Source organism: Pseudomonas sp. TCU-HL1 (genome assembly GCF_001708505.1).
GTDB lineage: Bacteria > Pseudomonadota > Gammaproteobacteria > Pseudomonadales > Pseudomonadaceae > Metapseudomonas.
In genome coordinates, this window is the sequence record NZ_CP015992.1 from 2,536,309 (window position 1) to 2,648,321 (window position 112,013).

102 protein-coding genes and 5 pseudogenes (2 of these 107 only partly in view) are annotated in these 112,013 nt (G+C 64.3%); 41 read left to right on the plus strand and 66 right to left on the minus strand.

Features of this window, described 5'->3' with window-relative positions; all coding sequences use genetic code 11:
- The 3 genes from THL1_RS11735 to thpR form a co-directional block, all read right to left on the minus strand.
- Nucleotides 1-584, minus strand: partial view of a lipase secretion chaperone gene (locus THL1_RS11735; RefSeq protein ID WP_069083432.1) — the 5' portion only. It extends 457 nt beyond the left edge of the window; only the first 584 of its 1,041 coding nucleotides appear in the window; the start codon lies at nucleotides 582-584; its stop codon lies beyond the left edge, outside the window.
- Between the two features lie 56 nt (nucleotides 585-640).
- Complete coding sequence (locus THL1_RS11740) at nucleotides 641-1,585, minus strand: triacylglycerol lipase (RefSeq protein WP_069083433.1); 945 nt, start codon at nucleotides 1,583-1,585, stop codon at nucleotides 641-643.
- Between the two features lie 211 nt (nucleotides 1,586-1,796).
- Complete coding sequence (gene thpR / locus THL1_RS11745) at nucleotides 1,797-2,327, minus strand: RNA 2',3'-cyclic phosphodiesterase (RefSeq protein ID WP_069083434.1); 531 nt, start codon at nucleotides 2,325-2,327, stop codon at nucleotides 1,797-1,799.
- 199 nt (nucleotides 2,328-2,526) lie between these two features.
- Between thpR and THL1_RS11750 the strand changes: the two genes are divergently transcribed.
- The gene (locus THL1_RS11750) at nucleotides 2,527-2,841 is read left to right on the plus strand and encodes a hypothetical protein (RefSeq protein WP_069083435.1); all 315 of its coding nucleotides are present in this window, start codon (nucleotides 2,527-2,529) and stop codon (nucleotides 2,839-2,841) included.
- A gap of 64 nt (nucleotides 2,842-2,905) precedes the next feature.
- On the opposite strand, the gene greB is transcribed toward THL1_RS11750, so the two are convergent.
- From greB to THL1_RS11765, 3 genes are read right to left on the minus strand one after another with little or no spacing between them, the layout of a single operon-like run.
- Nucleotides 2,906-3,403 (minus strand): transcription elongation factor GreB, encoded by a 498-nt coding sequence (greB, locus tag THL1_RS11755; RefSeq protein ID WP_069083436.1) that lies wholly within the window; start codon nucleotides 3,401-3,403, stop codon nucleotides 2,906-2,908.
- A gap of 34 nt (nucleotides 3,404-3,437) precedes the next feature.
- The gene (locus tag THL1_RS11760; protein WP_069083437.1) at nucleotides 3,438-5,942 is read right to left on the minus strand and encodes an ABC transporter permease; all 2,505 of its coding nucleotides are present in this window, start codon (nucleotides 5,940-5,942) and stop codon (nucleotides 3,438-3,440) included.
- Complete coding sequence (locus THL1_RS11765) at nucleotides 5,942-6,625, minus strand: ABC transporter ATP-binding protein (protein ID WP_069083438.1); 684 nt, start codon at nucleotides 6,623-6,625, stop codon at nucleotides 5,942-5,944. The genes THL1_RS11760 and THL1_RS11765 overlap by 1 nt, the downstream gene beginning before the upstream one ends.
- 10 nt (nucleotides 6,626-6,635) lie before the next feature.
- Here THL1_RS11765 and THL1_RS11770 point away from each other — a divergent pair, with 10 nt between their 5' ends.
- From THL1_RS11770 to THL1_RS11780, 3 genes are all read left to right on the plus strand, one after another.
- Entirely contained in the window at nucleotides 6,636-7,241 is a 606-nt protein-coding gene (locus THL1_RS11770) for an arylesterase (RefSeq protein ID WP_069083439.1), read from the plus strand.
- Between the two features lie 56 nt (nucleotides 7,242-7,297).
- Nucleotides 7,298-7,579: a hypothetical protein gene (locus THL1_RS11775; RefSeq protein WP_069083440.1), complete on the plus strand. Its 282-nt coding sequence runs from the start codon at nucleotides 7,298-7,300 to the stop codon at nucleotides 7,577-7,579.
- A gap of 73 nt (nucleotides 7,580-7,652) precedes the next feature.
- Nucleotides 7,653-8,615, plus strand: a complete 963-nt coding sequence (locus tag THL1_RS11780; protein WP_069083441.1) for a L,D-transpeptidase family protein — start codon at nucleotides 7,653-7,655, stop codon at nucleotides 8,613-8,615.
- A 196-nt stretch (nucleotides 8,616-8,811) separates the two neighbouring features.
- Here THL1_RS11780 and oprI read toward each other — a convergent pair whose 3' ends face one another.
- Complete coding sequence (oprI, locus tag THL1_RS11785) at nucleotides 8,812-9,063, minus strand: outer membrane lipoprotei OprI (protein ID WP_003448337.1); 252 nt, start codon at nucleotides 9,061-9,063, stop codon at nucleotides 8,812-8,814.
- Nucleotides 9,064-9,522: 459 nt separating this feature from the next.
- On the opposite strand from oprI, the gene THL1_RS11790 reads away from it, so the two are divergent.
- Both THL1_RS11790 and THL1_RS11795 read left to right on the plus strand, forming a co-directional pair.
- Nucleotides 9,523-10,794: a hypothetical protein gene (locus THL1_RS11790; RefSeq protein ID WP_069083442.1), complete on the plus strand. Its 1,272-nt coding sequence runs from the start codon at nucleotides 9,523-9,525 to the stop codon at nucleotides 10,792-10,794.
- 19 nt (nucleotides 10,795-10,813) lie between these two features.
- Nucleotides 10,814-11,098 (plus strand): GNAT family N-acetyltransferase, encoded by a 285-nt coding sequence (locus tag THL1_RS11795; RefSeq protein ID WP_069083443.1) that lies wholly within the window; start codon nucleotides 10,814-10,816, stop codon nucleotides 11,096-11,098.
- A 59-nt stretch (nucleotides 11,099-11,157) separates the two neighbouring features.
- Here the strand turns inward: THL1_RS11795 and THL1_RS11800 are convergent, their stop codons facing one another.
- Nucleotides 11,158-12,231, minus strand: coding sequence for a 3-deoxy-7-phosphoheptulonate synthase (locus tag THL1_RS11800; protein ID WP_069083444.1), 1,074 nt, complete (start codon nucleotides 12,229-12,231; stop codon nucleotides 11,158-11,160).
- A 168-nt stretch (nucleotides 12,232-12,399) separates the two neighbouring features.
- Complete coding sequence (locus tag THL1_RS11805) at nucleotides 12,400-12,810, minus strand: PilZ domain-containing protein (protein ID WP_069083445.1); 411 nt, start codon at nucleotides 12,808-12,810, stop codon at nucleotides 12,400-12,402.
- On the opposite strand from THL1_RS11805, the gene THL1_RS11810 reads away from it, so the two are divergent.
- The 5 genes from THL1_RS11810 to cysB all read left to right on the plus strand — a co-directional run bounded on the left by THL1_RS11810 (nucleotide 12,809) and on the right by cysB (nucleotide 16,707).
- Complete coding sequence (locus THL1_RS11810; protein WP_069083446.1) at nucleotides 12,809-13,195, plus strand: thioredoxin; 387 nt, start codon at nucleotides 12,809-12,811, stop codon at nucleotides 13,193-13,195. The genes THL1_RS11805 and THL1_RS11810 overlap by 2 nt on opposite strands.
- Nucleotides 13,196-14,149 carry a putative 2-dehydropantoate 2-reductase gene (locus tag THL1_RS11815; protein ID WP_069083447.1) on the plus strand — a complete coding sequence of 318 codons (954 nt, stop codon included), beginning with the start codon at nucleotides 13,196-13,198 and terminating at the stop codon, nucleotides 14,147-14,149.
- A 13-nt stretch (nucleotides 14,150-14,162) separates the two neighbouring features.
- On the plus strand, nucleotides 14,163-15,068 hold the full coding sequence (locus THL1_RS11820; RefSeq protein WP_069083448.1) for a 5'-nucleotidase: 906 nt from the start codon (nucleotides 14,163-14,165) through the stop codon (nucleotides 15,066-15,068).
- Between the two features lie 44 nt (nucleotides 15,069-15,112).
- A complete protein-coding gene (locus THL1_RS11825; protein ID WP_069083449.1) occupies nucleotides 15,113-15,613 on the plus strand; it encodes a universal stress protein in 501 nt (166 codons plus the stop codon).
- A gap of 119 nt (nucleotides 15,614-15,732) precedes the next feature.
- The gene (gene cysB, locus THL1_RS11830; protein ID WP_069083450.1) at nucleotides 15,733-16,707 is read left to right on the plus strand and encodes an HTH-type transcriptional regulator CysB; all 975 of its coding nucleotides are present in this window, start codon (nucleotides 15,733-15,735) and stop codon (nucleotides 16,705-16,707) included.
- Between the two features lie 144 nt (nucleotides 16,708-16,851).
- Here cysB and THL1_RS11835 read toward each other — a convergent pair whose 3' ends face one another.
- The gene (locus tag THL1_RS11835) at nucleotides 16,852-17,205 is read right to left on the minus strand and encodes a hypothetical protein (protein WP_069083451.1); all 354 of its coding nucleotides are present in this window, start codon (nucleotides 17,203-17,205) and stop codon (nucleotides 16,852-16,854) included.
- 4 nt (nucleotides 17,206-17,209) lie between these two features.
- A complete protein-coding gene (locus tag THL1_RS11840) occupies nucleotides 17,210-17,944 on the minus strand; it encodes a phosphoadenylyl-sulfate reductase (RefSeq protein ID WP_069083452.1) in 735 nt (244 codons plus the stop codon).
- Between the two features lie 193 nt (nucleotides 17,945-18,137).
- Between THL1_RS11840 and thrH the strand changes: the two genes are divergently transcribed.
- Nucleotides 18,138-18,755, plus strand: coding sequence for a bifunctional phosphoserine phosphatase/homoserine phosphotransferase ThrH (gene thrH, locus THL1_RS11845; RefSeq protein ID WP_069083453.1), 618 nt, complete (start codon nucleotides 18,138-18,140; stop codon nucleotides 18,753-18,755).
- 142 nt (nucleotides 18,756-18,897) lie between these two features.
- On the opposite strand, the gene pabB is transcribed toward thrH, so the two are convergent.
- Nucleotides 18,898-20,247 carry an aminodeoxychorismate synthase component I gene (pabB, locus tag THL1_RS11850; RefSeq protein WP_069083454.1) on the minus strand — a complete coding sequence of 450 codons (1,350 nt, stop codon included), beginning with the start codon at nucleotides 20,245-20,247 and terminating at the stop codon, nucleotides 18,898-18,900.
- Between the two features lie 164 nt (nucleotides 20,248-20,411).
- Here pabB and THL1_RS11855 point away from each other — a divergent pair, with 164 nt between their 5' ends.
- The 8 genes from THL1_RS11855 (at nucleotide 20,412) to THL1_RS11890 (ending at nucleotide 32,113) form a co-directional block, all read left to right on the plus strand.
- On the plus strand, nucleotides 20,412-23,126 hold the full coding sequence (locus THL1_RS11855; RefSeq protein ID WP_237234791.1) for a LuxR C-terminal-related transcriptional regulator: 2,715 nt from the start codon (nucleotides 20,412-20,414) through the stop codon (nucleotides 23,124-23,126).
- Complete coding sequence (locus THL1_RS11860; protein WP_069083455.1) at nucleotides 23,123-25,834, plus strand: helix-turn-helix transcriptional regulator; 2,712 nt, start codon at nucleotides 23,123-23,125, stop codon at nucleotides 25,832-25,834. The genes THL1_RS11855 and THL1_RS11860 overlap by 4 nt, the downstream gene beginning before the upstream one ends.
- Nucleotides 25,835-26,063: 229 nt before the next feature.
- Entirely contained in the window at nucleotides 26,064-26,516 is a 453-nt protein-coding gene (locus THL1_RS11865) for a DUF6160 family protein (RefSeq protein ID WP_069083456.1), read from the plus strand.
- Between the two features lie 87 nt (nucleotides 26,517-26,603).
- On the plus strand, nucleotides 26,604-27,365 hold the full coding sequence (locus THL1_RS11870; protein ID WP_069083457.1) for a C39 family peptidase: 762 nt from the start codon (nucleotides 26,604-26,606) through the stop codon (nucleotides 27,363-27,365).
- A gap of 37 nt (nucleotides 27,366-27,402) precedes the next feature.
- Nucleotides 27,403-28,407 (plus strand): transporter, encoded by a 1,005-nt coding sequence (locus THL1_RS11875; RefSeq protein WP_069083458.1) that lies wholly within the window; start codon nucleotides 27,403-27,405, stop codon nucleotides 28,405-28,407.
- An 18-nt stretch (nucleotides 28,408-28,425) separates the two neighbouring features.
- A complete protein-coding gene (locus tag THL1_RS11880) occupies nucleotides 28,426-30,018 on the plus strand; it encodes an outer membrane protein transport protein (protein WP_145928288.1) in 1,593 nt (530 codons plus the stop codon).
- A complete protein-coding gene (locus THL1_RS11885; protein WP_069083459.1) occupies nucleotides 30,018-31,175 on the plus strand; it encodes a MalM family protein in 1,158 nt (385 codons plus the stop codon). The genes THL1_RS11880 and THL1_RS11885 overlap by 1 nt, the downstream gene beginning before the upstream one ends.
- Nucleotides 31,176-31,363: 188 nt before the next feature.
- A complete protein-coding gene (locus THL1_RS11890) occupies nucleotides 31,364-32,113 on the plus strand; it encodes a class I SAM-dependent methyltransferase (protein ID WP_069083460.1) in 750 nt (249 codons plus the stop codon).
- Between the two features lie 140 nt (nucleotides 32,114-32,253).
- Here THL1_RS11890 and THL1_RS11895 read toward each other — a convergent pair whose 3' ends face one another.
- Both THL1_RS11895 and THL1_RS11900 read right to left on the minus strand, forming a co-directional pair.
- A complete protein-coding gene (locus THL1_RS11895; protein ID WP_069083461.1) occupies nucleotides 32,254-32,922 on the minus strand; it encodes an SCO family protein in 669 nt (222 codons plus the stop codon).
- A gap of 37 nt (nucleotides 32,923-32,959) precedes the next feature.
- On the minus strand, nucleotides 32,960-34,843 hold the full coding sequence (locus THL1_RS11900; protein WP_083245867.1) for a multicopper oxidase family protein: 1,884 nt from the start codon (nucleotides 34,841-34,843) through the stop codon (nucleotides 32,960-32,962).
- Nucleotides 34,844-35,168: 325 nt separating this feature from the next.
- On the opposite strand from THL1_RS11900, the gene THL1_RS11905 reads away from it, so the two are divergent.
- Entirely contained in the window at nucleotides 35,169-35,879 is a 711-nt protein-coding gene (locus THL1_RS11905; protein WP_069083462.1) for a lipoyl protein ligase domain-containing protein, read from the plus strand.
- Between the two features lie 367 nt (nucleotides 35,880-36,246).
- Here the strand turns inward: THL1_RS11905 and THL1_RS11910 are convergent, their stop codons facing one another.
- The gene (locus THL1_RS11910) at nucleotides 36,247-37,476 is read right to left on the minus strand and encodes a DUF3422 domain-containing protein (RefSeq protein WP_069083463.1); all 1,230 of its coding nucleotides are present in this window, start codon (nucleotides 37,474-37,476) and stop codon (nucleotides 36,247-36,249) included.
- A gap of 181 nt (nucleotides 37,477-37,657) precedes the next feature.
- Nucleotides 37,658-37,987, minus strand: a pseudogene (locus THL1_RS11915) (chemotaxis protein); the annotation flags it as partial.
- Between the two features lie 247 nt (nucleotides 37,988-38,234).
- Here THL1_RS11915 and THL1_RS30615 point away from each other — a divergent pair.
- A pseudogene (locus THL1_RS30615) lies at nucleotides 38,235-38,489 on the plus strand (PAAR domain-containing protein); the annotation flags it as partial.
- Nucleotides 38,490-38,802: 313 nt separating this feature from the next.
- Here THL1_RS30615 and THL1_RS11925 read toward each other — a convergent pair.
- On the minus strand, nucleotides 38,803-39,486 hold the full coding sequence (locus tag THL1_RS11925) for a response regulator transcription factor (protein ID WP_069083465.1): 684 nt from the start codon (nucleotides 39,484-39,486) through the stop codon (nucleotides 38,803-38,805).
- A gap of 117 nt (nucleotides 39,487-39,603) precedes the next feature.
- On the opposite strand from THL1_RS11925, the gene THL1_RS11930 reads away from it, so the two are divergent.
- The gene (locus THL1_RS11930; RefSeq protein WP_069083466.1) at nucleotides 39,604-40,335 is read left to right on the plus strand and encodes a phosphatase PAP2 family protein; all 732 of its coding nucleotides are present in this window, start codon (nucleotides 39,604-39,606) and stop codon (nucleotides 40,333-40,335) included.
- Here the strand turns inward: THL1_RS11930 and THL1_RS11935 are convergent.
- From THL1_RS11935 to THL1_RS12010, 16 genes are all read right to left on the minus strand, one after another.
- Nucleotides 40,322-41,281 (minus strand): SdiA-regulated domain-containing protein, encoded by a 960-nt coding sequence (locus tag THL1_RS11935; RefSeq protein ID WP_237234792.1) that lies wholly within the window; start codon nucleotides 41,279-41,281, stop codon nucleotides 40,322-40,324. The genes THL1_RS11930 and THL1_RS11935 overlap by 14 nt on opposite strands.
- Before the next feature lie 75 nt (nucleotides 41,282-41,356).
- Nucleotides 41,357-42,880: an ArnT family glycosyltransferase gene (locus tag THL1_RS11940; RefSeq protein ID WP_069086494.1), complete on the minus strand. Its 1,524-nt coding sequence runs from the start codon at nucleotides 42,878-42,880 to the stop codon at nucleotides 41,357-41,359.
- A gap of 44 nt (nucleotides 42,881-42,924) precedes the next feature.
- The gene (locus THL1_RS11945) at nucleotides 42,925-43,665 is read right to left on the minus strand and encodes a glycosyltransferase family 2 protein (protein WP_069083467.1); all 741 of its coding nucleotides are present in this window, start codon (nucleotides 43,663-43,665) and stop codon (nucleotides 42,925-42,927) included.
- 120 nt (nucleotides 43,666-43,785) lie between these two features.
- Nucleotides 43,786-44,484, minus strand: a complete 699-nt coding sequence (locus THL1_RS11950) for a TVP38/TMEM64 family protein (RefSeq protein WP_237234793.1) — start codon at nucleotides 44,482-44,484, stop codon at nucleotides 43,786-43,788.
- 90 nt (nucleotides 44,485-44,574) lie between these two features.
- Nucleotides 44,575-45,567 (minus strand): NAD-dependent epimerase, encoded by a 993-nt coding sequence (locus tag THL1_RS11955; protein WP_069083468.1) that lies wholly within the window; start codon nucleotides 45,565-45,567, stop codon nucleotides 44,575-44,577.
- Nucleotides 45,564-46,907: a UDP-glucose dehydrogenase family protein gene (locus tag THL1_RS11960; RefSeq protein WP_069083469.1), complete on the minus strand. Its 1,344-nt coding sequence runs from the start codon at nucleotides 46,905-46,907 to the stop codon at nucleotides 45,564-45,566. The genes THL1_RS11955 and THL1_RS11960 overlap by 4 nt, the downstream gene beginning before the upstream one ends.
- A 195-nt stretch (nucleotides 46,908-47,102) precedes the next feature.
- Nucleotides 47,103-48,050 carry a hypothetical protein gene (locus tag THL1_RS11965; RefSeq protein ID WP_069083470.1) on the minus strand — a complete coding sequence of 316 codons (948 nt, stop codon included), beginning with the start codon at nucleotides 48,048-48,050 and terminating at the stop codon, nucleotides 47,103-47,105.
- A gap of 165 nt (nucleotides 48,051-48,215) precedes the next feature.
- A complete protein-coding gene (locus THL1_RS11970) occupies nucleotides 48,216-49,490 on the minus strand; it encodes a sensor histidine kinase (RefSeq protein ID WP_069083471.1) in 1,275 nt (424 codons plus the stop codon).
- 9 nt (nucleotides 49,491-49,499) lie between these two features.
- Nucleotides 49,500-51,143, minus strand: coding sequence for a phosphoethanolamine transferase (locus tag THL1_RS11975; RefSeq protein WP_069083472.1), 1,644 nt, complete (start codon nucleotides 51,141-51,143; stop codon nucleotides 49,500-49,502).
- Between the two features lie 512 nt (nucleotides 51,144-51,655).
- Nucleotides 51,656-53,233: a malate:quinone oxidoreductase gene (locus tag THL1_RS11980; RefSeq protein WP_069083473.1), complete on the minus strand. Its 1,578-nt coding sequence runs from the start codon at nucleotides 53,231-53,233 to the stop codon at nucleotides 51,656-51,658.
- A 199-nt stretch (nucleotides 53,234-53,432) separates the two neighbouring features.
- The gene (locus tag THL1_RS11985) at nucleotides 53,433-54,053 is read right to left on the minus strand and encodes a helix-turn-helix transcriptional regulator (protein ID WP_069083474.1); all 621 of its coding nucleotides are present in this window, start codon (nucleotides 54,051-54,053) and stop codon (nucleotides 53,433-53,435) included.
- 23 nt (nucleotides 54,054-54,076) lie between these two features.
- A complete protein-coding gene (locus tag THL1_RS11990; RefSeq protein ID WP_069083475.1) occupies nucleotides 54,077-54,709 on the minus strand; it encodes a hypothetical protein in 633 nt (210 codons plus the stop codon).
- 98 nt (nucleotides 54,710-54,807) lie between these two features.
- Nucleotides 54,808-56,235 carry a mechanosensitive ion channel family protein gene (locus THL1_RS11995; RefSeq protein ID WP_069083476.1) on the minus strand — a complete coding sequence of 476 codons (1,428 nt, stop codon included), beginning with the start codon at nucleotides 56,233-56,235 and terminating at the stop codon, nucleotides 54,808-54,810.
- A 305-nt stretch (nucleotides 56,236-56,540) separates the two neighbouring features.
- Nucleotides 56,541-57,245, minus strand: a complete 705-nt coding sequence (locus THL1_RS12000) for a glutathione S-transferase N-terminal domain-containing protein (RefSeq protein ID WP_069083477.1) — start codon at nucleotides 57,243-57,245, stop codon at nucleotides 56,541-56,543.
- Nucleotides 57,246-57,456: 211 nt separating this feature from the next.
- The gene (locus THL1_RS12005; RefSeq protein WP_237234794.1) at nucleotides 57,457-57,780 is read right to left on the minus strand and encodes a hypothetical protein; all 324 of its coding nucleotides are present in this window, start codon (nucleotides 57,778-57,780) and stop codon (nucleotides 57,457-57,459) included.
- Between the two features lie 19 nt (nucleotides 57,781-57,799).
- Nucleotides 57,800-58,141 (minus strand): FKBP-type peptidyl-prolyl cis-trans isomerase, encoded by a 342-nt coding sequence (locus THL1_RS12010; RefSeq protein ID WP_069083479.1) that lies wholly within the window; start codon nucleotides 58,139-58,141, stop codon nucleotides 57,800-57,802.
- A gap of 316 nt (nucleotides 58,142-58,457) precedes the next feature.
- On the opposite strand from THL1_RS12010, the gene THL1_RS12015 reads away from it, so the two are divergent.
- A complete protein-coding gene (locus THL1_RS12015) occupies nucleotides 58,458-58,811 on the plus strand; it encodes a DUF3509 domain-containing protein (protein ID WP_069083480.1) in 354 nt (117 codons plus the stop codon).
- Between the two features lie 134 nt (nucleotides 58,812-58,945).
- Here the strand turns inward: THL1_RS12015 and THL1_RS12020 are convergent, their stop codons facing one another.
- The 4 genes from THL1_RS12020 to THL1_RS12035 all read right to left on the minus strand — a co-directional run bounded on the left by THL1_RS12020 (nucleotide 58,946) and on the right by THL1_RS12035 (nucleotide 65,984).
- Nucleotides 58,946-60,340, minus strand: coding sequence for an efflux transporter outer membrane subunit (locus tag THL1_RS12020; protein ID WP_069083481.1), 1,395 nt, complete (start codon nucleotides 60,338-60,340; stop codon nucleotides 58,946-58,948).
- Nucleotides 60,337-63,525, minus strand: coding sequence for an efflux RND transporter permease subunit (locus THL1_RS12025; protein ID WP_069083482.1), 3,189 nt, complete (start codon nucleotides 63,523-63,525; stop codon nucleotides 60,337-60,339). The genes THL1_RS12020 and THL1_RS12025 overlap by 4 nt, the downstream gene beginning before the upstream one ends.
- A gap of 11 nt (nucleotides 63,526-63,536) precedes the next feature.
- On the minus strand, nucleotides 63,537-64,778 hold the full coding sequence (gene mexE / locus THL1_RS12030) for a multidrug efflux RND transporter periplasmic adaptor subunit MexE (RefSeq protein ID WP_069083483.1): 1,242 nt from the start codon (nucleotides 64,776-64,778) through the stop codon (nucleotides 63,537-63,539).
- A 288-nt stretch (nucleotides 64,779-65,066) separates the two neighbouring features.
- Nucleotides 65,067-65,984, minus strand: coding sequence for a LysR substrate-binding domain-containing protein (locus THL1_RS12035; protein WP_069083484.1), 918 nt, complete (start codon nucleotides 65,982-65,984; stop codon nucleotides 65,067-65,069).
- 161 nt (nucleotides 65,985-66,145) lie between these two features.
- Here THL1_RS12035 and THL1_RS12040 point away from each other — a divergent pair, with 161 nt between their 5' ends.
- The 4 genes from THL1_RS12040 (at nucleotide 66,146) to THL1_RS12055 (ending at nucleotide 71,116) form a co-directional block, all read left to right on the plus strand.
- Nucleotides 66,146-67,168, plus strand: a complete 1,023-nt coding sequence (locus THL1_RS12040; protein WP_069083485.1) for a zinc-dependent alcohol dehydrogenase family protein — start codon at nucleotides 66,146-66,148, stop codon at nucleotides 67,166-67,168.
- A gap of 197 nt (nucleotides 67,169-67,365) precedes the next feature.
- Nucleotides 67,366-68,295 (plus strand): AraC family transcriptional regulator, encoded by a 930-nt coding sequence (locus THL1_RS12045; RefSeq protein ID WP_083245869.1) that lies wholly within the window; start codon nucleotides 67,366-67,368, stop codon nucleotides 68,293-68,295.
- 107 nt (nucleotides 68,296-68,402) lie between these two features.
- A complete protein-coding gene (locus tag THL1_RS12050; RefSeq protein ID WP_069083486.1) occupies nucleotides 68,403-68,861 on the plus strand; it encodes a (2Fe-2S)-binding protein in 459 nt (152 codons plus the stop codon).
- A gap of 11 nt (nucleotides 68,862-68,872) precedes the next feature.
- Complete coding sequence (locus THL1_RS12055; protein WP_069083487.1) at nucleotides 68,873-71,116, plus strand: xanthine dehydrogenase family protein molybdopterin-binding subunit; 2,244 nt, start codon at nucleotides 68,873-68,875, stop codon at nucleotides 71,114-71,116.
- An 18-nt stretch (nucleotides 71,117-71,134) separates the two neighbouring features.
- Here the strand turns inward: THL1_RS12055 and ptrC are convergent, their stop codons facing one another.
- Nucleotides 71,135-71,329, minus strand: coding sequence for a type III secretion system co-regulatory protein PtrC (ptrC, locus tag THL1_RS12060; RefSeq protein ID WP_069083488.1), 195 nt, complete (start codon nucleotides 71,327-71,329; stop codon nucleotides 71,135-71,137).
- A 172-nt stretch (nucleotides 71,330-71,501) separates the two neighbouring features.
- Nucleotides 71,502-71,732, minus strand: a complete 231-nt coding sequence (locus tag THL1_RS12065) for a DUF2789 domain-containing protein (RefSeq protein ID WP_069083489.1) — start codon at nucleotides 71,730-71,732, stop codon at nucleotides 71,502-71,504.
- Between the two features lie 187 nt (nucleotides 71,733-71,919).
- Here THL1_RS12065 and THL1_RS12070 point away from each other — a divergent pair, with 187 nt between their 5' ends.
- Both THL1_RS12070 and THL1_RS12075 read left to right on the plus strand, forming a co-directional pair.
- Entirely contained in the window at nucleotides 71,920-72,243 is a 324-nt protein-coding gene (locus THL1_RS12070) for a hypothetical protein (protein ID WP_069083490.1), read from the plus strand.
- An 85-nt stretch (nucleotides 72,244-72,328) separates the two neighbouring features.
- Entirely contained in the window at nucleotides 72,329-72,619 is a 291-nt protein-coding gene (locus tag THL1_RS12075) for a hypothetical protein (protein ID WP_069083491.1), read from the plus strand.
- A gap of 230 nt (nucleotides 72,620-72,849) precedes the next feature.
- Here THL1_RS12075 and THL1_RS12080 read toward each other — a convergent pair whose 3' ends face one another.
- Complete coding sequence (locus THL1_RS12080; RefSeq protein ID WP_069083492.1) at nucleotides 72,850-73,131, minus strand: hypothetical protein; 282 nt, start codon at nucleotides 73,129-73,131, stop codon at nucleotides 72,850-72,852.
- A gap of 399 nt (nucleotides 73,132-73,530) precedes the next feature.
- Between THL1_RS12080 and THL1_RS12085 the strand changes: the two genes are divergently transcribed.
- Entirely contained in the window at nucleotides 73,531-74,190 is a 660-nt protein-coding gene (locus THL1_RS12085; RefSeq protein WP_069083493.1) for a YceH family protein, read from the plus strand.
- 105 nt (nucleotides 74,191-74,295) lie between these two features.
- Entirely contained in the window at nucleotides 74,296-75,426 is a 1,131-nt protein-coding gene (locus tag THL1_RS12090; RefSeq protein WP_069083494.1) for a M14 family metallopeptidase, read from the plus strand.
- A gap of 326 nt (nucleotides 75,427-75,752) precedes the next feature.
- On the opposite strand, the gene epsC is transcribed toward THL1_RS12090, so the two are convergent.
- Together epsC and rhtA are read right to left on the minus strand one after the other, a co-directional pair.
- The gene (gene epsC / locus THL1_RS12095) at nucleotides 75,753-76,694 is read right to left on the minus strand and encodes a serine O-acetyltransferase EpsC (RefSeq protein ID WP_069083495.1); all 942 of its coding nucleotides are present in this window, start codon (nucleotides 76,692-76,694) and stop codon (nucleotides 75,753-75,755) included.
- A gap of 90 nt (nucleotides 76,695-76,784) precedes the next feature.
- Entirely contained in the window at nucleotides 76,785-77,678 is an 894-nt protein-coding gene (rhtA, locus tag THL1_RS12100) for a threonine/homoserine exporter RhtA (protein ID WP_069083496.1), read from the minus strand.
- 73 nt (nucleotides 77,679-77,751) lie between these two features.
- Here rhtA and THL1_RS12105 point away from each other — a divergent pair, with 73 nt between their 5' ends.
- A complete protein-coding gene (locus THL1_RS12105; RefSeq protein ID WP_083246055.1) occupies nucleotides 77,752-78,342 on the plus strand; it encodes a helix-turn-helix domain-containing protein in 591 nt (196 codons plus the stop codon).
- Nucleotides 78,343-78,431: 89 nt separating this feature from the next.
- On the opposite strand, the gene THL1_RS12110 is transcribed toward THL1_RS12105, so the two are convergent.
- Nucleotides 78,432-78,761, minus strand: a complete 330-nt coding sequence (locus tag THL1_RS12110; RefSeq protein WP_069083498.1) for a DUF5629 family protein — start codon at nucleotides 78,759-78,761, stop codon at nucleotides 78,432-78,434.
- Nucleotides 78,762-78,815: 54 nt separating this feature from the next.
- Nucleotides 78,816-79,916, minus strand: a complete 1,101-nt coding sequence (locus THL1_RS12115; RefSeq protein ID WP_069083499.1) for a 2OG-Fe(II) oxygenase — start codon at nucleotides 79,914-79,916, stop codon at nucleotides 78,816-78,818.
- 178 nt (nucleotides 79,917-80,094) lie between these two features.
- On the opposite strand from THL1_RS12115, the gene THL1_RS12120 reads away from it, so the two are divergent.
- Nucleotides 80,095-81,081, plus strand: a complete 987-nt coding sequence (locus THL1_RS12120) for a magnesium transporter CorA family protein (protein WP_069083500.1) — start codon at nucleotides 80,095-80,097, stop codon at nucleotides 81,079-81,081.
- A 145-nt stretch (nucleotides 81,082-81,226) separates the two neighbouring features.
- On the opposite strand, the gene THL1_RS12125 is transcribed toward THL1_RS12120, so the two are convergent.
- From THL1_RS12125 to THL1_RS12135, 3 genes are read right to left on the minus strand one after another with little or no spacing between them, the layout of a single operon-like run.
- Entirely contained in the window at nucleotides 81,227-81,484 is a 258-nt protein-coding gene (locus THL1_RS12125; RefSeq protein ID WP_069083501.1) for a DUF2790 domain-containing protein, read from the minus strand.
- A 46-nt stretch (nucleotides 81,485-81,530) separates the two neighbouring features.
- On the minus strand, nucleotides 81,531-82,091 hold the full coding sequence (locus THL1_RS12130) for a cytochrome b (protein WP_069083502.1): 561 nt from the start codon (nucleotides 82,089-82,091) through the stop codon (nucleotides 81,531-81,533).
- Nucleotides 82,088-83,146, minus strand: coding sequence for a catalase family peroxidase (locus tag THL1_RS12135; protein ID WP_069083503.1), 1,059 nt, complete (start codon nucleotides 83,144-83,146; stop codon nucleotides 82,088-82,090). Before THL1_RS12135 ends, THL1_RS12130 begins: the two co-directional genes overlap by 4 nt.
- A gap of 137 nt (nucleotides 83,147-83,283) precedes the next feature.
- On the opposite strand from THL1_RS12135, the gene THL1_RS12140 reads away from it, so the two are divergent.
- Together THL1_RS12140 and THL1_RS12145 are read left to right on the plus strand one after the other, a co-directional pair.
- On the plus strand, nucleotides 83,284-83,790 hold the full coding sequence (locus tag THL1_RS12140; RefSeq protein ID WP_069083504.1) for a sigma-70 family RNA polymerase sigma factor: 507 nt from the start codon (nucleotides 83,284-83,286) through the stop codon (nucleotides 83,788-83,790).
- Nucleotides 83,787-84,530 carry an anti-sigma factor family protein gene (locus THL1_RS12145; RefSeq protein WP_069083505.1) on the plus strand — a complete coding sequence of 248 codons (744 nt, stop codon included), beginning with the start codon at nucleotides 83,787-83,789 and terminating at the stop codon, nucleotides 84,528-84,530. Before THL1_RS12140 ends, THL1_RS12145 begins: the two co-directional genes overlap by 4 nt.
- Nucleotides 84,531-84,699: 169 nt before the next feature.
- Here THL1_RS12145 and lpdA read toward each other — a convergent pair whose 3' ends face one another.
- Together lpdA and THL1_RS12155 are read right to left on the minus strand one after the other, a co-directional pair.
- Nucleotides 84,700-86,109 carry a dihydrolipoyl dehydrogenase gene (gene lpdA, locus THL1_RS12150; protein ID WP_069083506.1) on the minus strand — a complete coding sequence of 470 codons (1,410 nt, stop codon included), beginning with the start codon at nucleotides 86,107-86,109 and terminating at the stop codon, nucleotides 84,700-84,702.
- A gap of 150 nt (nucleotides 86,110-86,259) precedes the next feature.
- Nucleotides 86,260-87,141, minus strand: a complete 882-nt coding sequence (locus tag THL1_RS12155) for a pseudouridine synthase (protein WP_069083507.1) — start codon at nucleotides 87,139-87,141, stop codon at nucleotides 86,260-86,262.
- A gap of 169 nt (nucleotides 87,142-87,310) precedes the next feature.
- Here THL1_RS12155 and THL1_RS12160 point away from each other — a divergent pair, with 169 nt between their 5' ends.
- Nucleotides 87,311-87,661 (plus strand): I78 family peptidase inhibitor, encoded by a 351-nt coding sequence (locus THL1_RS12160; RefSeq protein ID WP_069083508.1) that lies wholly within the window; start codon nucleotides 87,311-87,313, stop codon nucleotides 87,659-87,661.
- A gap of 106 nt (nucleotides 87,662-87,767) precedes the next feature.
- On the opposite strand, the gene ald is transcribed toward THL1_RS12160, so the two are convergent.
- The 7 genes from ald to THL1_RS12195 form a co-directional block, all read right to left on the minus strand.
- Entirely contained in the window at nucleotides 87,768-88,889 is a 1,122-nt protein-coding gene (gene ald / locus THL1_RS12165; RefSeq protein WP_069083509.1) for an alanine dehydrogenase, read from the minus strand.
- Nucleotides 88,890-89,022: 133 nt separating this feature from the next.
- Nucleotides 89,023-89,790: a slipin family protein gene (locus THL1_RS12170; RefSeq protein WP_069083510.1), complete on the minus strand. Its 768-nt coding sequence runs from the start codon at nucleotides 89,788-89,790 to the stop codon at nucleotides 89,023-89,025.
- A gap of 2 nt (nucleotides 89,791-89,792) precedes the next feature.
- Nucleotides 89,793-91,178, minus strand: a complete 1,386-nt coding sequence (locus tag THL1_RS12175) for an NfeD family protein (protein ID WP_069083511.1) — start codon at nucleotides 91,176-91,178, stop codon at nucleotides 89,793-89,795.
- A gap of 194 nt (nucleotides 91,179-91,372) precedes the next feature.
- Entirely contained in the window at nucleotides 91,373-92,332 is a 960-nt protein-coding gene (locus THL1_RS12180; protein WP_069083512.1) for a homocysteine S-methyltransferase family protein, read from the minus strand.
- Between the two features lie 280 nt (nucleotides 92,333-92,612).
- Complete coding sequence (locus tag THL1_RS12185) at nucleotides 92,613-93,764, minus strand: catalase family protein (protein WP_069083513.1); 1,152 nt, start codon at nucleotides 93,762-93,764, stop codon at nucleotides 92,613-92,615.
- Between the two features lie 40 nt (nucleotides 93,765-93,804).
- Nucleotides 93,805-95,679 carry a di-heme-cytochrome C peroxidase gene (locus THL1_RS12190; RefSeq protein WP_069083514.1) on the minus strand — a complete coding sequence of 625 codons (1,875 nt, stop codon included), beginning with the start codon at nucleotides 95,677-95,679 and terminating at the stop codon, nucleotides 93,805-93,807.
- Nucleotides 95,680-95,763: 84 nt separating this feature from the next.
- Nucleotides 95,764-96,867 (minus strand): GNAT family N-acetyltransferase/peptidase C39 family protein, encoded by a 1,104-nt coding sequence (locus tag THL1_RS12195; RefSeq protein WP_069083515.1) that lies wholly within the window; start codon nucleotides 96,865-96,867, stop codon nucleotides 95,764-95,766.
- 217 nt (nucleotides 96,868-97,084) lie between these two features.
- On the opposite strand from THL1_RS12195, the gene THL1_RS12200 reads away from it, so the two are divergent.
- Nucleotides 97,085-98,377, plus strand: a complete 1,293-nt coding sequence (locus tag THL1_RS12200; protein ID WP_069083516.1) for a sigma-54-dependent transcriptional regulator — start codon at nucleotides 97,085-97,087, stop codon at nucleotides 98,375-98,377.
- Between the two features lie 92 nt (nucleotides 98,378-98,469).
- On the opposite strand, the gene THL1_RS12205 is transcribed toward THL1_RS12200, so the two are convergent.
- The 3 genes and pseudogenes from THL1_RS12205 to THL1_RS31320 form a co-directional block, all read right to left on the minus strand.
- Nucleotides 98,470-99,066, minus strand: coding sequence for an NADPH-dependent FMN reductase (locus THL1_RS12205; protein ID WP_069083517.1), 597 nt, complete (start codon nucleotides 99,064-99,066; stop codon nucleotides 98,470-98,472).
- A 288-nt stretch (nucleotides 99,067-99,354) separates the two neighbouring features.
- Nucleotides 99,355-100,110: a methyl-accepting chemotaxis protein gene (locus THL1_RS31315; protein ID WP_414703748.1), complete on the minus strand. Its 756-nt coding sequence runs from the start codon at nucleotides 100,108-100,110 to the stop codon at nucleotides 99,355-99,357.
- A 102-nt stretch (nucleotides 100,111-100,212) separates the two neighbouring features.
- Nucleotides 100,213-101,499 (minus strand): annotated as a pseudogene (locus THL1_RS31320) (HAMP domain-containing protein); the annotation flags it as partial.
- Between the two features lie 242 nt (nucleotides 101,500-101,741).
- On the opposite strand from THL1_RS31320, the gene THL1_RS12215 reads away from it, so the two are divergent.
- The 3 genes and pseudogenes from THL1_RS12215 to THL1_RS31330 all read left to right on the plus strand — a co-directional run.
- Nucleotides 101,742-103,061, plus strand: a complete 1,320-nt coding sequence (locus THL1_RS12215) for a Na+/H+ antiporter family protein (RefSeq protein ID WP_069083519.1) — start codon at nucleotides 101,742-101,744, stop codon at nucleotides 103,059-103,061.
- 284 nt (nucleotides 103,062-103,345) lie between these two features.
- A pseudogene (locus THL1_RS31325) lies at nucleotides 103,346-104,170 on the plus strand (cache domain-containing protein); the annotation flags it as partial.
- A 261-nt stretch (nucleotides 104,171-104,431) separates the two neighbouring features.
- Nucleotides 104,432-105,028 (plus strand): annotated as a pseudogene (locus tag THL1_RS31330) (methyl-accepting chemotaxis protein); the annotation flags it as partial.
- Between the two features lie 91 nt (nucleotides 105,029-105,119).
- On the opposite strand, the gene THL1_RS12225 reads toward THL1_RS31330, so the two are convergent.
- From THL1_RS12225 to nuoK, 7 genes are all read right to left on the minus strand, one after another.
- Nucleotides 105,120-105,407: a hypothetical protein gene (locus THL1_RS12225; protein ID WP_069083521.1), complete on the minus strand. Its 288-nt coding sequence runs from the start codon at nucleotides 105,405-105,407 to the stop codon at nucleotides 105,120-105,122.
- On the minus strand, nucleotides 105,404-106,129 hold the full coding sequence (locus tag THL1_RS12230; RefSeq protein ID WP_069083522.1) for a peptidoglycan recognition protein family protein: 726 nt from the start codon (nucleotides 106,127-106,129) through the stop codon (nucleotides 105,404-105,406). Before THL1_RS12230 ends, THL1_RS12225 begins: the two co-directional genes overlap by 4 nt.
- Before the next feature lie 115 nt (nucleotides 106,130-106,244).
- Complete coding sequence (locus THL1_RS31185) at nucleotides 106,245-106,652, minus strand: PAAR domain-containing protein (protein ID WP_414703733.1); 408 nt, start codon at nucleotides 106,650-106,652, stop codon at nucleotides 106,245-106,247.
- 409 nt (nucleotides 106,653-107,061) lie between these two features.
- Complete coding sequence (nuoN, locus tag THL1_RS12240) at nucleotides 107,062-108,525, minus strand: NADH-quinone oxidoreductase subunit NuoN (RefSeq protein ID WP_069083524.1); 1,464 nt, start codon at nucleotides 108,523-108,525, stop codon at nucleotides 107,062-107,064.
- Nucleotides 108,526-108,532: 7 nt separating this feature from the next.
- Nucleotides 108,533-110,059, minus strand: coding sequence for an NADH-quinone oxidoreductase subunit M (gene nuoM, locus THL1_RS12245; RefSeq protein WP_069083525.1), 1,527 nt, complete (start codon nucleotides 110,057-110,059; stop codon nucleotides 108,533-108,535).
- 25 nt (nucleotides 110,060-110,084) lie between these two features.
- The gene (nuoL, locus tag THL1_RS12250) at nucleotides 110,085-111,932 is read right to left on the minus strand and encodes an NADH-quinone oxidoreductase subunit L (protein ID WP_069083526.1); all 1,848 of its coding nucleotides are present in this window, start codon (nucleotides 111,930-111,932) and stop codon (nucleotides 110,085-110,087) included.
- Nucleotides 111,929-112,013, minus strand: partial view of an NADH-quinone oxidoreductase subunit NuoK gene (gene nuoK / locus THL1_RS12255; protein ID WP_069083527.1) — the end only. The gene runs 224 nt beyond the window's last position; the window shows 85 of its 309 coding nt (coding positions 225-309); its start codon lies off the right edge, out of view — the gene reads right to left on this strand; its stop codon occupies nucleotides 111,929-111,931. Before nuoK ends, nuoL begins: the two co-directional genes overlap by 4 nt.

A 112,013-nucleotide genomic window follows, 5' to 3' on the forward strand; every position in this document is an offset into this window, starting at 1 on the left:
GACTCTTCATTGGCGAAGAACGCCTGATGGGCTTCCGCACTGAAGACTCGGGCCCTCAGCGCTTGCACGGCCACCTCGCGCTGGCGCAGTGCGGTGAGGTCAGCAAGCAGCGGGAGGCCCCGTTCTAATTGAACCAGCTGCCGCTTGTAGTCGAGGTATTGCTCCAGCAGGGCCAGCGCCTGGCCTTCGGCGGGTGCGTTCAATTGCTCGGAGATAAAGTCCCGCAAGCGCTGGACGCTGCTGGCCAGCGGCTCTTCGCCCTGGGTACTGAGGAAGTAGTCGAAGATCCGGCGAATGTCTTCGCTGATGATGAGGTTGCCCGCGGCATCGAGATGGAAGCGGCCGTCCACCTCCGTTCCCGCCAGGGAACCGGGCTGGGCTTTCGGGCGCAACAGGCCGCTGGCCGGCCTGCTCGCGTCGGGTGGGCCCGCCGGAAGTGTCGCAAGTTGGGCCGTCGGGTTGACCGGCTGGGGCAGCGGCGGTGCGATGCTGGATGCGGCAGGAGCGGGCTTGCCACCCCATTGCAGCAGGATGGCCAGAGCGCCGGCAAAGGCGATGGGCAACAGCAGGAGGAATTTTTTCACGGGGCGCTCGGCTGGCTTGGGAGGGGGCGGGGCTTTGTGGGTCCCGCCGTCAGGGCTCAGAGCCCGTCGTTCTTCAGGCGGTTGGCCTGTTGACGATAGACGGTGACCGGATCGGTTTCGAACAGGCTGGTCAGGCCCAGGGTCTGGTTGACTTCGTCCAGGTGGTTCATCCGGTAGTTATCGCGGATGACTTTGCCCAGGTGCGAGCTGCAGCGTCCCACCAGGCCGTCGTTGGCCTCGCCATTGAAGGTCAGGGCGCTGGCGCCGAGCAGGGCGTCACTGACGTCCAGTACGTTGGTCAACGGGCTGGTGCCGCTCCAGGAGTAGTAGCGCACACCGTTGACCTGGTAGGCGCCTTCACCGCAGGGGGTGGTGGGCACGCCCTGCGGGAAGCGGGCATTGAAGGCTGCCGCTCCCTGGCTGTTGAGCGATTCGAGGGCGCCCAGGGCGTTCTGCTGGAGGTTGCTGTCGCTGCCGGAAAGGAAGTTGATTAGCGCGCCGAGGCCATTGACGATGCCGGCCAGCAGCACCTCGCCAGCGGAGCCTGGCGGTACCTGGCGGATGAAGTCAGCTGTGGCCGAGCCTTTGTGCGGGGCTCCCACGCTGGTGGCGGAGGCGACCAGGTCCGGGCGCACGGCGGCCACGTAGCGGATGGTCGGACCACCGTGGCTGTGGCCGATCAGGTTGACCTTGGGGCTGCCGCTGATGGCCACAATTTCTTCCACCTGTTCCAGCAGCTCTTCGCCGCGGGCTTCGGTGGTATTCAGCTGGCTGACTTCGGTGACATAGACGCGGGCGCCATCGCGGCGAAGGGCGGAGGGAATGCCGTACCAGTAATCGACGCCGAGGATGCTGTCGAATCCGAGCATGCCATGAGTGAGGACGATGGGGTAGCGCGTTTGGGTGTATCCGCTGGAGCCGAACCCGAGGGCTTGGGCCTGTTCGGAGGCGGCCAGCCCGGAGGCAAGGCAAAGGGCGATCAGAGTCTTGTTCTTCTTCATGTGCGCTCTCGACTGTTGTGCGTGGGAGGGCCTGGCTGCATTCCCTGGCGTGGCCACACCCTTCCTGGGTGTGCACTTCAGGCAGGGCGGAGGGCAGGAAACATGCCATTCGCGACGCCTTGCGGTCGAGGGCTCTGGATTGGGCTTTTTGCGGATGTTTACATCCGTTCACCCGAAGATCGCCGCCGGTTTCCTGTTACGCGGCGAAACGTCAGGCTGGGGTCGGAGGCCGCAACGGCCAGTGGGCCAGGGCGCGGTAGCGAGTGCCTTTTGCGGTGTTTTCTGAGGCAAAGAGGGTGAATTCGGTGGCGGGCCAATCGAAGGTTGGGGGCGGCGCGGAGGGTAGCCTTGGGCAATGGCGGGCAAGGGTCAGGTGCGGCTTGAATGGGCGGCTCTCCAGGCTGAATCCGGTCGCCAGCAACTGTTCGCGCAAGCCGAGTTCCAGCTCGGTCAGGGCCGCTGGTGTCTTGCTGGGTGCCAGGTACAGCAGGCCATTCTTCCAGCGAGCCAGGCGATCGAGGTGCAGGGTGAAAGCGGCGGGCTCCAGGTTGGCAGCCAGCGCTTCCAGGGCCGCCAGCTCGCCACGAGGTTGCGAGCCGAGGAAGGCCAGGGTGAGATGGAGGTTTTCCGCTGCTACGGGCTTGCCGTCGATGGCGTGCCGGGCACGCCAGTTGGAGATGTCGCAGGCCACTTGCGGGCAGCAGGGAATGGCGAAGAACAAGCGCAGCGGCGGAGTGCTCATGGGGAGTCTCGCAGGGCGTGGTGGTCGCCTTGACAGTATTGCGCGGGCTTCTCTAGGATGTCGCCCCATGCGCCGATTTAGTCAGCTACTTGCGGGGCGCGGAAGTCTTCAGAGGCTTCGAAATACCGCTAAAACGCTGGTTCGGTGTCGCCTCTCACCGCCGCCCAGCGGGACCCCAATGAGGCGGAGACATGACACCATGACCTGTCCCCAACCGCTGCTTCGGCTAGCCCCAATCACCACCGGGCTGGTTCAGCGCAATCCGCGAATACTGCTCGGCGGCTCTCATCAGCCGACACTCCTGCGTTATCTCGAAGGCTGGCCCAAGCGTTGGGGCCGGCCGCGCAATTTCCTGATTCAGTTCGCCCGGGAAGGCGAGTCGTTGGCACGCTTCGCCAGCGACAGCTTCGATATGGCCGTGATCCAGTCGCCCTCGACCAGTGAGCTCTCGGACGTGGTCAGTCAATTGGTGCGGGTGGCCCGTCAGGGGCTGATTACCCGGCGCCAGGAATGATGAGGCCGGTGATGCCGGACGGGTGGCATGCCGCGATGCCCTTCCTGCGGAGCATGCGGGCACTTCAGGGATAGTCGATTTCGACCACGTACCAGGTCTTCTCTCCGGTGGGGGTATTGACCCGCACTTCAGCGTCCAGTGCCTTGCCAACCAGGGCGCGGGCCAGGGGTGAGTCGATGCTGATCAGGTTCAGCTTCAGGTCGAACTCATCCGGCCCGACGATCCGATAGCGGGCCTGTTCGCCGTCGTCGTCTTCCAGCGTTACCCACGCGCCGAAATAGACCTTGCCGGGATCGGCTGGCCGCTCGCGCACTACCTTGAGATTCTCCAGCCGCTTGGTGAGGAAGCGCACGCGGCTATCGATCTCCCGCAGCATTTTCTTGCCGTAGGTGTATTCCGCGTTTTCCGAACGATCCCCCTGGGCCGCCGCCTCGCTCACGGCCTGGGTAACCTTGGGCCGGCGTACATGCCACAGTTCGTGGAGTTCTGCGCGCAGGCGGGCTTCACCTTCCGGTGTGATCAGTGGCGTTCCGACGGTGCGGGGTGGGCGATAGCGACTCATGACGGTCCTGCGGAGATTAGGAAGGCGAAGCCTATCAAGCTTCGCGCAGGACCGTCAGTGGGCTTGCATTGAGCGCGCGGCGCGTGCCGATTACCCCGGCGGCGCCGATCAGCAGGGCGCCCAGCAGCGGCAAGGTCAGCAGCCACGGATGAGGTTGCCAGCCGAGGTCGAAGGCAAACCGATAGAGCAGGGCGCTGACCAGTTCACAGCCGAGGGCCGCGAGCAGCCCCGCGCAGGCCCCGAGCAGGGCGAACTCTGCCCGTCGCGAGCTGACCAGTAGCCGGCGTTCGGCGCCCAGGGCGCGTAGCAGGGCGCCCTGGCGAATGCGCTCGTCCAGGGTGGACTGCAAGCCGGCGAACAGCACGGCCAGCCCGGCTGCGAGCACGAACAACAGGACGAACTCCACTGCCAGGGTGACCTGGGCGAGGATGCTCCGCAGCTGCGCGAGGATGGCTTCCACTTGCAACAGGGTGACGGCCGGGAACGCTCGGGACAGCTCCACGAGCTCGCGGTCATGCCGGGGTGGCAGGTAGAAGCTGGTGAGGTAGGTGACGGGCAGGTCGGCGAGGCTGCCCGGGGCGAAGATCATGTAGAAGTTCGGCTGGAAGCTGTCCCAGTCCACTTCGCGCAGGCTGGTCACCTGGGCATCGCGCTGCAGGCCGCCGACGCTGAAGCTGAGACGGTCGCCCAGTTTCAGACCAAGGTTTTCGGCGAGCTTGGCCTCGACCGAGACGCCTGGCAACGCGGCCTTGGGAAGGTCGCTCCACCAGTGGCCCGCCACCAGGCGGTTGTCGCTGGGCAGCTGGGCGGCCCAGGTCAGGCTGAGGTCCCGTTGCACGGCACGTTCACCCTGGGAGTCCTTGCTCACCAACTGGCGCACGGCCTGGCCATTGATGGAGGTCAGGCGACCGGGCACCACTGGGTAGAGCGGCGTGGGGTGCGGCGAAAGGCTGGCTAGCCGGCTCGCGAAGGCATCCTTTTCGGCGGGCAGTACGTTGAGGGCGAAGTGGTTGGGGGCATTGTCCGGGAGTTGGTTCTGCCAGGTGTCCAGCAACTCGCCCCGCAACAGGGCGATCAGGGCCATGGCCAGCAGGATCAGGCCGAACGCCAGGGATTGCCCGGCAGCCGCAAGGGGGTAACGGAGCAGTTGGCCCAGGCCCAGGCGCCAGGGCAGGGCGGCGCTGGCGAGGGCGCGGCGCAATCCCTTGAGCCCGGCCAACAGTACGCCGCCGAGGAGCAGGGCGGCGATCAGGCCGCCGCCAAGCAGGGCAAGGGTCAGCTTCAAGTCGAGGCTGAGGCGCCACATGATCAGGCCCAGCGCGATCAGCGCGGCACCATATATAAGCCACGCACTGGCGGGGAGCGGCAGCAGGTCGCGGCGCAGTACGCGCAGTGGCGGCACTCGGCCCAGGGCGGCCAGCGGGGGGAGGGCAAAACCAGCGAGCGCGAGTAGCCCGGTGGCTATGCCTGCAAGCGCTGGCACTACGCCGCCGGCGGGAATGACTGCGGGCAAGAGTCCACCCAGCAATGTGAACAGCACGGTTTGCGCCAGCCAGCCAAGCAGGGCGCCAAGTAGGCTGGCGAACAGGCCCAGCAGTGCCAGCTGCAGGCCGAACAACAGCAGCGCCTCGCGGCGGGAAAGGCCGAGGCAGCGCAGCAGGGCGCTTGCGTCGTAACGGCGCGCGGCAAAGCGGGCAGCGGACAGCGCCACCGCGACACCGGCCAGCAGCACCGCTGCCAGACTGGCCAGGTTCAGGTAACGTTCGGCGCGGCCCAGGGCCCCGCCGATCTGGCGATTGCCCTGGCGGGCGTCTTCCAGTCGCTGGTTGGCTTCGAGGCCAGGTTCGATCGCCGCTCGATAGCGGGTCAGGGCTTCATTCGGGCCGCTCCAGAGTTCGCGGTAGCGAACGCGGCTGCCGGGCTGGACCACGCCAGTGGCGTCCAGGTCGTCCAGGCTGATGAGCACCCGCGGGGTGAGGCTGTAGAAATCGCCCGCGCGGTCGGGTTCGTAGGTCAGTACGCGGGACAGGCGCAGCGTCTTCTGTCCGACGTCGATGCTGTCGCCGGGCTTTAGATTCAGGGTGGCGAACAGGCGCGCCTCGGCCCAGGCTTCGCCCGCTTTCGGGCTGCTTCCAGCGGCCTCATCTCCATAGGGTTGCGCAGCGCTCTTGAGCTCGCCTCGCAGGGGGTAAGCCGTATCGACTGCCTTGACGCTGGCCAGCTGGATGCCGCTGTCGGCGGCGATCACGCTGGAGAACTCCACTGCGCGGGCATGTTTCAGCCCCAGTTGCAGGCCGCTGTCTACCTGATCGGCGGTGGCCGGCGACGAGCCGCTGAGCAGTAGGTCGGCACCGAGGAATTCGGTGGCGCGCAGCAGCATGGCGCCATTGAGGCGGGCGCTGAAGTAGCCGATGGCGCTGCTGGCTGCAACGGCCACCAACAGAGAGAAAAACAGCACGCGCAACTCGCCGCTGTGGGCGTCGCGCCACAGTTGCCGTGCCGCCATGTTCAGCAGACGGACGAAGGGCAGGCGCCGCATCAGGGTTCCACCTGTTCGACTAGACGGCCAGCTTCCAGGCGGATCAGGCGACGGCAACGGTGGGCCAGGCGCTCGTCGTGCGTGACCAGCACCAGGGTCGTGCCGCGTTCCTGATTGAGCTGGAAAAGCAGGTCGCTGATGCGCTCGCCCGTATGGCTGTCGAGGTTGCCGGTGGGTTCGTCTGCGAAGAGCACGTCGGGCTCGGCGGCGAAGGCGCGAGCGATGGCGACGCGTTGTTGTTCGCCACCGGAGAGTTGCCGCGGATAGTGGCTGAGGCGCTGGCCAAGGCCGACTCGCTCGAGTAACTGGCGCGCCCGCGAGCGTGCATCTCTGTGACCTTCCAGCTCCAGGGGCAGCATGACGTTTTCCAGGGCGTTGAGGTTGTCCAGCAACTGGAACGACTGGAACACGAATCCGACATGCTCGGCACGTATCCGTGCGCGCTGGTCCTCGTCGAGGCTGGAGAGTTCCCGCCCGGCTAGCCGCACTTCGCCGGCGCTGGGCAGGTCAAGGCCGGCAAGCAGGCCGAGGAGGGTGGATTTGCCGGAACCGGAACTGCCGACGATGGCCAGGCTGTCGCCTTTGCCGAGGTTGAGGGAGAGGTCATGAAGGATGATCAGCTCGCCTTCCGCGCTGGGAACCACTTTGCTAAGGTTCCGCGCATCGAGAATGCTTGCGCTCATGGAGAATCCAATGCGTGCCTGGTTGTTGGGCGGCTGCCTGTCCCTGTTGCTGTTGGCGCAGGAGGCCATGGCGGGGACCGTGCTGGTCGTCGGTGATAGTATCAGCGCCGCTTTCGGGCTGGAATCCAGCCAGGGGTGGGTCTCTTTGCTGGGAAAACGTCTTTCCGAGAAGGGCTACCCGCAGCAAGTGGTGAATGCTTCCATTAGCGGCGACACCAGCGCTGGCGGGCTTTCGCGCCTTCCTGCACTGCTTGCCGAGCACAAGCCGGAACTGGTGATTATCGAGCTGGGAGGCAATGATGGGCTGCGGGGCCAGCCGCCTGTGCAATTGCAACAGAATCTTGCCGGCATGATCGACAACGCCAGGCAGCAGGGTGCTTCCGTGCTGTTGCTGGGCATGCGCTTGCCGCCCAACTACGGCGTGCGCTACACCACGGCATTCGCCAACGTCTACAGCGCCCTCGCGACGGAGAAGCAGGTGCCGTTGGTGCCGTTCTTCCTTGACGGGGTAGGGGGCGTGCCGGAAATGATGCAACCCGATGGCATCCACCCGGCGGCTCAAGCCCAGTCACGGCTGCTGGAGAACCTCTGGCCGACCCTGGAACCCCTGCTCTGACGCTTTTCCCAAGGCTCGCTTTCGGATAATGTTGCGCACCCTCCCTGGAGTCCTCCATGCCGCGCACCGTCTGGTCCCTGTTTGGCTACAAAGTGATAGAGCCCGACGAGCAACTTGACCTGTTCGCTTGCCGCGAAGTGCGTCTGCATCTGGTGGCGCGTCAGCTCGAACTGGGTGGCTTCGCTGATCGGACCCTGTGCGGGGGCCTGCTGCCAGCGCAGCCGCGCTGGAGTAGTCTAGAACAGGGCCTGTTGCGTGATCGCCGTCTGTGCACCAACTGCCGCTCCACGCTCGAGGTCCAGCGGCAGGGGCAGCACGCGGTCTGGTCGGACGCCTGAGGGCTCCCGGCGCGGCGCGTGCCGGTGTAGAATTCCGAGTCTATTAATCAGTCAATTTGCCAAGGATTCCCGGATGTTGTCGCGCTTTCCAGCCGTCGCCCGCTCCCTGTCATTAGCGTCCCTGCTGGTGGCTGGCCCCGTCACAGCCCTCGAGTTGCCCCTGCCTCCGCCCGGTGAAGACATCGTTGGCCAGGTTCAGGTGATCAAGGCCAAGTACGAAGACACCTTCGCCGATATCGGCGTTGCCAATGACTTGGGCTACCTGGAAATGGTTGCCGCCAACCCCGGCGTCGATCCCTGGCTCCCGGGCGCGGGCACCGAGATCATCCTGCCGACCCGCTACATCTTGCCGCCGGGCCCGCGTGAAGGGATCGTGATCAACCTCGCCGAGTACCGCTTGTACTACTTCCCGAAAGGGCAGAACGTGGTGCACACCTATCCGCTGGGTATTGGTCGTGAAGGCTGGGGCTCGCCCGTCGCCGCCACCACCATTACGGCCAAGACGTCCAATCCGGCCTGGTATCCGCCCAAATCGATCCGTGAAGAGCACGCTGCCGACGGCGATCCGCTGCCGACCGTAGTGCCGCCGGGCCCGGATAACCCGCTTGGTCCGTTCAAGTTCAACCTGGGCGTTCCGGGTTACCTGATCCACGGTTCGAACAAGAAGTTCGGTATCGGTATGCGCGTAAGCCACGGCTGCTTCCGCATGCTCAACAACAACGTGCTGGCGTTGGCCGCCATGGCGCCGGTGGGCACCAAGGTTCGTATCCTGAACGAGCCCTACAAGTTCGGTGTCAGCGGCGGCAAGATTTACCTGGAAGCCCATGCGCCGCTGGATGACAATGGTGATCCGTCGGTAGTGGACAAGCACACGGCTGTGATCAATGCGCTTCTCAAGCGCGAGGATCTGGTCAACACCCTCCGCCTGAATTGGGATGTGGTGCGTGAAGTGGTTGCAGCCGAAGATGGCCTGCCGGTGGAGATCGCCGAGCCCAACTCGGCGGTGGCGGCCAGCATGCCCAATACTGAACTCTAAGCGAGCCTTCGCGTAACAAGAGCCCGCTGAGCGATATGCCAGCGGGCTTTCTTTTGCCCGCGATTCGGCATGCTCTGTAACTCAAGTCCGGATCAGCGTGGCTATTCAACTCACAAGTGGGCGGGATGAGAAAATGCAGGCATTAAAAAAGCCGACCCAGCGAACTGGATCGGCTTTTCCATAGCCCGGAAGGCTATTACTTGCGGCTGGCTTTTTCCAGCATGCGCAGGGCGCGCTCGTTAGCCTCGTCAGCGGTCTGCTGGGCTTTCTGAGCGGCGGCCAGAGCTTCGTCAGCCTTGCGGTAGGCTTCGTCAGCACGGGCTTGAGCGCGAGCAGCTGCGTCTTCAGTCGCAGTCAGACGAGCTTCAGTTTCTTTGGATACGCTGCTGCAACCGGTGGCCAGAACTGCGGCCAGAGCCAGAGCAGAGAATTTCAGAACGTTGTTCATCGTGTTCCCCTTAAGGTGGACATTTCCATAAAGCAATTCCCCGAGCTTGGGAAATTAGCCGGCGTACATACTACCCATAACTTGTAGTAAGTAAACTGACCTTGTGCAAGGCAAGCACATTTTTTTCAGCTTGCCGGCTAGTTCACGAGCAACTAGCGAGGTCGCTGGTCAAAAAACAGCCAGTCTGATTGTTCCTTGATCAGTCGAAATTGCAAGTGTAGGCCCAAGCCGGCACTGCGGAAGGCCTCTTCCCCCCCCCTATTCGGACAGGCGTCACTGCGACCTCGGACATGGATGTTGTTCATGTCGAGACTTGGCTTTGAAAATGGAACTTTCTGCAGAGAACCGAGAAATATCTTCATCTATACAAAGAGCGGCCGTGGTAGTGCCCGTGAGCCGCTGATAAGCTTGCCCGGCTTCCGATATCCATAGCGAAGCGCAGACTTCAAGGACGTCACTATGTCGAAGATTCTCAAGTGGGGATTGCTCTCGGTTCTGGTCGTGGGGCTGATCATCAAGTTGTCACTCTGGTGGTCGGTCAGGTCGATCATGGATGACGCGATCAGCAAGTTGTCGCCGGTGATGGATATTACCTATGGCGGCATTACTTCCTCCTTCGATGGCCGGGTTGGCCTCGAGAACGTTCAACTTCGTGTTCCTGCAGTGGGGGATAGCCTGCAGGTGAAGCAGGCAGAGCTGAAGTTCAAGAGTCTGCGCGAACTCCTCAGCTTCAAGGAGCGTCTGGCCGAGGGCAAGTTCCCTGAGCAGATGGCTGTCAGTCTGAAGGGCATCGCCCTGGAAGTGCATGGCCCGTTCATGCAGCAGCTTTACAACACGCCGGCCGAGCGCAGCGTCGTCACGGCCATGAGCGAAGTCGCGTGTGGCACGGTGCGCAACATAGGCACCGACGAGATGCTGGAAATGGGCTACCGGACACTGGAAACCGATGCCGAGTTCTCTTATCTGTTCCAGCCCGGCGCGCAGAAGCTCAGCCTGAACCTCACCTCTGACACCCGTGACATGGGCGAAGTGCGCCTGAGCATGTCGTTGTCTAACATGTCGGAGAAGCCAGGAGACCTGCGGGTCAATCCTCCGCATCTGTCCAGCGTGATCTTCGAGCTCAACGACAACCAGTATCAGCGCAAGGTCCAGCAGTTCTGCGCCGGCAAGCTCAGCCAGTCTGCGGAGGTCTACCTGAAGACGGCAGTGCAGCAGTTCGACACCGTGCTGCGCAGCCAGCGTATCGCCCTGGGGCAGCCGATGCTGGATGCCTACGGCCATTACCTGAAGGATCCGCAGTCGCTGCGGGTGGAACTGACGCCGAGCGAAGGCATGGCGTGGGACGGCCTGCAGTTCTTCGAGGCCAAGGATGTGGTCGCGATGCTGCGGCCGACGGTTCTGGTGAACCAGGAGCTGGTCCAGCCGGTCGAATTCGCCTGGGTCGACCCGGCTACTCGTAAAGAGCCGGCGGCGCTGGAGAAGATCACCGCTGCCACGGAGAAAGACGACATCGAACGTGCCGTGCAGCAGTACGAGTTCGTCAATGTTGCCGAACTGTCGGATTATGCCGGCAAGCGACTGCAGTTCATCACCTTCGATGGCGCCTATTACCAGGGTGTCTTGCACAAGGTGGAGAACGGGAAGGCTTATCTCAGCGTCCAGTTTGGATCGGGGACGGCTGAAATGTTCCTTCGGCTGGAAAAGATCGATAAGGTACGGGTTAGGTTTTAGAGCCCTCAGAGGAGTAGTGATGAGCGAGGCATTGTCCATCCACCATGACCAGGCTGGTCATCAGTTCGAGACCACCGTGGACGGTCATCGTGCATACCTGGCCTATATGGACCTGGGAAAACAGACATTGGACATCTATCGCACCTTCGTGCCAAACGTCCTGCGCGGTCGCGGCATCGCCGCGGCGTTGACTGAATCCGCGCTGGAATACGCCGAAGACCACGGCTACACCGTGATCCCATCCTGCTCCTACGTCGAACGTTACATCGAGCGTCGCCAGCGCCACTCCCAGCACAACGGCTGAATGGCTGCACAAACAAGAACGCCGGGCAATCGCCCGGCGTTTTCGTTTCTACCTGCCGATCAGCGCTGGCGCTTGGGCAGCACGTCCTTGAGCTTGGCGTGCATACTGCGCAGGGTCTTCTCGGTGGTGTCCCAGTCGATGCAGGCGTCGGTGATGGACACACCGTACTTCAGCTGGTCGAGTTCTTTCGGAATCGACTGGCTACCCCAGCCCAGGTGGCTTTCCACCATCAGGCCGACAATGGAGTTGTTGCCTTCCAGGATCTGGTTGGCGACGTTGTCCATGACCAGGGGTTGCAGGGCCGGGTCCTTGTTGGAGTTGGCATGGCTGCAGTCGACCATGATGTTCGGGCGGATGCCGGCCTTGGTCAGTTCCTGCTCACAAATCGCAACGCTCACCGAGTCATAGTTCGGCTTGCCGTTGCCACCGCGCAGTACCACGTGGCCATAGGCGTTGCCCTTGGTGGTGACGATGGAGACGCCGCCTTCCTGGTTGATACCGAGGAAGCGGTGCGGGCTGGATACCGATTGCAGGGCGTTGATCGCCACGGTCAGGCTGCCGTCGGTGCCGTTCTTGAAGCCGACAGCCGAGGACAGGCCAGAGGCCATTTCGCGGTGGGTCTGGGATTCGGTGGTGCGGGCGCCGATGGCCGACCAACTGATCAGGTCCTGCAGGTACTGCGGGGAGATCGGGTCCAATGCTTCGGTGGCGGTCGGCAGGCCTTTTTCGGCCAGGTCGCGCAGCAGCTGGCGGCCAATGTGCAGGCCGTCCTGGATCTTGAAGGAGTCGTCCAGGTAGGGGTCGTTGATCAGGCCTTTCCAGCCTACGGTGGTACGCGGCTTCTCGAAGTAAACGCGCATCACCAGGAAGAGGGTATCGGACAGTTCGGCAGCCAGACCCTTCAGACGGTCTGCGTATTCGTGAGCAGCCTTGATGTCGTGGATGGAGCAGGGGCCCACTACCACGAACAGGCGATGGTCCTTGCCATCGAGGATATTGCGGACCACCTCGCGACCGTTGGCGACGGTACGCAGGGCTTCGTCGGTCAGGGGAATTTCGCGCTTCAACTGCTCCGGCGTGATCAGGGTCTCGTTGGAGGCAACGTTAAGGTCGTCGATCTGTAAATCAGCCATCGTGCTTTTCATCGGTCAGGGTCGTCAGGTCACGGGTGCCGGCCGCCAGCGATCCCCGTATGGCGGAGAGCTCAGCAGTAAAAAAGCGGCGGGGACCGGAACCTTAACGCTTTCCACGCGACCTCGACAATGGCGAATGCATGTGCCGAACGTGGAAATTGCACGATTTCAGACGGGGGCGAAGTCTGCCGCGTGCAGGGCGATCCATTCCTGCGCCACCGCCTCGGGAGCCAGTGGGTGGCCTTCGGTCTCTTCGCGCTGCTTGCGGTACTGCTCGATCAGGCAGATCTGCTCCACCATCCGCGCGCGGAACATGTTCTCTTCATCGGTGAATGCGATGCCGATCATGTAGTCCTCCACGTACTTGTGGCACCAGGCTACCGTGCCGGAGAAGCGCGCCTGGTCGCTGAGGCACGGGATGCGCAGCTCAAGGGTGGTGCCCCGCCGAAAGGCACGCGCGGAGTTGCATGCCACCCCACCCAGGCTGATATCGTGCAGCCGCTGCAAGGGCATGTACTGGCCTTTGCGCGGAACCAACTCCACGGGCATTTCCGTGGGGTGACGCAGGAATTGACGCATGATCGCGAACTCCCGATGCCTCGAGTCCGGCATCGCACAAGACACTATAGTGCCTGGGTTCGAACTGACCGACCTCGACGCCGATCGCTGCTTGCTCGACCTGCCGGGTACCTCTCTGGTCATCTTCACCGGCGCGGGTTGTGCCAGCTGCCGCTGGGCGCGCCTGCACCTGCCAGGTGCGGCGCTGCCAGTGGATCGATTGTGCTGGATAGACGCCGGCAATAATGGTGGGTTGGTCCAGCGCTATGAGGTATTCCACCTGCCGGCGTTGTTCGTGGTTCGAAATGGCAATTTCCATGGCGCGCTGCACGCCAGCTTGCGGCGCGATGATCTGATCAATGCCCTGGGCCAGGCACTGGCCCGGCCGGCAGAGGAGCTTCCCTGAATGAGTTCAAGCAAACCGCGCATCGGTATCATCGGCACCGGCGCAATCGGCGGTTTTTATGGCGTGATGCTGGCCCGTGCCGGTTTCGACGTGCATTTCCTGCTGCGTAGCGAGTACGACGCCGTGGCGGCACGCGGCCTGCAGTTGAACAGCGTGGCCCACGGCGCCCAGGCGCTGTTTCCGGCCCAGGCGTACCGGGATGTGGCGGACATGCCGGCCTGCGATTGGCTGCTGGTAGGCGCCAAGACCACCAGCAATGCCGCACTGGCGCCGGTCATCGCCCAGGTTGCCGCGCCAGGCGCCAGGGTGGTGCTGTTGCAGAACGGCCTGGCGGTGGAAGACGCGTTGCGTCCGCTGTTGCCCGAGTCCCTGCACCTGCTCGGCGGCCTCTGCTACATCTGCGTGCACCGTTCGGCGCCGGGGGTGATCGAGCACCAGTCCCTGGGCGCGGTGAATCTCGGCTATCACTCCGGTCCGGCTCGCGATGACGCGGCGCGCCAGGCGCTGACGGAGGAGGGCTCGGCGCTGTTCAAGGCTGCCGGCATCGATTCGGCCGCCGTGGCCAACCTGGATCAGGCGCGCTGGCAGAAGTTGGTCTGGAACGTGCCCTACAACGGCCTTTCCGTATTGCTGAATGCCGGCACCACCGCGCTCATGGGCAACGCTGACAGCCGCGAGCTGATTCAGGCAATCATGCAGGAAGTGGTGGACGGCGCCACCGCGATCGGCCATCGCATCCCGGATAACTTCGCCGCCAAGCTGTTGGCTTCCACTGACCGCATGCCCGATTACCTGCCGAGCATGTACCACGATTTCGTGCAGAAGCGCCCGCTGGAACTCGGCGCCATCTATGAAGCACCGCTGGCTGCAGCCGCCGCCGCGGGATTCGAGATGCCGCGCATCCGAGCGCTCTACCAGGCGCTACGCTTCATCGACGCACGCAACCAGGGTTGAGGGGTGGACTTCCATGGGCAAAGGACTGGGTGACAAGCTGGTACTGGCGATTTCGTCGCGGGCGCTGTTCGACCTCGGCGAAAGCCATCGGGTGTACGAGGCGGAAGGCATCGAGGCCTATCGCCAGTATCAGATCGACCATGAGGATGAGGTGCTGGCCCCCGGCGACGCCTATCCGCTGGTAGAGAAGCTGCTGGGCCTGAATGAGTTGCTGGGCCAGCAGCGGGTGGAAGTCATCCTGGTCTCGCGCAACAGCGCCGACACCGGCCTGCGCGCCTTCAATTCCATCCAGCACTATGGTTTGGGGATCTCGCGCGCAGCTTTCGTTGGCGGGCGTAGCCCGGAACCTTACCTGGGCGCCTTTGGTTGTCACCTGTTCCTGTCCACCCATGCCGAAGACGTGCGCCGCGCCCTGCAAAGTGGCTACGCTGCCGCCACCATTCTGTCCGGCGGCCCGCGACGCGAGGGCAGCAACGAACTGCGCATCGCCTTCGACGGCGATGCGGTGTTGTTCTCCGATCATTCCGAGCGCATCTACCAGGCCGGCGGTCTCGAAGCCTTCCAGGCCCATGAGCGCAACTCGGCCCGCGAGCCGCTGGATGGTGGCCCCTTCAAACCCTTCCTCTCAGCCCTCAACCGGCTGCAGCAGGAGTTCCCGGCGGATGCCTGCCCGATACGCACGGCACTGGTCACGGCGCGCTCGGCACCGGCACACGAGCGAGTTATCCGCACGCTGCGCGACTGGGACATCCGTCTGGACGAGTCCTTCTTCCTGGGGGGGCTGGAAAAGGCCGCCATCCTCGAGACTTTCGGCGCGGACGTCTTCTTCGACGACCAGGCCGGACACTGCGAGAAAGCCCGCGATGTGGTGGCCACCGGGCATGTTCCCCATGGTGTGAGCAACGAGCCACAGTTCTGACTAAGCTCTGGTGAGGCCAGCCATGAACGGCGGTAGGAGGCCTCATGATCCGCTCCATTCTCTATGCCACGGACCTCGGTCTCTACGCCCCCTATGTCCTGCAACACGCCCTGTCCCTCGCCCGGGCGTACAACGCCCAACTCTATGTGGTGCACGCGGTCGAACCCCTTGGGTTGTTCGCCGAGTCCGTGCTGCAGACCTACCTGGATGATGACACCTTGAAGGAGCTCCGGGCCAAGGGCCTGGGGACCGTCATGTCGAGTATCGAGCAGCGGGTGCTGGAAGGTTTCCGCGATGAGATGGGCGAGGCCGTCCAGGACCTGGACATGATCCGCGCCGTGCGCGTGATCCAGGGCGATCCGCCGCTGGTCATCCTGGAAGAAGTGCAGAAGCTTTCGGTGGACCTGCTTGTGGTGGGGAGCCACAGCCATGGCACCTCGCTGGACACGCCACTCGGCCGCACCGCGGCGCGCCTGGTGCAGCTGTCCGAAGTTCCGGTGTACCTCGTCCCCATGCTGCAACATCGTGGGCGCAGTGACTTCTGATCACCGCTGGTCGCACGTTGTGCAAAGCGGAAAAAAACGTCTAGTTTTATTCAGCAAACCATTAATATGGTTATAAACGCCGCCGACATCCTGCGGCGTAACCGCTTTGAGGATTGCCTATGAAGCTCCAGCAACTGCGCTACATCTGGGAAGTGGCGCACCACGACCTGAACGTGTCCGCCACTGCACAAAGCCTGTATACCTCGCAGCCGGGCATCAGCAAGCAGATTCGCTTGCTGGAAGACGAGCTGGGGGTCGAGGTTTTCGCTCGTAGCGGCAAACACCTCACCCGCGTGACCCCTGCTGGCGAGCGCATCATCACCACGGCCGGCGAGATCCTGCGCAAGGTTGAAAGCATCAAGCAGATCGCCCAGGAGTTCTCCAACGAGAAGAAGGGCACCCTGTCCATCGCCACCACCCACACCCAGGCGCGCTACGCATTGCCGCCGGTGATCGGTGGCTTCATCAAGCAATACCCCGACGTCGCCCTGCACATGCACCAGGGCACGCCGATGCAGATCGCCGAAATGGCCGCCGACGGTACTGTCGATTTCGCCATCGCTACCGAAGCTTTGGAGCTCTTCGGTGATCTGGTGATGATGCCGTGCTACCGCTGGAACCGCTGCGTCATCGTTCCCCAGGGACACCCGCTGGCCAAGCTGCCGAAGCTGACCCTCGAAGCCCTGGCTGAACATCCCATCGTGACCTACGTATTCGGCTTCACCGGTCGTTCCAAGCTCGACGAGGCCTTCAGTCATCGTGGCCTGACGCCCAAGGTGGTGTTCACCGCCGCCGACGCTGACGTGATCAAGACTTATGTGCGCCTGGGGCTCGGCGTGGGCATCGTGGCCAAGATGGCGGTAGACACCAAGCTCGACAGCGACCTGGTGGTGCTCGATGCCAGCGAGCTGTTCGAGTCCAGTGTGACCAAGATCGGCTTCCGTCGTGGCACCTTCCTGCGCGGTTTCATGTGCGACTTCATCGAGAAGTTCGCTCCGCACCTGACCCGTGATATGCAGGCCAGGGCCATCCAGTGCCATAACAAGGCAGAGCTGGATGAGCTGTTCCACGGCGTGGAGCTGCCGACTTACTGATGCGTTCCCCGACAAGAAGAAACCCGGCGATGGCCGGGTTTTCTGTCTGGGTAGGGTGCACTGTGCGCACCGGCTTTCGAATTCTTCGGACAGGGCCCTAGCGCCTGGCCGGCGCACCCTACGGTCCTGCACGAGGGGTGGAGCTCAGAGTCGGTCGAGGCCGTCGCGGTTGGCCAGGCCCTTGAGTTGAGCCACTTCGTCATCCGGGGCGGCGGGAGTGTGCGGGGGCGCTTGCAGTACATCGCGGACAAGGGCGAGGAATACCCTGTACACCTGCTCCCGGCCATCGTCGTGCCGTACCACGAAGAAGGGCGCGGTATCCACGCCGTAATGCTGGGCCGCCATCCAGCCGGCACTGGCCGGGTTGCGCTCGTCGGCCACCAGGATGCGGTCGATCCTGTCCAGGTAGCCGCCGCGCTCCAGGCGTTCCATCACATCCCGGCATTTGCGGCAGTCCTGGCCATCGGCCAGGACTTTCTTCACCAGGGTGATGCGCATCGGCTCAGGCCTTGCTGATCAGGTTGCCGGCGTGCAGCCCGCATTCCTTCTGCGTGGCTTCCTCCCACCACCAGCGGCCTTCGCGCTCGTGCTGGTTCGGCAGCACCGGGCGGGTGCACGGCTCGCAGCCGATGCTGATGAAGCCGCGCTCATGCAGCGGGTTGTAGGGAACTTCCAGCATGCGGATGTAGGCCCAGACTTCTTCGCTGGTCATCTGTGCCAGTGGGTTGAACTTGTACAGCGGATTTTCCGGGGTGGAGAAAGCGCCATCCAGTTCCAGTGCGGCCACCTGGGAGCGCGTGCCCGGGCTCTGATCGCGGCGTTGGCCGGTAGCCCAGGCCTTGACGGTGGCAAGCTTGCGCTTGAGCGGCTCGATCTTGCGGATGCCGCAGCACTCGCCGTGGCCATCCTTGAAGAAGCTGAACAGGCCCTTTTCCTTGACGAAGGGTTCCAGCAGTCGCGGGTCCGGCGACAGCACCTCGATGGCGATGCCATAGTGCTCGCGCACCTGCTCGATGAAGCGGTAGGTCTCCGGGTGCAGGCGACCGGTATCCAGGCTGAACACCTTGACGTTCTTGTTCAGCTTCCAGGCCATGTCCACCAGCACCACGTCTTCGGCACCGCTGAAGGAGATCCACAGCTCGTCGCCGAAATGCTCGAAGGCCAGTTTGAGAATGTCCTGGGGGGACTTGTTGGCGTAGGCTGCCGCCAGTTCGGCGACGTCGAAGGGTTGGCTCATCAGGCAGGCTTCCTTTTATGGGGGGCGCTGGGCGCGCTCTATGGCGCGCATTTTAGCAAAGCAGAGTTATGCCCCTAAATAACCTTGAGGAAGCATCACTGCTTGCGATGGTTATAAGTGCTGCATTGCGCCGTCCTGGGCTAGTCGCTAGAGTGCCGCCTCCAATCACAAAAGCCATGCGGGGAAATCGCTCGTGGAAATCGCCTGTCTCGACCTTGAAGGTGTACTGGTTCCGGAAATCTGGATCGCATTCGCGGAAAAAACCGGAATCGACGCGCTGAAGGCGACCACCCGGGACATCCCGGACTACGACGTGCTGATGAAGCAGCGCCTGCGCATCCTCGACGAGCATGGCCTGAAGCTCTCCGACATCCAGGAAGTGATCGCCACCCTGAAGCCCCTGGAAGGTGCCGTCGAGTTCGTCGACTGGCTGCGCGAGCGCTTCCAGGTGGTCATCCTTTCCGACACCTTCTACGAGTTCTCCCAGCCGCTGATGCGTCAGCTCGGTTTCCCGACGCTGCTGTGCCACCGCCTGATTACCGACGAGACCGATCGCGTGGTGGACTACCAGCTGCGCCAGAAAGACCCCAAGCGCCAGTCCGTCCTCGCCTTCAAGAGCCTCTACTACCGCGTGATCGCCGCAGGCGACTCCTACAACGACACGACCATGCTCAGCGAAGCCCACGCCGGTATCCTGTTCCATGCGCCGGAGAACGTGATCCGCGAGTTCCCGCAGTTCCCGGCGGTGCACACCTTTGAGGACCTCAAGCGCGAGTTCATCAAGGCCTCCAGCCGTCAGCTGAGCCTCTGAGAGTCCCGCCCATGAAAAAGCCCGCGATAGCGGGCTTTCTCGTTTTTGCTCCCCTCTCCCACTGGGAGAGGGGCCGGGGGTGAGGGGCTGTTTGCTGGCTCGGTGCCGGTCCGTTTCGCGAATGAATTCGCTCCCACAAGGTTTACTCCCCCAACCCCTCCAGTGTCTGCATCAGCACCTTCACCTTGGTGATGGACTCCCGGTATTCCTCCTGCCAGTCGGAGTCGGCGACGATGCCGCCGCCGCCCCAGCAGCTGGCCTGTCCGTCCTTCACCAGCACGGTGCGGATGGCGATGGAGCTGTCCAGCTCGCCGCGCACATCCAGGTAGAGCAGGGACCCGCAATAGATCGAGCGGCGCGTGGGTTCCAGCTCGTCGATGATCTGCATGGCGCGGATTTTCGGCGCACCGGTGATGGAGCCTCCGGGGAAACTGCCGGTGATCAGGTCCAGCGCATCCTTATCTGCGGCCAGGCGGCCGGTGATGGCGCTGACCAGATGGTGCACGTTGGGGTAGCTCTCCAGGGCAAAGAGCTCCGGCACCTTGACCGAACCGATGGCGCAGCTGCGGCCCAGGTCGTTGCGCAGCAGGTCGACGATCATCAGGTTTTCCGCGCGGTCCTTGCGGCTGGCCAGCAGCTCGTCCGCCTGGGCGCGGTCTTCTTCCGGGGTCTGGCCACGGGGGCGGGTGCCCTTGATCGGGCGGGTTTCCACCTGACCCTCGCTGACCTTGATGAAGCGCTCCGGCGACAGGCTGAGGATGGCGCCCCCATCGTTCAACGCCTGATAGCCGGCGAATGGCGTCGGGCAGGCCGCACGCAATGCCTGGTAGGCGGACCAGGGGTCGCCTTCGCAGGGGGCCTGGAAGCGCTGGGTAAAATTCACCTGATAGCAGTCGCCGGCCTGGATATACGCCTGCACCCGTTCGATGGCGTTGCGGTACTGGGTCTGGTCCAGGTTGGCCCGGAAGGGCGCCAGCAGGCGGAACGGAGCGGATGCCGATTCGGCAGGCTCGCTGAACAGGGCGATCAGGCGTGCGCGCTCGGCTTGCGCAAGGCTGGGGTGGAACACCAGCTGGCTGGTGCGCAGTTGATGATCGCTGACTAGCGCCCAGGCATAGAGGCCCAACTTGGCGTCAGGCAATTCGAGGTCGTCGATGGCTGCTTCCGGCAACTGTTCCACCCGGCGGCCGAAGTCGTAGGCCAGATAGCCGACCAGTCCGCCGACGAACGGCAGTTCGATTCCCACAGGCAGGCCGGCCTCGCCCAGGCTGGCCAGAGCCTTCCGCAGGCGCTGAGCGAAGTCGTTGGCCGATTCGCCCTGCACCGGCGCAAGTTCTGCCAATGGCCAAGCGCTGAATAGGTCATAGCGTCCACGCGTGGCCACCGGGCGGCCAGCATCGAGCAGCACGGCACCGGGCGCCTGACGGACCCGCTTGAAGCGTTCGCAGGGCGATTCGTGATACGGAAGGGTGTGCAAATGGCAGTCAGGCATAGGGGCGCGCGGGCTGGGAGCAGGAGCGGATTCTAGTCCGCCTGTAGCGTCGATCCTAGAGCCTTTTCCGAAGTTTACGAGGGAAAAGCATTCTGATACTTATGTACCAATCCCACGGGCATATATGCCTGTTCCACAACGATAACGATATAGGGATTCAGGCAGTGGACGCAGTTCTCAACCCCGCAGCCGGTAGCCGTCAGCGCTCCAAACTCGTGACCCCGCAGGCATCTGCCGATTACCTGCCAAGACCCCAGGTCCAGGCGGCCCTGGCCGCTCATCCTCATGCTCGCCTCCTGCTGTTCTCGGCCCCCGCCGGGTTTGGCAAGACCACCGCCCTCGCAGCCCTGGCCGAGCAACGTCGCGCTGCCGGCAGCGCAGTGGCCTGGTTTTCCCTTGAAGCCGAGGATGACGATCCCGCGCGCTTCTTCCCGCAATTGATCAAGACCCTCGGTGAAGCCGTGCCCGGCGTCGGTGACTACGCCCGTGGCTACCTGCAGAACACCATGCAGGTGCCGGTGAACGCCGTGCTGGAAAGCCTGCTGGTGGACCTTGCCCGGCTCAACGGGCCGGTTCTGCTGGTGCTGGATGACCTGCACCTGCTCAAAGACCCGGAGCTGTTTTCCGCCCTCGGCCGCCTGGTGCGCCTGGCTCCTGCCAGCTTCAGCCTGGCCGTCGGCAGCCGCTCCCTGCCGCCGCTCAGCCTGGCCACCCTGCGTGCCAAGGGCTGGCTGCTGGAGATCGGCCTCGATGAGCTGCGCCTGACCGCCGAAGAAACCCGTGATTACCTCGTCCGTACCGGCCTGCAACTGGATGATGCCGTATTGGCGGCGTTGCACAGCCATACCGAAGGGTGGGCGATAGGCGTCCAGCTGGCGAGCCTGTGGTTGCGCCACCAGCCTCAGGCCACCGGACAGATCGAGAGCCTGGGCAGTGACCAGGCCACGGTCGGCCAATACCTGCTGGCCAGTGTCTTCGAACAGCTGCCGGCCGACTTGCAGGACGCCTTGCTGGCCCTGGGGATCGCCAGCCAGCTCAGCGGCGACCTGGCCAATGCGCTGACCGGTCGCCCGGATGGTCAGGCGCTGTTGGAACGACTGGAAACCATGCAGCTGTTCCTCTTGCCACTGGACCGCGAGCGCCAGTGGTATCGCTTCCATCACTTGTTCGCCGACTTCCTGCGCAGCCGCCTCAAGGCCTGCGACCCGGAGCGCCTCAAGCAGCTGCACTTCAATGCCAGTCTCTGGTTCACCAATCACCACATGCAGAACCTGGCCATCGAGCACGCCAGCCTCGCAGAGGACCCGGAAATGCTCGCGGCCCTGGTGGACGGTTGCGGCCTGGAACTGATCAATCGCGGCCAGCTCAACAAGATCTACCGCTGGCGACAGAAAGTGCCGGATGACATTGCCGAACGTTACCCGACGCTGATCCTGGCGGACGTCTGGAACCGCGCCATGGAAATGGCCCTGCCGGAAGCCAACCAGATGCTCGACGAGCTGCTGGCCCGTTGGGGTGGGACTCGTGCTGAGTCCCAATTGAGCGACAAGTACCTGGCTACCCTGGCGGTCAAGGCGGCCATCGCCCTGCAGAAGGATGACCTGGACCTCTGCGTATCCATTGCCCGCCGGGTGGAGGTCCAGCTCGGACGCAACCAGGCATTCCTCGAGGTCGCCATCCTGGTGATCGGCGCCATGGCCCTGGTGATCCTGGCCCAGCCGGACCAGGCCCGTCGCCTGCTGGCCCTGGCCCAGCAGCGCAATCACTTCCTCGAAGGCCGTTACCTGGACATGCAACTGGCCAACGTGGAAATCCTCCTTTCCCTTGAGCAGGGCCAGTTGAAGCAGGCGCATCTGCTTTATGAGCAGATGCGCGCCCAGGTCACGCCGCATCTGGGCGAGAAATCCCGCGCCATGGCCCTGCCGGTCATCGTCGAATCCCTGATCGCTTACCAGCAAGGCCGCCTGGAGGGGCTGGAAGAACGCCTCGGCACCGCGCTGAGCCACATCGACGTCATTCGGCCAATCGACATCTATGCCCAGGGCATGCTGTTCCTGGCACGCATTCAGCGCATGCGGGACAAGCCCAGGGAGGCCCAGGCAACACTGGTCCTGATGCAGAACCTGGCCGCGCGCAACCAGTCCTGGCGCTTCTATGCGCGGGCCGTGGCCGATGAGATTTCCCTGCTCCTCCAGGAACCCGGCACCGACCGCCTCAAGCGCGCCGAGCAACGCTTCAAGAGTGTGGACTGGAACAAACTGGCCGGTGGCGGCAGCCAGCACGGCGCCAACTCGACGCTCTGGGTGCAGGGGCTGATTCGCGTGCGCCTGCAACAGGCCCGTGGCCACTTCAGTGAAGCCCTGCACGAAATCACCCAGTTGCGCGGCAAGCTCCTGCCCAACTGGCATGGCCTGCAACGCCTGCGCTTGGACCTGCTGGCGGCCCTCAGCTACCAGCGCCTGGGTTACCAGGAACGGGCCCAGAGCCTGCTGGTGCAGTGCCTGCTTTGTGCCGAGCGCGAAGGCGCGCGCAGCCTGTTCATCGAAGAAGGCGAAGCCATTCGCCAATTGCTCCAGCAGCTGGAGTCGGCAGAACGCCAGCCCGCCTTGCAGGGGTTCATCCGTGGCCTGCTGGCGATCTGGCCCGGCCAGGACGCACGCAAATCCCAGGATGTGCTCGAAGAAGGCCTGACCGACCGCGAACGTGAAGTGGTCTGCCTGGCCGCCAAGGGAATGTCCAACGAAGAGATCGGTCAGCAGCTCGCCCTGGCGCTGGGGACCGTCAAATGGCACCTGCACAACATCTACGAAAAGCTCAAGGTGCGTAACCGGACCCAGGCGATCCGGCGTACCCGCGAGCTGGGGCTGCTCGAACCATGACCGACCTCTGCCTGTCTCTCCCGCACCAGATTCCCTTGTTGCGCACCAAGCTGTTTCCGGCCGACGCCGGCGGCCGCTCGGTGTTGCCGCGCCGGGCCCTGATCGAGCGCCTGCATACTGCGCGAGCGCGCCGCGTGCTGGTGCTCAGTGCCCCGGCCGGTTTCGGCAAGAGCACCATACTCAGCCTGTTCCGCCAGCACCTGCAGGCGGAAGGGGCGCACGTTGCCTGGCTCTCCTGTGATGAGGCCGACAGTGAACCGCAGCGCTTGCTGCAGTACCTGGTCGCCGCCGTGGATGCCGCCTTGCCTGGCTTCGGTGGCAACACCGTCGGGCTGCTGCAGGGGGATGTGAACTGGCCCATCGAAGCGGTGATCGACGCCTTCGTCGGCGACCTCAAGCGCATCGACGGTGAGCTCTACCTGATGCTCGATGACTTCCATCGCATCCGTCATGCGGCCCTGGACCAGGGCGCTCGCTACCTGATCGAAAACCTGCCGTCCCATGTCCATCTGGTCAGCAGCACCCGCTTCACACCGCGCCTGTCGTTCGGCGAGGCCGAGTCGCTGCTGCTGAACGCCGAAGACCTGCGGCTCACGCTTGAGGAAACCGAAGCCTACTTCCGGGAAGTGCATCAGCTGCCGCTGTCCAGCAGCGAAGTGCGCCAGCTCCATGCCCGTACCGAGGGTTGGATCACGGCACTGCACCTGGCCAGCCTGGCGTTGGCCCGGCATCCCGACCGCGCGGCGTTCCTGGCCAGCCTCAGCGGGACCGAACGCAACATCGCCGACTACCTGACCGAAGACGTACTCGACAGCTTGCCCGAAGCGTTGCGACAGTTCCTCGACCAGACCTCGGTGCTGGACGAATTCTGCGCCGACCTGTGCAACGCCCTGACCGGGCGACGGGATGGCCTCGACATGCTCATGCGCCTGCAGCGCGAGCAGTTGTTCATTATCCCGCTGGACGAGCAGGGCGAGTGGTTCCGTTACCACCATCTGTTCGCCGAGTACCTGCAGGGCCGGCTGGCGCGCCAGACCGATGCGGCAACACTGCTGCACGCGGCGGCGCGCTGGTGCGAAGGGCACGACCTGCCCGACCGTGCCATCAAGTACGCGCTGCGCGGCCGCGATTTTGCCTTTGCCGCCGAACTGCTGGAGCGCCAGGGCGCGAGGCTGATTGCCGGTAACCGGGTCTACGGCATCCTGTCCATGCTCAAGGGCGTGCCCGCCGAGGTTATTCGCGAGCACCCCGTGTTCCAGATTTTCTACGCCTGGCAACTGGCCTTCGAGCAACGCTTCGCCGAATCCGAAGCGCTGATCGAGGAAGTCAGCAACCGCCTGCTGCAAGGGCGTGGCAAGGTGATCCATTTCGGTCTGGGCGAACTGCTGGCCGCCTCCCAGGTGCTCAAGGCTCTGGTGATGCTCTACCAGGACAAGCTGGAGGCCTGTCTCAAGGTGGCCCGCCAGTGGTTGGCCATGGTGCCGGACAACCAGCCGGTGTTCCGCGCCAGTCTCGCCTGCGTGCAGGCCGCGGCCTATGCGTTGATGGGCGAGTTTGGCGAAGCTGCCAGGGCCATCGCCGTCGCCCGTGACAACCTCAAGCGGGTGGACAGCGAATACCTGCATGTGATGACCAGCCTGATCGAGGCGCTGATCTGCAAAGAAAGTGGAGAGCTGGAGCGTGGTCGCGCCATTGCCGAAACCGCGCGTGCCCGCGTGGAGCGAGTGTTCGGTCGCCGCAGCCGGGTAGGCGGGCCGCTGGCTCTGGCTTACGCCGACCTGCTGTATGAGCAGGATCGCCAGGCCGCGATCCTCGCCGAACTGCCCCTGGCCACCACCTGGCGCGACGTGGCGACCCCGGTCGAGTTGATCAGTCGCGGTCAACTGGTGATGGCGCGTGCGCGATTCTTTGCCGGCGAAGCGGAGCAGGCGCTGGTCCAGCTCGACGAATGGCTGGATGGCCTGCAGGGCGCCGGCTACGAACGGGTCTTCGCCCATGGCATGGCGTGCAAGGTGCAGTTTCTGTTGTGGATGCGTCGGCCCAACGAAGCCGAGCGCATCTGCCTGCAATTGCAGCAGCATCTGGCCGTGCTGCCGCTGGCGCGCTATTCCGATGCCCACACGGTGCTGGCCCTCACCGAAGCGCGCCTGGCCCTGACCGAGCGGCGCCCCGAGCGGGCCCAGGCCAGTCTGGAGAGTTGCCTGGCACGGCAGCAGGACGAACACCAGCGCGACCGTCGCCTGCGCCTGTCGCTGTTACTTTCTGTGGCGTATTGGCGCAGAGGTAACAGCGAAAAAGCCTTCGCCCTGTTCCAGAACACCCTGGAAGAGGCCTGGAGCCGGGGCTACCGTCGGCTGTTCCAGGATGACGCACTCTGGTTGTTGCCGCTCTGGGACGCCTGGCGCACCGCCGAGCCCAAGCGTGCGGGGGCTTGGCAGGGGGTTGCCGAAAGTCTGCGCGAGCAGTGCCGCCGCCTTGCCGTTGACCCGGAAACTTTTGATGAAAATCAGGATGTTAGTCATCGCGAGCGGGAAATCCTGCGCTATGTCGCTGCCGGCCTTTCCAACCGCGATATCGCCCAGGCGGTGCACCTGTCCGAAGCCACCATCAAGTGGCACCTGCACAACCTGTTCGCCAAGCTCGGGGTGCGCAGCCGGACCCAGGCGGTATTGAAAGGCAAGAGCCTGGGCCTCTTGAGCGAGGCCTGAGGTGGGGAGCCCCATTGCCCTCCATCCCTTGGATGGGCTGGCAGCGGAGGAGGGGCTCAGTAGTTTTGTTCCCAGGTCGAGAAGCATGGTGCTTCACGAATCCTCGCCGGCCGCGACTAAGGAAGCAGCGTCCGGCCTGGAGATCGGCGTGAGCCGGTCCAGCTGCCGATGACAGGAGTCGACGGCACGCCCTGGGGCAACCCACCTGTGAACTTTGGAGATAAAAAGAATGAAAAGCTTCAAACAACTGGCTCTGGCCGCTGCTGTACTCGCCGCTCCGTTCATGGCCCAGGCCGACCTCAAGGCCATGGACGATTCCGCTCTGTCCGGTGTGACCGGCCAGGACGGCATCAGCATCTCGGGTAGCTTCAACGGCTCCATCGGCAGCATCGTCTACACCGACACTGAAACCAGTGGCACCACCACCACCGCCGGCACCCTGCGTCTGGAAACCGTGTCCTTCACCGGCTTTGACATCCTCGACAGCGATCCGCTGAAGATCGACGTGATCGACGGTGGCGCTGGCGGCAACGACAAACTGCAGATCAGCCTGCCGGCGATCACCGGCCAGCTCTCGGTGGGCGCCATCCGCGTGGGCGACGCCAGTGCCGCCAGCATCGGCTCCCTGGCCGTCAACGGCATGAACATGTCCGGCTCCACCCTCAAGGTCTGGGGCCACTGACAGCCGCGTTTATCCTGTAACCCGGAAAGCCCCGTCGCCCCTTCGGCGGGGCCTTTCCCCGCAACGAGTCGAGTAGTCGGAACGGCAATGATCGAAATCCTGGTTGGCAGTTTGCTGGGTCTGTTCGGCTTCACCCAGGCGGTGGATACCAAGCCGCAGCCGCAAGGCTCGGTGAATATCAGCCAGCCGCTCTCGCCCAATGGCCCCTATCGCGAAACCGCGATGGTCGAGCCGATGAGCCAGTTGCAGTTCCGCAACGTCATCCGCCAGGCATACGACTACAGCTGCGGCTCTGCCGCGCTGACCAGCCTGCTGGACTACTACCTGGGCCGGAACCTGGAAGAACGCCAGGTGATGGAAGGCCTGCTGCGCTACGGCGAAGCCGACAAGATCGTCGAGCGTCGTGGCTTCTCGCTGCTGGACATGAAGCGCTTCGTCAGTGCGCTGGGTTACAAGAGCGGCGGCTTCCGTGCCGAGTTCGCCGACCTCGACGCCCTGGAACACCCGGCCATCGTTCCGATCCACTATGGCGGCTTCAAGCATTTCGTGGTGGTGCGCGACGTCTACAACGACCACGTATTCGTCGCGGACCCCGCACTTGGCAACATCAGTTTCACCCGTACCCGTTTCGAGGAAATCTGGGACCAGAACGTCCTCTTCGTGATCTTCCCCTCGGGCAATGAACCGCAGAACGCCATGGCCCTCACCGAGCGCGACCTGCGCCTGGTGGACGACCGCATCGTCAGCCTGCTGGCGTTCCAGGAGTTTCCGCAGATCACCAAATTCACCCAGAACGAAATTGACGAACTGGGTTCGGGGGGCGATATCCGCTACATCCGTCGCAAGTGACACCCGCTCATAACAAGAAAGACCTGGGGATAGCACCATGGGACCAAGGGAATACGCATGGCTGGCCATGCTGGTGCTCTGTACCAGTCTGCCGCTGCATGCCGAGGAAGCCTCGGTGGACGACGCGCGTGATGCGCTGAGCAAGAAGGACGATGACGCCGATAGCGCCAAGGCGCTGGAGGAGGTCTTCCAGGCGTCCGAGAAGAGCTACACGCTCCTGAAGAAGGGCGAGCGCACACTCACCTACGGGGTCGACTATTCGCTGGTGCGCGATACCCAGATCGAAACCTTCCGCACGGGCTCCAACATCTACAGCGTGCTCAGCCAGAGCGAAGCCCAGCACACCTTCACCAACTCCTTCACGTTCGACTATGGCGTGTGGGACAACCTGACCTTCAGCGTGCGCCTGCCCTTCGTCGCCAAGTACGACACCGAGCGCGACCTGAACGTCTACAGCCTGGGCGACATCTCCGCGAGCCTGCGCTGGCAGCCCTGGTCGTCCACCCGTGGCCGCCCGGTCACCACGCTCTTCGCCACCCTCGGCTTGCCCACCGGCGAAAGCCCCTACGACATCAATTCCGAGAACGACCTGTCGACCGGCAACGGCTACTACAGCCTGGGCGTAGGCGCCAACATGTCCTACGTCATCGACCCGGTCGTGCTCTTCGGCTCGGTCGGATACACCTACAACCTGCCGGTGCGCGACATTCACCAGATGCGCGGCGGGCGCATCCTGGAAGACGTGGAGCCGGGCGACACGCTGAACTTCAGCATGGGCTTTGCCTATGCGCTTTCCTACGACGTGTCCCTGGCCACCTCCTACCAGATGGCCTACACGATGAAGCCGACCTACAAGTTCCAGAACGCCAACCTGGAAGGCACCGAGCAGACCAGTTCGATCATGAACTTCTCACTCGGCCTGCGAACGTCGCCGGACTACATCGTCAACATCAACGCCGGCTTCGGTATGACCGAGGATTCTCCGGACGTGCTCCTGGGGCTTTCCGTTCCCCTCGACATCAAAGGCCTCAAGGCCCAGTAACCGGCGAGCGAGCACTTCATGAGCATGCATCTTTCGCCGCTTGCGTGGGCGATTGCCGGGGTCGGCCTGTGCTGGGTGGGCCTGGCGCAGGCGCAACTGGCCAACGACCTGACCATCGGCAACCCCAAGGCCATGGCCATGGGCAACGCCATCACCGCCGACTCTTCCGGGATCGATGCGGTGCACTACAACCCGGCCGCCCTGACCAAGCTCAAGGGTCGCCAGACCACGGTGAAGCTCCTGACCGGGGTGATGGATATCCGCGCCGGGTTCGAAGCACCCGAAGACTACGGCTTCCTCGGCTACGACGACGACCCGGTGGCCAACCGCAGCAGCCGCACCCTGACCCCCGCCATGTACCTGCCCGGCATGGGCGGCATGACCGAGGTGCCGGTGCTGTTTGCGCCACTGGCGGGACTGTCGATCAACCCGCCCGGCTCCAAGTTCACCTTCGCCACCAACGTCTACGCGCCCATGGCCCTGGGCTACTCGCGGGACTCCGACAGCGATCCGGCCCGCTACCAGGGGCGCGAAGTGGCCTTGCAGCGCATCACCTACTTCTCACCCTCGGTGGGTTACCAGGTGAACGACGAACTGGCGCTCGGCCTGTCCATCGGCTTTTCCCACCAGGCCATGGCGCTCAACCAGGACTTCCGCAACCCCGGCTTCCTCACCGGACTGACCCGGCTGTTCAACGAGTTCCTCTGCCTGCCGGGAATGGGGGAAGTGGTGTCGGGCCTGATCAACGTCTGTGGCGGCAAGATCGGCCCCTTCGACACCCTGGCCAACATGGACCTGGACCTGCAGCAGTCGCTTTCGCCGACCTGGAACATCGGTTTTCTCTGGGAGCCCACCGACTGGTTCGCCTGGGGCGCGACCTACCAGAGCGAGGCGCGCATGCACCTTCAAGGCAAGTACCGGGTGGACTACAGCAAGGACTGGCAGGGCTTCTGGTCCGGCCTGCAGTCCTCGCTCTTCGGCCAGGTGCTGAGCCCGCTGTTCCCGCTTGGCAATGTCGACGAGGAAGTCGGCAACGCATCGCTCGACATGACCTACCCGGACAACTTCTCCACCGGCATCAAGCTCGTGCCCTTTGATCGCTGGCAGGTCAACTTCGACCTGAAGTGGAGCGGCTACAGCGACTGGAACGAGTTCGAGATCGAGTTCGACCGCGAGCTGGACCTGCTGCGCATCGCCAAGAACTTCGGCGGCGGCAACGCCACCAGCCACAGCATCATCCTTGACCGCGGCTACCGTGACACCTGGAGCTGGGCGCTCGGCGTGCAGTACCAGTGGACCGACCGGCTGGCGCTGCGCGCCGGCTACGAATGGCGCCCCTCGGCGATTCCCGACGACAAGGCCGACGTGCTCGCGCCCATCGGTGATGCCCACCTGTACGGCCTGGGCCTGGGCTACCGCTGGGACAAGGACACCAACATCGACATCGGCTTCAACTACTTCACCACCCAGCAGAAAACCCGGGCTGACAGCAGTTGCAACCTCAACTGCACCGGTATCGACAACCTGGTCTACAACCCCTACGCGGGCCAGAGCGTCGAGACCTCGGTGAAAGCCTACATCCTGGCCCTGACCTACCAGACGACCTTCTGATGAAAGCGCCCATCCTGTTTATCGCCCTGACTCTTGCCTGCACCACCCAGGCCAGCAGTGGCCGCTACCTGACCTGGATCGACGAGCAGGGCAGGGTGCACAACACCTTCGTCGATACCCGCTACAGCGAGCAGCAGCGCCAGGCCGCCAAACGCATCGCCCAGAGCGACCAGGCGCGCCTCAAGGATGGCGATGGCACGCTCTGGCCCGGCGGCGCCACGGCTGGCGAGAGCAAGCGGCGCTACTTCACCTGGGTGGATGCCAGCGGCAACTTGCAGAACAGCTTCTATGCGGCAGGGCAGGTGGAGTCCGGACAGCGCAACTTCACCTTGCCGAACGGCCAGCGATCGGAGGAATACATCGACTCCGACGTACTCGAAGGGCGCGGCTACTCCCGGCCGGAGCAGGGCGTGGCCTATTTCACCTGGGTCGACGAGCAGGGCCGCACCCACAACTCGCCTGCACCGGCGCGTGGCCGGGACGAAGGACGCGACGCGGAGCGGCCCGGCCCCATTGCCTACACCGAAGCGCGCGAGATGGAGTTCCAGCGCAAGGCCGCAGGCCTGCCAGCTCTGGACGGCCAGCCCACTGCCGCGATGAAGGCCCTGCTGGCGGGCAGCGAAGCGCAGGGTGAGGCGCTCTACCAGAGCCTGGTGGACCGCTGTTGCGGCCAGCTCCCGGACGAAGCCTTCACCGAGGTGTCGACTGCGGAGCCGCGCTATGAGGAGCTGAACAACCTCTCGCCCAGCTTCGACTTTCCCATGGGCCGCAGCTACTACAGCGCCCTCAAGCTGCCGCGTTCCCAGCACAGCTATGGCCTGCGCATCCGCAGTTTCGCCAACCGCCAGGTGGTCTACCCCTCGCTACTCTTCCTCGACGAAGCCAAGCGCCCGACCCGCCTGGTGAGCGACGCCGTCTACCAGCTCCACGGCGAAACCTGGTACCGCTACGCCTTCATCGAAGGCACGGTGCAGGTTCGCGCCAACCAGGGCGAACGCTATGTCCTGCTGTTGACCACGGATGAAGACCGCAGCCTGCAGACGCTGGACAACAAACCCTTCAAACGACCGATGCAGAACCTGGCCCTGAGCGAGTCAGGCATGCAGGTACACGAGCACGGCGACCAGGGCTCGTTCGAACTGGCGATCGTGAAATAACGACGCGAGCCAGCCGGCGAACCGTCCTGTGGGAGCGATTTCAATCGCGACGGACTGCAGCGCAGTCCGCATCCCGGAGCGCCTGCCGGGTTTCGCGAATGAATTCGCTCCCACAAGGACAGGCGCACGGTGCAGGCCCAGCCGCGCTATGCTGGCACCTCCCTGCGACCCGAAACGGATTTCCTGCCATGTCCGACACCCGTGCGCTCTTCACCCGCAATTCCGACGCTTATCGCGCCAACCGGCCCACCTACGACCCCGTCCTGATCGCCTGGCTCAGCCAGCAGGCACCGGACCTGGCGCTAGCCTGGGACTGTGGCTGCGGCAGCGGCCAGGCGACCGTCGATCTGGCCCGGCATTTCCAGCGCGTGGTGGGCACCGATGTGAGTGCGCAGCAACTGGCCAAGGCCGAGCCGGCCGCCAACATCGACTACCGCTGTGAACCGGCGGAGCAGACGTCGCTGGCTAATGCCAGCGTGTCCCTGACCGTGGTGGCGCAGGCGCTGCACTGGTTCGACCTGGAATGTTTCTATGCAGAGGTGCGACGGGTGAGCCGGCCGGGCGGGCTGCTGGCGGTGATCTCCTACAACCTCACGTCGATCACGCCCGAGGTGGATGCGCTGGTCAGCCACCTCTATCACGACATTCTCGGCAGCTACTGGGCCGAAGGGCGCAAGCACGTGGAACAGGGTTATAGGACCCTGCCATTCCCCTTCGAGCGCATCGAGGTGTCGCCCTTTACCCTCGACGCACAGTGGGACCTTGCGCGCCTGCTGGGCTACCTGGAAAGCTGGTCGGCTCTGGCGACCTATCAGGCCACCCACGGCAGCAACCCCCTCGACCCGCTCCGCGAACGCTTCCAGCAAGCCTGGGGCGACCCGGCCAGCATCCGCCGGGTGAGCTGGCCGTTGGTGGTGAATCTGGGCAGAGTGAGCTGACGAGCCTGGGGGCTCATCTGTTGTGGGAGCGAATTCATTCGCGAAGAGGGGGCGCAGCCGACCGGGCTAATCTCCGGCAGGATTGTGTCCTGCATCGCGATTGAAATCGCTCCTACAAATGAACCCCAGCAGCCCTGGCCTCAAGCCGGCAAGCTCGCATCCTTCCCATTGTGCGAGGTGAAATCCACCGACCGGTCCACCATGTTGATCGCCGCCACCAGTTGCTCGGGTTGGGAACGGGCCGAGGCCATGGTCCACTGATCGAAGCGGTCGTTACCGATGCGCACCATGCGGATGTGCGTGGTGCGGTCGGCATCGACCACCGGGTCCGGGTCATAGAAGCCCAGCTTGCGCCGCAGCTTCTCCAGGTCCGCCGGGTCGCCGGTCAGGAACAGCCAGCCCGGCCCCACATGGTGGGACTCGGCGTATTCCCGAAGAACCTCCGGTGTATCCAGCTCTGGCTGCAGGGTAATGGAGTACATGAAGACATCCCGTCCGGCGCGGTCGCCCAGGAGCTTCTGGGTGCCGCGCAGGTTGGAAGTCATGGTGGGGCAGAGGCCGCCGCACAGCGTGTACATCATGTTGAAGGCCACCACCTTGTCGCGCATGAGGTCGTCGTAGAGCTTCACGCGTTTGCCCAGGTGGGTGTAGAGCGCGACGTTGGGGAAGTAGCGGGCGCCGAAGCTGTCGCCTTCGGCGTACTCCGGCTCAGGGGCGCCCCAGGGGCGAGCGACTAGGCCACTACCCAGCGCGGCCAGGCCTGCGGCAGCCACACCGGCGCCGAACAGCAGGTTTCTGCGAGTGTTCATCTGGCATCTCCAGTCACGATCGAAGGTTGGCTGTGGCTCAGCTGACGCCGCACCCGGCTGGCGGTTCGGGCGGTGTGTCGTCCTCGATGTCCCAGCGCAACATCATGCCGTGGTCCTCGTGGATCACGTTGTGGCAGTGCATGACGTACTTGCCGGTGAAATCGCGGAAGCGCATGAACACCCTGACCGCCTCGTTCTTGCCGAGCACATAGACGTCCTTGCGCCCTCGTTCGTGTTCCGGAATGGCCACGGGCAGGCCGTTGACCGTTTTGCTGAGGATGCGGCCTTCCTCGAAGTGAATATGCACCGGGTGCTGCCAACCGCCGCTCTCGTTGACCAGTTCCCAGATCTCGCACTCGCCCTTGCCGATCTTGGCGCTGGTGTCGAGGATGTTTTCCGGCTTGCCGTTCACCGCCCATTCGCCGCCCTTGCGGTCGAACACCCAGCGGCGCACCTTGGCCTGCGCGATCTCTTCATCGCACAGCGGGCGCAACGGGCGCAGCACGTCAGGCACCTGGCTGAGGTCCTGCTCCGGCGGGTCACGATCCACCAGCAGCTTGAGCACCTTGGTGCCGGAGCCGCTCACGTTGTCCGGCCCCTTGGTGGTGTCCTGGATCAGGCGGTTGGTGAGGAACAGCTGGGTGCCGATGGGGTACCTGGAGAAGTCCACCACCAGGTCGGCCCGCTCGGCGACGCCCAGATGCACCTTGCCCATATTGCGAATGGGCGCGGGCAGCAGGTTGCCGTCGTTGGCAATGTAGGTGAAGGTCTGCGCCTTGCCCTTGCTGTCGTTCAGGTAGAACTCATAGAAGCGCGACGGGCCGGCATTCAGCAGGCGCAGGCGGTATTTGCGCCGGGCCACACGCAGCACTGGCTCGATCTTGCCGTTGACCAGCGTCTTGTCGCCCAAGGTGCCGTCGGGGCTGAAACGGTCGAATACGAGCTGGCCCTTCGAGTCAAAGCGCATGTCGTTGAAGCTCAGCATGTAGTCGTACGGGAAGCTGGGCAGGCGCAGGGCTTCGGGGCTCGGGTCCTTCTCGTCGCCGGAATCCAGGTGGTCGAATAGGACGTAGAAGCCGAACATCCCGCGTACCACGTTTTGCGACGTGGCCTGCCAGGTGTGGTCGTGGAACCACAGGGTGCCGAGCGCCTCGCGGTAGTCGCCGATGCCGTTCTGCATTTCATCCAGGCCGGCGTAGACGTTGGGGTAGAAGTGGTCCTTGTACTCGCCCTTGTAGTCCAGGGTCAGGCCCTGCTTGTTGGCACTGAAGAAGTCACCGGGGAAACCGTCACTTTCCGAGGGGCAGTGCAAGTTGTGCAGGTGCACCGAGATATAGGGCACCCCAACACCCTTGTGATCCTTGGGCAGCTTGCAGTGGAAGCGGCAGAGCACCGGCTGGCCGTAGCGGGCGAAGATGATCGGGCTGAAGCTCTCCGGCGTGGAATCGGCCGCGCGGTAGCTCCAGACCTTGATTTCCGGCAGGTCCGGGTGAGCCTTCCATGGACGTTCCACCACGTTGATTTCATAAAGGGTCGGATTGGCGCCCAACTGGTCGTAGCGCTGGTGCGGCTTGCGACCGCATTCGCCGTGCTCGGCGTCGGCGTTGGCGGTTGGGGCGACTACCTGCACGCCGTCGGAGCCATGGAGAACGCCGACCGGGTTCAGCGGGCTCATCTGGTTGGGCAGGAACTCCTTCCAGGGCCTGGTTCTCGGGCTGGGGACATCGGTGGTGTCGCTATCCTTGGCCTGGCTGTCGCTTTCCGCGAGCAGCAAGGGCAACGCGCTGGCGGCAGCGGACCATTTGAGGAACGAGCGGCGGTTGGCGTTATCGAGGGCGAGTTCGGGTTGGTGGGTGGCGTCGTCCGTGGACAGGCTGGCGACGAGTGGGGCTCCCTTGAATCTCAAGCGACTGATCTTCACGGCTGCGGTCCTCCACAGCTTGATGGACGGTGAGATTTTTCGATCGCTCTAACCAATTCAGGAGCACCTCGAACCGGTCGGCCTTTTGGGCTCTGTCGTGATTGCCGGTGGGAGGAGGGTGCAGCGCTCTCGAAACAGGTTGAAACAAACGTATAGGAGGCAATGCCTGCGTGCCATCATCCGGATAGATGAAAACGGGCCTTGCGGACTGGCGGCCGAAGCAGGGATACGAGCGGTATGAAAGTACAAACATATTAATGACTTAGTGCGGCAAAACCTTGGCGTTACTGGTCCGCTTGAAAGTTGACACTGTGCAGGAGGATGCATGCAGCAGATTTCACGGTTCGCCGTCGTCGAGGGCCTGGATGCGGAGCGCCAGTTGCTGGACCGCGTCCAGCGTGGCGAGCGGGAGTGCGGGCTGCTGATGTGGCGGCCGAATGAGGCGGCACTGGTGATGCCCCAGCGCATGAGCCGGCTGGCGGGCTTTTCCGCCGCCGAAGCGGACTGCGTTGCCCTGGGTTGGCCCATCGCCCTGCGCGACAGCGGTGGCGAGCCGGTGCCGCAGTCGCCGGCCGTGCTCAATGTCGCCCTGGCATATGCCTTGCCACCGAAGGAAAGCGAACTGACCCGCATCGAGAGCGCCTACCTGCGTCTGTGCCAGCCCATGCTCGACTGGCTGGCCGGCATGGGGCTGGAAGGCGGGCTGGGCGAGGTGGACGGCGCCTTCTGCGACGGCCGCTACAACGTCACCGTCGCGGCACGCAAGCTGGTGGGCACCGCCCAGCGCTGGCGTCGCCGCCGCGAAGACGGTCGCCATGTGGTGCTGGCCCACGGTGCCGTGCTGATGGAAAACCAGCGCGAGCCCATGGTCGAAGTGGTGAACACCTTCTATCAGGGGTGCGGCCTGGACGATCGCGTCCGTGCCAGCAGCCATATCGCCCTGGATGAATCCGTGGGGCAGGTGTGGCATCGCCTGGAGCCGCTGCGCGAATGCTACCGCCGGACGCTGGCCGACGCCGGATTGGTACTGGATTGAGAGGGGTGGAGAAGAGAACCGTTGATCACTAAATGGAACTGATTCACATTTGTGAGCAGATATTGCTTGACCGAACAATGAGAATCATTATTATTCCAACCACTGGCCTCGCGGCCAGCTGGATAAGCTGACAAGCCCAGATTTCGGACTCATCAGATTATCTCCTCATCAGGCTAATCACGGTTATTGACCCGGCAAATTGCCGGGTCTTTTTTTGCGATTTCTGTCCCTGAATGCCAGTGCAACGTCTGGCACGGAAACGCTCCCTCTCCCGCTGGGAGAGGGTTGGGGTGAGGGCGCCGGTCCGTCGCGAATGAATTCGCTCCCACAAGCACCCTACGGCAGTTGCCACCTCAAACGGCAGCGATCAATGCCCCTTCGCCTTCCTGATGCGCAGGAATATCCCGCCGAGAATCAACGCCACCACCGGCGTCAGCACGAAAATCGCCGTTCTCGGCGAGACCTGCAGCCCTAGGGTGTGCAGGCCGCCGTAGAACAACTTGAACAGGCTCAGCAGGTAGTAGCTGATGGCGATGATCGACAGGCCTTCCACGGCCTTCTGGATCTTGATCTGGGTATCGGCGCGGGCATTCAGGCTGCGCAGGATCTCGGAGTTCTGTTCTTCCACTTCCACCTGGACCCGCGCCTGCAGCAGATCGCCCAGGTTGGCGACGCTTTGCCCCAGGCGAACCAGGCGCTGGTCTGTGGCGACGCAGTAGCGAACCGTGGGACGGAAGCGGCGTTCGATGAACACCCCCAGGCGCTGGCAATCGCCAACGTGGGATTCGCGCAGTTCGGTGATGCGCTCGAAGACGATCTGCGCATAGGCCTCGGTGGCGCTGAAGCGCTGGCGGGTACGTGCGGTACTGCGGACGATGCGCGCGGAGAGTGCGGCAATGTCGGCCGACAGGGTCTTGGCGCTGCTCTTGCCCTCGGCGTTGCGGTCGGAAAGGGCGGCCAGTGCCTTGTCGTACTCCTTCAACTGCAGGCTCACCGCCTGGGCGACCGGCAGGGTGAGCGAGGCCATCATCCGGTAGGTCTCGATTTCCAGCAGGCGACGGATCATCCGGCCCAGGCGATAGGCATTGAGCCGGCGATTGACCAGCAGGATGCGGTTCACACCCTCTTCGGTCAGGCGGAAGTCCGACCAGGCGATGGCATCGCCGCCGCCCAGGGTGGAACCCGAAGGGTCCTTGAAGCCATAGGCCGACGTCTCGCCAGCCCAGTTCGCCTCGGACTCCACCAGCACCTGGTCGGCATTGATCAGTAAGTGGCGGTGGTCGGCCACCAGGCTTTCCAGCACCTCGGGCAGGGGCGGCCAGAAGGCGTCGCCCGGTGCGCGCGGCACCACCAGGGTCAGGGTGAAGAATTCCGTGTGGCGCTCCCATTTCAGGGTGTTCTCGCCCATCCGCAGCAGACCCTGGGAACCATTGCTCGCCAGCGGTGCATCGGCAGCCTGGTTGAGGCGTTCGACCAGGGCATCGCAGACATCCTCGGCATCGGCGAAGGCGAAGTGATAGACGTTGGCCGGATCCTGGAAATAGATCGACGGGCGCGAGTGCAACTCGTTGTGCAGGGCTTTGCGAAGTGGGTGCATGGAGACTTCTGCGGGCAGGTAGGTTTTTCTGAATGACGCGGCCTGCCCGGGCGTCGGTCACACCCGTTGTTGCGGAAGGCTGGAGTGCCACCGACCAGTCGGGGCGGGTAGCTCCTCAGGTCGGTGGCGACGGGAAGTGGCGGCGAAGCCGCCTGGGGACGCTCCTGAGTCTTGTGGACTCCTAGGCGCTGAACTGCTGCATCAGCCCTTGCTGATGATTGGCCAACTCATTGAGCTGACGACTGACCTGGGCGGACTGCTCGGCCTGGCCGGACAGCGACTCGGTCACGTCGCGAATGGCCTCGACGTTTCGATTGATCTCTTCTGCGACGCTGCTTTGCTCTTCGGCGGCACTTGCAATCTGCAAATTCATCTCGGTGATCAGGTTAACGGCATCGCTGATGCGCTCCAGCGCCGCGACCGCCTGCTGCACCTGACTGACGTTGTCCTGGGCCAGGCCGTGGCTGCCCTGCATGGCCTGGGTCACGTCGCGGGTACCGCCTCGGCAGCCCCCGGTCGAAGCTGATGCCGCACTTGGTATAACCCTCTCCCCCGGCCCCTCTCCCTGAAGAGGAGAGGGGGGACTCCCGGCTCACCTTCGGCGCGGTCCCGCAGCAACGGCCCGAGTTGGCCTTCGTACGCGGGTTGAGGGCAAAAAAAGTTTCATCGCGCTTTCCCGGGGAAGGCGGCCTTGATTTTCAGGAAGAAGTACGCCGAGTCCCGGAAGCCATAGGGGCCACCCAACGACAGGAGCTGTAATGAGCCAGGAAATCGTTCGCCAAGGGGATATGACGGACCACGGTGGCGTGGTCACCCAGGGCTTTCCCAACACCGACCTCAACGGCCGTCCCATCGCCGGCGTTGGTCACATGGTGGCTTGCCCCAAGTGCAAGGGAGTCTTCCCCATCGTGGAAGGCAGCGCCACCTAAGATGTCGGCGGTACGCCGGTGGCCCTGCACGGCATGAAGACCGCCTGTGGAGCCAGTCTGATTACCAGTGGTTCGAAGGGCAGCGTGGGGTGGGGCTGCGGCGAGTGGGGAGGCGCAGCCGCGCCCGCCCGCTATCGGAAGGCTTTTCCTGCTCGTCAACCAGAAAGTTCTTATTTGGAGCCCGTGCTGTCGTCAATAGGGGAACGCGTCGCTCTCCGCCCCATCGCCGTCGATGGCGTCTACGATGTGGTGTTCATCCACAAGACCCTGCGCCAAGTCGACTTGAGGCCGGGCAAGACATGATCATCAACCCGTTGCCCATGTCTCCCGACAAGCGTTACCCATCTGTCCCGGCTGAACACATGGCGCACCCTACTTCTGGGCACGGTGGCGGAGATCAGCCCTTATCATCCAGCTCTGCCAGCCGGTAGCCCACGCCGTGGATGGTGTGCAGCAGCGGCCGGGTGAAGGGTTTGTCGAGCACCTGGCGCAGTTGGTGGATATGGCTGCGCAGGCTGTCGCTGTCCGGACAGTTGTCGCCCCACAGGGCCTCTTCCAGCACTTCGCGACGGACCACCGCCGGGCTCTTGCGCATGAGGGTTGTGAGCAGCTTGTGGCCGATGGGGTTGAGCTTCAGGGTCTGGCCGGAGCGGGTGGCTTCCAGGGTGTCGAGGTCGTAGCTGAGGTCGGAAACCTGCAGACGGGATTTGCGTCCGCCATGGCTGCGGCGCACCACGGCTTCGATGCGCGCCACCAGCTCGGAGAGGGCGAAGGGCTTGACCAGGTAGTCGTCGGCACCGGATCTCAGCCCGGCCAGCCGGTCCTCCAGGGTGTCGCGGGCGGTGAGCATGATGATCGGCGTATCGCGCCGGGCATCCTGGCGCAGCCGGGTGCACAGTTGCAGCCCGTCGATGCCTGGCAGCATGAGGTCGAGGACGATCAGGTCGTAGTGCTGGGTGGTGGCCAGATGCAGGCCGGACAGGCCGTCCTGGGCACAGTCGACGCCGTAACCCTTGAGCTGGAGGTAGTCCAGGACGTTGGCGAGGATGTCGCGATTGTCTTCGATGATCAGTATTCGCACAGCGTGCCCTCTGTCCGGCGCCCCGGCGCCTTTGATGTTTTTTTCACAAGCCCTTTACCCGTTGCTCACACAGGCGGGGGCAGACTGCGGCGGTCCTACCTGAACAAGGCCATCACGATGCCCCACTCGCGCCCCTTCAACTTCCTGCTCTGGAGCAGCCTGCCGCTGGCGGCCATGGCGCTCTTGCTGTTTCTCGATACACCCCGGATCGATTTCGCCCTGGCCCATCTGTTCTACGACCCGCAAGGCGGATTCATCGGTCGTCACAGCGCCTTCCTGGAAGACGTGCTGCACGATCGCGCCAAGCAGGTGGTGATCCTGCTCGGTGTGTTGGCCGTGGCCGGATTCCTCGCCAGCCTGTTGCCCACCCGCCTGCGCCAGTGGCGCCGTCCGCTGGGCTACCTGGTGCTCGCCCTGGGGCTGTCGACGGCCATCGTCACGCCGCTCAAGGCGGTTACCGCCGTGCAGTGCCCCTGGAGCCTGGCGGAGTTCGGCGGTGTCGAACCCTACTCGCCGCTGCTCGGCCATCACCCTTATTTCGACAAGCCCGGCCGTTGCTGGCCCGGTGGCCACGCTTCGGCGGGTTTCTCCCTGCTGGCACTGTTCTTCGTCCTGCGTGACCGCCGGCCGCGCCTGGCACGGGTGGCCCTGGTGGGCGCACTGACGCTGGGGACGGTGTTCTCCATCGGGCGCATGATGCAGGGCGCGCATTTCCTTTCTCACAATGTCTGGACGCTGCTGTTCGACTGGATGATCTGCCTGGCCTGCTACCGCCTGGTGCTCTATCGCCCGGCGCCACTGGTGGTGCCGGGCACGTCGGAGCGGCAGCTGGAGGTCAGTTCTTCCTGAAGCGATAGAAGAGGTTGGGTTCGCTTACGACATAGAGCGTGCCCTGGTCATCAAGGGTCAGGCCTTCGGCCTGGCCCGCGCTTTCCTTCAGGTCGCCGAGGTGCCCGAGCAGGGTGCGGAAGCTGACCATCTCGCCGTTCTCGCCCAGTTCGATCACCAGCTTCGACTCATGACTGAGCACCAGCAAATGGCCGGTCCTGGCGTCGTAGTGCAGGTCGGAAATGTCCTTGGCAAATACGCTGCGCTCGATCCAGTCGGAGAGGTCCTGCACCTTGATCTGCAGCTTCCCGGCCAGGCTCGCCTTGATTCCGGTAATTGCGAATAGCTGGCGCGGGTTGCGTTCCTTGGCGACGAACAGGCGGTCGTGGGCGGCGTCGTAGGCCACGCCTTCGAAGCCCTTGTTGTGGGCACTGGAGGTGAGCGCGAGGGCGACGGTCTGGGCGTCGTGCTTGTCGATGGCCTGGCCCGGTCGTTCAGGAAGGCGGAAGAACACCAGTTGCTGCTGAACCTCGTCCGCAACCGCGACCAGGCCGTCGCCCATGTAGGCCAGACCTTCTACGTCCTCGAAGCCGACCAGCGGGTACTGCGCGGTGATGCGGCCGTCGCGGTCCATTTCCACCAGCTTGATCGGGACGGCGTTGGTCACCGCCAGCAGCCGCTTGCGGTCCGGCGCGAAGTCGATAGCCGACAGGTCGTCATCGATGCCCGCCACGGGGCGTGCTTCGATTTCCACCTGGTAGTCCGGCAGCCAGACGCTGCGGCCTGCCCAGGCATCAGCGTTCAGGTGGCTGGTCAGGTAGAACCAGGCGCGTTCATGCCAGTAGAACTTTCCGCAGGCCAGCCCGGCCAGTAGCAGGGCGGCCAGCACCAGGCCCCAGAGGCTGAACGTTCTCAGTCGGTGCGCTGGCTTGATCTTCAATTTGTTGTGGTCAACGGCACTGTTCATCAGGGGTCCTGTTTCGCGGGCGAACGCCTCACGTGAACCCCGCTTCTGGCGAGGTTCGTGGAGGCCATCCGGGCATCAGTCGAGCGGTTGGGTCCAGGTGAATCGGTAGGGCTGGGCCAGTGCTGGGTCGTGGCACTGGCCGTTATCGGCGTCGGCCTGAACCAGGTACCAGTCTTCGTCGTCGCCATCGCCAATGCGTCGGGCCTTCTCGGGCTTGAAGCAGCGCGGCAACTCATCGGGACGGATCAGCGCGTAGCTGGAGGGGTTGTCACGCAGCCATTGCGCGGCTTTCTCCACCTGGCTGGGCGCGATCACGCCGAAATGCACCAGTGGCTGGCGGGCGTATAGCCAGTGCCCCTCGCGCCAGTGGGTGAGCATCAGCTCGGCGCCATGGGTGGCTTCGGCCACGTCCTGCATGAGGGTCTGGCGCGGGTTGACGCCTTCCCTGATGGGTTCGATGAAGCCACGGGCGAACCAGGCAAGGAACCAGAAGATGGCAAGGCCGATGAACAGTTTCCGCCCGCGAGGGCGCTGGGTAAACCAGCGGCGCAGCAACCAGGGCACCAGGGGCGCCATGGCCAGCACCAGGCCGGGAAGGGCAGGGTAGATGTAGAGTTTGCGCTTGCCGCTGCTGAGACTGAAGAACAGCAGCACCAGGACGACCCAGCCGAGCAGCACCAGGTAACGGCCGTCGCGCTTGGCCAGTTGGTGGCGCCATGCGGGCACCATCCACGGAAGGGCCAGCACCAGGGGCAGCCAATACTTCGGAATCACGTTGGTGAAGAAGAACCAGAAGGGCTCGCGGTGGTGCCAGGCGTTGGCGTAGCGCTGGGCGGTCTGGCGCAGGAGGATTTCATTGAGGTAGGCGCGACTGGCCTCGTCGCCGAACAGCATCACCTTGATCACCAGCGGCAGCAGCCAGGTGCCGATGGCGGCCAGCGCCACCAGCAGGCCGAGCAGCCAGGCGCGGCCTTCGCCGGGCATGCGCGCCACGCCGTTCCAGCCCCGGCGGGCGGCGAAGGCATAGGGAATGAGCATCAGCGCCGGCAGGAAGCCCACGCCCTTGCTGATAATGCCGAAGCCCATGGCCGCGCAGGCCAGGTAGAACCAGCCCCAGGCAGGGCCCAGCAACAGGTGGCGTGCCATGCCGTAAAGGCCCAGGGCGGTCCAGAGCAGGAGGAAGCCGTCGATCTGTCCGGCGCGCTGGATGCTGTAGGTCTGGTAGGTGGCGAGGAACAGCAGGCCTGCGATCAAGCCGACGCGGCGGTTCCACAGGCGGCGGCCGAGGTCGTGCAGGCACGCGGTGGTCACGATGCCGGCAAGCAGCGCAGGGAGGAACAGGGCGATGGTCGGTGACGTGCCCAATTTGACCAGCAGGGCGATGGCCCACATGAACAGCGGCGGCTTGTCCGGGTAGATCTCGCCCGCACGGTGGGGAATCAGCCAGTCGCCGCTCTGGAGCATTTCCAGGGCGACGCCGAGGAAGCGTTCCTCGTCCACGTTGGACGGATGACGCATGCCGAGGCCGGCGCTGATCATCGCCGCCGCGAGCAGCACCAGCAGTAGCAGCGAGATGCGTTGCGAGCGGATGAGGCGCATGGGCTCGGCAGCACTGTTCAGGACGGGGGAAAGTCGCCCCATGCTCAATGCTCCAGCTCGCGGGCGCTGGTGTTCAAGCGGGTGCGGCGAATCAGCCACCAGACGCCGAACAGGTCGAGGATGCCCACCAGCGCCCGGTCGAGGTTGCCGTACTTGGAAACGCCAGCGCCGCGCGGGCGGTGGTTGACCGGGTGGACCAGCATGCCGCCCTGATGGCGCTGGATCAGCGCGGGAATGAAGCGGTGCATGTGGTCGAAGTAGGGCAGGCGCAGAAAGGCGTCACGCTCGATCAGCTTGAGTCCGCAGCCCGTGTCCGGCGTGTTGTCCTTGAGCAGGCGCCCACGCAGCTTGTTGGCGAAGCGCGAAGCCCAGCGCTTGCTGGCGGTATCGCGACGATTCACCCGGTGGCCAGCGATCAGCTTGAGATTGATCGGTGCTTCCGGCGCACGGACGATGGCGAGCATGCCGGGGATGTCCGCCGGGTCGTTCTGCCCATCGCCATCCAGGGTCGCCAGCCAGGTGCCTTCGGCCACCTGGGCGGCATGGTAGATCGAGGTGCTCTGCCCCAGGGAGCGGTCGTGGCTGAGAATGCGCAACTGCGTGTACCCGGCCCGCTTCATGGCGAGCAGGTGCGCGGCGGTGTTATCCGTGCTGCCATCGTCGACCACGATCACTTCGAAGGACTCGCCGGAAAGCGCCTGGCGAACCTCTTCCAGGAGCGTGGGCAAATTCTCGGCTTCGTTCTTGGCCGGGATCAGTACGGACAGGTAGGGGGTATTCGACATGCGGGAGCCATTCCTTGAAGTGTTCATTCGGTGCAGTCCTGCCGTTCGCGGGCAATGGTGACTGTCTCCAACCCTGGCTGCAGGCAGTCGCGTGGCGTGGCGTGCCGATCCGGTGCCTGATCACGATTGCTCGGCCTCTCCGAGCGCCGCGTCGACCTTGTCGTCGATACCAAGCCCGTGGCGGTGACGGTGGTACAGCCAGGCCCCCAGCATTCCCGAAGCGAGGAACAGCACGGCGGCCATGCCGACTCTCAGGGTGGGCGCCACTGTGATGCCGCTGCCGACCAGGGCGAAGACCAGCGTCTGGGGCAGGAAGCCAATAAAGCTGGCGGCCAAAAATGGCGCCATGCGGGCGCTGGAAATTCCGGCGGCGAGGTTGGTCAGGATGTTGCTGCCCACCGGCAGCAGGCGGATCAGTAGCGTCATCGAGAACGGATGGGCGTGAATGAACCGGTCGAAGCGCGCAGCGCGTGTACCGAGCCGGTCGCGCAACAGGCTCTTGCCAAAGATACGCGCGTAGAGAAAGGTGGTCAGGCAACCGAGCAACGCCGCCAGTGCCCCCACCAGGGTGCCGGGTAGCAGGTCGAATGCGTAGCCGGCAAGGAACGCGATGATCTGCCGGGGCAGGCCGACGGCGGTGAACAGCGCACCCATGGCGAGGAACAGCAGGGTGCCCTGGAGGCCGTGACCGCGGATGTGCGCGTCGACCCAGGTTTCATTGATGGCGTTGCCCAGGTCGCTGCTGTCGAACAGGTAGCCGATCAGCGCCAGGCTGAGGATCAGCCCCAGGCCCTTGAGCATCACCCGCGAGGTCATCATGGGCGCGCTCCGGCCAGGTCCGGCTGGTGCCGGCTTGCGGATCGAGTTCTGGAGATGTGCCGACTGGCAGGGTTCATTTCCCATCTCTGATCAGGCTACGTAGAACGAACGGTACCAGTCGACGAAGTGTCCGACGCCTTCCTGCAACGTGGTAGCGGGACGAAACCCCGTGCGTTGTGCCAGTGCGCTCACGTCGGCCCAGGTCTGCGGAACGTCGCCGGGTTGCATCGGTTTCATCTGCTTGATGGCGCAGGTTGCGGTGGCGGATTCGATGCACTCGACGAAGTCCAGCAGCCGCACCGGGGCGCCCAGGCCGATGTTGAAAAGCCGGGCAGGGGCGTCCAGGCGGGCCTGTTCCGGTTCATCGGCGTAGGGCGGCGGGCAATCCTGGATGCGCACGATGCCTTCGACGACGTCGTCGATGTAGGTGAAATCCCGCGACATCTCGCCGTTGTTGTAGATGTCGATCGGGCTGCCTTCGAGGATCGCTTTGGTGAATTTGAACGGCGCCATGTCCGGGCGCCCCCAGGGGCCATACACGGTGAAGAAGCGCAGGCCGGTGGTCGGGAGCCGATACAGGTGGGCGTAGGTTCGGGCCATCAGCTCGTTGGCGCGCTTGGTCGCGGCGTAGAGCGAAATCGGGTTGTCCACGGGGTCTTCCACCGCGAAGGGCACCTTGCTGTTCGCTCCGTATACCGAACTGCTGGACGCGTAGACCAGGTGTTGTACGCGCCCCTGGCGACAGCCTTCGAGGACATTGACGAAGCCGCTCAGGTTGGAATCGGCGTAGACGTGGGGGTTGTCCAGCGAGTAGCGCACACCGGCTTGTGCCGCGAGATGAATGACGCGGTCGAAGCGGTGCTGTTGGAACAGCGTCTGCATCGCATCGCGGTCGGCGATGTCGAGTGTGATGAAGGTGAAGGTGCTGAACGCCCGCAGTTGCTCCAGGCGGGCGAGCTTGAGGTCGACGCTGTAGTAGTCGTTGAGGTTGTCGATGCCGACGACCTCATGCCCCGCCTGGCACAGGCGTCTGGCGGTATGGAAGCCAATGAATCCGGCGGCGCCGGTGACCAGGAGCTTCATGGCTGGGTCACTCCCACGGCGGCGCGGCCGATCGGGTAGTAGGCCAGGCCTTCGCGGGCGAGCTGTGCCGGCTCGAAGATGTTGCGGCCGTCGAAGACCACCCTGTCGCGCAGGCTCTGGCCGATCAGGCCGAAATCCGCCACCCGGAAGTTCAGCCACTCGGTGAGGACCACCAGCGCGTGGGCGTCCTCCAGGGCGGCTTCCTTGGACTCCGCCAGATGCAGGTCGCCGCGCTCGCCGTAGAGGCGCCGGGCTTCTTCCATGGCTTCCGGGTCGAAGGCCTTGACGCGTGCGCCAGCTGCCCAGAGGGCTTCCAGCAGGACCCGGCTGGGGGCTTCGCGCATGTCGTCGGTATTGGGTTTGAACGAAAGCCCCCAGAGCGCGAAGGTCTTGCCGCTGACGTCACCGTTGTAATGGCGGCTGATGTTCTCGAAGACCCTTTGCTTCTGCCGCTGGTTGATCGCCTCCACGGCTTCCAGCAACTGTGGCCGGTAGCCCAACTCGGTGGCGGTGCGCTGCAGGGCCTGGATGTCCTTGGGGAAGCAGGAGCCGCCATAGCCGCAACCGGCGTAGATGAAGTCGTAGCCGATGCGCGAGTCGGAGCCGATGCCCTTGCGCACCATTTCGATGTCGGCACCCAGGCGTTCGGCGAGGTTGGCCATCTCGTTGATGAAGGAAATCTTGGTGGCGAGCATGCTGTTGGCCGCGTACTTGGTCAGCTCGGCACTGCGGCTGTCCATGACGATGAGCTTTTCGTGATTGCGGCTGAAGGGTTTGTAGAGCTCGCGGAACAGGTCCAGATCGCGCCCGTCGTCCAGGCCGATGATGATGCGCTCCGGGCGCATGCAGTCCTCGACTGCCGAGCCTTCCTTCAGAAACTCGGGGTTGGACACCACCTGCATGTCGAGCGTCCGGCCCTGGATCGCCAGCGCCTCGTCCAGTCGAGCCTTGAGGCGTTGCGCGGTGCCCACGGGGGAGGTGGACTTGTTGATCACCACCTTGGCCTCGTCGGCGTGTTCGGCGATGGCATCGGCCACGGCGAAAACGTACTGCAGGTCTGCGCTGCCGTCCTCGTCGGGCGGGGTGCCAACCGCGATGAAGATCACCGCGGCAAAGGCGACGCCCTCGGCGGCATGCGTGGTGAAACTCAGGCGGCCGGCGGCGAGGTTGCCTTGCAGCAGCGCCTCCAGGCCGGGCTCATAGAGGGGCGAGCGGCCCTTGTTGAGTTCGCTGACACGTTGCTGGTCGATATCGACGCAGCAGACCGAGTGGCCAACCTCTGCCAGGCACGCAGCCTGGGTCAGACCAACGTAGCCGGTTCCGAAAATGGTGATCTTCATTCAGCGCCTTTGTTGTTTTCCTTTGAACGCCTGGCGTCCGGGCGATAACGCCGATGCAGACCCCTCCCGGCCTGATCGACTCCCGAACGAGGACTCAACCTAACGATACAAATGTGAAAATTGCGTGATTTTGTTTCAAAGAAGTGGGGGCCACAGTCAAGTTGTCTCTCGCTGCCGGGGGAGCGGCTTCCGGTTTTATCGTGGATCAGGGCTGGGAGGGCGCCGTTGCAGTTCCAGTACGCGGTTGCGCCCCTGTTCGGCGACCAGGTAACGGCCCGGGGAGACTTCGACAATGGTCTGCGGCGAGCGCAGGTGGGATAGCACGGTGCTCAGGTTGCCCTGGTTGTTCAGCAGCAGGACGCGTGCCAGGTGAGTAGCATCTTCAGTGATCCAGAGGCCTTCGCGGTTGCACAGCAGGAAACCCGGCTCGCGGAGGTTGTCCAGCACGATCGGGTCCTGGCTGTCCGGGCGCAGCTGGCGGACATGGCCGCGCACCTTCTCGGTGTAGAACAGGCGGCCATCGGGGCAGGAAGCGACCCCTTCGGCTTCGTCCAGGCCGCTGCGCAGGGTGGTGACGCTGTCGCTCTCGGGGTCGTAGCGCAGCAGGCGCCCGTTGCCGTGCAGGTCTTCGACGGCATAGAGGTAGTGGCCATCGGTGGTCAGGCCCTCGACGCTGTCGGCAGTGAACAGTTGCCGGGTGCCCTGGTCGTTCATCCAGAACACCGGGTGCTCGCCCTGTTCCTGGCTGAACGCCACGCCACCCCGGTAACGCACCATGCCGTCGGGCTTGGAGAGGCCGCTTTCCACCACGCTGTCGCGGCTGTTCGGGGTGGTGCGGAGGAGCCGGCCCTTGCCGTCCTGGATTTCCTGGCTCACGTAGAGGCCACCCTGTCCGTCCGGAACCAGGGCACTGACACGCTCGATGGCGTCCAGGTAAATGCGGTAGCTCCAACCCGGCTCGGCTGTGACGGGATAGAGGTGGCGCCACGCCGGAATGCCAGCCCCCAGCAGCAGTGCCAGGGCGAAGGTCGCCAGCAGCCAGCGTGCCGCATGCCGGTCGAGCAGCAGCATCAGTGGCTGCAGGCCGGGGCGTGGCCGTCGACTGATGCGGCGGCGGGGGGCTGGGACGGTTTCAGTGGCCATGTCAGGCTCCTGCGCTCGGAGCGCCATGGGAGGTGCCCAGCGAGAGGCGGGGCGAATAGCGGGTTGGCAGCGTGCGGGGCATGGATACCAACTCTGTGCTTTGCGGGAGCCGGCAATCTAAGGGGTGGGCTGTAGTCGCCAGGTCAAAAGGCTGTGAAAAAAACGTCAACGGCCGTCGACGAGGATGACCGAGAAGCAACTGCCCGATTCGCCGCTGGACTCCACGCGAACCTCCCAACCCTGCTGCTGGCAGATGCGCCTGACCAGCGACAGCCCCAGGCCCAGACCTTCGCCACGGGCCTGCTGGCCCCGCACGAAACTGTGGAAAATCAGCTCCTGCTCTTCCTCGGGAATGCCCAGGCCGCTGTCCTCGACGCGAAACCCGTCCACGCCGAGGATCAGCCTCACGGCGCCCTGCTCAGTGTAGTGCAGGGCATTGCGCAGCAAGTTCGACATGACCGTGCGCAGCTGTGGTGCCGCATAGCGCTCCGCGTCCGCACCTTCATCCAGCAGCGCAAAGGCCAGCCCCTTGGCCTGGAACTGCGGCGACCACTGGCGGTACTGCTCGGCGGCCAGGTCGCCCAGGTCCACCTTGTCGGCAAGGCTGCCGTCCGGCTGGCCGGCCCGGGCCAGTTGCAGAAAGGTCTGCACCAGATCATGCATCTCGGCGCTGGCCCGAGCGATTCTCGCCACCTGGGCGCGCTCCATGGCGCCCAGGTGCGGGGCGTCATGCAACAGCTCGCACGAGCTGGCGATCACCATCAGCGGGGTGCGCAGTTCGTGGCTCACGTCGCTGGTGAACAGGCGCTCGCGCTCCAGGGAATGGCGCAATTGGCCGAGTGTTTCGTCGAAGGCATCGGCCAGATGGCCGATTTCGTCGTCGGGATAGTCAGGTGCCAGCCGGGGTGCCATTGGCAGCAACTGGTCACGGTGCCTGACCTGCTGCGCGAGGCGCCGGACCGGTGCCATGACTCGTCGTGCCAGGAGTCGGCCAAGGCCCCAGGCACCCACCACGCTGAGCAGGAACCCCGCCAGGACTACGTCGAACAACGCCCGTTCGCGGGCCTCGAATTCGTGCTGCTCTTCCACCATCACATCGTCATGGCCGCCGTGGCTGCGCTTGAAAACGTAATAGGCTTCATCGCCGTCCAGCACTTCGGAGAAGCCCTCCGGCAGGCCGCTGAAGCGCAGTGGCAGGTTGCCGTGACCCGCATGGGTACTGAAGAAGCGTGTGTTGGCATCGATCCGTGCCGGCTGGTCGTGTTTGAGCTCTTCGTTGATGGCGAATTCCAGTTCGCGGCCAAGTTCTTCCGAAACCAGGTGCTCCTCGATGAAATGCACGATGCCGACGATACCGAGCGAGAAGGTGCCGCTGACAATGAAGGTCATGAGCACGAAGGCCGCGATGATCCGCCGCTCCAGCGGCTGCTTGTTCGGCATGACTTCAGCCTAGCGCTGGACCAGGGCGGCGCTGTCGGCGCGGCAGGAGGCAAACAGGTCCAGGCCGGCCTTGTACTCCTGGGTCTGCACTTGCAGCAGGCCCAGCACCGAATGGAAGAAGTTGTCCTGGCTCAGGGGCTTGTCGCGTTCCTTGTCCAGGCAGCGGGTGTCCAGGGCGAAGTCCTGCCGGTAGCTGTCGGAGAACCAGCCGAGCATGGCCACGTGTTTCTGCTGGTCGGGTGCCATGACGTAGGGCGTGCCATGCAGGTAGAGGTTGTACTCGCCCAGGGACTCGCCGTGGTCGGCGATGTAGAGCATGGCGGTGTCGACCTTGTCCTGGTTCTGGCGCAGCAGGTCGATCAGGCTCGACAGCACGTAGTCGGTGTAGACCAGGGTGTTGTCGTAGGCGTTGACGATGCTTTCCTGGCTGCAGTCGTTCAGGGCGTTGCTGTTGCACACCGGGGTGAATTTCTCGAAGCGCTTGGGGTAGCGCTTGGCGTAGTCCGGGCCGTGGCTGCCCATCTGGTGCAGGACCAGCACGGCGTCGTCCTTGAGCTGGTCGATGTAGCCCTGGAGGTCCTTCAGCAGGATCTCGTCGTGGCACTCGCCGCCACTGCACAGGACAGGGTCTTTCCCGTGGCTGAGGTTTTCCTGGGCAACCCGGTCGCAGGTGCCCTTGCAACCGGACTGGTTGTCGCGCCAGTTCACCGCCAGGCCGGCGTGCTTGAGTACGTCGAGCAGGCCTTCCTGGCTGCGGGCCTCGGCAGCGTCGTAGTCGGCGCGGCCCATGTTGGAGAACATGCAGGGCACGGAAACGGCGGTTTCGGTACCGCACGAACGCACATTGCTGAAGGCGGTGACGCCTGCCTGTGCGCTCAGCCGCGGGGTGGTGTCGCGGTCGTAGCCGAGGATGCCGAAGTTCTCCGCGCGGGCGCTTTCACCGATCACCAGCACGGTCAGCGATTTGCGCTGGTGAGCCTGCCAGGCCGGAGCCTTGCGGGCATCGGTGCCGATCTGGCGCAGCGGCTCGTTGGCCACGGCCAACTGTTCGCGCATGTAGCCGTAGGAAGCGTTTAGATAGTTGCTGGGAACAACCAGCAAGCGCAGTTCATGGTGATTGCGAAACAACGAGGCCAGCCCCTGGTAGTTGGCCAGGGCCACCACGCCCAGTACGGCCACCGAGCCGATGGCGAGCAGCAGCTTGCCGAGCAGCTCGCGGCGCAGGGGCTGGTGACGAACCGGCAGCTTCCACAGCAGCCAGCTGGGCAGTACGCCCAGCAGCAGCACGAACAGCACCAGCTTGAAGGACAGCAGGTCGCGGACTTCGTTGACGTCGGTTTCCGCGACGTTGCGCAGCATGTTGGCGTCGATCAGCACGCCGTACTGGCTCATGAAGTAGGCGACGCCGGAGCTAGCCAGGAACAGGAAGATCAGCACCGGCTTGAACACCCAGCGGAACGACACTAGGGCCAGGACGAAGTTGAAGACGGCCAGCACCATGACGGCGAACGCCAGGCGCATGCCAAGCCCGTCGGCATCCGCCGGGACGATGGAGAAGATGTGTTTCCAGAGCGGGAAGTTGTAGAGCGAGAGGAGCAGGAGGCTGGCCAGGAAGGTCAGGCTTTCGGGACGTACAGAAATGCGTTTGAACATGGGCCGCTCGCTATGGGACGTCGTGTCCCGCATGGATACGGCGCGGAGAATAGGAACGGCGGAATCAAAACTTCGTGAAAAAAACCTCGGGAAAATGTTGGGCTTGTGAAAGGGATGTCGGGCCAAGGGCACGGGCCCCAGTCCAACCTGCGGGATGGCTGCCTGGTTGTGGGAGGGAATTCATTTGAACTTGGGAAACCACGTCCTGCGGACGTGGTCATGAGTCACCAGCTCTACCTGTGACGATTTGAGTCAGCGAACCAGCAGGATGCTGCCAGTCCCGTAGGGTGCGCCGCGCGCACCGGGAGATAGGCTCGGAGTCGCCAGCATCGCCGCGGTGCGCATGGCGCACCCTACTGTTGGGCACGGTGGTGGAGATCAGCTGGGTGCTGCGTGTGAGGATGGCCCCCTTATAGGGGGCAAACACAAGTCCACGTTCTACGAACGTGGATCTTTACTCGAGAATGAATCCGCTCCCACAAAAACCTCCCACAAATCCCTGTGCCGGGGCTTTACTGGGCGGCGACTTCCGGCAGCACGGGAACGTGTTCCAGTTGCAGGCGTTCGCTGCTCCACGCACGGACCTGGTTGGTCAGCTCCAGGTCGTTGTTCAGCTTGTGACCGTAGGAGGGAATGATTTCCTTCAGGCGAGCTTGCCATTCCGGGGTCTGGACCTTGTCCTTGAAGGTCTTCTCCAGCACGGTGAGCATGATCGGGGCGGCGGTGGAGGCGCCCGGCGAGGCGCCCAGCAGGGCGGCGATGCTGCCGTCGGCGGAGCTGACGACTTCGGTACCGAACTGCAGGATGCCGCCTTTATCGGCGTCCTTCTTGATCACCTGGACGCGCTGGCCGGCGGTCAGCAGTTCCCAGTCCTCGTCCTTCGCGTTCGGGAAATACTCGCGCAGCTCGTGCATGCGGTCAGCCTGGCTGAGCATCAGTTGGCCCATGAGGTAGGTGCTCAGCGGGAGGTTGTCCAGGCCGGCGTTGGTCATGGGGCCGATGTTGTCGGTGGTCAGGGCGCTGAACATGTCCAGCAGCGAGCCGTTCTTCAGGAACTTGGTGGAGAAGGTGGCGAAGGGCCCGAACAGCAGGACTTTCTGGCCATCGATCACACGGGTGTCCAGGTGTGGCACGGACATGGGCGGCGAGCCTACCGACGCCTTGCCGTAGAGCTTGGCCTGGTGCTGGGCGACCACCTCAGGGTTGCGGGTGACGAGGAACTGGCCGCCTACCGGGAAGCCTGCATAGCCTTCGGCTTCCGGAATGCCGGACTTTTGCAGCAGCTTGAGGGCACCACCGCCGGCACCGATGAAGACGAACTTCGCCTTGACGCTGGTTTCCGCCTCGTTGTTGCCGAGGTTGGCGACAACCACCGTCCAGGTGCCGTCATCGTTGCGCTTGATGTCGCGCACTTCGTGCTTGAGGTTCAGCGAAACCTTGTCGCTGCGGGTCAGGGAGCCGATGAGCTGCCGGGTGATTTCGCCGAAGTTCACATCGGTGCCGATGGCCATGCGGGTGGCGGCGACCTTCTGGTCTGCCGGGCGGCCTTCCATCGCCAGCGGCACCCACTGCTTGATCTGGTCGAAGTCCTCGGAGTACTCCATGCCACGGAACAGCGAGCTGTGCTGCAGGGCGGCGTGGCGCTTCTTGAGGAAGGCGATGTTGTCATCGCCCCAGACGAAGCTCATGTGCGGCACGCCGTTGATGAAGGACTTCGGGTTGCTCAGCACATTGCGCTCGACCTGATAGGCCCAGAACTGCTTGGAAATCTCGAAGGACTCGTTGATCGCCACGGCCTTGCTGATGTCGATGCCGCCGTCGGCGGTTTCCGGGGTGTAGTTCAACTCGCAGAAGGCGGAGTGGCCGGTGCCGGCGTTGTTCCAGGGGTTGGAGCTCTCTGCGGCGACCTGGTCCAGGCGCTCGTAGATGTCGATGGTCCAGCCCGGCTCCAATTCGTGAAGGTAAGTGCCGAGGCTGGCACTCATGATGCCGGCTCCGATCAGCAGCACATCGACCGACTTCTCCGCCTCCGGTTGCTTGGCACAGCCGAGCACCGTGAGGCAAAGGAGTCCTAGGAGGAGTTTTTTCATGGGACCTTCCCTTTGCTATTTCTCGAAAAGGGCGGTGGGAGAGCAAAGGGCGTGCCGGAATCGGGAAAATGCCGTGAAACGATTCACTCTGCGGGAATCAGGGGCTCCAGAAGGTGGAGTGGGTGGCGGGAATCCGCCCGGCTCGGACTGTTCCCGGAGCGGAGGAGGGCGGATTCCCGCCACAGCATCCGGAGTGCCCTTAGCGTGATTCCCCTCGAACGATCCGGAAGCGACAAACCTGGCCATGACGCAGCATGCATTCGAGGTGTTCCACCTCGCCGCCGCCGAGGGCGCCGATCAGCGCCAGGTCCAGCTCGCAGACCTCCGGATGGGCCGCTGCCAGGTGATGGAACACGCAGTTGTGGGCGACGATTTCCGGCTCGCCGGAGGAACGCAGGATGATTTCGGCCTCGTATCCGGCCTGGTTCATGTGCTGGGCGATGCGCGTCTCGTTAACGCTCTGCTGCTCCATTTCGGCGGCCAGCCGACGCCCCAGGCCGCGCATCAGTTGCACCAGCGCGTCATGGCCGATGAGACTGGCCACTTCGCCGATCAGCAGGTCGGCCAACAACTGGTACTGCCGTGGAAACAGCTCCCGGCCGCGCGGGCTGAGCTGATAAAGCTGCTCGGGGCGGCGGCCGGTGGGTCGCGTTTCGCCCCGCAGAATCAGCCCGTCGCGCTCCAGTGCGGCCAGGTGCTGGCGGATCGCCGTGCGGGTCACCGCCAGGTGGTTGACCAGTTCGTCGATGCTCATGCCGCCCGGCTGGTAGAGCAGGGCGCCGAGCAGGTCTTGTTGGGTGCGTCCCATTCCTTGAAGCATTCGGCTACCTCGGCTGGCCGGTGTCAGAACTTCTCGGGGAATTGCTTGACCAGCGCTGCGGACAAGGTGTCCGCCAGCACCAGCATATGCTCGCGCATGGCGCTCCAGGTGCTGGCTTCGCCGGTATAGTCGCCGGCGCGCAACTGGTCGATCTGTGCCACGTGGTGACCGCCGTGGGCGCCGAGCATTGTCACCAGGGCGCTCTCGGGCAGGTTGGGGTTGGCACCGGCGAGGAACTTGGCAATGGCCTTGGCGTTGCCGGTCAGCTCAGCCACGGCGGCCTTCTTGCCGGCGGCATCCTTGGCCACGGTTGCGTCGCTGTAGTGCTTCACAGCGTCCCAGTGGCCGGCCAGGAGTTTCAGCAACTGGTCCGCCGCTGGCTGACCGTAGAGCGGGGCGATGCTGTTGGCGATGGCCTTGGCATTGGTCACCACCTGGGCCGCGGCCGCTTCGGCCTGTTTGTGCTGGCCTTGCTGGTTGGCGATGGCAAAGTTCCTGACCCAGAAAACGTGCTCGACCCAGAGGTCGCGCAGGGCCAGGCGCGTGGTCAGCGCGGCGTTGTCGCTGCTGGCGGTGGCCGTTTCCTGCGCGGCCAGGCTCCACGTGGGTTGGACGAGCACTACAAGCAGCAGTAAAGCCAGCGTTCTGAGTTTCATGACGGGGCCCTCGCGTTGTGGATTATTCTACAAAATCAATTAAAGCATAAAAAAATGCCATTATTGGTTTTGTCGGAAAATCCGCCAAACGGCAGCCCTCAGGATTTCTTGTGCAGCCAGCTGAGAAAACCGCCTTTCCTGATCGCCTGCGGCTTCTGCAGCAACAGGTTGCGGCTGGCCTGCTCGCGGAAGGTGCGCAAACGGGTGATGGCGGCACGCACCTCGACGCGTGCATCCAGGCAGGTGCGGATGGCGTCCCGTTCTATGCGGTAGAGCACGCAGGACGTCAGTGCGGTGAACCGGGCCTGGGACGGCGCGTCATTCGCAATACCTTCCTCGCCGAGGATTTCTCCCGGTCCCATGCGTCCGGCTTCGATCATGTTGGCGCCGTCGGGTACCGCTGCGGAAACGACCCCCGTGCCTATCACCAGCAGGCCATCCGCGACCTCACCCAGGCCCAGTATCTCCTGGCCGGCGGAAAAGGCGAGGGGCGCCATGACCTGGCTGAGCGTGTCCTTCTCTTCGCTGCTGAGTGCCCGGAAGATCTTCACATCCTCCAGCAGCAGGCGAGGGCGGGACCACGGCTGCGGCGGGGTTTCGCTGCTGAAGGCGATACCGGCCGCTTCCAGGTGACGGTGAGCCAGGTCGAACATCAGGTTGCGGACTTCAGTCTTGTTCTGGCCGGTGCGGATGAAGCCACTGGCCTCGTACTCCATGGATTCCAGGTCCGATTCCTTGATGGCGACCTTGGGCTTGGGGTCGGCCAGCAGGGCGCTGATGCCCTGTAGCGTCTTTTCCAGCGCGTCCAGCACCCGGCGAGGGCGTACCTGGGTCGATACCCGGAGGCTGATGGAAACGTTGGTCAGCTCGTAGGGGCGGCTGAAATTGTGCACCTTGGTCTTGGCCGCCACCGAGTTGGGGATCACCACAGTGCTGCCTTTTCCGGTGAGCAGGTGGGTGGCGCGCCAGTCGATTTCCACCACCTTGCCTTCGGTGCCGTCGATGGAAATCCAGTCATCCAGCTGGTAGGGCTTGGTGGTGTTGAGGACGATGCCGGAAAACACGTCGCTCAGGGTGCTCTGCAAGGCCAGGCCGATGACGATGGCCATGACCCCGGAGGTGGCCAGCAGGCCCTTTACCGGTAGCTGCATCACATAGGCCGCCGCGGCGACCACTGCCACCAGGAAGATCACCGCACCCAGCACGTCCTGGAGCAACCGCCCGGCATGGCCGATACGCGGCATCAGCAGGCCCAGCACCACGGTGAGGGTGCGGGCGCAGTAAAGCCACCAGACGATTTCCAGGGCGGTGGCCACCAGGTTGAGGGTGCTGCCCGGCCAAGGCGGCGGCTGCAGTGGGTTCAGTCCGGCATCGATGATCAGGGTACTGAACAGCAGGAAGCACAGGACACGGCCCAGCACCCGCCAGGTTCGCAGTTCGCTGGGAATGATGCGCCAGGCCAGCAGGTCCATCAGCAACAGGGCGACGCCGAAAATCAGCGGGTGATTCTGGATGAGCGCGAGCATGAGTTCCGTTCCGCGATTGAGCCTGCGCCACGTTAGCAGAGCCCGGGGCTGTCCTGATATGGGACCGGCGGGCAGCCCCCGGCACAGCTGATTGGCAGCCCTGTGGGCTGCTTGGCGAATGATTTCGCCCCACAGTTCGGGTGGGCCACGCTTCATCGGTCCAGCAATCGTGCGCCGGATGGGCTCCGAACGGTGGAAATGAAGAGCGATTTCCACCCTACGATGCTGGACCAGGCCGCTCGCCGGGCATTCTGCTGAGGGTGGGCCGGGCGGCGTTCCGCTTCAGCCCACTCGACAAAACCGCTTCAGTCCCGTTTTGGAATCCCCAATCCACGCACCACCGCCGGGCGCGTGAGGAAGGCATCGAGCACGCGCTTCACGTTGGCGAAACGTTCGAACTGCACCAGCTCGCTTGCTTCGTAGAAACCGATCAGGTTGCGCACCCAGGGGAAGATCGCGATGTCGGCGATGCTGTACTGCTCGCCCATGATCCAGTCGCGGCCTTCCAGGCGCTGGTCCAGTACCGTCAGCAGGCGTGCCGATTCCTGCACGTAGCGGTCGAGGGGGCGCTTGTCCTCGTAGTCCTTGCCGGCGAATTTGTTGAAGAAACCGATCTGGCCGAACATCGGGCCTATCCCGCCCATCTGGAACATCAGCCACTGGATGCATTCGTAGCGGCCAGCGGCGTCCTGCGGGATCAGCTGGCCGGTCTTGTCGGCCAGGTAGATGAGGATGGCACCGGATTCGAACAGCGGCAGCGGGCGGCCGTCCGGGCCATTGGGGTCGATGATGGCGGGGATCTTGTTGTTCGGATTGAGGGAGAGGAACTCCGGCGACATCTGGTCGTTGCGCTCGAAACTCACCAGATGCGGTTCGTAGGGCAGGCCGGTTTCCTCCAGCATGATGGAGACCTTGACGCCGTTGGGCGTTGGCAGGGAGTAAAGCTGCAGGCGGTCCGGCTGGGTTGCGGGCCACTTGCGGGTAATGGGGAAAGCCGACAGATCACTCATGGGGACGTCCTGTTCGAGATGGCGGGGCGGATGGGCAACCTTACCCGCCCGTGGGCGGGATGCGAAAGGCTCTGTCTGTGAAAGCTTGCCGACAGCCTGGGCCGCTATTCTGCTGCCGCCCGCCGACACAATCGCCGGGCATTCTCTCCCTTCTCGTGCGGTTCCGGCGGCGGTCGCGGCCACAAGCCAGCGGCCGGCCGCCTGTGAGAGATCAGTCGCGATCCGGTGCCCCCAGCGGAAACAGCGGCCGATAGGGTCGCGCTTCGTCCACCGCGCGGGCGAACGAGGGGCGGGCCAGCAAGCGTTGCCGATAGGCCCGGACGTTGCCGAACGACACGGCGATAGGGTGTACCCAGTCGGCATTGAACAGCGACGGTGCCGCCGCGCAATCCGCACCCAAGGCATTACGCTGCTCAGCCGGGCGCAGGCTGTCCAGCACCGGTTTCTGCATCGGCGTCATCACATACAGGTCGAAGAAGCGATCCAGCATCCGCACCTCAAGTGCGGCCTGCGGTTCCTCGGGGATCAGGTTCACCGGCCCGGCATGATGGGGATCAATCGTCGCGCGTCAGGACTTCCAGCAATTCGATTTCGAACAACAGGTTGGAGTTGGGCTGGATATGGGCGCCAACCTGGCGTTCGCCGTAGGCCAGGTGCGCTGGGACGTAGAGCTTGCGCTTGCCGCCCACCTTCATGCCCATCAGGCCGATGTCCCAGCCCTTGATGACGCGACCGGTGCCGATCACGCACTGGAAGGGTTTGCCGCGACTGTAGGACGAGTCGAACTCGGTGCCGTCTTCCAGGGTGCCGCGGTACTGGGTGGTGATCAGGGCGCCCTTGACCACTTCCTTGCCGTCGCCCAGCTGGATATCGGTTATCTGCAGTTCGTCACTCATGGGTGTGCTCCTCGGTCCGTTGGCCGGTGCTGGCCATTTGCGGGCAGCCTTTTCGCAGGAATCAGGCGTTCTGGCAACTGCGGTGCTGGCAGCCGGGAACTTGTTTTGCGATGCCGGGAAAGCCATTGCAGGCATGTTTCCGCACCGGGTCATGCAAGTTGCACGGCAATCTGGATGGCAATCGTGCAAGTCTCCCGCTGCTCGTACCAACACGCTTGTGCCATGTACCTGATTGGCAAGGGATTGCCTGGATCGTCGAATCGGGCACGACCACTGCTAGGAATGAAGGCCAGACAACCTGACAGGAGTGTCCCGGATGAAACTGCCATTCACTGCCTTTTATGACGCCTTCCCGCAGCACCAGGCGATCGTCAAGCCACGACCTGATGGTTCGCTTCTGCTTACGCTGACGGGGCGGGACGGCAAGTCCCTTTGCAAGGCCATCGACAGCGAGGCCCTCTACAGCGACGAGCGGGTGCGCCAGGTGATCTGGGATTTGCAGCGAGACATGAAGCTGGAAGCGGGTGACGTGCACTGGCACGACAAAGGGGTCGACTGGGTATCGTGTGAGCTGCCCACTTACCAGGGCGGACCCGTTCACATGACGGCGGCGAAGACGCTGGTGGCCCGGCGCAGGCTGGCGCATGAGCGCGTCGCAAGCAGGGTCTGAAGCCCGGATGCCGGCGCGTAACACCTTTTCGTTATCGCCGTCCGTGCTGGCCTGGAAAAAGAAACCCCGCGGCAAGGAACTCTGACCCGCGGGGTGAAGTTGCCGGCCGGTAGGCCGGGCAAGGGAGGAGAGGATCAGGCCTGGGGCTGCCAACCGCCGCCGAGGGCCTTGTAGATGGCGACGATGCCGCGATAGACCTCGACTTCCGCCAGGGCCTGGGCGTCTTCGGCGGCCAGGCGTTCGCGTTCGGCATCCAGCAGCACGAGGAAGTCCACGGTGCCTTCGCGATAACGGGTTGCGGCCTGCTCGGCGGCGGCGCGGGTGGCTTCCGACTGGCGGACCAGTGATACCAAACGCTCCTGGCGCTTGCCGTAGTCGCTGAAGGCGTTCTCCGACTCTTCCAGGGCCAGCAACACTTGCTGCTCATAGTTGGCCAGGGCACCCTCGGCGTCGGCCTCGGAGGCGCGGATCTGGGCCCGGACGCTGCCAAGGTCGAAGGCCGCCCAGGAAATGGTCGGTGCCACGCCCCAGGCGCGTGCAGCGGACGAGCCGATCTGCGAACCGCGTCCGGCGGTGAAGCCGAGGAAGCCCGAGAGGCTCACACGCGGGAACAGGTCAGCGGTGGCCACGCCCACACCAGCGGTGGCAGCGGCCAGCTGGCGTTCCGCCGAGCGCACGTCTGGACGGCGGCGCAGCAACTCGGCCGGATCGCCGATGGGTAATGCCTTGGCGATCACCGGCAGCGGCTTGGGCGACAGGTCCACGGTCAGTTGCTCCGGGCGCTGGCCGAGCAGGGTGGCGATGCGGTTGCGGGCGCGTGCTTCCTCGGCCTGCAATTGCGGAACGCTGGCTTCGGTGGCGGCCAAGCGGCCATCGGCACGCAGCACATCCAGCTCGCTACCGACGCCCGCGTCACGCAGTTGCTCGGTCAGGCCACGGGATTCCCGCTGGTTCTCCAGGTTTTCGCGTGCAATCCGCTCCCTGAGCTGCGCGCCACGCAGGTTGCCGTAGGCGTCGACCAGTTCGGCGATGAGGCTCACCTGCAGCTGTTGCAGGTCGGCCTGGGCCGCGTCGGTTTCTGCTTCGCTGGCCTCGATCTGCCGCTGGATACGGCCGAACAGGTCCAGCTCCCAGGCCATGTTCAGGCCCAGGTCGTAACGTTCGTTGTTGACCCGCTCTTCAGTCACGCCCGGCTGTTGGCCCTTGCCGATTTCGGCGCTGGCACCGGCGGTGACCACCGGGAGCTGGTCGTTGCCGACATCGTCGCGAATAGCGCGGGCGGCCTTGAGGCGGGCGAAGGCGATGCGCAGTTCGCGGTTTTCCTTGAGCGACTCCTGCACCAGTTGGTTCAGGGTCGGATCTTCGAACTGCTGCCACCAGAGGCTCTCGAAACGACTGCGATCAACCTTTGCAGCTTCCGCCGAGGCGAGCCGCGCGGGCTCGCTTTCAGGGGCCTTGTAGTCCGGGCCCACGGCACAGGCGGAGAGCGCCAGGGCCAGCAGGGCGGGGGCAAAAGCCTTGTGCATCATGCGTGTGCTTCCTTCAGTTGCGGGGCGCGGGCGGCCTTGCGCGCTTCGCGCTTCTCGACGAATCCGCGGATCAGGACGTAGAACACCGGGGTCAGCAGCAGGCCGAAGAAGGTCACGCCGATCATCCCGCTGAACACCGCAACGCCCATGGCATGGCGCATTTCGGCGCCGGCACCGGAGGACAGCACCAGGGGCACCACGCCCATGATGAAGGCGATGGAGGTCATCAGGATCGGGCGCAGACGCAGGCGGCAGGCTTCCAGGACGGCGGCGACGCGGTCCAGGCCTTCTTCCTGTTTTTCCTTGGCGAACTCGACGATGAGGATGGCGTTCTTGCACGCCAGGCCCACCAGTACGATCAAGCCGATCTGGGTGAAGATGTTGTTGTCGCTACCGGCCAGGATCACCCCGGTGATGGCGGAGAACAGCACGGTCGGCACGATCAGGATCACCGCCAGCGGCAGGCTCCAGCTTTCGTACTGGGCGGCCAGTACCAGGAAGGCCAGGAGCACGCAGAGCGGGAAGATGAACACCGCGGTATTGCCGGCGAGGATCTGCTGGTAGGTCAGGTCGGTCCACTCGTAGGTCATGCCGTTGGGCAGTTCCGCGTCCAGCAGCTTGGCGATGGCCGCTTCAGCCTGGCCGGAGCTGTAGCCCGGGGCGGCCGCGCCATTGATCTCGGCAGTGATGAAGCCGTTGTAGTGCATGACCCGGTCGGGACCTGCGCTGTTTTCCACCTTGACGAAGGTCGACAGCGGGATCATCTCGCCACGGTTGTTGCGCACCTTCAGCTGGCCGATCTGCTCAGGCTCCAGGCGGAACTGCTGGTCGGCCTGGACGTTCACCTGGTAGGTGCGGCCGAAGCGGTTGAAGTCGTTGGCGTACAGCGAACCCAGGTACACCTGCATGGTGTCGAAGATGTCGCTGATGGCCACGCCGTGGGTCTTGGCCTTTTCGCGGTCGATGGCGGCATCCACCTGCGGCACGTTGACCTGGTAGCTGGTGAACACCGACATGGGGTTCAGCTCCGGCAGCTGGCGCGCCTTGGCGATGATGTTCTGGGTCTGCTTGTACAGCTCCTCGTAGCCCAGGTTGCCACGGTCCTCGATCTGCAGGCGGAAGCCGCCGATGGTGCCGAGGCCCTGTACCGGGGGCGGCGGGAAGATCGCGATGTAGGCGTCCTGGATATCCGCGAACTGCTTGTTCAGCTCGGCGGCGATGGCACCGGCGGACATGGACGGGTCCTTGCGCTCATCAAAGGGCTTGAGCGGGGTGAACACGATGCCGCTGTTCGGGCTGTTGGTGAAACCGTTGATGGAAAGGCCGGGGAAGGCCACGGTGTTTTCCACGCCGGGGTGCTTGGACGCGATCTCGGACATGCGCTTGATCACGGCCTCGGTGCGGTCCAGGGTGGCGGCGTCCGGCAGTTGTGCGAAGGCGACCAGGTACTGTTTGTCCTGTTGCGGCACGAAGCCGGCCGGGGTGCTGGAGAAGCCCAGGTAGCCGAGTACCAGCAGGCCGGCATAGATGAACATGGCGACGGCGCTGCCACGCAGGACACGGCGCACGGTACGGACGTAGCCACCGCCAGCGCGTTCGAACATGCGGTTGAACGGGCCGAACAGCCAGCGGCCGAACAGCTTGTCGAGCACGCGGGAGAAGCGGTCTTTCGGCGCGTGGTGGTCCTTCAGCAATACGGCGGCCAGGGCCGGAGACAGGGTCAGCGAGTTGAAGGCCGAGATCACCGTGGAGATGGCGATGGTCAGCGCGAACTGCTGGTAGAACTGCCCGGTGAGGCCGGAGATGAACGCGGTGGGCACGAACACGGCGCACAGCACGAGGGCGGTGGCGATGATTGGGCCGGTCACTTCCTTCATGGCCTGGCGGGTCGCGTCGATGGGCGATTTGCCGAGGCCGATGTTCCGCTCGACGTTCTCGACGACCACGATGGCGTCGTCGACCACGATACCGATGGCCAGCACCAGGCCGAACAGCGACAGCGCGTTGAGCGAGAAGCCGAACAGGTGCATCACCGCGAAGGTGCCGATCAGCGACACCGGCACGGCGGCCAGCGGGATGATCGAGGCGCGCCAGGTCTGCAGGAACAGGATCACCACCAGCACCACCAGCACGATGGCTTCGAGCAGGGTGTGAACCACTGCCTCGATGGAGCCGCGCACGAAGATGGTCGGGTCATAGACGATTTCGTAGTCCATGCCCTGGGGGAAGCTCTGCTTCAGCTCGGCCATGCGGGCGCGGACGGCATCGGAGATTTCGATGGCGTTGGAGCCGGGGCGCTGGAACACCGGGATGGCCACGGCCGGCTGGTTGTTCAGCAGCGAGCGCAGGGCGTACTGGTTGGAGCCCAGTTCGACACGGGCGATGTCCTTCAGGCGAGTGATTTCGCCATCGTCACCGGCACGGATGATGATGTTCTCGAACTCTTCCTCGGTGACCAGGCGGCCCTGGGTGTTGATCGAGAGCTGGAAGCTGTTGCCGGCGTCGGACGGCGGCGCGCCGAGGGCACCGGCGGCAACCTGGCGGTTCTGCTCGCGAATGGCGTTGACCACATCGGTGGCGGTGAGGTTGCGCGAGGCCACTTTGTTCGGGTCGAGCCAGACGCGCAGGGAGTAGTTGCCCATGCCGAACAGCTGCACGTCGCCCACACCGTCCAGCCGCGCCAGCTCGTCCTTGACGTTGAGCGCGGCGTAGTTGGACAGGTAGAGCATGTCGTAGCGGTTATCCGGCGAGGTCAGGTGCACCACCATGGTCAGGTCCGGAGAGGCCTTGTCCACGGTCACGCCCAGGCGCTGCACCTCGGTGGGCAGGGTGGGCATGGTGCGGGTCACACGGTTCTGCACCTGCACCTGGGCGTTGTCCAGGTCGGTACCCAGGGCGAAGGTGATGGTCAGGGTCAGCTTGCCGTCGTTGGTGGCCTGGGAGGACATGTAGAGCATGCCTTCCACGCCGACGATGGCCTGTTCCAGCGGCGAGGCGACGGTTTCACCGATCACCTTGGGGTTGGCGCCGGGGAAGTTGGCGCGCACCACCACCGTCGGCGGCACCACTTCGGGGTATTCGCTGATGGGCAGTTGGAACAGCGAGATGGCACCGCCGATCAGGATCAGCAGTGACAGCACGGCGGCGAAGATCGGCCGCTGGATGAAGAACTGGGAAAAATTCATGACGTGCTACCTCAGCCGCGCGGGCCGACGGAAGTTTTGGCGTTCTGCTCGGCCACGCGCGGGGCGTTGCGGCTTTCCACGGACTGGCGCAGGCGTGCCAGCTGGTTGAGGGTGTCGTCGTCGGCCATGGGCACCGCTTCTGGTTCCACCGGGGCACCGGGCATGGCGCGCTGCAGGCCGTTGACCACGATCGTTTCGCCCTTGACCAGGCCATTGCGGACGATGCGCAGGCCTTCCAGCTTCGGCCCCAGTTCGATGGCGCGGTAATTCACCTTGTTGTCCTCACCGAGCACCAGGACGAACTTCTTGCCCAGGTCGGTGCCGATGGCTTCGTCCTTGATCAACGCGGCGGGGTAGGTCTCGCTGCCCACCAGCTTGATGCGGGCATAAAGGCCGGGGGTGAAGCGGCCGTCCTGGTTGTCGAACACGGCGCGGCCACGGATGGTGCCGGTGCGCGGGTTGACCTGGTTGTCGAGGAAGTCCAGCTGGCCCAGGTGCGGGTTGCCGGTTTCGCTGGACAGGCCCATGTAGACCGGGCTGGCGGCGCGGGTGTCGGTGCCGGTCTTGCGGGCCAGTTCCACGTACTTGAGGAAGGCACGCTCGTCAGCGTCGAAGTAGGCGTAGACCTTGTCGGTGGAGACCACCGAGGTCAGCAGCGACTGGCCAGCGTTGACCAGGTTGCCTTCGGTGATTTCGGCGCGGCTGACGCGGCCGTCGATAGGCGCGGTCACGCGGGTGAAGCTGAGATTGAGCTTGGCGTTGTCCAGCTCGGCCTGGGTGGCGGCAACGGCGGCCTGGGCTTCGGCGGCGGCACTGGCACGGGCGTCGGCCAGCTCGGCGGAGATGGCGTTGCTCTGGCGCAGGCGCTCGCCACGGCGGGCTTCGTTGGCGGCGCGGTTCTGGTTGGCACGGGCCTGCTGCAGCTGGGCTTCCAGACGCTTGACCTCGGCCTCGAAGGGACGCGGGTCGATCTGGAACAGCAAGGCGCCTTTCTTCACCAGGCTGCCTTCATTGAAAGCCACGCGGTCGATGTAGCCGGAGACACGCGGACGGATTTCGACGGATTCCGGCGCTTCCAGGCGGCCGGTGAACTCGTCCCATTCATTGAGGGGCTGTTCGATCACCTCGGCGACGCTGACCTTTGGGGCCGCGTGGTTGAGGTCGGCTTCCGGTGCCTTGCCGCAGGCGACCAGTACCACCGCCGCCGCGAGGGTAAGGGGGTAACGCCAGAGATTCTTGTGAAGTGCTTCCATGGGACAGCTCCGCCAATTGGTTTTCTGAATGGGCGGAGTCTGAAAGCTGGGATTCGACCAGACGAATCGAATGCCCTGAAGATGAATATCACTGGAAGTGATTGATCAGGGTGGGGTTATGGAGTCGTTGATGATTCAGCTGGAATGCGGGCAGGAAACATATGTGGCAGCGAATTCATTCGCGAATGCAGGCCAAAGGTCTGCCCATCAAGGTTTCCGGGGGCTGCTGCACAACCCTTCGCGAATGAATTCGTTCCTACAGGAATAGCTCAGCGCCCTTGCGCTGAGCTATTCCAGGCTATCCGGATCGCCGCAGTACATCTGGATGCGCGAACGCAGCCAGCGCTCGGCGGGGTCGTTGTCCTGGGCGCCGCGCCAGGCCATGGACAGCTCGAAGGCCTGGGTCGGCATGGGCGGGTCTTCGGCGCGCAGGCCGCCGGCGGCGGTCAGGGCGGCAGCGGTGTAGTCCGGCACCATGGCCACCAGGTCGGTGCCCGCGAGCAGAGTGCCGAGTCCATTGAATTGCGGCACGGCCAGCACGACCTTGCGCGTTTTCCCCACCTTGGCCAGTTCCTCATCGACGAAGCCACCCAGGTCTCCGGCGAAGGACACCAGGGCGTGGGGGCGTTCGCAGTAATCGTCCAGGCTCAGCGCACCAGGCACCGAGTCGGCGCGCAGCAGCTTGGGTCGGGCGCGGCGCAGGGTCTTGCGTTTGGCGTTGGCCGGAAGCTCGTCGGTGTAGCTGACACCCACGGATATCTCGCCGGAGGCCAGCAGGTTGGGCATCAATAGATAGTTGGTGCGCCGCACCACCAGCACCACGCCGGGTGCTTCGGCGCGCAGGCGGCGAAGCAGGGCGGGGAGCAGGGCGAATTCCACGTCATCCGACAGGCCAATGCGGAACACGGCATTGCTGGTGGCCGGATTGAAGTCGGCGGCGCGGCTGACGGCGGTGGAGATGGAATCCAGGGCCGGGGAGAGTAGCGCGAAGATTTCCATGGCCCGGGCCGAGGGTTCCATGCTGCGCCCGGTCCGGACGAACAGTGGGTCATCGAACAGGGTGCGCAGGCGGGCCAGCGCCGCGCTGATCGCCGGTTGGCCGAGGAACAGCTTTTCCGCCGCGCGCGTCACGCTGCGCTCGTGCATGAGCGTCTCGAACACGATCAGAAGGTTGAGGTCAACTCTTCGCAGGTCGTTCCGGTTCATGGAATCATCCGTAATTAATGTGTGAAAGGTGCAATTCCCGTGTCCGATCGTCAAGGCTGACATCATCGCCGTTTATGACAACTATCAATGGCTGCGGGTGGTTTTGTGGATAAAGCCCGGATAGAGTCCGTGGCTATGAAGAGTCACAGGCGAGGTATGTGATGTCCCGCATGATCCGTTTTCACCAGTTCGGGGGCCCTGAGGTCCTCACGCTGGACGAGTTGTCGACTCCCGTTCCGGGCCCGGGCGAAGTCCTGGTGCGCACCCAGGCGCTGGGTGTTGGCTGGAGGGACGTGCTCTGGCGGCAGAACCTGGCTGCCGAGCAAGCGGCCCAGTTACCTTCCGGCCTCGGCTCCGAGATGGCCGGCATCGTGGAAGCCGTGGGCGAAGGCATTGACGACCTGGCTCCCGGTACGCCGGTTGCCAGCTTCCCGGCCAGCACGCCGAGCCATCATCCGGCCTGGGGTGACCTGGTACTGATGCCGCGCAATGGCCTGGTGGCTTACCCCGAGGTCCTGACGCCGGAGGAAGCCAGCATTCACTACACGCCGTTGCTGATGGCCTATTTCGCCCTGGTTGACCTGGGCGGCCTGAAGCCGGGCCAGCATGTACTGGTTACCGAGGCCGGGCATTGCCTGGCGCCGCAGACGGTGCAGCTGGCCAAGGCACTGGGTGCCAAGGTCATCGCATCGACCAGCTACCCGGAAAGCCGTGCCTTTATCAAGGCGCTGGGTGCCGACAAGATCATCGTCACCGAAGAGCAGGACCTGGTCCTGGAAGTCGAGCGTTTCACCCAGGGCAAGGGCGTCGAAGTGGTCCTGGACCAGTGCGCTGGCCAGCAGATGAAACTCCTGGGCGACGTGGCCGCGCAGCGCGGCAAGCTGGTCGTGTATGGCTGCAACGGCGGCAACGATACGGCGTTCCCGGCCTGCGCCGCGTTCAAGAAGCATCTGCAGTTCTATCGCCATTGTGTTCTCGACTTCACCGGTTCTCCGGAGCTGGGCATCGAGGCCAATGAGGCTTCGGTCAAGCGGGCGCTGGACCATATCAACCAGATGACCCGTGATCATCTGTTGAAGCCTCCGGTCGATCGCGTCTTCGCGTTCGAGGACTTCGTCGAGGCCAACCGTCACATGGAAACCTGCCCGGCGGGTGGCCGGGTGGTGATGAAGGTTGCCGACTGAGGAAGGCGGGGCGGGCACTGGGCCCGCCCCGAATCTGTCTTGTTGTGGAATGTTGGGCAGTGTGCCGCGCGAGGCGGCCGGGTCGATAGCCGATTTCTGCTGGATTATTGCCTGATTCTCCTGAACCGCTTCCTGGTACGAGACTACCCATGCATCTCATGGGTAGAGTTGGCCCATCTTCTTCGAGGGTCCGAACCATGAATGCACATGCGTTCCTTGCCGCGCAGGAATCGGATACGGCTGCGCGCCAGAAACAGGAGCTGGTGCAGCTCATTGAACGATTCACCCGTCTGGACGGTCTCCTGGCAACCGCCATCCCAGGCCTCAGCCTGTACCGCGTCACCCAGCCCAGCGAACCCTTGCATTGCCTCTACGAGCCGGCCCTCGGCCTGGTGGTGCAAGGGCGCAAGAAAGTGCTGCTGGGTGAGGAAACCTACTACTACGGGCCGTCGCAATACCTGGTGGTTTCGGTAGACCTGCCGGTGATTGGCCAGGTCATCGAAGCCAGCCCCGAGGTGCCGTTCCTCAGCCTGCGCCTGGACCTTGATCCCAGGGAAATCAGCGCCCTGCTGATGGACCTGCCGGCTCCCGCTCCGGCCCCCCAGCCATGCCCTCGCTGCCTTTCGGTCAGTGGCCTGGGTGTAGCCTTGCGGGACGCCGTGCTGCGTCTGCTTCGCCTGCTGGATACACCTGACGACATCCCCGTGCTGGCCCCGCTGGTGCGCCGGGAGATTCTCTATCGCCTGTTGCGCGGCGAGCAGTGCGCCCAGTTGCGCCAGATTGCCAGCAGTGGCACCCAGGGCCATCGCATCGGGCGGGCGGTGAACTGGCTGCGGCAGAACTTCCACCAGCCGCTGCAGATCGAGCGACTGGCCAACGAGGTGAACATGAGCACCTCGGCCCTGCATCACCACTTCAAGGCGATGACGGCCATGAGCCCGCTGCAGTTCCAGAAGCACTTGCGCCTGCAGGAGGCCCGCCGTCTGATGCTGGTGGAGGCGCTGGACGCCGCCAGCGCTGGTGGCCGGGTGGGCTACGAGAGCCCGTCGCAGTTCAGCCGCGAGTACAGCAGGCTGTTCGGCGCGCCGCCGCTGCGCGATATCGCCCGGTTGCGCCAGTCGGCGTGAGGTCGTCCCGTCCGGGGCAGCCTGGACCATCATTGTTGTGACGCAATACGCCCGCCCGGCTTCGTCGGGTGGTTTCCTGAACCATCCAGACAGAGGTGGTAAGCCTGATGATTACGCTCAACCTGAACGGAAATGACGTTGAACTCGATGTGCCCGCGGATATGCCCTTGCTGTGGGCCCTGCGCGACGTCGCCAACCTCACCGGCACCAAGTACGGCTGCGGCATGGCCCTGTGCGGCGCCTGCACCGTGCATATCGACGGCCAGGCGACGCGCTCCTGCATAACCCCGGTTTCGGCCGTGGCAGGCAAGAAGATCACCACGATCGAAGCGGTGGCCGAAGACCCGGTGGGCAAGGCCGTGCAAGCCGCCTGGCGCAAGCTCGATGTGGTGCAATGCGGCTACTGCCAGTCGGGGCAGATCATGTCGGCCACCGCGCTGCTGCGCGGCAACCCCAAGCCGAGTGATGCCGACATCGATGCGGCCATGAGCGGCAATATCTGCCGTTGCGCCACCTACGTGCGGATTCGCGCCGCCATCCACGAAGTCGCCGGCACCCTGGCCTGAGGAGAATCGACATGGGCACTTTCGAAACCGATACCCGCGTCGCCAGCGGTATCTGCAATGTCAGCCGGCGCACCTTTCTCAAGGGCAGTGGCGGCCTCGCGCTGGGCATCGCCTTCGCGCCATTGCTGAGGGGCGGAGACGCCCTGGCTGCCACTGCCGAGCCATTCATGCCCAACGCCTTCGTGCGTATAGCCGGCGACGGCAGTGTGACCGTGCTGGCCAAGCACGTGGAGATGGGGCAGGGCAGCTACACCGGACTGGCCACCTTGCTCGCCGAGGAGCTGGATGCTGACTGGAGCCAGGTCCGGGTCGAGGGTGCGCCAGCCAATGCAGCGCTCTACAACAACCTGGCCTTCGGTTCCATGCAGGGCACCGGCGGCAGTTCAGCCATCGCCAACTCCTTCGAGCAGATGCGCAAGGCGGGTGCCAGCGCTCGCGCCATGCTGGTGGCAGCGGCTGCCGAGCAATGGAAGGTGCCGGCTGCGGAGATCGCCGTGAGCAAGGGAGTGCTCAGCCATGCCGCATCCGGGAACAAGGCCGGTTTCGGTGAACTGGCCGACGCTGCGGCACGCCAGCTGGTGCCGAGCGAGGTGAAGCTCAAGTCACCCAGGGATTTCACCCTGATCGGCCAGGAGCGCCTGTCCCGCAAGGACAGCGCCGACAAGACCGATGGCAGCGCCACCTTCACCCAGGACTTCAAATTGCCCGGCATGCTGGTGGCGGTTGCTGCCTACCCGCCGCGCTTCGGTGGCGTGCCGAAGAGCGTCGACGCCAGCAAGGCCAAGGCCGTGGCTGGCGTGGTGGACGTTGTGGAATTCACCGACACGCCCCACGGCCGCGCTGGCGTGGCGGTACTCGCCAGGAACACCTGGGCTGCGCGCCAGGGGCGTGACGCGCTGGTGGTGGAATGGGACGAGAGCAAGGCGTTCAAACTGGGTAGCGAAGAGATTTTCGCCGGTTATCGCGAGGCCGCCGGCAAGGAAGGGCGGATCGCCAGCAAGCAGGGCGATGTCGCCGCGGCCCTGGCACAGCCAGCCAAGCTGATCGAGGCCGATTTCGAGTTTCCCTACCTCGCCCATGCCGCCATGGAGCCGATGAACTGCCTGGTGAAGATTTCCGCCGGCCAGTGCGAGGTGTGGAACGGCGAGCAGTTCCAGACGGTGGATCAGTTGGCCATCGCCAAGTACCTGGGCATTCCGGTGGAGAAGGTCAGCCTGACTCAGCTCTACGCCGGTGGCAGCTTCGGGCGCCGGGCCAATCCGCTGTCGGACTACCTGCTGGAGGCGGTGGCCATTGCCAAGGCCGCGCGGGCCAAGGGGCACGAGGTGCCGGTGAAACTGGTCTGGACCCGCGAGGATGACACCCATGCCGGCTTCTTCCGTCCGGCCTACCTGCACCGTGCGCGTCTGGCGCTGGATGGCGAGGGCAAGTTGCAGGGTTGGCATCAGCGTGTGGTGGGGCAGTCCATCCTCAAAGGCACGGCTTTCGAGGGGGCGTTGGTGAAGGAGGGCGTCGACCACACCTCGGTGGAGGGCGCGTCCAATCTGTCGTACGCGGTGCCCAACCTGCAGGTGGAACTGCATACGCCGGAGGATATCGGTGTGCCGGTTCAATGGTGGCGCTCGGTGGGGCACACCCATACCGCCTACGCCGTGGAAACCTTGATCGACCAGGCCGCCACTGCCGCTGGCAAAGACCCTTACGAGTACCGTCACGGACTGCTCGGCAAGAAGCTGCGTCACCTCGGTGTGCTGGAGCTGGTGGCGCAGAAGGCTGGCTGGGACCAGCCGCTGAAACCGGGTGCGGAAGGCGAGAAACGGGGGCGTGGTATCGCCGTGCACGAATCCTTCGGCTCCTTCGTCGCCCAGGTGGCGGAGGTGACCGTGAAGGCAGACGGCAGCTACAGGGTGGACCGGGTGGTCTGCGCAGTGGATTGCGGGCTGGCGATCAACCCGGACGTAATCCGTGCGCAGATGGAAGGCGGCATCGGCTATGGCCTGGCAGCCGCGCTGCATGGGGCCATCACCTTGAAGGATGGCGCGGTGGAGCAGTCCAACTTCCACGACTTCCAGGTGTTGCGGATCAATGAGATGCCGGTGGTGGAGGTGCACATCGTGCCTTCGGCACAAGCGCCTACCGGTGTCGGCGAGCCGGGTGTGCCACCCATTGCACCTGCCGTGGCCAATGCGCTGTATGCCGCGGTGGGGCAGCGTTTCTACAAGCTGCCACTGCCGCGGCAGGTGCAGCAGGCCTGATCCAGACTGCGCGGGAAATCAGATGGACTGACTGGCGCAGATCAGTTCACGCAGGGCCTTGCGCTCGGCCACTGGAGTAGGGGCCTTGCGCACGGCCAGGCTGCCGTCGTCCAGGCCCACGACCACTTCGGTTTCGAAATGCAGGCGAAGGTCGTCGAGGGTCACGTGGGTGACCCGGTACAGGTTTTTGCTGATACGTGGGTCGGCGGACATGGCAGAGGTCTCGTTCCGTTGGCCGAAAGGCCGATGGAGAGAGGGTGCCGCCGTGGCGTCCAGCGCGGAATTGAAAGGGGGTGATGGTGAACATCATCCCTGTCGATCCGTGCAGGACTTCTTATCTCCGGACAGAACAAGGCGGCCCACGTGGCCGCCTTGTTCGTTCTGTCTATTTGCTCAGCAGCACGGCCAGTTCGTCGGCTTCCTCACACCAGTCGGAGTCATCCAGCAGGGCGTCGCGCAGGAAGGCGGACTGGGCTTTGTTCCAGAACGGTGCATCGGGCAGGGCCTGGCCCACCGCCAGACGATTGCCGGCGGCGAAACGTTCTATCCCGGCCTTGTCGGATGGCAGGCCGAGTTGATCGAAGAGAGCGCTGAGGCTGTGGTGGCTGGTGTCCATGAGGGGCCTCCTGGGAAGTGTTCGACGGTAAAAAAGACCTCCATCGACTATAGACCCTGTACCGGCCGGGGCAGCCGAACGGCAGCATGTCGGCTACAGCCGGTGCAGAGTTGCGTCTGATGCTGGCTTGGCTAGCCTCACTGCAAAGTGGCGATCTGACTGCGGATCACCTGCGCAAGGGGGCGAGATGAGCGTCCAGAGCGAGCAGAAGCATTCATTGTGGGACCCGGTGGAGGCCGCGTTGCTGGTCGCGCCAGTGTGGTCGCCGGTGCTGTTCATCTTCCTTGCCGAACTGCTCCACGAGTTCTTCCAGATTTACTGGCTGTTCAACTCGCCTCTGAGCACCATTGGCATGTTCCTGGTGCCAGCACTTTCGGCGATACCGCTGATTCACGACTCCGCGCGCCCCCTGGGCCTTACCTTGGCGCTGGCGGGCGTTTACTACCTGATCGGCCTGGCGGCTATTTTCCTGATGTCGTGGGGAATGCTGTTCTACACCGGTTATTCCTGAGCCCGCCGCGGAACCTGGCGTGGGGCCATGGATCAAAGGCCCCGGGTCCGCACATTCGACGGATCGTCCCATTACGGAGCTACCCATGTCCCCTTTTAAGAAACTCGCGCTCGTCGGCCTCGTTGCCCTGCCGCTGGCAGGCTGCCAGAAGGCGGAACCCATCGACCAGGCAGTGCTTTGCACCTACAGCACCGATGCCGAGGCCAAGCTGTGCAAACCGGGCCAGATGTCCTGGTTCAAGGCGGGGAAGGCGGTCAACCAGACATTGCCGCTGAGCGTGGCGGCGGCCTATTGCGACTTCAATCATCAGGTCATGTACAACGAGGCGGGGGTGATCTGCGTGTTCACCGACAAGCGCCTGAGCCTCGTGAAGTAGGGGAAGGCCCACAGGAATCAGTGTTGCTGCAATGTTTTTTGTGGGAGCGAACTCATTCGCGAATGGGGGTAAGTCCGCAGGACAGGTCTTCGACCTGCATCGCGGTTGAAATTGCTCCTACGGGCCTCCAGAGCCATGCTCCAAAAAGACAGAAGGCGCCACAGGTGGCGCCTTCTGTCTTTCGAGGAGTTGCATACATCGTGATTGCCTGCCTCTGAGCGGATCCGGCATCAGCTGATGCGGTTGGCGCCAGTGCGGTCGGCACCACCTTCGGCGACGCGGAAGGCGTTGGTGTGGTCGGAACCACCTTCGGCAACACGCAGGGCCTCGGAACGCTCGGAACCACTTTCAGCGATACGGTTGGCGCCGGTACGGTCAGCGCCACCTTCGGCTACGCGGTGGATGCTGGTGCGGTCGGAACCCCCTTCAGCGACAACGGCACCCTGGGGCAGGGCGAAAGCAGCGGTGGACAGGCTGGCGATGAACAGGCTGGCGAGGATTGGCTTTTTCATGTTTGGGCACCTTGGTCAGGGGGGTGAATTTCGTCTACGGGGCCCATGTTACGGATATGGTTTCGATGATGAAGTGATGCTGCGTGATGGTTGTCATCGACGCCAATAATAGTTGTATTGAGATTATTAAAAACAATGAGTTACGGTGATTTTCAGGGCACAATTGCGCAAAGGGGAAAGGCTTTTTACTTTATTCTGAATAATCGATTTATTTGATTTATGTGGGCGATAGTGTTTCTGCATCACCGCTGCGCTCGACGAATATCGCAAGGTTTGATCGAGACCATTTGAGGGCGAAGTCCGCCACCCGGCGTTTTCCACCGACTTTCTGGTTGAATGCTTTTCTCGCCAGCGGGCGGGGACTAGGCTATTGGCACTTTTCAGCAGACGGATAGTGCTATGTCCACCGAGATTCATGCCCAGTTCGCAGACGCGCCCCTCAACGCCATCGAAGGACGCCTGCTCGGCAGCCTGATCGAAAAGCAGGCGACCACACCCGAGGCCTACCCGTTGACCCTCAATGCCTTGGTCCTGGCCTGCAACCAGAAGACCAGCCGCGAGCCGGTGATGAATGTCACGCCGGGCCAGGCCGGCCAGGCGCTGCGCAACCTGGAGGCGCGCAGCCTGGTGAAGCTGGTAATGGGCAGTCGCGCCGACCGCTGGGAGCAGCGCACGGACAAGGCCCTGGAACTGGTACAGCCGCAGCTGATCCTGATTGGCCTGCTGCTTCTGCGTGGGCCGCAGACCCTGGGAGAATTGCTGACCCGCAGCAACCGCATGAGTGATTTCGACGACACCGAGCATGTTCGGCACCAGCTGGATCGCCTCATCGCCCGTGGTCTCGTACTGCTGATTCCGCGCCAGGGCGGCCAGCGCGAAGACCGCTACATGCATCTGATGGGCGAGCAGGCCGATCTCGATGCCCTGCTGGAAGCCCGCGCCAGTCAGCCGGAACGCGGCGAATCACGCGCCGCCGCCGATGCGCGCATCGAAGAACTGGAGGCCCGCGTTGCCGACCTGGAAGCACGGTTGGCCCGCCTGGAAGACCGCGGCGAATGAGCCCGGACGGGGCGCCGGCTGTCTGTCGATGTCGCCCCGGCGATTTCCCCGTGTTACGCGACCTGCGATCCTGTTGTCACCGTGAAACACCGCCCTGAGGTATCCATGAAGATCAGCTCGGACTTCGACAGCGGCAATATCGAAGTGATTGACGCCAGCAACCCGCAACAGGTGCTGCTGGCCATGCGCCCGGACCTGAAGAGCCACCACTTCCAGTGGTTCCACTTCAAGGTCGAGGGCCTGACGCCCGGCCAGCGCCACGGCTTCAGCCTGACCAACGCCGGCCAGTCCGCCTACAGCCACGCCTGGACCGGCTACAACGCGGCGGCGTCCTATGACCAGGTGCACTGGTTCCGCGTGCCCAGCAGCTTCGACGACAAGGGACTGCATTTCGCCCTTGAGCCCACCCACGAGCAGATCTGGTTCGCCTATTTCGAGCCTTACAGCCGCGCCCGGCACGACTGGCTGTTGAGCGAGGCCCTGGATAAGACTGGTGCCGAAGTCGTGGCCATCGGCAAGAGCATCGAGGGTCGTGATATCCCGCTGTTGCGCATCAGCCGCAATCCGCAGGCCCAGCGCAAGGTCTGGATCATTGCCCAGCAGCACCCGGGCGAGCACATGGCCGAGTGGTACATGGAGGGTGTGATCGAGCGCCTGTCCAGGCGCGACGACGCCGAGATGGATGCCTTGCTGGCCAAGGCCCACCTGTACCTGGTGCCGAACATGAACCCGGACGGCGCGTTTCGCGGTCACCTGCGCACCAACGCTGCCGGCAAGGACCTCAACCGCGCCTGGCAGTCGGCCAACGACAGCGAGACGCCCGAGGTGTTCTTCGTCCAGCAGCAGATGCGCAAGGTGGGCGTGGACCTGTTCCTCGACATCCACGGCGACGAGGAAATCCCCCACGTGTTCACTGCCGGCTGCGAGGGCAACCCCGGCTATACGCCGCGCCTGGAGGCCCTGGAAAGCGAGTTCCGCCAGCGCCTCGTGGACATGGGGGCAGAGTTCCAGACCACGTTCGGCTATCCCCGTGATGAGCCGGGCAAAGCCAATACCACCCTGGCCTGCAACGCGGTGGGCATGACCTTCGACTGCCTGTCGTTCACCATTGAAATGCCCTTCAAGGACCACGACGACAACCCCCATCCGCGTACTGCCTGGAACGGCGAACGTTCCAAGCGGCTCGGCAAGGATGTGCTGTCGGTGATTGCGGCGATGGTGGACAAGCTGCGTTGAGCTGAGTGCGCAAAGAAAAGCGGCCCCTGATGGGGCCGTTTTTTGTTGATGGAATAGAAGCGATTGACCGGATGCACGCCGGACGTATCCCTCACCCCCGCCCCCTCTCCCAAAGGGCGAGGGGTGACTCGCGCCGGAAAGGGCGGAGCATTTCTGGGGCAACTTTATGGCCTGGGAATGTGCAGATGAGGTAAGGCGGGCACCATCAGCCCCTCTCCCTGAGGGAGAGGGTTGGGGTGAGGGGGAAATGTGGCAACCGAGCGCCTGGCTTACCCCTGTGGGCGACTTCAATCGCGAATGAAGTCGCTCCACAAGTAGTTTGGGGTTTAAACCCCGCTTTCGTTCTGCAGGTTCGCCTGGGTGATGTTGCTCTCCGGTGGCACGCTACGGGTCAGCCAGACGTTGCCGCCGATGGTGGAGCCCTTGCCGATGGTGATGCGGCCGAGGATGGTGGCGCCGGCGTAGATCACCACGTCGTCTTCGACGATCGGGTGGCGCGGCTGGCCCTTCTGCAGGTTGCCTTCTTCGTCCGCCGGGAAGCGCTTGGCGCCCAGGGTGACGGCCTGGTAGATGCGCACCCGCTCGCCGATGATCGCCGTTTCGCCGATGACGACACCGGTGCCGTGGTCGATGAAGAAGCTCCTGCCGATCTGCGCGCCCGGGTGGATGTCGATGCCGGTGGCGGAGTGGGCGATCTCGGCGATCATCCGTGCCAGCAGCGGCAGGCCAGCCTTGTAGAAGTAGTGGGCCAGGCGATGGTGAATCACCGCATGTACGCCCGGATAGCAGATCAGCACTTCATCCACGCTGCGCGCCGCCGGGTCGCCCTGGAAGGCCGCCAGCACGTCGGTGTCCAGCAGCACCCGCAGCTTCGGCAGGGTGGCGGCGAAGCCCTTGACGATCTCGATGGCCTGGCAGGCGATGTCATCGCCGCTGGCGCCATTGTGGCGCGCGGCGTAGGACAGCTCGCGGCGCACTTCGCCGGCCAGCGCGTTGAGCGCTACGTCCAGGGTGTGGCCGACATAGAAATCCTCGCTTTCTTCACGCAGGTCGGCCGGGCCGAGGCGCATGGGGAAGAGCGCGCCGGACAGGGCCTCGATGATGTGCCCGACGGTGATGCGCGACGGCAGTTCGCGGCCGCCGCGGTCCTGCAGGCGGCCATGCTGGCTACGCCATTGGGCGCGGGCGTCGCGCAGCTCGTTGACGATCTGGTCGAGCTGCCAATTGACCGGCCGGCAGCCGGTAGCGACATAGGGAAGTCTGTTCATTGGGGTACCTGTAAGACGCGGTCCGGATCGCTATAGCGTGCGGAGAATCAGGGGTTCTCCGCAAGAGGTGATTTACCGGATTTGCCCGCTTCAGTCCGCAGGTACCAGGGGCTGGGTCTGCTGGCGAGGCGTGGCTGTAACCGTACAGCCGATTGAGGCGAGGATGATGCAGAGAATCGCCAGCCATTGCAGCACTGACAGGTGCTCGCCGAGGAAGATCAGCCCTGAGAGGGCGCCGAAGGCCGGTTCGATGCTCATCAGAGTGCCGAAGGTCTGAGCGGGCAGTCGGGTGAGCGCAATCATCTCCAGGGTGTAAGGAATGGCCGTGGAGAGCAGGGCGACAGCCAGGGCCACGGGCAGGAGCTCCGGGCGGAGCAGGTCGGTACCGGCATGCACGATGCCGACCGGGGCGATGAAGAGGGCGGCCACGAGTACGCCGAGGGCCGCGCCCTGCATGCCGTGATCGCTGCCGGCGCGCGCGCCGTAGACAATGTAGAGCGCCCAGCAGACGCCCGCCCCCAGGGCGTAGGCCATGCCGGCCAGGTCCAGGTGGCCCTCGGTCTTGCCGAGTGGCAGCAGGAGCCAGAGCCCCAGTGCGGCGAGGCCAATCCAGATGAAATCGATGGCGCGACGCGAGGCGAACAGCGCGACGGTCAGGGGGCCGGTGAATTCCAGGGCCACGGCAATGCCCAGTGGAATGGTGCGAAGGGACATGTAGAACAGCAGGTTCATACCGCCCAGGGCCAGTCCGTAAAGGATCAGCGGTCGCAGGGACGCCTTGCTGATGCGCGCACGCCAGGGGCGGAGGATCAGCGCGAGGATGATGGCGGCGAACACCAGGCGCAGCGTGGTGGTGCCCTGGGCGCCAATTTCCGGGAACAGGGTCTTGGCCAGCGATGCGCCGCTCTGGATGGAGGCCATGGCCACCAGGAGGACGGAAACGGGCAGCAGGGTCGAAGCGAGGCGTTGCGACAGAGAGGGCATCAGGATGATCCGGAATGGCCAGCCTGCTGTGAGGTCCCGGGGCTGGCATGTTGAGGTGCTTATGTGCAACATAATGCGCAAAAGCAAGGGTGTGAGCAATATGTTGCCCAAATCGGATGAACGCCCCAACGTCCTCGAACATGTCTCCGAAAATGTGCGGCGGTTGCGTCGTGCCGCTGGTCTCAGCCAGGAAGCCCTAGCCACGGCGGCTGGCGTCAGTCGGCGCATGCTGGTGGGTATCGAAGGCGGTGATGTGAATGTCAGCCTGGCCACCCTGGACCGCGTTGCCGCGGCCCTCGGTGTGCTTTTTCCAGATCTTGTGCAGCAACCGGATCGCCCCGACCGCTCGCGTATCAACGCCGTGGCCTGGGTCGGCAACAAGCCGGGCAGCCGTGCGACCCTGCTGGCCAGTTCGGCGACTCGGCATGAAGTGGAGCTCTGGAGCTGGTCCCTGGCACCGGGCGAGCGCTACACGGCCGAACCGGATGCCGAAGGCTGGCGCGAGATGATCTACGTAATTGAAGGCAGTCTCTGGGTGCTGCGTGGTGAGGAGCGGCAGCAGGTGGATGCCGGGGACTTCCTGGTGTTCGGCAGCGACCAGTCATACACCTATGCCAACGAAGGCGAGACGCTGGTGCGTTTCGTCCGCAACGTGCTCACCTGAGGCTTACAGGTAGAAGCCGAAGTTCACCATCATCGCCGAGTTGCCAAACAGCACTACCGGTGCGCACATGCGCACCCTCCGGTCGGGTGTTACTCCTGCTCGTCGTCATCCTCGGCGTTGCCGCCGAAGGCATCCAGGCAGCGCAGGGCGTGTTCGGCGTCGGTGCCGGCCAGTTTCCAGCAGCCGCTGTCGGCATCGAAACGAGCGGCCTGCACGGCCGCCTGGGTGAAGCGCCATTCGCGGCGGGTACGGCCGTCGATGCATTCCACGCGCAGCAATTGGGCTTCGGGTTCGCCTGGCTGACCGGCTTCCAGGGCGTTGAGCAGGGCTTCGTCCAGGTCGAATTCCCAGGCGTGCAGTTCGTCGATTTCCAGCATATCGGCGGCCAGCAGGGCGTCCAGAAGGGTCGGGTGATTCATGGGGGCGGGTCCATCAGTCAGTCAAGGGCGCGGCATGATAAGCCAGGACGCCCGTCATTGCTCGGCCGTAGGCTCCAGGTACTGCTGGTTTTCTTCGCGTATGCGCCGGCCTTCCTCGTTGTAGAGGAAGGGCAGGAACATATAGCGGCGCCCGGCGGTGATGGGGGTCGCTTCATGCAACAGCGAACAGGAGAACACCACCGCGCCACCCGTTGGCGCGCTGTAGAGGCTGCCACCGAACTCCGGGAAGCGCAGGCAGCCGCCTTCGTATTCACCGCTGTTGAGGAACAGTGAGACTGCGAAGCGGCGGTGGGCGGTGCCCTTGGTGGTGTTGTCGCGGTGGGGGCGGAAGTGGCCGCCTTCTTCGGCGTCATAGCAGGCCACCAGGTAGCGCTCCATGCGCGTGGCCTGGAACTGGAAGGCCTTCTGGATTTCGGGAACCAGGCGCGTGGTGATGCGCTGCATGCAGCATTGCCGCAGGTGCTCGTCGTCCAGGGCACAGTCGCGACGGCGCTTGTGCTCGTGCTTGAGCACCTCCACCGTCTTGCCGTCACGCTCGACCATGTACCCGGAATCGCTGCCGCCGCGAAGGTCGTAGTAGTCCATCAAGGCGTGGCACAGGGCCGGTTCGAAGATGCGCGGCACCACCAGAACGGGCGCCTGGGGCAGGGCGGAAGTGGACGGGGGAATCGGTTCCTGGGCATTGAGCAGGGCGAGGAGGGCGTCCACATGACCCTGGCCGCCGGGCGGAATTGGCAGGGCGGCAAGCACCCGCAGGCGCGTATCGAGCAGGTAGGTCATCTGGCGGATCGCGCCATTTTCCCGCTGTACGCCATAGAGGTTGCAGATGCTGCGGTCGATGTCCCAGAAGAATCGGATGCCCGGCAGCAGGTCTCTCACGCGCTGCTGGTCGCGGTCCCGTGGGTCGGCGATGACGCCGAAGAAGCTTGCGCGGTCGTCGTTGAACTCATCGCGACGGGCCAGCAGGTCGGTGAGTACCCGAGCGGCAGTGGGGTCGCTGGACGAGCCGAGGAAACACAGGGCGATGTAGCGCCCGGCGACGGTATCGAAGGTGAAACGCTCGCGGCTGGGGGTGCTGCTGGTGAACCAGGGCACCGCTTCGCCCAGGTCCATGGGAGAGTTGCGCTGGGTCATGGGTGTCTCCGTTCGCTTCACGTGAACCCGGTTCAGGGTGGAAGCTGGCTGCGTTCGGTGATCCTTTGCTCAGAACCTAGACCAATTGCCAGCCGCGTGCCTCCTGGGCCGCCGGACGCGTCTTCGCAGGGAATGACCGGTGCTTTACTGATTCCCAGACGCCCAAGGAGCAACCCGGATGATCCACTATTACGCGCAGGATGCCGGCGTCCTGCACGCCACCGCAGGCCGCCCCGGCGTGGCGATTCCGCCAGGCACCCTGTGGATCGACCTGATGGACCCCGACTCGGCGGAGGCCGCCTTCATCGCCCAGGCGCTGGGGGTGGAGATTCCCGACCGCGAGGCCATCGTCGAGATCGAAGAGACCTCGCGCCTTTACCAGCACGCCGGCACCCTCTATATGAACGCCACCCTGGTGAGCGGCCTGCGCGAACAGCGGCCCATATCCAGTGACGTGATGTTCGTGGTGGCGCCCGACTACCTGGTGACGGTGCGCTACGCCAACTTGCCGTTCTTCGAGTACCTGGAAGACAAGTTCCTTCGTGAGCCGGAAACCCACGCCTCGAGCGAGCAGATATTCCTCTCGCTCTGCGGCAGCGTGGTGGACCACATCGCCGATAGGCTGGAACTGATGCAGCGTGAGCTGGACGAGGTGTCCGTGGCGGTGTTCAGCGAGGAGCGCAGCGCCGCGCCGCGACGCAAGGGCAATCGTGCCGATCTGCAGCAGGTGGTCAAACGCCTGGGGCGGCACAACTCGGCGCTGGTGAAGCTGCGGGAAAGCCTGATCAGCATGGGGCGCGTGCTGGACTACTCGAACGAGTGGTCGGAGCTCTGGCTCAGCGAGCCGGGTCTGGATCGCTCACGCTCCATCGAACGTGATATCCGCTCCCTGGTGGATTACGTGGCGAAGATGTTCGATGAGATCGCTTTCCTGCTCAGCGCCACGCTGGGGCTGATCGATATCGAGCAGAACAGCATCATCAAGGTGTTTTCCATTGCCGCCGTACTGTTCCTGCCGCCCACCCTCGTGGGCACCGTGTACGGCATGAACTTCAGGTCCATGCCGGAACTGGACTGGGCCTTTGGCTACCCGGTGGCGCTGGGCTTGATGGTGGTGTCGGCGATCCTGCCGTACGCCTGGTTCAAGTGGAAAGGCTGGTTCTGATCCAGGGCTTGCAAGGCGTGCAGTTTCCGCGCCTGTCTCAGGTGGGTGCCCCGCAAAGCGAGGCCCAACGTCGCGAAGATGAACTTCGCTCGTTGGGCTTCGTTGCACTCAGCGGAGCGCCGCGCAGCCCAACCTGCGGGATCGGTCAGTAGTCGTTCTTGCAGCCGGTTCCCCAGACCAGGTATTCGAGGGTCCTGGTCTGCATCTGGCTGTCTTCGTAGGTCATGCGTGCCGGCCCGATGCCGCAGAAGGTCGACAGGTCGGTCATTTCCAAAACCCGGGCGATATCCAGGTGTACGCCGTACTCGTATTGGGTCACCGGCGGCGCGCTCTGGCCCGTACTGGCGGCGAGGGTAACGGTGGAGGCGAGGCTGAGGCTCAAGGCGACGACGAGGGTTTTCATGGTGGATTCTCCTGCTGGAGAGGGGGAGTTGCGGGTAGTCCCGCGCTTACTGACCGTCAGGCGTCGGCCGGATGCCGCTGCCGGTGGTCATGCTCGATAGCACCCCATCCCTGCGGATGAGTGCGTGGTAGAGGGCCGCCGTCAGGTGCGCCAGGATGCCGAGGAACAGCAGGTACGCCAGTACAGTGTGGGCCAGGCGCAGCAAGGCATAGAGCCGCGCGTCGTGCGGGACGATGGGCGGCAGTAGCAGCGATTCATGGAGCGCGAGCGGGTAGCCGCCGGCGGACTGCATCGCCCAGCCGACCAGGGGCAGGGCCAGCATCAGGGCATAGAGCAGTGCATGGGATGCGTGCGCGGTCCGGCGTTGCCAGCCGGGCATGTCGCCGGGCAGGGGTGGCGTGCGGGACAGCAGCCGCACCGCGATGCGCAGAAGGACCAGCGTCAGCAGGAGCAGCCCCAGGGGTTTGTGCAATGCCACCAGGGCGCTATGGCGCGGAGTGAGGTCGCTCACCATGCTCACGCCGATGAAAAGCATGGCCAGCAGCAGGATCGCCATCAGCCAGTGGAGTATCCGCAGCAGCGGGGGGAAACGGGTGGGCGAGTTCATCGCGGGGCTCCTTGCTCGACGTGGGGGGCACCTTCTCGGGTGCGGCGGTTGTAGGACACGGCATAGGCCGCCGAGCGTGCGGCGAGAATCGGGTCGTCGGAGGCCTGGATGCCGTTCGGGAGCACCAGCGGGTCGTAGTTGATATCACGGCAGACGCCTTGCTCCTGGGACTCGGCATGCTCGATCACCAGGGTGCCGGCGTGTACCGTGCCGCGTTCGGCCGGCCATTGGCGGGTGGCGTCGTCGGTAGGGTCGCCGGGTTCGGCCAGGGTCAGGAGCAACTGCCAGCGGAGTGGTCCCCGGGACAGGCGCTGTTGCAGGTCATGGCTGAGGAAGTCCGGGTCCGCGCCGGCATCGCCCTGGGGTTCGAAAGGTGCCTCCGGCTGCACAGACCAACGCGCGAAGTGGATGTTGCCGGTGGCGTCCACCAGGCGGAAGGCATTGATCCCGTTGTAGGCGACGTTGGCGAAGCTGTTGCTCGGCTTGTAGCCCTGCGCCCATTGGCGGAACGCAGCGGATTCCGGGTGGGCCGCGAAGAAGGCTTGCAGCTTCGCGGGGTCGGGCTTGCCCGTGGCCGGGTCGGGACGCGACGCCAGTACCTGCTCGTAGAACGCCTCCGGGGTGGCTACTGGCAGCACCGGCGGGGTGTTCATTGCCGTGCGCCACTGTTCGCCGCCGGGCAGCTGGAACTGCAACGCCATGCTGCGGGTGGGGACGCCGGCATCCGGCGCATGGGGGTTGCTGCCACCGATGGCCAGCCTCCCGACGACCGGGTACTGGCCCGCGGTGAAGACGCTGGCGCGGGACAGGCCGGCGGCCGCACCGTTGCTCTCGAAGTGGCCGGTGATGCAAAGGCCCTTCGCGTGGTTCTTGCGGTAGCCGGGGAATTTCCCGGCGTTGGCCTCGAAGGCGTCGATGATGTTCTGCGGGGTCAGGCGTTCAGCGCCGACCCAGCCTGCGGCATAGGCGAAACCTGCCGCCAGGCCGCCGACCGCGAGACCGATCACCGCGAGCCGCGCGGCCAGGTCGATCCCTTCTGGAGGTGTGTTGCTCATGGGATGCTCCCGGGCGTTTCGCCCTTGTTCATGAGCCGGTGAGACGCAACACCCGGAGATTTATTCCCGCGGGAATAAATCTCCGCGTCAGACGTCTTTCTGCCGCATCCTTGGCGAAAGTGGCGTAAGACCTGGCTATGAACATGATTGATGACGCGGAACTTCGGGAGTTGTTACAGCGGCTGCGGCGTTTTGCGCTGTGGCTGACGCGCAATGCCAGCAGTTCCGACGACCTGGTCCAGGCGACGCTGGAACGGGCGCTATCCAGATGGGGCAGTAAGGGCGACGGCAATCTGCGTGCCTGGCTGTTCTCCATTCTGTATCGGCAGTTTCTTGATGGTCAGCGCAGGGCACGCCGCCACGCACGCCTGCTGGAGTTCTTCGGAGGCCGTAGCGAGGAAGCACCCTCCACCGAAGAGCGGGTGATGAACCAGGCGACCCTCGAAGCCTTCGGACGCCTGCCGGCCGAGCAGCGAGCGCTGCTGTTGCTGGTGAGCGTGGAAGGGCTGAGTTACAAGGAGGCCGCCCACGCCCTCGATATTCCCATCGGCACCGTGATGTCCAGGCTGTCCCGCGCACGCAAGGCGTTGCGCGAACTGGCCGAGGGCGAGATGTCCAACCCTCAGCTGCGGGTACTCAAATGAATACATTCCATCCCAGCGAAGGCGACCTGCACGCCTATCTCGACGGCCAGCTCGACGCCCAACAGCGCCAGGCGGTGGAAGCCTACCTGGCGGCCAATCCCGACGTCGCCGACCAGGTGGAGGGCTGGCGGCGAGATGCCCAGCAACTGCGTGCGGCGCTGGCCAACCCCGGCATGGCGCCGAATCCGCGCCTCGACCCGGTGGCGATCCGCGCGTCCCTGCGCGCCCGCAAGCAGCGTCGCCTGGCGCTGGCGGCTTCGTTCGTGCTGGCCCTGGGTGCCGGTGGCCTGGGCGGCTGGCAAGCGCGGGACATGAGCCTGCTGGCGGCCAACCCGCCGATGCAGGACGCGCTGCAGGCCCATCGCCTGTTCGCCGGCAACCCGGTGGTCGATATCCAGGCACGCCAGCCCGGCGAGCTGCAGGCCTGGCTGGACCAGCGCTTCAGCCATGCGGCGCGCATTCCCGATCTCAGCCCCTACGGTTTCACGCCGGTGGGCGGTCGCTGGCTGGTGACCGAGCAGGGGGCGGCGGCATTGCTGTTGTTCGAGGACGGCCAGGGTCAGCGGGTCAGCCTCTACCTGCGGGCACCGGGCTCACTGTACCCGAGCATGAGAAAAGGCCAGCGCCGCGATGGCGAACTGGAGGCGCGTTACTGGTCGAGGGATGGTTACAACTACGCACTGGTGAACCGCGAAGGGGACCCGCGCGGGGACGTGCTGGGGCGGGCGCTTTCGTTCTAGCCCACCCCATCCAACAGGATGCTGCAGGTCCCGTAGGGTGCGCCGCGCGCACCGTGAGACGGACTCGGAGCCGCCACCATCGCCTCGGTGCGCATGGCGCACCCTACTGCTGGGCACGGTGGCGGCGATCAGCCGAGTGCTGCGTGTGAGGATGGCCCCCTTGCAGGGGTCAGGCCTGCATCGCCCCTCCATGCACATCCATCGCCGCCTGGCGCAGGGCTTCCGAGCGGGTGGGGTGGGGGTGGCAGGTCAGTGCGATGTCTTCGGCCGAGGCGGAGAACTCCATGGCCACGCAGTACTCGCCGATCATTTCACTGACGCTCGGCCCGACCATGTGTACGCCCAGGACTTCGTCCGTGCGCTCGTCGGCCAGCACTTTCACCAAGCCTTCGGTCTCATGGTTGATCTTGGCCCGGCTATTGGCCGTGAAGGGGAACTTGCCGACCCGGTAGGGGCGCCCTTCGGCCTTCAGCTGCTCTTCGCTCTTGCCCACGCTGGCCACTTCCGGCCGGGTGTAGATCACGCTCGGGATGAGGTTGTAGTTCACCTCGGCGGCCTGTCCGGCGATGCGTTCGATGCAGACGATGCCTTCGTCCTCGGCCTTGTGCGCCAGCATCGCGCCGGAGGTCACGTCGCCGATGACCCAGACGCCCGGAGCGGTCGTCTGGTGGCGCTCGTTGGCGAGCATGCCGCGTGGGTCGGTGGCCAGGCCCACTGTCTCCAGGCCCAGCCCTTTGGTGTAGGGGCGACGGCCGATGGCCACGAGCACGTAGTCGGCCTTGAGGGTTTCCGCGAGTCCGCCGGCAGCGGGCTCGATGGACAGCTCCACGCCCGCCTTGCCCGCCTTGCCCGGCTTGGCGGCGGTGACCTTGGAGCTGAGCTTGAAGTTCATACCCTGCTTGGTCAGGGCGCGTTGCAGGGTCTTGGCGGTCTCGTCGTCCAGCCCTGGGCAGATTCGGCCCAGGTACTCCACCACCGTCACCTGGGCACCCAGGCGGCGCCAGACGGAGCCCAGCTCCAGGCCGATCACGCCGGCACCGATGACCACCAGGTGCCTGGGCACCTCGGGCAACGACAGGGCGCCGGTGGAGTCGAGGATGCGCTGGTTGTCGATGGTCACGCCGGGCAGCGGCGTCGGCTCCGAGCCGGTGGCGACGACAATGTCGCGGGCTTCCAGCGTCTGCTGCTGGCCGTCGGCGGCGGTGACCACCACTTTGCCGGCGCCCTCGATGCGGCCCCAACCTTTGACCCATTCCACCTTGTTCTTGCGGAAGAGAAACTCGATGCCCTTGGTCAGGGCCGTCACGCTCTCGGCCTTCTGCTTCATCATCTGGGCCAGGTCGAGCCTGGGTTCGACCTGGATTCCCAGGGTCGCGAACTCCTTGCCTGAGGCCGCTTCATAGAGTTCGGAGGCGTGGAGCAGGGCCTTGGAGGGCATGCAGCCGACGTTCAGGCAGGTGCCGCCCAGGGTTTCCCGGCCTTCGACACAGGCCACTTTCATACCCAGTTGGCCAGCCTTGATCGCGGCGTTGTAGCCGCCCGGGCCGCCGCCGATCACCACTACGTCGTATGCGCTCATGAGGTCACCTCGATTCTGAAGTCGTAAAGGGAAGGCAGAAGCCTAGTGAACAACCACGAGCGTTCCAGCCCGGCAATATCCTGCTTGAATTACGTATGTAATATTATGCGTGTCATATCCGTCGTCAAGCACCGTGGCGGTCAGCAGGATTTACCAGTCCAGGCGCAGGTGGCTTTCGAAGCGACGTGGCTCACCGCTGATGGGGTCGTCGAAGGCGAGATCGCGGGCCAGGAGTTTGAGGGGGCGCTGGTAGTCGTCCGGGCCACCCTTGTCGGTCAGTTCCGGGTAGAAGCCGTCATTGCAGATGGGCGCGCCGAGGGCGGCCAGGTGCACGCGCAACTGATGCTGCTTGCCCGTGATGGGGTACAGGTCATAGCGCCAGAGGTCGCCGTTTTTCTCCAGGACATCGAGGCGGGTGCGGGAATTGGGCTCGCCGTCCAGCTCTTGCATGCGGAAGAAGGGTTCGCCCTTGCCGAGACGGGTTTCCCGCAGGAGCGGGAAAGCCAGCTCGGGCAGCGCCGGGGCGATGGCTTCGTAGCGCTTGCGGATCTCGCGGTCGCGGAACAGCGCGTGGTAGTGGTTGCGGCTGGCCGGGTTGGCGGAAAACAGCACCAGGCCCGCGGTGTGGCGGTCGATGCGGTGCAACGGCACCAGGTGTGGGTTGCCCAGGCGCCGGGTGAGGCGCGCCTGCAGGGTTTCCTCGACGTACTCGCCTGCGGGCATCACCGGCAGGAAGTGCGGTTTGTCGGCCACCACCAGGTGCTCATCGACATGGAGCACGTTTTCCTCGAACGGAATCGGCTGCTCGTCCTTCACCTCACGGAAGTAATGCACCCGCAGCGCTACCTGGTAGGGATGCTCCGGACCCAGCCGGTTACCGTTTCCATCGGTCACCTTGCCACTGTCCATGCGCTCCAGCCAGGTCTCCCGGGGGATGGCTGGAAAGCGCTCGCAGAGGCAGTCCAGAACGGTGCTCCAGTTACCTTGCGGCAGGTGGAGAGTGCTGGGGCGGATGTTCGGGGTACGGGACATGGAGTGTTTCGGAGCGTTTCAACGGGTGGGCATTAGGCCGCACAGCGCTGACCGGAGTCAAAACCAGAGGATAGAATGCACCGGCCGTGCGCCGCGGGCAGGAGCCCCGCCGCGATGGAAACCCGTTGCAGGTGCGCGCAAGGATATTCGTTCAGAAGAGGACCGATGCATGTACGTCAAACCGATCACCCTCAGTCTTGCCCTGGCCGGCCTGCTCCTGGCGGGCTGCAGCTCGACCGACAAGCCCGCTGCGCCAGCCGCTGCTGCCCCCGCTGCCATGCAGGAATCCGCCAGCGCGACCGCGCCGTCCTTTGGTGGCACTTGCGATTCCGCTGCCGTGGCTGCCCTGGTAGGCAAGACCGCCAATCTCGCCCTGGTCGACCAGGCCAAGCGCCAGTCCGGCGCCGAGACCGCGCGGGTGCTGCGCCCCCATGACGCCGTGACCATGGATTACAACTCCCGTCGGCTGAACATCGACGTGGACGAGACGGACGTCGTCAAGCAGTTCACCTGCGGCTGATCGCCCGTCACAGCAGTCTCACGGAACCCCCATAAAAATGACCACGACAGGGTTGAGGGCCTAGGACACCGCCGCGTCGTGGTCATCGGGGCCAGGGGCCCCTGAACTAGAGCTGCTTGAGCATTTCCTCCAAGTGAACGTAATCCATGTGGTGGGCGGCTGCGACGCTGCCATTGGTGAGTCGCCCCTTGGCCACGTTTAGGCCATGGCGCAGATGCAGGTCATCTTCCAGCGCCTTGCGCGTGCCCTTCTGCGCCAAGGCGATGACGAAGGGCAGGGTGGCGTTGTTCAGCGCCAGGGTGGAAGTGCGCGCCACGGCGCCGGGCATGTTGGCCACGCAGTAATGGACGACGCCATCGATCACGTAGGTGGGCTCGGCATGGGTGGTGGCCCGTGAGGTTTCCGCACAGCCGCCCTGGTCGATGGCCACATCCACCAGCACTGCGCCGTCCTGCATCCGCGCCACCATCTCGGCGGTGACCAGCTTGGGCGCTGCCGCGCCCGGAATCAGCACGCCCCCGATCACCAGGTCCGCCGCCAGCACCTGGTCACGCACGGTGCCATGGGTGGAATAGAGGGTGGTGATGCGGTTGCCATAGAGCGCGTCCAGCCGGCGCAGGGCGTCCACGCTCTTGTCCAGTACGGTGACATTGGCGCCCAGGCCAACAGCCATCGCCAGCGCGTGGGTGCCGACCACGCCGCCGCCGAGAATCACGACTTTGGCGGGCGGGACGCCGGGCACGCCGCCCAGCAGCACGCCTCGGCCACCCTTGGCTTTTTCCAGGCAACTGGCGCCGGCCTGGATGGACATGCGTCCGGCCACTTCCGACATGGGGGCCAGCAACGGGAGTCGACCATGACTGTCGGTGACGGTTTCGTAGGCGATGCAGGTGGCGCCGGAGGCGATCAGTTCATCGGTCTGGGGCCGGTCCGGCGCCAGGTGCAGGTAAGTGAAGAGGGTCTGCTCGGGGCGCAAGCGGGCACGTTCCTGGGTGAGGGGTTCCTTGACCTTGACGATCAGTTGGGCCTGCTCGAAGACCTCGGCTGCGCTGCCGGCCATCTTGGCACCGGCGGCCAGGTAGTCCTCGTCAGCGAAGCCGATGGAAGCCCCGGCCCTGGTTTCCACCCAGACTTCATGCCCCAGGCGGGTCAGTTCGGCCACGGACAGCGGGGTCAGGCCGACCCGGTACTCGTGGTTCTTGATCTCCTTCGGCACTCCGATACGCATGGCGACCTCCAGGTTCTTGTTGTCCTTTGAACAAGTGTAGAAACCCGGCCACTGCGCCCCCGCCGAATAGCGACAGGTTTTCAGGGGATATCCCTGAAAAGCGCGTGGAAAACAGAGTGTCTCGAGGACGCCGTCAACCCTCGCGGTTCTTTTGCTTCCCATCGCTCATGCCGCCAAGCAACTCCACTGGCAGTGGGAAGACGATGGTGTTGGTCTTGTCGCCGGCAATGGCATTGAGTGTCTGCATGTAGCGCAGCTGCATGGCGCCCGGCTGGCGGCTGAGCATCTCGGCGGCCTGCATCAGTTTCTCGGAGGCTTGCAGCTCGCCTTCGGCATGGATCACCTTGGCCCGCCGCTCGCGTTCGGCCTCGGCCTGGCGGGCGATGGCGCGGATCATGGTCTCATTGAGGTCGACGTGCTTGATTTCCACGTTGGAGACTTTGATGCCCCAGGCATCGGTCTGGGCATCGAGTGCCTGCTGGATGTCGGTATTCAGGCGTTCGCGTTCGGCCAGCATTTCGTCCAGCTCGTGCTTGCCCAGCACCGAGCGCAGCGTGGTCTGGGCCAACTGGCTGGTGGCCATGAGGAAGTTCTCGACCTGGATGATGGCGCGCTCCGAGTCGAGTACGCGAAAGTAGATCACCGCGTTCACCTTCACCGAGACGTTATCGCGGGAGATCACGTCCTGGGGGGGGACGTCCAGCACCACGGTGCGTAGGTCCACCCGCACCATCTGCTGGATGGCCGGGATGATCAGTACCAGCCCCGGCCCCTTGACCTTCCAGAAGCGGCCGAGCTGGAACACGACGCCGCGCTCGTACTCGCGCAGGACGCGGATGGCCGACACCGCCAGCACGATCAGCAGGAACAGGAGGGTGGCAAAACCGACGGGAAAGGCCATGGTCAATCTCCTCTGGGCGGACGTTCATCCGCCGTCACGTCCAGCAACAGCCCATTGCGCGCCAGCACGCGTACGCGCTGGCCGCTCCTCAAGGGGGACTCGCAGCGCACCTGCCAGCGCTCGCCCTGCAACTGCACCCAGCCGCTACGTGGGTCGTCCACCGTCAGATCGAGCAGGATCGCCTGGCTGCCCACCAGCCCGGCATCGCCGCTGACCAGCGCGCGTCGGCGGGCACGAACGGCCATGGCGAGGATGGCGAAGATCAGCAGCGCGCTGGACAGGGCCACGGTGATGATCAACGGCAGGGGGATGCCGTAGCCCGGCACCTCGGTGTCGATCAGGATCACCGCACCGACCACGAAGGCGGCGATGCCGCCGAAGCCGATGATGCCGAAGCTGGGCATGAAGGCTTCCGCCGCCATGAAAAGGATGCCGAGAAGGATCAGCGCGATGCCGGCGAAGTTCACCGGCAACAGTTGCAGCGCGTAGAGCGCGAGGATCAGGCAGATACCGCCAACCACTCCGCCGACCCCGCTGCCAGGGTTGGAGAATTCGAAGATCAGGCCGTAGACGCCGATCATCATCAGGATCAGCGCGACGCTGGGGTTGGTGATCACCGCGAGGATCTGTGCGCGCCAGTCCGGCTCGTGTTGCACTTGCGGCGCGCCACGGGTGGTCAGGGTGATTTTCTGACCGGCAATTTCCAGGATCTTGCCGTCCAGCTTGGCGAGCAAGTCATTAACATCATTTGCCAGCAGGTCTACTACCTTCAGGCGCTGGGCATCGGCAGCGGAGAGGCTGACGGACTCGCGCACCGCACGTTCGGCCCACTCGGCGTTGCGCCCACGCAGTTGTGCCAGGCCGCGGATGTAGGCGGCTGCATCGTTGACCTGCTTGCGGGTGAGGGTTTCCTCGTTGCCCGATGGCCCGTCTTTGTCGTCCTTCTCCTTCTTGCCCTTGCTACCGCCGGGCTTGTCGCCTTCGGGCTGGCCCGGCATGCCGCCAATCTGCACGGGTGTCGCGGCACCCAGGTTGGTGCCCGGGGCCATGGCGGCAATATGGCTGGCGTAGAGGATGTAGGTGCCGGCGCTGGCGGCCCGCGCGCCGCTGGGGGCAACGAAGCTCGCCACCGGCACTGGGCTGGCGAGGATCGCCTTGATGATGCTGCGCATGGAGGTGTCGAGGCCGCCGGGGGTGTCGATCCGGATGACCACCAGTTGCGCCTTGTCCTGCTCGGCGCGCTCGATGCCACGGGTCAGGTAGTCCGCGGTGGCGGGCCCGATGGCGCCATCGACGGTCAGCACAGTGACGCTCCCGGCGGCCTGCAGCATGCCGGGCAACAGAAGCAGGGCCAGGCACAGGAGCTTGCCCGACAGCCAGCGGATCATGGCGACCTCCCGCGATGCCGTGTTCACTTACAGCATAGTTGAGGGCATTTTTCGGGCATTTTTCGGGTATGAAGCGGGTTGGTGGAGGTGCAACGGGATGTTTTCGGCGGCGGTGGTTTGTTGTGGGGGCGAATTCATTCGCGAAGCGGGTCGAAGGGGGCCGCTGCGCGACCCTTATTCGAATGAATTCGCTCCTACAAGGCCGCGCGGAACAACGGCTTGCAGGCCTTGGCTATCTGCTCGACATGGCGATGGTCGGTGCCGCAGCAGCCGCCCATGACGTTGATATGCGGCAGGCGCTGGCGCAGCCGGGCGTACTGGGCGCCCAGCTCCTCGGGGTCGCCGCTGTCCAGGGCGGTGGCCTCGTTGAGTTCGGCGTGGCTCTTGCGTGAGGCGTTGGCGCGCAGGCCGCGAATACGTTGCACCCAGCGGCTACCCGGCACGAGGGCATCCTCGAAATGCTCGGGGTGGGCGCAGTTGATCATGTAGTAGGCGGGGTAGGCGGCGGTGGCATGGTCCACCTGCTCGATGGCGTCTTTCAGGCTCTGGCCAGTGGGAAGCCGGCCGTCGGTCTCGACGGTGAAGGAAATGGCCACGGGCATGTGCACGTCGCGGGCGGCCAGGACGATGCCCAAGGCTTCTTCCACATAGTTCATGGTGAGGGCGCTGAGCATGTCAGCGGCGCTTTGCGCGAACACCTCGATCTGCTCGGCGTGGTACTGCTGTGCCTGGAATTCGTCCATGGCTTCGTCGGCGATGTAACCGTCACCGCGAGGGCCGATGCAGCCGCTGATCACCACCGGGGTACGGCCGCTTTCCACGTCCGTGCGCAGTGCCTGCAACAGGCCGATGGCCTGCCGATTGGCTTCGGCCAGGCCTTGGGGGGTGAAGCCGAGATGGCTGGCCCAGTCCGGGTTGGCCCGCCAGGTGGGGCTTTCGAGGATCAGGCCGGTGCCGTAGTGGCTGGCGATGGCGCAGTAGGCGCGGTAGTAGCGGCGCAGGGCTTCCTGGCCATCGGGGTAATTGAGCAGCACAAAGGCGGCGAAGTCGGGCAGGGCGATGCCCTCGTGAAAGACCAGGGTGGTCTCGATGCCGCCATCAGTCAGGAACAGTTCGCCCTCCAGTTGTGGCAGGGCGCTGCGATATTGGGCCATGGCCTTGACTCCGTGACCTGTGGACGTTCGCTGTCCGGGCAGGCTTTGGATCGAAAGCGAGTCGGGCAGCCGGTCGGGCCTCGGGCTGGTTCCGTGGAATTGGGGTGGCCCGCAGGCGCTACGCCGGGCGGGCTCTGGGCGCCCGGTGGGTAAAAGGAAAGGCTAGCACCCGCGCGGCGCGTGGCTGGCGTGGGCTGATGGGTGGGGCCGGCAGCACAGGCAGCCTCTGTTTGTGGGCGCGAATTCATTCGCGAATGAATTCGCTCCCACAGAGACATCCTCAAGGGCTGGTCGTGTCGCTCGCCCCATTGCGCTCATGCCGGTACGCGCTCACCGCTTCGTACACCGCCTTGCGCAGGCGGTTGATGCCACCGATGGGGCGGTGCTCGGGCAGACCGTGCCAGGGGTTGAAGGAGAGGTTGTCGCAGGCGAGGTTCTGTTCGCGGCTGTCGAAGTCCTGGGCCGGGACCTTGATAGTGGCGACGGTTACGAAGGGGGAGACGGACTCGTCCCACTCGACGCTGGTGTCCTCGATGGGCATGTAGTGCTGGGCGTTCTGTTTCTGAACCTGGAAGGCGAAGCAGGCCGGTACTCGATCCAGCGACAGCTGCTGATAGAGGGCGCTGCGCAGGAAGTTGGGCAGTGCGGTGTTCTGCTCGGGCAGTGCGTAGGGCGGGCAGCTCTGCGGGTCGGGGACCACTCGGTATTTGATGTTCACCTGCCCCAGCTTGTAGGGCGAAATGGAACTGTAGGTGGCGCTGACCGGGGTGTCCGGAGCCGGGGCCAGGGTCTTCAGGGCGATGATCAGGTGGCGGATTTCCCAACTCCGTGGGTCCAGGCTGGGGAAGAACGCACCGACCTTCTCACCGTTGGCCTGGGCATTGAAGTTCTGCCGGTACTCGGCCACATCGCGGACGAAGAATACCGGGTGGTTGAACATCACGAAGTCCTGCTCACCCCGGTGCGTCGGGCCTTTCATCAGTTTCTCGCCGGGCACGTCGAGCAGTTTGATGGCCATGCCGCGCGCGTCGCGAACGCGGTCGAACTGCGGGAAGGCATTGCCGTTGGAAAGGCGCATCCAGGCCTGCCAGGTCTTGCCCGGCTCGGCGAAGACCCCTGCGCGCAGGTCGCGGTCGAGTTCAGGCAGCACCGTTACTTCCGCCTTCACGCAGCCGTGCGCCTTGGCGTGGGCGTCGCGCAGCACGCGGGTGTTGTCGCGGTGCTCTTCGACGATGCGGATGGCGTCGTCGATGATAGCGCGGGTCTGCGCGGCCTCATCGGCGGGGATGACTTCTTCGGTAGGGACCGGGCCGGAGAATTTCCAGCCGTAATAGGCCTCGCCCGCCAGCCAGCCGATCAGGCCGGCCACGAGCAGGACGAGCAGGAGTTTGCCGAGGAGGCGGCCGAGCCACAGCCAGAAGCGCTTGAGCATGGGTGCTGGGTCCTTTGTCTTCTTCAGTTGGGGCGAGGGCTCAGCCCTGGCAGTCCGGGCCTGGGGTCCAGGGGCGGGGTTCCACCGGCGTGAGCTGACCTTCCTGCGCCGGGTTGCCCAGTACCTTGAGGTACTCGATAAGCGCCAGGCGTTCGTCGGAGGACAGGGCGCGACCGATCACGCCGTCCTTGCGGCAGCCGTCGCGGAACTCGTGGCCGTGGTTGCCATTGCCCTTGATGCGGGTGTCCAGCAGGAAACTGCCGGGGAAGGCCGAGGTACGGAAGCCGACGAATGTCGGGTCGTACTCGAAGCTGCCGACATGGAACTGGCTGGCACGTTCATTGACCGGCGACAGCAACTGGAACAGGGTCGGCACCGAGCCGTTGTGGAGGAAGGGCGGGGTGGCCCAGATGCCGTCCAGGGGGCGTGCCTTGTAGCCGCGCTTTTCCTGCACGCCGATAGGCAGGCCGAAACCGTCCATGCGCGCGCGTTCGTCACCGGTGATGCCCGCCTGTTTGTAGGCCTGCTCTTCGACGAACGAGGTGATATAGGCCAGGCCCTTGGCGCTGGAGATCGCGCGGAAGTCGACCTGTTCGAGGCTGGCGCCAAGCAGCTTGACGTCGAGTTTGGTCAGTTGCTCACGGGTCCAGCCCAGCTTGCTGATGTCGAAGCGGTGGTCGGCGATGTTGTCGGCGGTGGTGGAGTCGGTGCCGATGATGTCAGTGGGCACGATCCGCATGTGCCATTCGGGATTGCGGCCAGGCGCCACGCGTTGTTCCGGCGGCGGCACATCGGGTGTGTGGCAGTAGGCGCAGTTCTCGACGAAAAGGGCTCGACCCTGGCTGGCGCGGGTCAGGTCAACCTTGCCGAAGACCGTTTCCGGCCACGTGGGCGGGGCGAGTTGCTTGAGGGTTTCTTCCAGGGCGTAGAGATCGCGCACGCGCACGCTGGAGGCATAACGATCGGCTTCCGGCACCGTGCCGCCATCTGGCTGGAACAGATGCAGGCTGGCGCCTACGCCCAGGGCTTCGCCGATGTTGCGGGCCATGGGTTGCATGGCCGATCCATTCCACTGCACCCAGTCGAACTTCCAGATGTCCCAGAGGTGCGGGTAACTCACTGGGGCGTCCGCGATGCGGTAGTTGTCCGGGCTGATGGCATCGCCATAGACACTGTTGGCAATACGGCCGAAAGCGTCGGTGCGGCCGAAGCCTTCTTCAGTAGGGTAGAGTCCCCGATGGGTATCGTTCCAGGCGGTGCCGAGCAGACGGTCGAGGACCTTCTTGAACTCGCTGCGCAGCGCCTTCTTGCCCTCCGGATAGCCTTCGCCCAGCACGTGCTCGGCGAAGCGGCTGAACTTCAGCGGGTTGTAGTAGGTGAAGGCCATGCTCATGCCCAGTGCCTGGCCGAAGCTGCCGCCGCGCAGGGTAGGCACGGTGGAGGCCAGGGAGTGCAGGGCGGCGCCACCGTCGATGCGCACGGCCTGGCCGTTGTAGCGTAATTCGCCGGTGTGGCAGGCGGCGCAGCTGATGTCGAGGTACATCGCGCCGGTTTTCTCGTCTTCGTGGCGTGCCATGCCCACTGGCAGGTTGCCGGGGTTCATCGGGGTGGGTTTCTGTTGCGGGTCCACCAGGAAGCCGAAGCGCGCGAGGTACTCGGGGCGGGCGAATTTGTCGCGGGAGAAGGGCAGTTCCAGCGCGGTGAACCATTCGTAGCGCAGGCCTTTAACGGTGGTGCCCTGGGGGGTGTAGTAATAGGTCTGGCGCTCCTGGTCGCTCCACTGGTCCAGGTAGTGCAGCTGGCTGGGCGCCTGGTAGGCCGGAAGATTGGGGTTGGCGATGTAATAAAGGACGACCGCCAGGCCAGCGAGTAGGAGAAAAAGCACCAGCCAAAGGACATGGCGAAGAACGCGCATCAGATACTTCCTTGTAGCTTGCTGAAATTTCCTACCTTATGCCAATCGGTAGGGGTATTGGCAAGGTGCTACTACGTACGGCTGCTAAGTCAGTCGCGGGTAAATCACCACCGCTGCACGTTGCTTGCTCTGGCCGAAACGGCTGATGCGCTCGAATTCGCGGTGGGTCACCGGCACGTGCTGACAATCCTGGGGGCGCCGTTGCAGGCTGCGCTCGGCGTTGGGGTCGTGCAGATAGATGAAGTTGCGGTCGCAGTCGGTGACGAGGACCCAGTGGGGGACCCGGCTGCGACTGCGGCGATGGCCGTCCACCAGCACCAGGGGCTGACCGCCGGATTCCAGCAGCGGACGCAGGTCCAGCTCGTCGCCAAGGTGCTGTTCGATGTCGGTGTCCTGCAGGGCGCTGCAGAAGTCCTCATGGGCCTGGCGGATCACCTCGCGCTTGCCGGCATTGCGCACCTCATCGAGAAACAGTGGGCCCTGGTCACTCAGTTGCAGCCTGACCCGGTAGCCCCGGCGCCAGGCCGCGAGTGCCAACCCGTGGGGACCGCAGCCGCCGTGGCCGCCGGGCATGTGCAAGCTGCTGGCTTCGCGCCACAGGCGCAGTTCGTCCTGGTGGTTGCCGGGCACGGCGCCCTCCAGGGCACCCATGGCCATCAACAGGCACGCTGGGCCGCAGGTGAATTCGGTGGTCTGGTGGTAATAGGGCACGGGCCGGTGCAAGGCTTGTGGATGCTGGACCACGCGCTTCTCCATGCGCAGCGCTTCCCTGTGGTCGGGGAAGAAGTCCGTCAGCAGCCCCAGGTTGCTGTAGCCGTTGCGCTCGAACAGGGCCACGGCCTGGCGAGCGTCCGGGCAGACCTCCAGTCGCAGGTAGGCGCAGCCATGGTCGCGGGCGCTGGTCTCGGCGGCGTCCAGCAGGCGCTGGCCAATGCCGTTGCCACGGGCGCGCGGATCGGTGGCGATGGAGTGGAGCCGGGCAAGGGGGCTGCCCTGGCGGAACAGCACCAGGGCGTAGCCGAGCAGGGCATGGCCCTCGCCCTGAGCCACCGTGAGGCTGGCGTTGGCTTCCACCATCATCCAGCGAAACTGTTGCCGGCCGAGACGGGCAACTTCGAAACAGCGACTCTCAAGCTCCACCAGCGTCGACAGGTCGTCGAGCGTGGCGGCACGCAGAAGCAGGTTCATGGCAGGCCCCGCAAGGCAGGGAAGGAATCGCCCGAGTATTGGCCTTGATTGAAACGCTGTCGAGACGCATCGGGGGAGGGGAGTCCCGGCTAAAGCGCGAAGGGAAATTACGCTTATAGAGAATCGTTCCATGGCGCGTCAAAGTTCTTGCTAGCGTTACAAATAGCCTCTTCAACCTATTGTTTTTATTGATAAAGAAATTTTCTGGCGTCAAGGAATGTTTATCGTGGAAGCCATCTCCTCCGCACCGCGACGTCTGCTTCTGGTCGACCCTTGCGACCATTGCCGGCGCATCTTGCCGCACCTTGAAGAGGCGGGGTGGTCCGTGTCCAGCCAGAGCCTGGATCAGGCCCTGGCGGCGAGTTACGACATCGGCGTCCTGCGTCTGCGAGCCGACCACCTAGAACGTCCCGAAGGGGTCAAGCACCTGATCAGTCGTAGCGGTACCGAGTGGATTGCCCTGATCGATCCCGTGAGCGAGCCCGTCTCAGGCCTGGATGAGTTCATTGGCGAATGGTTCTTCGACGCGCTGAGCCTGCCGGTAGACCTACCGCGCCTGCAGGGGCTGCTCGGCCGTGCCTTCGGCATCGCCCGCCTGCGAGGTATCGGCAATCGCCGTGGCGACCAGCATGAGTTGCTGGGCCAGAGCCGCCCGCTCCGCGAACTGCGCAAGCAACTGGCCCGGCTGGGGCCGAGTGACAAGCCGGTGCTGATCTGCGGTGAAAGTGGCAGCGGCAAGGAATTGGTGGCGCGGACGCTGCACCGGATGTCGCGACGTGTGGCAGGGCCATTCGTCAGTTTCAACTGCGGGGTGCTGCCGGAGGCGGAGACCGCCAGCCTGCTGTTCGGCTATCAGGGCAAGCTGGCTTCGGCCAATGGTGGGACCCTGTTCCTGGATGCCATCCAGGAGCTGCCTCTGGGTCATCAGGAGCGCCTGTTGGCCTGCCTGCGGTCCAAGGCCTTGCGCCATGCCGATGGAGAGGTCCTGTCGCTGGATGTGCGGGTGCTCGCTTCAACCCGCGAGGAGCTGGGGGAAATGACCGAGCAGGGACGGCTCGATTCGGGCTTGCGCCAGTGGCTGGAGCAGAACCGCCTGGTCGTCACACCGTTGCGCAAGCGCCAGGGTGATATCGCCCTGTTGGCCGGGTACTTCGTCGATCTCTACAGTCTGGAGGCCGGGCGCCGGCCCAGCAACTTCAGTGAGGAGGCCCTGGCGGCCATGGCGCGGCACCGCTGGCCAGGTAATGTCCGCGAGCTGGCCAGCCGGGTACGTCGCGGCTACGCCCTGGCGGAAAGCGGGCCGATCGAGGCGGACGATCTCGGGTTGCAGAGTGCTCCGGTGGACGGCGCTTCGCTGGGCACGCTGGAAGACTACAAGCGGCGGGCGGAGTATCAGGCACTCTGTGATGCGCTGGCTCACTACAGCAGCAACCTCAGCCATGCGGCCAAGGTGCTGGGGGTGTCACGGCCGACGTTCTATCGGCTGTTGCACAAGCATCAGTTGCTGTAGGCCCCGCGAGGCTTTACCCGATGGGGCGGACTTGCCGCACTTCGCGAATGAATTCGCTCCCACAAGGTCCGTCCTGCGAAGGTACGGCGTGATCACATGCCGTTGGCGAACGACGGAATGCTCATGTCGATGGCTTCGCGAACCGGCTTCAGGGCGATGGCGTAGCGGGCGAGGATATCCAGGTCGTAGTCCATGCGCGCGCGAATGCGCTGGTCGTCTTCGCTCACCGGCTCGGCGTCGTTCAGCACGTTCTCCACGCCACGCACGATCAGATGCTCCGGCAGGTAGCAGAGGCGGCAGTTCTTGTAGCTGGAAGCACGCAGTTCACTGATCGGATAGCTGCCGCCGATGCCGGAGGACACGCCCACCAGCAGGCCAGGCTTGTGTGCCAGTTCGGCCTTGCTGGCGTAGATGAAGAAGTTCTTGATGGCCGGGCAGGCCATGCCGTTCCACTCGGGGGCGATCACCACCACCGCATCGGCGCTGTGCAGCCGCTGCTTGTACTCGGACCAGGGGCCGGTGTCTTCGGCCGGCCAAAGCGGCAGTGGGCCCTGGCCGAGGTCGATGATGCTGCAGGCATCGGGGCTGGCCTTGTCGAGATCGATCAGGCGCTGGCGGATGAAACGGGCGACCTTGCCCGACTGGCTGTTGGCGCGGCTGGAGCCGGCAATCAGGACGATGTTCAGCATCTTGGGGTTCCTTGTTTAGACCGCGGGCAGGCTAGCTGGCCGCTTGCGAGTCGGCAAGGGAATGGGCGCCAGCCTGAGGCTCGGATGGCGCCAGGGAGTTTGAGAGGGCAGGACGGTGTCCTGCTTTCGCGAATGAATTCGCACCCACAGGAGCGCACCGAGCAGCCGTGTAGCGTGGATAGCGCTTTTCTATCCACCACTGGCATCAGGTGGGAGGACGGTGGTGGAAATCCTCAAAGGGATTTCCACCCTACACGGTGACCGGCGATTGAAATCACCGGCAAAGCACTAAGCGCGGAAGTGATCCATCAGGCCTTGCTGGTGGTTGGCCAGGCGGTTCAGCGCCTGGCTGACCTGGGCGGATTCCTCGGCCTGGCCGGAGAGGGACTCGGTCACGTCGCGGATCGCCGCCACGTTGCGGTTGATCTCCTCGGCCACCGCGCTCTGTTCCTCGGCGGCGCTGGCAATCTGCAGGTTCATGTCGGTGATCACGGTGACGGCATCGCCGATGCGCTGCAGCGCCATCACCGCCTGTTCCACCTGTTCGACGCTGCCCTGGGCCTGGCGGTGGCTGCTGTGCATCGAGCCGACCACTTCGCGGGTGCCGTGCTGCAGGCCTTCGATCACCTGGCGGATTTCCTCCACCGAATCCTGGGTGCGCTTGGCCAGGTTGCGCACCTCGTCGGCCACCACGGCGAAGCCACGCCCGGCTTCGCCGGCACGGGCGGCCTCGATGGCGGCGTTCAGCGCCAGCAGGTTGGTCTGCTCGGCGATGGCGCGGATCACTTCCAGCACCGAGCCGATCTGCTCGCTGCTGGCGGCCAGTGCCTGCACCTCTTCCATGGCGGCGTTCATCTCGCTGGCCAGTTGCTCGATGGCGCTGGTGGTGCGGCCGATCACGCCGAGACCCTCGCGGGTCGCATGGTCGGCGCCACGGGCGGCATCGGCGGCCTGGGCGGCGCTGCGGGCGACGTCCTGGGCGGTGGCGCTCATCTCGTGGGAGGCGGTGGCCACCTGGTCCACTTCACGGTACTGCTGCTGCATGCCGGCGCTGGTCTGGCTGGCGATGGCGGCGGACTGGTCGGCGGTGCTGCGGGCGTCCTGCACCGAGCGTTTCACGTCGGCGATGATCGGCTGCAGCTTGTCGAGGAAGCGGTTGAACCAGCCGGCCAGTTCGCCCAGTTCGTCCTGGCGGGCGTAGTCGAGGCGACGGGTCAGGTCGCCTTCGCCGCTGGCGATGTCCTTGAGCATGCCGGCCACGCCGAGGATCGGCCGGGTCACGCCACGGGCGGTGAGCCACACCAGCAGCAGGCCGGCAATGGCGGCGACGAGGCTGATCAGCAGCCCCATTAGGTTGGCGCTGGCGTTTTGCTGATCAAGCTTGGCGTCCAGTTCCAGCGCGGGCGCCAGCAGCACCTGTTTGGGTACTTCCAGCAGCACGCTCCAGGGCGCCGCGGTGGGGATCGGCTTGAACGGCTGCATCACTCGCAGCATGCCGTCGTGCGCCATTTCCACGGCCTTGCCGGCCTGCAGGTTGCTGGCCAGTTCGCCGGCGTTCTCGCCGAAGGCTTTTTCCAGCTTGGCACTCAGTTGGCTGGCGTCCCGGCTGTGGCCGGCGAGCAGGCCCGCGGGGCTGAGGATGCTGACGTGGCCGTTGCCGTCGTACAGCTCACGGTTACCGGCAACGCTGAGTTGTTGCAGGCTTTCCAGGCTGATGTCCAGGCCCATGACACCTACGGTCTTGCCGTTGAGCTGCAGGGGGAAGGCGATGCTGGTCATCAGCACCTGGCGGCCGCCGACGTTATCGAAATACGGGTCGAGCACGCAGGCCTGGCTGGTCTTCATCGGGCAGGTGTACCAGGCGTTGTAGGGCGCGCCGCTCGGTCCGGTGCTGCTGTCGGCCAGCAGTTCCTCGGTCATGGATTCGGACTCCAGCTTGCCGGGCGTGGGCTGTGACCAGTAGAGGGAGAAGCGGCCCTTGTCGTTGCTGCCGAGCTCGACCTGGTCGACGAAGAGTTCGTCCTTGCCGTCCAGGGCGTTGGGCTCGAAGACCAGGTAAAGGCCGAGGATTTCCGGGTTGGCCTCCAGGCTGGTGCGCACCTGACGAGTCAGGTCTTCGCGCAGGTCGAAGGCGTCGAGGAAGCGCTTTTCCGCCTGTTCCTTGAGGAACAGCACCTGACGGGAGAAGCCCTTGCCGTACTGGTAGTTGTCCATGAAGTAGCGCTGGATGCGGATCGCCTGCAGCTCCGCGCGGGCTTGCAGGCGCAGGCGTGCGCTCTGGTCGAGCATCTCGCTGCTGTTGGCTTTGACCAGGCTGGCGCTGCGTTTTGACTGGTACAAGGACGAACCCACCAGCAAGGTCACGATGGCCAACAGGCAGAGGCCGGCCAGCAGGGTGATTTTCCACTGGATGGACAGGCGATTGAATGGCATTGGGGCTTCCTTCTGTCTCGTCGGAACTTCATTCGTTGTCGGCGCAACCGGCGATTTCTTGACGCAAAGACGACGAATAGCCGTGCGGAATGCACGAGGGTGCAATTTGCAGGCAAGAATTATGCACACTACGCCCAATATTCCGAACGCTTTTGACAGCGCCTCTCGGTTTCGGCAGAGTGCGCGCTTTTTTTCGCGGCGAGGCCGCAGTCTGGCAAGGCCAGGAAAACTGAGGAGAGGCGATGAATGCGGTAGTGGCGGCGGTGGGGATCATGCTGGTCCTCAGCCTGTGCCGGGTGCATGTGGTGGTGGCCCTGATCATGGGTGCCCTGGTGGGTGGAATGGTCGGTGGCCTGGGAATCGAGGGCTCCCTGGCGGCGTTCAATAAAGGGCTGGGCGGAGGTGCCACCGTGGCGCTGTCCTACGCGCTGCTGGGCGCGTTCGCCGTGGCCATCGCTCGCTCCGGGCTGGCGCATGCCCTGGCGGACAAGGCCCTGGCGCTGGTCGGACGGCAGGAAACCAACGGTGGCAATGCCCTGAAATGGATGCTGGTTGCGCTCTTGCTGTGCGTGGCGATTTCCTCGCAGAACATTCTGCCGATCCATATTGCCTTTATCCCACTGCTGGTGCCGCCTCTTCTATATGTATTGACGCGCTTGTCCATCGACCGCCGGCTGATTGCCTGCGTGATCACATTCGGCCTGATCACGCCCTACATGTTCCTGCCGGTGGGTTTCGGCAATATCTTCCTGAATGAAATCCTGCTGGCGAATGTGGTGAAAAGTGGCGCCGACGTTACCGGTGTGAATGTCACCGAGGCCATGTTGATACCGGCCCTGGGTATGGTCGCCGGCCTGCTGATCGCGGTGTTCTTCAGCTATCGCGACAAGCGCAGCTATGACCTTGAACGTATCGCCAGGACCGAGCAGGTGAGCGTGGCCTACAACCCGATGAGTCTGGGGGTGGCGGGTGTTGCCATCCTGGTGGCCTTCGTGGTGCAGCTCTGGCTCGACTCGATGATCATCGGCGCGCTGCTGGGCTTCGTGATCTTCTCCCTCTCGGGCGTGGTGCGCTGGAAAGAGGCCGATGACCTGTTCACCGAGGGCATGAAAATGATGGCCATGATCGGCTTCATCATGATTGCCGCCTCGGGCTTCGCCGAGGTGATGCGTGAGACCGGCCAGGTGGCGACCCTGGTGGAGGCTTCGGCGGGCTGGATCGGCCACAGCAAGGCGCTTGGCGCACTGCTGATGCTGCTGGTGGGCCTGCTGGTGACCATGGGCATCGGCTCGTCGTTTTCCACCGTGCCCATCATTGCCGCGATCTTCGTGCCGCTGTGCATGCAGCTGGGCTTCAGCCCGCTGGCCATCGTCAGCATCGTCGGCACCGCCGGTGCCTTGGGCGACGCCGGCTCGCCGGCCTCCGACTCGACCCTCGGCCCGACCGCGGGCCTGAACGTGGACGGCCAGCACAACCATATCTGGGACACGGTGGTGCCCACCTTCCTGCATTACAACCTGCCGTTGCTCGCATTCGGCTGGGTTGCGGCGATGGTGCTCTAGCAGGCTGTTGAAAAACTACCTGCGTTGCCGATGCGTCGTTAAAAACAGACTCGGGCGCGAGTCCGATCAAAATGCTCATTTACAGCACGTAAACTCCGCTTTTTCGTCTGTTTTTGCCTCGCCTCGGCTGCCTCGTTAACGTTTTTCAACAAGCTGCTAGGGCTCCCCGGCTTTGGTGTTCGCTTAATCAATTCGACCCATGGGTCGTTTAAGAATGAGGCGGGGTTGCCGATAAATCGGCAACCCCGCTGTGCTTTCTGGCCCTGCCTCCCGAGGATTGCTCGATGCGTTTGACCCTGAAGACCAAAGTACTGTTGTTGGCCCTGGTGCCGGTGATCCTCTTCGCGCTGGTGCTCTCCGGCGCGGTGACCCAGGTGATCCACGGCCTGGCCGAAGACGAGGTGAAGAACACCCGCAAGCGCCTGGTCGAGGAGAGCCGCCAGGAGCTCAAGAGCTACATGCAGGTCGCCTTGGGGTCAGTGCAGGCGCTGTATGACGCTTCGTCCCCTGGTGACACCGCCAGCCGCGATCAGGCGATCGTCATTCTGTCGAAGATCAAGTACGGCAAGGACGGTTACTTCTTCGGCTACGACTCGCAGGTGGTGCGCCTGTTCCGTGGCGACAGCCCGGTGGACGTGGGCAAGAGTTTCACCGGCCGCAAGGACCCGAACGGCGTGGCGGTGAACGATCGCCTGGTGGCTGTGGCCAAGGACGGTTCCAACTATGTGGAATACAGCTCCGCGATGCCAGGCAACGAGAGTGCGCTGGTGCCCAAGCTCGCCTACAGCTATTACCTGCCGAAGTGGGACATGGCCCTGGGCACCGCGGTGAACCTGGACGGCGTGGCGGCGCAGGTGGCGGAAGTGGAGAGCGAGATCGACGAGCGCGTCAGCACCATTGTGACCGGCGTGGTGGTGATCGCCGCTGTGCTGCTGGTGGTCTTCGGCCTGGTCGGCCTGGGCCTGGCCAATGCCCTGGTGCGTCCGCTGCAGCGCATCAAGGCCAACCTGGACGACATCGCTGCCGGTGAAGGTGACCTGACCCGCCGCCTGGTGGTGGACAGCCATGACGAGTTGGGTGAATTGGCGGGTTCCTTCAACCGCTTCGTCGAGAAGATTCATGGCCTGGTGCGCCAGATCGTCGACATGACCGGCCAGCTCACCAGCCTGGTGGGCGAGGTGGCCGCGCAGGCCCAGCGTTCCGAAAAGGCCATGGATCGCCAGCGTCACGAGACCGATCAGGTGGCCACCGCCATCAACGAAATGTCCACTGCGGCCCACGAAGTGGCCAGGAGCGCCCAAGGGGCTGCCGAAGCCGCCCAGCAGACCGACCAGGAAGGGCAGGCCGCCAAACAGGTGGTGGATGGCAGCATCACCCGCATTCATGCACTGGTCGACGACATCCGCAGCAGCGGTCTGTCCCTGGACAGCCTGCAACAGGACGTGCAGTCCATCGTCAGTGTGCTGGGCGTGATCCGGTCCATCGCCGAGCAAACCAACCTGCTGGCGCTCAACGCTGCCATCGAGGCTGCCCGTGCCGGCGAGGCGGGTCGCGGCTTTGCCGTTGTGGCTGACGAGGTGCGTGCTCTGGCCAGCCGCACCCAGCAGAGCACCCAGGAAATCCAGGGCATGATCGATCGCCTGCAGCAGGGCACCCAGGACGCCGTGACCGCCATGCGCCGCTCCAGTGACGCCGGTGAGACCACCAGCAACCAGGCCAACCAGGCCGGCGCTTCCCTGGATGCCATCGCCGGGCTGATCGGCACCATCAATGCCATGAACGCGCAGATTGCCAGTGCTGCCGAAGAGCAGACCGCGGTGGCTGAAGAGATCAACCGCAGCGTGCACCAGATCGCGGTGGCGGTGGACAGCGTGGCGGAAGAAACCCGCCATGGCGCCGACACCGCCCGCAGCCTGGCGCGCCTGGGCGATAGCCTGGGTGGGTTGGTGAGGCAGTTCAGGATCTGATTGGCCCGAGCCGGTTCGGGGAGCCGGCCCGGCAGGAGAGGGATAACGACAAGACAGAGAAGGGCGCCGATGGCGCCCTTTCCGTGGAGGGTTACAGCTGTTTGCAGGTCTCTAGCTCTTCCTGGGTTTTCAACTCGGTTCCGATACCCAGGCGGTACTTGCAGTAGTCGATCACCGCTCGCTGCTCTTCGTCGCTCAATTGGTTGAGCGGCTTATCGTCGGCGTCGTTGGCGAAGAGGTGCCGGAACTTCACCTGCAAGGTGGGGGATTTCTTGATGAAGAAGACACTATGCGTCTCCGCTTCCTCCAGCACCTCGTAGTAGCCGACGAAGAGCACGGCCAGTAGGGTTAGCGCAATGATGGGTGGCAACTTTTTCATGGCCGTGGCTTCGGAGGGAAAAACAGGTTGGTCCGGGTGCGAATGGCTCTGACCAGATCCATGCCGACGTTCCCAGGGCAAACCTTGCCCCCGGCCGTCTGGCCAGGGTACTCGCGATGGCCGCCAAAGTTCTTGATGACGAAAGCGCTCTTGAGGGCCGTAATCAAGTTGAGCAATGCACAAATCTGGGCTGCCGGAATGGTGTTGGTTGCGCTGATGCCAAGGTACTCAAGCGCCTCACGACCGAGCGCTACCATGCCTCCGCCTGCTTCAGCTGTGGTGAGGTTGTTCAGCAGCACGATACCGATCACGCCAGTACTGAAGTTGTCCACGCTCGAACCCTTGAGCCGGATGTCGCATCCTTCGTAAATCTTGCCTTGGCAGTCGATGCCATAGTGGTAGCCGATGTCGTCGAAGCTCTTGTCTATCTGTAAGTCTTGGGTATCCCTCATCTGCTCGGCGCCGCCGCCGCAGGAATAACTGCGGCCGGCGTGGTGCAGGGCGATCATGCTGTAGTCCCAGTCGCTGTCCATGCCGCTCTTGCCCTTGACTGCGCCCCAGGATGAGCGCTCAACGAACTGATGCCCCAGCGAGTGCACCTTGCGGATGATCGCTTCGCGGGTTGCCGCTCGGTCGTTGACGGTGATCGCAATCGGCACGAGCGGTTGGCCAGGCTTCACCTCTTGTGCCTTGGCCGTGGTCTTGAAGCTGGTAGCAGTCATTGGGCGTTCTCCGAGAGTTCAGTGAGTGCGCGCTCCGGGACTTTGAACAGGATGTGCAACGAAATGACCGAGTCCACTGAGGGGGCCGGTATGTGGGCCAGGCCGCCAGCATCGGTCACGCCGAACGTTTCACGGCCTCCACCACCGCGATGAACTCCCGGTTGGCCAGTGGCTGGCCGGTTTCGCTGTCGGTGATGGCTAAGGTTTGGGCAAACGTCTTTGCAAAATCCGGTGCGACGCTCCGTGGCGAGGACGATGGGGTATTGATGGAATCAGCCGTTAGGGGTGCAGTCGCCTCGCGCTGGGGCTGAGGTTTGCTCGATTCACTCGAATAGGTAGCCTCGAACATCGAGGGAATCAGTCTGGCCTTGCAGGGACAACTGCTGATGCTGTCCAGGGGGCCAGCCACGAGCCTTCCGTGACTCCGGATGTACGAAACTCCGCCGATGATCTGGTAAGTCTTGCCGTCCTTTCCGCAGGTCACCCGATCGCCCACGCGGGAATGGGCGATTCCGAACATCATGCAACGGGAGTCCGCCTCTATGACGGTTCCACCGCAAGTGGTCCTGTCACCCCGGCGAATGAAATGCCCTATAGCCATGTGCAAGTTCCTCGTGCGAGTAGAGCCTGGAACCTAATACGACAGGCGCAGCCAGCCGCCCAGCCGCTCGCACATCAGGCATTTCCAGGTTGTTTTCAGGCTTCATCACCCCCATGCCGGCTGCCAAAGGTGAACTCGGCGAGGAGACCGACACGCGCAACTGCTTCATTCTGTTTGGACGGAGCGACGGGAGCTGGCGAGGTAGGGTGCGCCGTGCGCTCCAGTTGTTTGGCGTGGCGCACTTTTCCCGCCGTACCGGATTCCCCACACAAAGCACCAGCCCACAAAAAACCCGGCGCTTGGCCGGGTTTTTCGTTTCTGCGGATCAGCCTCAGTTGGCCAGTGCCACCAGGCCGGAGTGCTGGACCAGGTCCAGCAGCGGCTGCGGATAGACGCCAAGGAAGAAGGCGAGCAGGGCGACGAACAGCAGCATGATGCCGCCGGCGCGCTGGGCCCAGTGCAGTTCCGCGTCGTGACGGCGCAGGTTGGGCTCGACCAGGAACAGGGTCACCATGACGCGCAGGTAGTAGAAGATGCCGATGGCGCTGCCCAGGACCATGGCGCCCAGCAGCCACCAGAGGCCCGATTCGACACCGGCGGCGATCACGAAGAACTTGCCGATGAAGCCTGCGGTCAGCGGAATGCCTGCCAGGGACAGCATCATCACGGTGAGCACGGCGGTCAGGTACGGACGGCGCCAGAACAGGCCGCGATACTCATACAGGGCGTCGCAGTCACGGCCGCTGTAGGGGGTAGACATCAGGGTCACGACACCGAAGGCGCCCAGGCTGGTCAGCACGTAGGTGGCCAGGTAGACGCCGATGGCTTCCACTGCCAGGCCCTTGCTCGCGATCAGCGCCACCAGCAGGTAGCCGAAGTGGGCGATGGAGGAGTAGCCAAGCAGACGCTTGATGTTGTTCTGCACCAGGGCCAGCACGTTGCCGAAGATGATCGACGCAATGGCGATCACGGTCAGCAGGTCGTTCAGCCAGCCGCCGGCGGTAGCCGGCGACAGCTGGTACAGGCGCAGCAGGACGGCGAACACGGCGACCTTGCTGACGGTGGCCAGGAAGGCAGCCACCGGCGCCGGGGCGCCTTCGTACACGTCCGGGGTCCAGAGGTGGAACGGAACCAGAGACAGCTTGAACGCCAGGCCGATCAGCATCATGCCGATGCCGAGCTGGGACAGCACGCTGGACGTACCGGCAGCGGACAGTTGGCTGAAGCTCAGGCTGCCGGCGTCGGCATAGAGCAGGGCCATGCCGAACAGCAGGAAGGCGGAGCCCGCGGCAGATAGCACCATGTACTTGATGCCGGCTTCCAGCGAACGCTTGTTGAAGAAGGCGTATGCCACCAGGCCGTAGATGGGTACCGAGAGCAGTTCCAGGCCGATGAACAGACCGGCCAGGTGCTGCGCGGTGACCAGCACCAGGCCGCCGGCGGCGGAGAGGAGGATCAGCAGGTACATCTCTTCGCGGTTGCCCGGGTAGCCCTTGCCTGATTCACCGCCCAGGTAGGCGTGGATCAGGGTGACGCAGGCGAGGGTGCCCGCCAGGACCAGGGCCATGTAGTAGGCGCCGAAGTTGTCCACCATCATCAGCGGCGTCACCTCCAGCGGGGCGACCTTCAGGGCCGGCAGGATGGAGATCAGGGCCAGGTTGAGACCGATGACCGAAAGGCCGAAGGTCCAGGAGTGGTGGCGCTTCCAGGCGATGGCCAGCATGACGACGACGATGGTCGCGCAGGTGACCAGCAGCGGTAGCAGGGCAATCAGGTGTTGAGTCGTGAATTCCATAACCTACTTACCGGGCAACGAGTTGATTGACGGCGGAATCCAGCCACTGGTGCACGCCATGCATGGTCGCAGCAGAGGTGTCCAGTACCGGTTGCGGGTAAACGCCGAGCAGAACCAGCAGGCCGGCGAGGCCCAGGACCATGGTCAGCTCGCGGTATCTCAGGCCTTCGTAGGCGTTCTCGTTCTTCGCCGGGCCGAAGTAGGCGCGGTGAATCATGATCAGCGAGTAGACCGAACCGAACACCAGGCCGGTGGAGGCCAGCACGGCGATCCAGGGTACTTGCTGGAAGGCGCCGACCAGGATCAGGAACTCGCCAAGGAAGTTACCGGTACCCGGAAGACCCAGGGCGGCGGCGGCGAAGAACAGGCTGACGCCAGGCAGGTAGGGCATGCGGTTCCAGATGCCGCCCATCTCACGCATGTCGCGGGTGTGCAGGCGCTCGTAGAGCTGGCCACACAGGATAAAGAGTGCGGCGGCAGAGAGGCCATGGGCGATCATCTGCACGATGGCGCCCTGCAGGGCGATCTGGCTGCCGGAGTAGATGGCGATCAGCACGAAGCCCATGTGGGACACGCTGGAGTAAGCCACCAGGCGCTTGATGTCGGTCTGGGCGAAGGACAGCAGCGCGCCGTAGACGATGGCGAACACGCCGAGCCACTGGGCGATGGGCGCGAACTCGGCCGAAGCGTTGGGGAACAGCGGCAGGGCGAAGCGGATCATGCCGTAGGCGGCGGTTTTCAGCAGGATGCCGGCCAGGTCCACGGAGCCCGCGGTCGGCGCCTGGGCGTGGGCGTCGGGCAGCCAGGAGTGCACCGGCACCACCGGGAACTTCACCGCGAAGGCGGCGAAGAAGCCGAGCATCAGCAGGTACTCGGTACCGGGCGCCAACTCGGCCTTCAGCAAATCGGCGTAGTTGAAGGTCAGCACACCGGTATTGCTGTAGTTCACCAGTACCAGGCCGAGGATGGCCACCAGCATGATCAGGCCGCTGAACTGGGTGTAGATGAAGAACTTGGTGGCGGCGTTGATGCGCGACTTGCCCTTGCTGCCACTATGACCCCAGAGCGCGATGAGGAAATACATCGGCACCAGCATCATTTCCCAGAAGAAGAAGAACAGGAACAGGTCGATGGCGAGGAAGACGCCGACCACGCCGCCGAGTATCCACATCAGGTTGAGGTGGAAGAAGCCGACGCGGTTCTGGATTTCACGCCAGGAGCAGAGTACCGACAGCACACCGAGCAGGCCAGTGAGGACGATCATCAGGATGGAGATCCCGTCCAGTGCCAGGTGGATGGTGATGCCGAAGCGCTCGATCCACTGCACCTTGAACTCCTCCGCCCACACCGGATCGGTGCCGGGGGCCGGGGCCAGGGTGAAGTCGCCGGTCGCCCACAGCCAGAGGCCGAGGCCGAACAGCAGGGACATGGTCAGCAGGGCGATCCAGCGGGGCAGGGTGGCGCCGAAGCGCTCACCTTGCCAGCAGAGCAGGCCGCCGATGAAGGGAATCAGGATTAGCCAGGGCAGAATCATGACGGGCTCAATTCCTTAAGTAGATTCAGGTCAGCAGCACGGCGCCGAGCACGAGCACGGCCCCGCCGACTATGGATACGGCGTACCAGCGCAACTGGCCGGTCTGGCTGCGGCTGAGTGCGTTGTTGCCACCACGTACCACGCGCGGGATCAGACCGATGCTGCCGTCGATGGGATCGCGGCGGAGCAGACGGCAGGCCAGCAGGTACGGCTTGACGAACAGCAGGTCGTAGAGCCAGTCGAAGCCCCAGGCGGCGAACCACCAGGCGCCGAGGAAGCGGCCCGGGGCGCTCTGGGCGACGGCGCTGACGAAGCGGCGCTTGCCCAGGAAGAGCAGGGCGGCCAGCAGGATGCCCGCCAGGGCGATGGCGCCCGAGGCGATTTCCAGGCTGTGCTTGGCCTCGCCACCGGCATGACCGACGCTTTCGGGCAGCACACCGGCCAGCGGCGGAGTGATCAGCGCGCCAACGAAGGTGGAGAGCACCAGCAGCACCACCAGCGGCAGGCTGTGGGCGATGCCGTAGCCGGCGTGGGCCTCGGTCTTCGCCTCGCCATGGAAGACGATGAAGATCAGGCGGAAGGTGTAGATCGAGGTCAGGAAGGCGCCGGCCAGGCCCGCATAGAGCAGGGCGGAATGGCCACTGGCGAAGGCTTCCCAGAGGATCTCGTCCTTGGAGTAGAAGCCCGCGGTCACGAGCGGCAGGGCCGCCAGGGCCGCACCACCCACCAGGAAGCAGGCGTAGGGCAGTGGCAGCTTCTTCCACAGGCCGCCCATCTTGAAGATGTTCTGCTCGTGGTGAAGGGCGTTGATCACCGCACCGGAAGCGAGGAACAGCAGAGCCTTGAAGAAGGCGTGGGTCATCAGGTGGAAGATCGCCGCGTCCCATGCGCCGACGCCCAGGGCGAGGAACATGTAGCCGATCTGGCTCATGGTGGAGTAGGCGAGGATGCGCTTGATGTCGGTCTGCACCAGGGCGGCGAAGCCGGCCAGGACCAGCGTCACGCCGCCGACGATGCCAACCAGCTCGTGGATTTCCGGAGTCAGCAGGAACAGGCCGTGGGTACGGGCGATCAGGTAGACGCCCGCGGTCACCATGGTGGCGGCGTGGATCAGCGCGGAGACCGGGGTCGGGCCGGCCATGGCGTCGGCCAGCCAGGTCTGCAGCGGCAGCTGGGCGGACTTGCCCACGGCGCCGCCGAGCAGCATCAGGGTGGCGACCCAGAGCCAGGTGTCGCCGGCTGCGTACTGCTGCGGTGCCAGCACCATCAGCTCCTGAATGTTCAGGGTGCCGAGATTGGCGAACAGGATGAACAGGCCGATGGCCATGAACACGTCGCCGACGCGGGTGACGATGAACGCCTTCAGCGCTGCGTTACCGTTCGGCGTGTGCTTGAAATAGAAGCCGATCAGCAGGTACGAGCACAGGCCCACGCCTTCCCATCCGAAGTAGAGGAACAGCAGGTTATCGCCCAGCACCAGGAACAGCATGCTGGCGATGAACAGGTTGGTGTAGGCGAAGAAGCGCGAGAAACCCTCGACGCCGCTCATGTACCAGGAGGCGAACAGGTGAATCAGGAAGCCAACGCCGGTGACCACGCCGAGCATGGTCAGGGACAGGCCGTCCAGGTAGAGGGTGAAGCTGGGCGCGAAGCCCGACACGCTCATCCACTGCCATAGCGTCTGGGTGTAGACGCCGCCTTCCGGCGGGGCGACGTTGAACTGCCAGATGATCCAGGCGGCGACCAGGGCCGAGAGACCCACCGAGCCGACACCGATGACAGCGGAGGTGCGTTCGGAGAGGCGCCCGCGGGAGAAGGCCAGAATGAACCAGCCAAGCAGTGGGAACAGGCAAGTCAGGAATAGAAGGTTCATCCGCGCATCTCGCTGGCAGCGTCGATATCGAGGGTATGGAAGCGGCGGTACAGTTGCAGCAGGATCGCCAGGCCGATACTG

Coding starts and splice junctions, on each gene's coding strand:
- THL1_RS12115 (WP_069083499.1), bottom strand. CDS start 79,916: ATGACCCAGCGCAACTCTCCCATGGACCTGGGCGAAGCGGTGCCCTGG.
- THL1_RS11820 (WP_069083448.1), top strand. CDS start 14,163: ATGGGCAAAGGACTGGGTGACAAGCTGGTACTGGCGATTTCGTCGCGG.
- ptrC (WP_069083488.1), bottom strand. CDS start 71,329: ATGTCCGCCGACCCACGTATCAGCAAAAACCTGTACCGGGTCACCCAC.
- rhtA (WP_069083496.1), bottom strand. CDS start 77,678: ATGCCCTCTCTGTCGCAACGCCTCGCTTCGACCCTGCTGCCCGTTTCC.
- THL1_RS11975 (WP_069083472.1), bottom strand. CDS start 51,143: ATGTTCAAACGCATTTCTGTACGTCCCGAAAGCCTGACCTTCCTGGCC.
- THL1_RS11930 (WP_069083466.1), top strand. CDS start 39,604: ATGCCCCACTCGCGCCCCTTCAACTTCCTGCTCTGGAGCAGCCTGCCG.
- THL1_RS11905 (WP_069083462.1), top strand. CDS start 35,169: ATGCAGCAGATTTCACGGTTCGCCGTCGTCGAGGGCCTGGATGCGGAG.
- THL1_RS11870 (WP_069083457.1), top strand. CDS start 26,604: ATGATCGAAATCCTGGTTGGCAGTTTGCTGGGTCTGTTCGGCTTCACC.
- THL1_RS11800 (WP_069083444.1), bottom strand. CDS start 12,231: ATGGCTGATTTACAGATCGACGACCTTAACGTTGCCTCCAACGAGACC.
- THL1_RS11965 (WP_069083470.1), bottom strand. CDS start 48,050: ATGGCCACTGAAACCGTCCCAGCCCCCCGCCGCCGCATCAGTCGACGG.
- THL1_RS12200 (WP_069083516.1), top strand. CDS start 97,085: ATGTTTATCGTGGAAGCCATCTCCTCCGCACCGCGACGTCTGCTTCTG.
- nuoL (WP_069083526.1), bottom strand. CDS start 111,932: ATGAACCTTCTATTCCTGACTTGCCTGTTCCCACTGCTTGGCTGGTTC.
- THL1_RS12140 (WP_069083504.1), top strand. CDS start 83,284: ATGAACATGATTGATGACGCGGAACTTCGGGAGTTGTTACAGCGGCTG.
- THL1_RS12205 (WP_069083517.1), bottom strand. CDS start 99,066: ATGCTGAACATCGTCCTGATTGCCGGCTCCAGCCGCGCCAACAGCCAG.
- lpdA (WP_069083506.1), bottom strand. CDS start 86,109: ATGAGCGCATACGACGTAGTGGTGATCGGCGGCGGCCCGGGCGGCTAC.
- THL1_RS12075 (WP_069083491.1), top strand. CDS start 72,329: ATGTCCCCTTTTAAGAAACTCGCGCTCGTCGGCCTCGTTGCCCTGCCG.
- THL1_RS11805 (WP_069083445.1), bottom strand. CDS start 12,810: ATGCGTCAATTCCTGCGTCACCCCACGGAAATGCCCGTGGAGTTGGTT.
- THL1_RS31315 (WP_414703748.1), bottom strand. CDS start 100,110: ATGCAGCAGCAGTACCGTGAAGTGGACCAGGTGGCCACCGCCTCCCAC.
- THL1_RS11940 (WP_069086494.1), bottom strand. CDS start 42,880: ATGCGCCTCATCCGCTCGCAACGCATCTCGCTGCTACTGCTGGTGCTG.
- THL1_RS11950 (WP_237234793.1), bottom strand. CDS start 44,484: ATGATGACCTCGCGGGTGATGCTCAAGGGCCTGGGGCTGATCCTCAGC.
- nuoM (WP_069083525.1), bottom strand. CDS start 110,059: ATGATTCTGCCCTGGCTAATCCTGATTCCCTTCATCGGCGGCCTGCTC.
- THL1_RS12120 (WP_069083500.1), top strand. CDS start 80,095: ATGATCCACTATTACGCGCAGGATGCCGGCGTCCTGCACGCCACCGCA.
- nuoN (WP_069083524.1), bottom strand. CDS start 108,525: ATGGAATTCACGACTCAACACCTGATTGCCCTGCTACCGCTGCTGGTC.
- THL1_RS11860 (WP_069083455.1), top strand. CDS start 23,123: ATGACCGACCTCTGCCTGTCTCTCCCGCACCAGATTCCCTTGTTGCGC.
- THL1_RS12050 (WP_069083486.1), top strand. CDS start 68,403: ATGATTACGCTCAACCTGAACGGAAATGACGTTGAACTCGATGTGCCC.
- THL1_RS11880 (WP_145928288.1), top strand. CDS start 28,426: ATGAGCATGCATCTTTCGCCGCTTGCGTGGGCGATTGCCGGGGTCGGC.
- THL1_RS11780 (WP_069083441.1), top strand. CDS start 7,653: ATGTTGTCGCGCTTTCCAGCCGTCGCCCGCTCCCTGTCATTAGCGTCC.
- THL1_RS12125 (WP_069083501.1), bottom strand. CDS start 81,484: ATGAAAACCCTCGTCGTCGCCTTGAGCCTCAGCCTCGCCTCCACCGTT.
- THL1_RS11865 (WP_069083456.1), top strand. CDS start 26,064: ATGAAAAGCTTCAAACAACTGGCTCTGGCCGCTGCTGTACTCGCCGCT.
- ald (WP_069083509.1), bottom strand. CDS start 88,889: ATGCGTATCGGAGTGCCGAAGGAGATCAAGAACCACGAGTACCGGGTC.
- THL1_RS12045 (WP_083245869.1), top strand. CDS start 67,366: ATGAATGCACATGCGTTCCTTGCCGCGCAGGAATCGGATACGGCTGCG.
- THL1_RS11895 (WP_069083461.1), bottom strand. CDS start 32,922: ATGAACACTCGCAGAAACCTGCTGTTCGGCGCCGGTGTGGCTGCCGCA.
- THL1_RS11840 (WP_069083452.1), bottom strand. CDS start 17,944: ATGAGCCAACCCTTCGACGTCGCCGAACTGGCGGCAGCCTACGCCAAC.
- THL1_RS12040 (WP_069083485.1), top strand. CDS start 66,146: ATGTCCCGCATGATCCGTTTTCACCAGTTCGGGGGCCCTGAGGTCCTC.
- THL1_RS11885 (WP_069083459.1), top strand. CDS start 30,018: ATGAAAGCGCCCATCCTGTTTATCGCCCTGACTCTTGCCTGCACCACC.
- THL1_RS12070 (WP_069083490.1), top strand. CDS start 71,920: ATGAGCGTCCAGAGCGAGCAGAAGCATTCATTGTGGGACCCGGTGGAG.
- THL1_RS12080 (WP_069083492.1), bottom strand. CDS start 73,131: ATGAAAAAGCCAATCCTCGCCAGCCTGTTCATCGCCAGCCTGTCCACC.
- THL1_RS11815 (WP_069083447.1), top strand. CDS start 13,196: ATGAGTTCAAGCAAACCGCGCATCGGTATCATCGGCACCGGCGCAATC.
- THL1_RS11760 (WP_069083437.1), bottom strand. CDS start 5,942: ATGCGGCGCCTGCCCTTCGTCCGTCTGCTGAACATGGCGGCACGGCAA.
- THL1_RS12020 (WP_069083481.1), bottom strand. CDS start 60,340: ATGATGCACAAGGCTTTTGCCCCCGCCCTGCTGGCCCTGGCGCTCTCC.
- THL1_RS12170 (WP_069083510.1), bottom strand. CDS start 89,790: ATGGCCTTTCCCGTCGGTTTTGCCACCCTCCTGTTCCTGCTGATCGTG.
- THL1_RS11980 (WP_069083473.1), bottom strand. CDS start 53,233: ATGAAAAAACTCCTCCTAGGACTCCTTTGCCTCACGGTGCTCGGCTGT.
- THL1_RS11825 (WP_069083449.1), top strand. CDS start 15,113: ATGATCCGCTCCATTCTCTATGCCACGGACCTCGGTCTCTACGCCCCC.
- greB (WP_069083436.1), bottom strand. CDS start 3,403: ATGAGTCGCTATCGCCCACCCCGCACCGTCGGAACGCCACTGATCACA.
- THL1_RS11740 (WP_069083433.1), bottom strand. CDS start 1,585: ATGAAGAAGAACAAGACTCTGATCGCCCTTTGCCTTGCCTCCGGGCTG.
- THL1_RS11835 (WP_069083451.1), bottom strand. CDS start 17,205: ATGCGCATCACCCTGGTGAAGAAAGTCCTGGCCGATGGCCAGGACTGC.
- epsC (WP_069083495.1), bottom strand. CDS start 76,694: ATGAACAGACTTCCCTATGTCGCTACCGGCTGCCGGCCGGTCAATTGG.
- THL1_RS12175 (WP_069083511.1), bottom strand. CDS start 91,178: ATGATCCGCTGGCTGTCGGGCAAGCTCCTGTGCCTGGCCCTGCTTCTG.
- THL1_RS31185 (WP_414703733.1), bottom strand. CDS start 106,652: ATGATGTTCGGAATCGCCCATTCCCGCGTGGGCGATCGGGTGACCTGC.
- THL1_RS11990 (WP_069083475.1), bottom strand. CDS start 54,709: ATGAAACTCAGAACGCTGGCTTTACTGCTGCTTGTAGTGCTCGTCCAA.
- THL1_RS11960 (WP_069083469.1), bottom strand. CDS start 46,907: ATGAAGATCACCATTTTCGGAACCGGCTACGTTGGTCTGACCCAGGCT.
- THL1_RS12185 (WP_069083513.1), bottom strand. CDS start 93,764: ATGCTCAAGCGCTTCTGGCTGTGGCTCGGCCGCCTCCTCGGCAAACTC.
- THL1_RS12105 (WP_083246055.1), top strand. CDS start 77,752: ATGCGCAAAAGCAAGGGTGTGAGCAATATGTTGCCCAAATCGGATGAA.
- THL1_RS11810 (WP_069083446.1), top strand. CDS start 12,809: ATGATCGCGAACTCCCGATGCCTCGAGTCCGGCATCGCACAAGACACT.
- THL1_RS12180 (WP_069083512.1), bottom strand. CDS start 92,332: ATGGCCCAATATCGCAGCGCCCTGCCACAACTGGAGGGCGAACTGTTC.
- pabB (WP_069083454.1), bottom strand. CDS start 20,247: ATGCCTGACTGCCATTTGCACACCCTTCCGTATCACGAATCGCCCTGC.
- THL1_RS11750 (WP_069083435.1), top strand. CDS start 2,527: ATGACCTGTCCCCAACCGCTGCTTCGGCTAGCCCCAATCACCACCGGG.
- thpR (WP_069083434.1), bottom strand. CDS start 2,327: ATGAGCACTCCGCCGCTGCGCTTGTTCTTCGCCATTCCCTGCTGCCCG.
- THL1_RS12225 (WP_069083521.1), bottom strand. CDS start 105,407: ATGAAAAAGTTGCCACCCATCATTGCGCTAACCCTACTGGCCGTGCTC.
- THL1_RS12190 (WP_069083514.1), bottom strand. CDS start 95,679: ATGCGCGTTCTTCGCCATGTCCTTTGGCTGGTGCTTTTTCTCCTACTC.
- THL1_RS12110 (WP_069083498.1), bottom strand. CDS start 78,761: ATGAATCACCCGACCCTTCTGGACGCCCTGCTGGCCGCCGATATGCTG.
- THL1_RS12215 (WP_069083519.1), top strand. CDS start 101,742: ATGAATGCGGTAGTGGCGGCGGTGGGGATCATGCTGGTCCTCAGCCTG.
- THL1_RS11955 (WP_069083468.1), bottom strand. CDS start 45,567: ATGAAGCTCCTGGTCACCGGCGCCGCCGGATTCATTGGCTTCCATACC.
- THL1_RS11910 (WP_069083463.1), bottom strand. CDS start 37,476: ATGCACCCACTTCGCAAAGCCCTGCACAACGAGTTGCACTCGCGCCCG.
- THL1_RS11795 (WP_069083443.1), top strand. CDS start 10,814: ATGAGCGAGGCATTGTCCATCCACCATGACCAGGCTGGTCATCAGTTC.
- THL1_RS11995 (WP_069083476.1), bottom strand. CDS start 56,235: ATGCTCGCGCTCATCCAGAATCACCCGCTGATTTTCGGCGTCGCCCTG.
- oprI (WP_003448337.1), bottom strand. CDS start 9,063: ATGAACAACGTTCTGAAATTCTCTGCTCTGGCTCTGGCCGCAGTTCTG.
- THL1_RS11890 (WP_069083460.1), top strand. CDS start 31,364: ATGTCCGACACCCGTGCGCTCTTCACCCGCAATTCCGACGCTTATCGC.
- THL1_RS12035 (WP_069083484.1), bottom strand. CDS start 65,984: ATGAACCGGAACGACCTGCGAAGAGTTGACCTCAACCTTCTGATCGTG.
- mexE (WP_069083483.1), bottom strand. CDS start 64,778: ATGGAAGCACTTCACAAGAATCTCTGGCGTTACCCCCTTACCCTCGCG.
- THL1_RS12015 (WP_069083480.1), top strand. CDS start 58,458: ATGAAACTGCCATTCACTGCCTTTTATGACGCCTTCCCGCAGCACCAG.
- THL1_RS12145 (WP_069083505.1), top strand. CDS start 83,787: ATGAATACATTCCATCCCAGCGAAGGCGACCTGCACGCCTATCTCGAC.
- THL1_RS12055 (WP_069083487.1), top strand. CDS start 68,873: ATGGGCACTTTCGAAACCGATACCCGCGTCGCCAGCGGTATCTGCAAT.
- THL1_RS12230 (WP_069083522.1), bottom strand. CDS start 106,129: ATGACTGCTACCAGCTTCAAGACCACGGCCAAGGCACAAGAGGTGAAG.
- THL1_RS12155 (WP_069083507.1), bottom strand. CDS start 87,141: ATGTCCCGTACCCCGAACATCCGCCCCAGCACTCTCCACCTGCCGCAA.
- THL1_RS12085 (WP_069083493.1), top strand. CDS start 73,531: ATGTCCACCGAGATTCATGCCCAGTTCGCAGACGCGCCCCTCAACGCC.
- THL1_RS12010 (WP_069083479.1), bottom strand. CDS start 58,141: ATGAGTGACGAACTGCAGATAACCGATATCCAGCTGGGCGACGGCAAG.
- THL1_RS11945 (WP_069083467.1), bottom strand. CDS start 43,665: ATGTCGAATACCCCCTACCTGTCCGTACTGATCCCGGCCAAGAACGAA.
- THL1_RS11765 (WP_069083438.1), bottom strand. CDS start 6,625: ATGAGCGCAAGCATTCTCGATGCGCGGAACCTTAGCAAAGTGGTTCCC.
- THL1_RS12025 (WP_069083482.1), bottom strand. CDS start 63,525: ATGAATTTTTCCCAGTTCTTCATCCAGCGGCCGATCTTCGCCGCCGTG.
- THL1_RS11935 (WP_237234792.1), bottom strand. CDS start 41,281: ATGAACAGTGCCGTTGACCACAACAAATTGAAGATCAAGCCAGCGCAC.
- cysB (WP_069083450.1), top strand. CDS start 15,733: ATGAAGCTCCAGCAACTGCGCTACATCTGGGAAGTGGCGCACCACGAC.
- THL1_RS12130 (WP_069083502.1), bottom strand. CDS start 82,091: ATGAACTCGCCCACCCGTTTCCCCCCGCTGCTGCGGATACTCCACTGG.
- THL1_RS12065 (WP_069083489.1), bottom strand. CDS start 71,732: ATGGACACCAGCCACCACAGCCTCAGCGCTCTCTTCGATCAACTCGGC.
- THL1_RS12090 (WP_069083494.1), top strand. CDS start 74,296: ATGAAGATCAGCTCGGACTTCGACAGCGGCAATATCGAAGTGATTGAC.
- THL1_RS11770 (WP_069083439.1), top strand. CDS start 6,636: ATGCGTGCCTGGTTGTTGGGCGGCTGCCTGTCCCTGTTGCTGTTGGCG.
- THL1_RS11775 (WP_069083440.1), top strand. CDS start 7,298: ATGCCGCGCACCGTCTGGTCCCTGTTTGGCTACAAAGTGATAGAGCCC.
- THL1_RS12135 (WP_069083503.1), bottom strand. CDS start 83,146: ATGAGCAACACACCTCCAGAAGGGATCGACCTGGCCGCGCGGCTCGCG.
- THL1_RS12160 (WP_069083508.1), top strand. CDS start 87,311: ATGTACGTCAAACCGATCACCCTCAGTCTTGCCCTGGCCGGCCTGCTC.
- THL1_RS12195 (WP_069083515.1), bottom strand. CDS start 96,867: ATGAACCTGCTTCTGCGTGCCGCCACGCTCGACGACCTGTCGACGCTG.
- THL1_RS11970 (WP_069083471.1), bottom strand. CDS start 49,490: ATGCCGAACAAGCAGCCGCTGGAGCGGCGGATCATCGCGGCCTTCGTG.
- THL1_RS11875 (WP_069083458.1), top strand. CDS start 27,403: ATGGGACCAAGGGAATACGCATGGCTGGCCATGCTGGTGCTCTGTACC.
- THL1_RS11985 (WP_069083474.1), bottom strand. CDS start 54,053: ATGCTTCAAGGAATGGGACGCACCCAACAAGACCTGCTCGGCGCCCTG.
- THL1_RS11790 (WP_069083442.1), top strand. CDS start 9,523: ATGTCGAAGATTCTCAAGTGGGGATTGCTCTCGGTTCTGGTCGTGGGG.
- THL1_RS12000 (WP_069083477.1), bottom strand. CDS start 57,245: ATGAGTGATCTGTCGGCTTTCCCCATTACCCGCAAGTGGCCCGCAACC.